Here is a 115,343-nt window from a genome sequence, read left to right as displayed (position 1 = left end):
CTGCTCCCCCGAGAGGAGCGGCTCGAAGGAGCGGTAGGCGGCGTAGTTCCTGAAGTGCCGGGCGTACAGCTCCGAGCCGTCGGTGAGGTTCTCGTCGAGTACCTCACCGACGTCGACGACATGCCGCAGCCGCCAGGTGATCAGCTCGCCGGCTTCGTTCTCGTAGCTCGTCTCCAGGCTCCTGCCGTGCACTTCGGCCTTCTCGCGGGCCCGGGCCTCGTCGGCGGCGGTCAGCAGGACGAAGCTTTCCTGGTAGAGCGGAGCGTGATCGCTGGTGTCGGCCGAGGTCTCACACAACAGGACAGCGATGTAAGTGGTCATCGTCCCGGCTATTTCTTGAAGCGGTTGTCGTTCAGGAGCTTCCATGCGGTGTTGCACGAGCTCTCTCGGCAGCCCTTGAGATAGCCGAGCGTGTCGCCGTAGTGCTGCCCGGGGAACACCTGCCGGATGGAACCCCGCCGACAGCGGGAGATGAAGTTGGTGGCGATCTCCCCCAGGCTCTCGTTCGCCGCGCAGGCGTCATCGAGATGGCGCTCGGCGGCGAGGCGTGCGGGGGCGCTGGCCGCCTCCGCGTCCTGATGGGAACCGGTCAGCGCGGCGCACGCCATGACAGCGGCCAGCATGCAGCGGATCGCGAGCTTCCGCACGGAACACCAGCCTCCGTGGTGATGGGTGCTCATCGGATCAGCAGCCCGCCATCTTCCCGTAGGCGATCCAGACCTCACCCTTGTTGTTGAGGCTGACGTTTCCGGACTTGTGGAGCCCGGTGTACTTCCCGCGGTACTTCCGCAGTTCCCCGACGGGCGATTCCAGCGTCATGTAGGGGGAGTCGGGCTTCCAGTCCCCGGAGAACTTCGCGTAGACCTCGTTGGTCCCGTCAGTGCCGCTCGCCCAGCAGGCCCGGGAGTCGGAGTAGAGCACCAGGTTGCCGTCATACTGCATCTCCAGGCGGTAGCCGCCGTTCCGGAGACAGTGGCCGGGGATGAGCCTGTCGCTGAACGAAGTGCCGTCACTCCGGCACTGGTCGAGTACCCGGACGACGCTGCGAGCGCCCTCGGCGGGGGCGGCCGTGGCCGGTCCTGCCACTGCCGCGAGGGCGGTCATCAGGTTCACCGCGGCAAGTACGCACATCCGGGAGACGTTCCTCATGCAAGCTGCCTTTCGTGAGCGCTCTTCAGCTGCAATGACAGAGAGTATCGACAGCCATACGGTGAGTTGTCGGAATGAGGGGAACTCTCACCCGTAAAGGGCAAGAAGGGGGCAAGCCCGCGTAGCGTCAGTGGACGACATTCCGCAGGCGGCCACAGCATCCTGCGGGAAGCGGCTGTTCGAGAGCGCGTTGATGGTGAGGCCCCCTACCGGCCTGATCCTGATCGCGCTGTTCGCCGGGCTGGTGGCCCCCAACCCGGCCGGACCCGCTCAAAGCACACCCCCGGCCGCTGGCTGGCGGGCCCGGCGTGCGCGCCGGTTCCGGCACTACGAGAGGCCCGCACGCGACACATGGAAGGCCGCTACCTTCCGCTGCTCAGGAGCGCGCATGCGGGCGACCCTTGGACGGTGGCCTGCCACCGGAGTCCGGTAACCCTGCACGGGTGCGCTCCTGGCCGCCCTCGCCCGTCGCGGGCTCCAGCGGGGCCGCCGGCCCGTCGACCACCGGCAGGCCCTCACCCGCCCGCTCAAACTTCAGCTCAGCCAAGACCCGGTCGTAGCGGCCGGCTTCGACCCGGTTCCGGGACGGAATTTCCATCTCCAGCACCCGCCCCGCCTGCAGATCCCGGCGCACCATCCCACGCAGCGTTCCCAGCGACGGCACACCCCCCGGCGAGGACGAACCGTCGGCCGTAGCCCGCCGGCACAACGCCGCTGCCGCTGCCCGAGCCCCAGCGCGTGCTCAGAATTTGGAGCACGGCGTCCCAGTCTTTCTCCAGACCGGCGGCGAAGGCACGCAGGCGGGGCAGATCCGCGGTGCGGACGGTGTTGATCCAGTCCGGCGGCGCTGCTCGTCGGAGTGTCCGGTGTCGCGGACCGACGCCGGTGCACCGATCGACGGGCTGAGCGCCGCCGTGAGGCTCCGATTCACGCCTCTCTGCATCAAGCCAGCCTTAAGAGACCGTTAAGCCGAAGGCTGCGAGGGAAAACCGCAGCTCAGAGGCGTGCAAGGACTGACGTCTGACGTTGCCATGACGGTTACCCCTCCGTAATACTCGCTGTCTCGGGTGACATTGCGTCACCTTTGAGAGCGCTCTCGAACCCCTCCTGCCATTCTTCACGCCCTGCCCGGCCCGGCACCCCTCCTACTCCCCCACCCAGACAAGGAACCTCGCCCATGGCTGCTGCCCATCGCGCACGTCGCCGCTCTCTCGGCGGAGTCGTGCTCCTCGTGACCACCGCCCTGGTCGCGGCGGTGCTCATGTCCTTCACCCGTTCGGTCGCCCCGCCCGCCGGGGCCGCAGTTGTCGCGCAGACCTGGTCCGACGAGTTCGACGGCGCGGCCGGCCGCGCTCCTGACGCCGCCAAGTGGACGCTGGAGGCCGGCGGTTCGGGCTTCGGCAACCACGAGCTGCAGTACTACACCAACAGCACCTCGAACGCCGCGCTCGACGGCCAGGGCAACCTCGTCATCACCGCGCGGAAGAACACCGACGCCGGCCTCGGCTGTTGGTACGGGCAGTGCCAGTACACCTCGGCCCGGCTGAACACCGCCAAAACCTTCACCCAGGCCTACGGCCGCTTCGAGGCCCGCATCAAAATCCCGCGCGGCCAGGGCGTCTGGCCCGCCTTCTGGATGCTCGGCAACGACCTCGGCAGCGTGGGCTGGCCGGGCAGCGGCGAGATCGACATCATGGAGAACATCGGCCGCGAACCCAACACCGTGCACGGTACGGTGCACGGCCCCGGCTACTCCGGAGCGGGCGGCCTCGGCGCCCCGTACAACCTGCCCGGCGGCCGCGCCTTCGCCGACGACTTCCACGTGTTCGCCGTCGACTGGAGCCCGAACTCCATCGTCTGGTCGGTGGACGGCACCGCGTACAAGACCCTCACGCCGGCCGACACCGGCGGCAACAAGTGGGTCTTCGACCACCCGTTCTTCGTCATCCTCAACCTGGCGGTCGGTGGGGACTGGCCCGGCAGCCCGGACGCCTCCACGTCCTTCCCGCAGACGATGACCGTCGACTATGTCCGCGCCTCCTCCGCCGGCGCCCCCGCCGCGCGCCCGATCCGTGGCCTCGGCGGCATGTGCGTCGACGTCGCCGGCGGCTCCGACGCCGACCGCACCCCCATCCAGCTGCACGACTGCACCGGCAGCGCGGCCCAGCAGTGGACCATCGGAGGCGACGGCACCGTCCGCGCCCTCGGCAAGTGCCTGGACGTCGCGGGCGGGTCCACCGCCGACGGGGCCGTCGTCCAGCTCTACACCTGCAACGGCACCAACGCCCAGAAGTGGACGTACACCGCCGCCCGCGACCTCACCAACACCGGTGCGGGCAAGTGCCTGGACGCCAAGGGCAACTCCTCCGCCGACGGAACCCGGTTGCAGACCTGGACCTGCACCGGCGCCGCCAACCAGAAGTGGACGGTCGGCTGACCCACCAGCCCCGCCGCCCTTCCTTCTCCCCGGTCCCTGCGTCCGACCGCTCCCCCGCCCGACCCCACGAAGAACGGACCCCCACCGTGACGGCTCGCCACCAACGAACCATGCCCCGCAGGAAACTCCTCGCCACGACAGCGGGCCTGGCCCTGGCCGTGCCCGCCGCGGCAGCCTGGCTCGAGATGGGCGCCCACGCGTCCACCACCGCCACGCTCCCCCTGGACCTGGTGAACACCACCGGCAACAACACGGTGTACGCCTATGTGCTCGGCCGTGACCCCGCGGCCGGCGGCACCTGGGCCTTCCTCCAGGCCAACGGCCTCAGCCTGCACCACCCGCCGGCTCCGGCCAACGATCAGACCCCGCTCGGGGTCGACTGTGCCATCCCGCTCAACGCGTCCGGGGCCGGAGCGCGGAGGGTGACGCTGCCGCGCCTGGACAGCGGCCGTATCTACTTCTCCATCGGCACGAAGCTCACCTTCCTGGTGAACCGCGGCGGCGGTCTGGCCCTGCCGTCGGTGAGCAACCCTACCGACCCCAACGCGAACGTCGCCCACGACTTCTGCGAGTTCACCTTCAACAGCGACCAGTTGTACGCCAACATCACGTTCGTCGACATGGTCTCGCTGCCCATCGCCTTCCAACTGGAGACCGGCCAAGGCACCCAGACGGTGCGCGGGCTGCCCGCCGACGGACTGTCCCGGATCACCGCCGCTCTGCGGGCCCAGTCCGCCGCCGACGGCAGCGACTGGAGCCGGCTGATCGTCACCGCGGGCGGCCGCGACATGCGCGTACTGAGCCCCAACCTGGCGATCCGCGGCAACAACGCCTTGTTCCGCGGCTACTTCGACGGCTACGTGGACGAGGTGTGGAACAAGTACCGCTCCACCGACCTGCGCATCGACACCCAGTTCAGCTGGGGAACCGTCACCGGCCGGGTGAACGGCGATGTCCTCGCCTTCCCCGGAGTCGGCAGCTTCGCCAAGCCGTCCACCCTGTCGATCTTCTCCTGCAGCGACGCACCCTTCACCACGGGCAACGACCTGATGGGCAATCTCAGCGCACGGATCGCCGCCGCCTTCAACCGCACCACCCTGCTGGACAACCCCCACCAGCCGACCGCCGAGGACCCCGCAGCCTTCTACACCCGGCCGCGCACCAACCACTACGCCCGCATCCTGCACAACACCACCCCCGACCATCTCGGGTACGCCTTCCCGTACGACGACGTGCACCCGGCCGGAGTCGACTTCGAGGGCAAGGTGCAGTCCGGCACCCCCGGCCGCTGGACCATCACGGTCGGCGGTCTGTCCGACGGCGGCACACCGGCCCCGACGCCGACCGCCACCGCCCCCGGCGGCGGGGGCAGCGCCTTCACCACCATCCAGGCCGAGTCGTTCAATGCCCAGTCCGGAGCACAGGTCGAGGCCTGCTCCGACGGCGGCGGCGGATCCGCCGTCGGTCATCTGTCCAACGGCGACTGGCTCAAGTTCTCGGCCGTGGCCTTCGGCTCCACCGGCGCCACCCGCTTCGACGCCCGCGTCGCTTCAGGGGCCGCCGGCGGAGTCAGCGGCCTGGTCCAGGTCCGTCTCGACAGCCCCACAGCCAGCCCGGTCGGCGGCTTCGCCGTCGCCAACACCGGCGGCTGGCAGGCCTGGCGCACCGTCCCCGCCGACATCCGCCGCACCACCGGAACCCACGACGTCTATCTGACCTTCGACAGCGGCCAGTCCTCCGACTTCGTCAACGTCAACTGGTTCTCCTTCGCCTAGCAAGGGCTGTCCCGTAATCCCTGATGGATCACCGGAGGAAAAGGCGGGCCAGGCGCCGCAGACGTGTCGTGCCGGACCGCGGGGTGCGGCGGGCGGGATTACTCCCCGCTACAGAAGTCGTCGCAGTCCTGCCACTTCATCACCCGCACCGACATCTGGTCGAAGCGCGTGCAGGGGGGAGCCCGCCGAACACAGCACCAGCCCGGTCGTGCGGGCCGCCACCCGGTCAAAGGGTGACGGCCCGCACTCGCCCACGGGGCGCCGGTGCCCCGCACGGCCGTGCGGGCACCGAATGCCGAGGGCCACCCACCGTCCAGGCGGCCCTCAGCACCCAACCCCGCAGGGTCAGTGGTGACCTCGGCCCCAGGACTCCGTGTCAACCGTGCGGCCGCGGTCACCGCGCAGCGTGGCCGTGTCGCCGTTGTTGCCCCAGATGTACTCGCGGCTGTTCTGGACAGGTCGGTGCGGGTGTTGTGGCCGGCGCCGGTGTGGATGCGGATCGTGGCACGCCCGGCCAGGCGGACGTTGTCGAAGCGGTAGCGATTGCCGTCCGCGTCGCGCAGTGTCCAGCCGCGCAGGTTGATGGCGTCGCGGGTGGTGTTGGTGATCTCCACCCACTCGTTGTTCAGGGAGCGGTTCGAGGGGTCGTCGCGTCCGGGGCTGTCGGCCCGGACCCGGCGGATCTCCACACGCGGGTGCTGGCGCCGGCCGTGGTCCTGCGCGGTGGCCGGCAACGCGGCCGCGCCGACGACTGCGCCGGCGGCCAGGACGGTGGCGGCGATACGCCGGACGGAAGAAGCAGAAGTCATGAGTGACGCTCCCTCAAGAACAGCACCCCAGCAGCCGGCCCCGTACCGACCTGCCGCTACGGAGTCGGCGCCTCACCTCTCTGCGCCAGCGCGCAAGGAAGCGCGGAATGGGCACCGCGTCCGTCGTCCAGGTCGAGGGTGGCGACCGCGCCCCCCTCCGGAGCGTTCGCGAAGGCCAGCCTGGCACCGAGGACGCCCGCCTGCCCGAGCGCGATGGTCAGCCCGAGTCCGTGCCCGCGCCCGCGCTCGGGGCTTCCCGTACGAAAGCGTTGCGGGCCTTCCGTGAGCAGCGCAGCGGGATAGCCGGGCCCCTGGTCCCGTACGAGGATCCGCGCGCCCGTGTCGGTGGCCTCCACGGCGACTTCGACGGGTTCGGCTCCGTGCCTGTGGGCGTTGGTGACGAGGTTGACCACGATCCGTTCCACCCGGCGCGGGTCGGTCTCCAGGATCCTGGGGGCTCGGATCGCCACGGCGGTCGGCGTTCCGGTGCGGCGGACGATGTCGGTGACCAGTTCGCCCAGCGGCACCGCGTCGGTCCGCGCCCGTTCGGCGCCGGCGTCGAGCCGGGAGATCTCCAGGAGGTCCTCGACCAGCCCGTTCAGGGCCCGGGCACGGTCCCGGACGAGGTCGGCCACCTCGTCGCCCTCTGGGAGAAGCGCGGCGGCGGTGGACAGCCCCATCAGCGGGGTGCGCAGTTCGTGCGCGACGTCCGCGGTGAAGCGGCGCTCGCCCTCCAGTTTTTGCTGCAGGGCCGCAGCCATCTCGTCCACGGCCGCCGACATCTCGGTGATCTCGTCACGGGCCCGGCCGCCCGGTCCGATCCGGGCGTCGAGGTCGCCGTCGGCGATGGCGCGGGCCGTGCGGGAGCCCCGGCGCAGCCTGCGGTTCATCGGTTCGGTGGCCAGGGCGGCGAGCGGTACGACGACCAGGAGGGCGGCGAGCACGGCCTTGATGATGCTGCGGTCCAGGAGCTGAAGGCCGCGCACCTCGGAGCTCATGTCCGTCCGGGCGACGAGTACCCGGCCGCCCTTGACGGGCATGGCCGCCCACATCCAGTACCAGTTGGGGGGTTTGCGGTCGTTCCAGATCGCGTACAGAGCGGCCGGGTCCTTGGCGGCCAGCGCCCGTGCGAGCGGTGCGTCGAGCCGCTCCGGAGTGAGGACTTCGACGTCGAGCGGCGCGCTGCCCGTGCGCGCGTACTCGCGCTCCGCGGCTGCGAGGCGTGCGGAGAGGCGTTCGTCGCCGGTGCGGTCGCTTCGTTCGGCCATCGCCTGGTGGACGAGGACGCCGATCACGGTGGCCACCGCGCAGCAGGCGGCCGCGGTCAGGGCGGCGATCTTCCAGCGCAGGGCGCGCGGGTTGAGGAGTGCCATGGGTGCGGACGGCCCCTCAGTCGCGGACGAGTTTGTAGCCGAAGCCGCGGACGGTCTCGATCCGCTCGGCTCCGATCTTCCTGCGCAGCCGCAGCACGCAGAGGTCGACGACCCGGGTGTCGCCCTCCCAGCCGTAGTCCCACACGTCCCGCAGGAGACGGCGGCGGTCGAGCACGGCGCCAGGAGCCGCCGCGAACTCCAGCAGCAGCCGCAGCTCGGTGGGGGTCAGCGGAACGGGCCGTCCGCTCCGGCGTACCTCCAGACCGAGGGTGTTCACGGACAGGTCCCCAAAGACCAGCTCCCCGGGGGTCGTCCCGGCATCCCCGGGTGCGACTGCGCGATTCGCGGAGACGACTGCGGGATTCACGGGTCCGGCCCCCCGCGCCGGAACGGCCTCCGGTCCGGCGGGCCGGAAGGTGGCGCGGCGCAGCAGCGTCCGGATACGGGCGACGAGGACGGGGGTGTCGACGGGCTTGACGACGTAGTCGTCGGCGCCCGCCTCCAGTCCCGACACCACGTCGAGGGCGTCCCCACGCGCGGACATCATGAGGACCGGGACCAGGCTCTCCTCGCGGATCCGGCGGCACAGTCCGATGCCGTCCAGCTCGGGCAGCATCACGTCCAGGATCAGCAGGTCGTACCTGCCGGCCCGGAACGCCTCCAGGCCGTCGAGTCCGTTCACGGCCACCGCGACCTGATAGCCGTACCGCTCCAAGGACAGCTGCACGGCGCGGCGGATGGTGGCGTCGTCCTCGACGACGAGGACGCTGACGGGGTCTGGGACCCGGGGTTCCGACACGCCACCTACCTGATCAGAAACGGACATTTGTGGAGTTCATCCTAGTCAGTGGGGCCTGCGGTCTGCGGTGCGGTCACAGCCGGAGGGAGGCCGCGACGGGGAGGTGGTCGCTGCCGGTGGCGGGAAGGGTCCACGACGAGGTCACGCTCACCCCCTTCACCAGGATCTGGTCGATGCGGACCAGGGGGAACGGAGCGGGCCAGGTGAAGCCGAAGCCGGCGCCCGCCTCGCGCTGCGCGGAGGTCAGCTGGGAGGTCACCGGTCGCAGGGCCGAGTCCTCCGCCGTCCCGTTGAAGTCACCCATCACGACGACCCGTGCCAGCGGCTCCGCCCGCACGGCCGCGGCCAGATTCCGGGCCGCATCATTGCGGCGGGCGGTGGTGAACCCGGCGACCGGGGTCACGCGTACCGAAGCGAGGTGGGCGGCGAAGACCGCGACGGGGCCGCCCGGGGTCTCGACGGTGGCCCGTACGGCACGCGTCCACGGCATGATGGGCACCGCTTCCACGCCGTTCAGCGGGTGCTTGCTCCACAGTCTGACGCCGAGGGTGTCGGAGCGGTACGGATAGCCGGCGGCAAGCTCGCGCTCGTAGACGGGCGTGGCCTTCGAGGACATCTCCTCCAGGGCCAGTACGTCCGCGCCCGATGCGGCGAGCGCTCGCGCGGTCCGCGCCGGATCGGGATTTTCCTCGTCCACGTTGTGACTGACTACGGTGAAGTTCCCGCCGCCGGATCGCTCGGACCGTTTGTCGGTGAGGGTCCCGCCGAAAAGGCAGCTCCAGGCGGCCACGGGGGCCAGGACGGCGACGGCCGCGAGCCGGGAGCGGCGTACCGCCGCCACCAGGAGGAGGACGGGGACGCTCAGTCCGGCCCAGGGCAGGAAGGTCTGGAACAGGCTGCCGAGGTTGATGGCCCCGTTCGGGATCCAGGTGTGCAGGGCCATCGTGAGGGCCGCACACACCGCGCCGGCGGCGGTCAGCCGGCCGCGGCCGGTGGACACGAGTGCGCGGGAGCGGCCGACGGGAGGAGGCGGAAGCGGGCCGGGCGGCTCCTCTTCCCCGGTGGCCTCAGGACGGTACGGGGTGCTCAGCACGGCAATTGCCTTCCGATGTCGCGTACGCCGGTGATCCGGTACCGGCACAGCCTCGGAGAGGCGCGCTTCCAGGGCATCAGGAGAGCCCTTCGAGGGCCCTGCAGTTGCGTTTCAGCTGGGTATCGGTCCTAGGGAGCACCCTGACGATGCGCGGTAACGGCCGCCTCGGCCCGGGCTGCGTCCGCCCGATCCGGGTGCCACCACGGCCGAGGCCGGTCGAGCAGAGGCGCACGGCGGATACCGAGCCTCCCGAGCAGCACCGTGGGCCGGCGGTCGACACCAGCCGGGAGCGCGAGGTGCCCGGTCGTCATCCGACCGTGGGCCGCGTATTTCGATCGTGCGCGTTGCAACGGTCGTCCCGAGCCTGGACTTTGGTGATCGTCGAGCATGGTGGGGCCGGTGTTCTGCCGCTGGCCCGGGTGGTTGCGGGCGCGTGCGCTCACCCCGAAGGCGGGTCGGGTCAGCGGTCGGCGGAACGGCTGAGCCGGGCCATGAGCTCATGGTGGCAGCGCGGGTGGCGGAGAGGCCGTCATCGCGTTCCGGGAGTGTCAGTTCAGGTCCGCCGGAGAGTTCACCGCCCTGACGGATGGGGTTCATGGCGCGATCACCACAACTTCGCGTGTGATGTGAAATATCACATCACACAGGGCGGGTCGATGACCTGGCCCGCACCAGCGAAGACACAAGGAGAGCACGTCCCCATGAACCGCTTAGCCCTTCTCGCAGTCAGCGTTGCCGGTTTGATGGCTCTGGCCGCCGGCCCGGCCGCCGCGGCCCCCGAGACCGCCGCCGACCAGACCGTGACAACCTGCGGGAACTCGGGTCTCCAGGCAGGCCTGCTCACCCGGCTGTGCGCGGAGGTCACCGGCAACACGGTGCAGTTCTACGGCAGGATCAGCCTCGCCGGGCCGCCCTCTCCGGGCAGCCCGACGCCCGCCACGAAGCAGCTGTCCACCACGCTGTCCACGGAGGTCGTGGGCGCCGGCACCCCGCCCCTCACGGAGGACAGGCCCGTCATCTTCACCACCACGACGCTCGACGTGCGCGGTCCGGCGAGCACCGTCCCCTGTGGCACTACGGTCCGCGGCACGTTCGGCGTGGCCTCCTTCCCCTGGGCACCCCGGCCGGTCGTGCACGAGGTCACCCTCACCTGCTGACGCCCGCCGCCCGGCGACTCGCCCGAGCGGGTCGCCGACGCGGCCTCCGCCCGCACCGCCCCCACGTGACCGGCCCCAGGCAAGACCCCGGCGCCCGTCAGCCTCTCGGGAGCCTCTCGGGCAGTGGCTGCTGGGCGACGCTGTAGTCGCAGCGGGACGCCTGCTGCCGCTCTCGCGACACAGTGCGAAGCGGGGCGATCGTAAGGCAACACGCAGGATGGACAAGGGCGTTGCCGCTCGCGAGCCGCGAGCCGCGAGCGGTGGGGCGTACGGCCCCGGCAGCGTGAGCGACCACGTGGGGCGACTCGCCCAAAACCACGCGCGTACGGGGGGAGGCAGGATGTCGCTGCTGCTCACCGACAGCCCTGCCTGTGGTGCCCTGGAGCACGCCGGGAACACGGGGTGCGACCCTCGCCACCGGGGCTGCAAAGGGGCCGCATCCCGACGGAGCGCGCCGCCCGTACCGGCCCATGGCCTGAGCCCGTAGTTGGCGTGGGCTGGCCCGGGTCCGGCGGTGAAGCGTCTGCTTCCACCACCGCGGTCGCAGGGCTCATCCAGCCGATCGACGAGCGACCCGTCGGCTCCGGCCCCTGTGGGAACTGCTGCGCGCAGTGACGCACGCACCCTGCGGGGTGTGATTCTGGAGGGCGAAGCCGACGGGCAGGGCCACGCATGGTGACGTTCACGAGGCCGGTGTCATGTCGGCCCCGATCCTTGACAAAAGGGCCCGCCGGCCTGTTCGGCCGTGCGGGCCCTCGTGTTGTGCGGGTGCGAGGCGGAAAGGCTCAAGCGGTCAAACGGCCTCGCCGCTCGCTTGGGGGCTGCCCAGGAGGGACCCGCTAGTAGCGGAGATCCTTCTGCTCGGTGATCAGGCGCCCTGCGATCTGCAGGTTCCCGTCGGAGTCGAGCACCGCGATGATCTTCTTCGTCGACCCGTGGTGGGTCGTGAAGTAGATCTTGTCCGCCTCCTGCGAGCTGGAGTAGTTCGAGTTCACGGACAGCTCGATGCTCACCGGGGAGCTGATGAGCACGTCCTTCTTCGGCGAGTTCGGATAGACCTGGTTCTGCCGCAGCTTGATGCGGCCGTGGGTGTCCCCCTCGTCCCAGTCCGACGCCACTCCGAGATCGATGTCAGCCATGTGACTTCCCCCTTCAGCATCCGGTGGATGGGCCTGCGGTCCGGGCGTAGGGACGCCCGAAACCACGACAGAACCTATACAGAGAGTCCGCGCAAAGTAACGGGGAGTTCTACACGTGACCGGTTTTGCGCCCAGACAGGCCAGAATCAGCGTTCAAGCCTCCAGAGGGCGCGAATGCCCGAAAATCACCGTGCTGACCCACCGGTTGGCCCCGATCCGCAGGTCGCCTCCGAAGTGCCGGCCTGCCGCGGCAGTCCGATCGGCCTGTACCGGGCCTGCCGACTCATGGTGCGCCGTTGTGCAGGGCGGTGTGCACGTACGCGTCGAGGTCGAACGTGGTCACGACGATGACCCGGGTGGGATGCGGGGCCTGCGGGCCCGCCAGGCGGCGGGTGAGTTCGAGGCCGTCGAGCCGCGGCATGCGGATGTCGGCGAGGACCACGTCCGGCCGCAGGCTACGGGCCAGCTCGAATGCCGTGGCTCCGTCGGCGGCCTCGCCCACCACGGTCATGTCGGGCTGTGAGTCAAGGACGAGCCGGAAGCCGCTGCGGACGTCGTCCTGGTCGTCGGCCAGCAGGATGCGGGTCGGTGCGTGGTTCACGGGGAGTGCTCCACCGGTACGGGGGCGCCTGCCGCCTCCGGCGCCACAGGCAGTACGGCGACGAGCCGCCAGCCGCCTTCGCCGCAGCGCAGCGCCCGCAGCGCCCGTAGCGCCCGTAGCGCCCGTAGCGCAGCGTGCCACCCGTGGCCCGTACGCGCTCGCGCATGCCGCTCAGACCGCGCCCGCCGTGGCCTTCCCCCGCCCGCCGCAGGGTCGTACGCGGGCTTGCCCGGTCGCCGTTCCGCCCGCTGCCGCCGTCGTCGGCCACCTCGATCCGGAGCGCGGGCGCGCCGTCGCAGGTGCGGGCAGGGGTGAGGTCACCTCGACCCGGGAGGCGCCTGGGGCGTGGCGCCGGACGTTGGTGAGGGCTTCGACGACCACCCGGTAGGCCGTCGAACCGGTGGCCCGCGAGAGGCCGTCCGTGGCGCCGGGCGCCACATGCAGACGCGCCGCCAGGGCCGGGCCCGCGGAGGAGAACTGTGCGACGAGAGCGGCCAGCCCGTCCACGCCGGGCAGCGGCGCGACAGCGTCGGCCCCCGGCGGACGGGCGTCGCCGCCGTCCGCTTCGTGGAGCGTCTTCACCATCCGATCCATCGACGCCAACGCGTTGAGCCCGGCCGCCTCGATGCGCTCCAGGGCCGAAAGGGCCTGCCCGGGGTCCGCCGTGGCCACGAAGCGCGCGGCCTGCGCCTGCGCCACGATGCCGCTGACGTCATGGGCGACGAAGTCGTGCAGGTCCCGCGCGAGTTCGAGCTGCTGGGAACGCCGGGTCTCGACGACCAGACGCTGCCTGCGGTGTTCCGTCAGCCAGCACCCAGTACGGGCAGGGACCAGAACGCCGCCGCTCCGGCGAGCGACAGCAGCGAGGCCTCGGGCACCAGCGGCAGCGTCCATGCCGCCACCGCCGCACCCGCCGGCACGACCGTCCCCGCTGCCTGCCGCAAGGGGGCCCAGCGGGCCGCGACGACGAGCAGTACCAGCAGGACGGTCACTTCCACGACTCTCGCCCACGACGCACCGGGCCCGGTGGGCGGGGTCGCGAGGGCAGTGGTGGCCAGGGACAGGGCTGCAGTGAACGAGAGGGGCAGGGCGAGGCGTTCGCGCGAGCGGGGCCAGCAGGCCAGGACCCACAGCAGCGTCGTCGCGGCGCTGATCGCCGACGGCGCCCCGTAGGGCTTCGACATGCCGCCGTACACGGCGGTGACGGCCCCGAGGGCCGTACACCCCGTGGCAACGGCGGCTGCGGTCAGGACGACATCTCGGCGCGCCGAGTTCTCGGTCTTCCCCACTCCTTGATCCTACGGGCGGGTGCCGTTGCGCTCCCTCTGCCGAACGGCAGAGGGGAACGGCCCGCAGGAGCGTGAGATCCGCTGATCGGCAGATGGTCCGGGCTCCGCTGCCGGAGCGAGGGTGGAGCCCGCACCCGAGACCACGGCCGCCGAGACGGCGGCCCACCGACCGAAGGGGCCCGCATGTCCGGCATCCTCTCCACCCCGCGCCGCCGGATCGCCGTCGGGGCGATGGCCGTCGCGACGGTCTTCGCCCTCTGAGCGGACCGTCCTCCGCCTCCGCGAACAAGCCGAGCGGCCCTGCCGAGGTCAGCGGGCAGGGACGGATCTTCTACGCCTACGCGCCCGACGACGAGATCCGCTTCACCGTGGACGCGACCGCGGCGCCCTTCAGCCGCCCCCTCGACCGGCTGCCGAAGGGGATGCCCACCGACGCCCGCGGCACCGTCACCATCTCCCACGCGGTGGCCAGGACGAAGGAGACCCGGACGGCGGAGGCCGCCGTGGACTGCCTGGTCACCGGCGGCGACCCCGCGACGCTCACCGCTGTGGTCACCGAGTCGGCCGACCCCGAAGAGGTCGGCACCCGTTACGGGTTCAGCGTCAAGAGCGGGGGCCCGGGCCGCGGCCGGCTCGCCTTCAGCTGGGGCGTCGCCAACCTCGACGTCGTCGACGGCAAGCCGGTCGCGCCCAGGGTCGGCACGTGCATGGCCCCTGCTCCCTTCGCCCCGGCCACCGAAGGAGGCTTCAAGGTCACGCACGGGGACCTGCCCGCGCTGCCGGCCGGATGGCAACCCGGCGAGGACCGATGACAGCGCGGATCCGGACCTACCCGATGAGGCCGAGCCAGTGGCGGTAGGCCGAGGCGAAGGGTTCTACGCCACCGCCATTGCCTTCGCGGCGGACCCTCTCCATCAACCACTCGCAGGTCTGCCGGGCCGCCTCGACGACGCTGTCGGGGTATCCGTAGCGCATCCGCCGCTCTGCGAACTGGTCTTCGTCCTCGACGTGGGCCTCGCCACCCCGAGGCCGCACGACATCGAGATCGAGGTCCACCATGCTCACGACGGTCTCGTCCGCGTTCCACTCGGGAATCGTGCACACGTCGCAATACACCTCCGGACCCGGGTCCGCACAGAACGTGGCGGTCCACCACCCATCGCGCGGGACCAACACCACGTACGCGTACCGGCCTGGCTGCTCGCCCGTGGACGAACTGACGGGAACACCCTGCTCCGTTCCCAGCCATACGCCGTGCTCGTCCTTGCCCAGACAGACGGCAGTCCATTGCGCGCTCAGACTGCCGTCGTACTTCCGGACGACGACCAGCACGGAAGAGCCCTCTTTGATCACCCCAAGACGCTAACTCGGTGGCGCCGGCCAATCGGTGCGGCGCCACGAACGCTCCACGGAAAAGCCAGGCATGGGGTGACGCGGGGGCAATCGGCGTCGGCCGTGGCGGGGCGCCCGGGGAGGCAGAGAGCGCCGGCGACCGCAGCACCTGGATCCACCTGTCACGGGGTCGCGGTACCGAGGATTTCTCCGGGCGGACCGGGCGTCGTCAAGAGGCGTATTAGTGGGACTTTCGGGACCGTCCGGCCGTCGCGGACAGTGGCCTCACGTCGTCGTTGATCGACCGATCCGACTGAGGAGACTGACCACCGCATGGCCACTCACGACCGCGGGCCGCTGCCCCTGACCCCGCCGCAGAACGGCGTCTGGTTCGCACAGCAGCTCGATCCCACCCGCCTCGACTACACCATCGCCGAGTACCTGGAGATCCGCGGGGCGGTGGATCCGGAGCTGCTCGCCGAGGCGGTGCGCACGATGGTGGCCGGAACCGAGACGCTGTGCGTCCGCTTCGCCGAGGTGGACGGCGTGGTGCACCAGATATCCGCCGGGCCGCCGCCGCTGCGGATGGAGACGGTCGACGTCAGCGACCACCCGGACCCGGACGCCGAGTCCGAGCGGCTGATGCGCGCCGAACTGGCCCGGCCGACGGACCTGGCGTCCGGGGACGTGTGCCGGCACCTCCTGGTGCGGACCGGTCCGACGGCCTACCGCTGGATGCAGGGCTACCACCACCTCGTCGCGGACGGGGTGACCGGCTCGATCCTCGCGCGGCGGACCGCGCAGGTGTACTCGGCGCTGGTCGCGGGCGAGCCAGTGCCGGCCGTCGAGAGCGCGCCGTGGGAGCGGATCGTGGCCGAGGAGGAGGAGTACGCGGGCTCCGAACGGTGCGCGAACGACCGGGAGTTCTGGCGGGCCCGGCTGGCCGGGGCCCCCGAGCCCGTCTCCTTCACCGGCAGCGTCCCGGCGCCCGCCTCGGGTACGACGGTGCGGGTGAGCGGCGACCTCGACGCGGCCGACGCCCGCACCCTGCGGGAGGCGGCGCGCCGGCACGGCACGCGCTGGTCGGCGCTGGTGATGGCGGCGGCCGCCGCCCACCTGCACCGTGCGGGCGGCACCGAGGACGTGGTCCTGGGTCTGCCGGTCACCGGCCGCACCACCCCGGACGCCCGCCGGACACCCGGCATGTTCTCCAAGGTGCTGCCGCTGCGGCTGACGGTCACCGCGGACACGACGGTCGGCGAACTGCTGCGCGACACCTCGGCCGGCATCAAGGAGGCCCTGCGCCACCAGCGGTACCGCATCGAGGAGTTCACCGGGACCGGACCGCGGCTGTGGGACGCCGCCGTCAACCTCATGTCCTTCGACTACGAGCTGTCCTTCGCCGGGGCTCCCGCCTCCGCGCACAACCTCTCGGTCGGCCCGGTGGAGCACGTCTCCCTCAACGTCTACGACCGCGGCGGCGACAGCCCGCTGACCGTGCAGGCCGAGGGCGACGCCGCGGACGTCGATCGGGTTGGACTCGACGCGCTGCGGGTGCGGTTCACCCGCTTCCTGGTCGCCCTCGCCTCGGCCGAGGACGAGGCTCCGGTCGGCTCGCTGCCCTTCCTGACCACTGAGGACGAGGAGCGGCTCGCCGCCTTCGCCGAGGGCGGCGTGGACCCCGTGGCCGGGGACGTGTCGCTGCACGCGCTCTTCGAGGAGGTGGCGGCGCGCGCCCCCGAGCGGGCCGCCGTGATCTGCGCCGGCCAGGCGGTCACCTACCGGGAGCTCGACGCCTGGGCCGAGGACATCGCGGACCGGCTGCGGACGGCCGTCGGACCGGGCGTCCCGGTCGGCGTGTGCGTGGAGCGCTCCCCGTCGATGGTCGCGGCCCTGCTCGGCGTCCTGAAGGCGGGCGGCTGCTACGTACCGCTCGACCCCGGCCTGCCGCCGGAGCGCATCGCGTACATCGTGCGCGACGCCGGGCTGCGCACGGTCGTCGCCGGGCCGGGCAGCCGCGACCGGCTGCCGCACGACCTGCCGGACGTGGTCGACGCGAGCGCGCCGGCCGACGGGTCCCGCTCCGGCCGGAGGTCCGTACCGGTGCCGGCCGCGTCCGCCGCGTACCTGCTGTACACGTCGGGCAGTACGGGCGAGCCGAAGGGCGTCGTCGTCCCGCACGCGGCGGCCGTCGACTTCGTGCGCGGCCACCTCGCCCTGTGCGGCGCGGGCGACGGCCTCGGGTCCGGCGGCTGCGGCGGCCCCGGTGGGTCGGGGCGCACGGAACGGTTCCTCGGGTTCGCCTCGCTGTCGTTCGACGTGTCGGTGCTGGACGTGTTCGGTTCCCTGTTGAGCGGTTCCACCCTGGTCCTCGCCACCGACGCCGAGCGGGTCGACGTCGACCGGCTCCAGGCGTTGCTCGCCGAGCACGCGGTGACCGTCGCCGACCTGCCGCCGGCGCTCCTGCCACTGCTGGACCCGGCGGGGCTGCCGGCGCTGCGGTTCCTGTCCACGGGCGGTGAGGCCCCGTCCGGGGACGCGGTGGACCGCTGGGCGACGGACGGCCGCGAGGTCTGGAACGCGTACGGGCCCACCGAGGCGGCCGTGTCCGTGACCATGCACCGGGTGGCTGCGCCCTCGCACGGCCGGATCCCGCCGATCGGGCGCCCGATGGTCAACCACCGTGCGTACGTGGTCGACCGGGGGCTGCGGCTGCTGCCGCCGGGAGCGACCGGCGAGCTCTGCGTGGCCGGTGCGGGTCTCGCCCAGGGGTACGCGGGGCGCGCGGCCATGACCGCCGACCGTTTCGTGCCGGACCCCTTCTCCGGTGTGCCCGGTGCGCGGATGTACCGGACGGGCGACCTCGTGCGCTGGACGGCACGGGGCGAACTGGAGTTCCTGGGGCGGGTGGACCGCCAGGTCAAGATCAATGGCCACCGGATCGAACTGGGCGAGATCGAGGCGGTGCTCGGCCGGCAGCCCTCGGTGGGGCAGGCCGCGGTCGTCGTGCACGCCCCCGCGGGCGGAGCCCGCCGGCTCGTCGCCTTCGTCGCACCGCCGGCCGACGGCGGCCCAGCGCCCGAACCGGAGCTGCTGGCGGCGGAGTTGGGCCGGGTCCTGCCGGGCTACATGGTGCCCCGCACCTTCGTGGCGGTGGACCGGCTGCCGCTCACCCCGGGCGGCAAGGTCGACCGGGCGCGGCTGCACGTACCCGAGGCCGCGGCCCGTCCGGAGCACCCCGCGCGGGCGTACGGCGCCACCGAGCTGACCCTCGCGGCCCTGTTCTCCGAAGCCCTCGGCACCGCCGCGACCCCGGACGACAACTTCTTCGAGCTCGGCGGCGACAGCATCACCGCCCTCGGCCTGACCAGCCGGGCGCGGGCCCGGGGCTTCTCCTTCACCCTGCGCGAGGTGTTCGCGCACAAGACCCCGGCCGCCCTCGCCGCGGCCGTCGGTGAGCCCGGCCACGGGACCTCCCCGGCTGCAGCAGGTCCGGCCGTCGCGGAGTGCGGTCCGCTCCCCGCGACACCGGTCATGCGCTGGCTCCTGGACGGGCCGGGTCCCATCGGCCGGTTCAGCCAGTCGATGGTGCTGACCCTGCCCGAGGGCGCGGATGACGCGACGCTCGTACGGGTCCTGCAGTCGGTCGTGGACCGGCACGGGGCGCTGCGCCTCGGCGTGGCCTTCGGCACGGAGGGCCGGCTGTGCACGGTCGGCGAGCCCGGCTCGGTCGACGTGTCCCGGCTGTACCGCACCGTCGACGTGGCCGGGTCGGACGAATCCTCCCGTGTCGCGATCATGGCGGAGGCGGCCCGGGAGGCGTCCGGACAGCTGGACCCCGCGTCCTCGGTGATGCTCCGGGCCGTGCGCTTCGACACCGGTGGGGCGGCGCCGGACCGGCTGCTGCTGTGCGTGCACCACCTGGCGGTGGACGGGGTGTCGTGGCGGATCCTGGCGGCCGACCTGGCCACGACCTGGGAGGCCGCCGTCGCCGGGCGACCGCTTCCGGCCGCGGACGGGGAGGTCTCGTTCCGCGCGTGGGCCCACCATCTCGAACTCCAGGCGGGTTCCCCGGAGGTGCAGGCCGAGCTCCCCTTCTGGCGCTCGACGCTGGAGCGCTCCGGGGACGCCCCGGACCCGCGGGAGCCCTGGCAGCGGATCCCCGACCCGGTGCGGGACACCGCCGGCGCCACGCGCACGCTGACGCTCGGCCTGCCCGCCGAGGTCGCCGGCCCGCTGCTGGCCGGGGTTCCCGGCGCGCTGCGCACCGGCCCGGCCGAGGTGCTGCTCGCGGGACTGGTCCTCGCGGCCCACCGCCTGCGCTCCCCCGGCAGCGCCCCGGGTTCGCTGCTGGTCGACCTGGAGGGCCACGGCCGCGTCGACCGCACCGGCCGGCACGACCTGGCGCGCACCGTGGGCTGGTTCACCACCCAGTACCCGGTCCGGTTCGACCTGGACGGCCTCGACCTGGACGCGGCGGCCCGGGGCGGTGACGCGCTCGCCGAGCTGGTCGCGCGGATCCACTCGACGGTCGCCTCCGTACCGGACCACGGCACGGGCTTCGGGCTGCTGAGCCGGCTCGATCCGCGGACCGCCGCACAGCTGTCCGGGCTCCCGCGCCCCAGGATCCTGTTCAACTACCTGGGCAGGTTCGCCGGTGGCGGCGAGACGCCGTGGAGCCCCGCCCCCGAGGCGGGCGGCCTGCGGGCCGAGGTGGATCCGGCGATGCCCGTCGAGCACGCCCTGCAGATCGACGCCATGGCCGTGGACCGCGCCGACGGTCCCGCCTTCACCGCGGTCGTCACCCATCCCGCGGACCTGTGGACCGAGGCCGAGGCGGACGCCCTGGTGGCGGCCTGGGACCAGGCCCTGCGCCTGCTGGCCGGCTGGACGGGCACCCCCCGACCGCGCCGCCTCACCCCCCGTGACCTGCCGCTGGTCCGGCTGACGCAGCCGGAGACGGACGCCCTGGCCACGCGCTACGCCGGGCTCTGCGACGTGCTGCCGCTCTCGCCGCTCCAGGAGGGGCTGTTCTTCCACTCCGCCTTCGACGCGGGCGCGTTGGACGCCTACACCGGCCAGATCGTCCTCACCCTGGACGGCGCCCTGGACGAGGACACCCTGCGGGCGTCCTGCGACCGGCTGCTGCGCCGCCACACCGCGCTGCGCTCCGCCTTCACCGACCAGGGTCTGGACGGGCCGGCGCAGATCGTCGTCGAGTCCGTCGAGGTGCCGTGGGAGGCCGTGGACCTGGGCGGACTCGGTTCCGCGGACCGGGAGCGGGAGTGGCGGCGGCTGCTCGCGGCCGACCGGGCCCGCCGCTTCGACCTGGAGCGGCCGCCGCTGGTGCGCTTCACCCTGGTCCGGTTCGGCCCGTCCGAGCACCGCCTCGTCATGACGAACCACCACATCGTCTGGGACGGCTGGTCCTCGGCGGTCCTGCTGCGCGAACTGCTCACGGGGTACGCCGAACAGACCTCGGGCGCCGAGTCCGGCGCGGTCGCGGAAGGGGTCCCGTACCGCTCGCACCTGGACTGGCTCGCCCGCCAGGACGACGGCGCCGCCGAGACCGCGTGGAGCACCGCGCTGGCCGGGCTGGCGGAGCCGACCCTGCTGGGCGCGGCCGATCCGAACCGGATCGACGCGCTGCCCGAGCGGGTCCCGGTGGAGCTGTCGGCCGAGCTGACGGCCCGGCTCACCGCACGGGCCCGTACCGCGGGCGTGACCCTCAACAGCGTGGTCCAGGGTGTCTGGGCGATCCTGCTGGGCCGGGTGACCGGGCGGGACGACGTGGTGTTCGGCGGGACCGTCTCCGGGCGGACCGCGGACGTCGCGGGCATCGAGGACATGGTCGGCCTGCTGATCAACACGCTGCCCGTGCGGTTCCGGATCCGCGAGGACGAGCCGCTGCTGGCCGCGATCGGCCGGTTCCAGGACGAGCAGGCGGAGCTGATGGACCACCAGCACGTCGGGCTCGCCGGCATCCAGCGGGCGGCCGGGCTGGGCGCCCTCTTCGACACCACGGTCGTCGTCGAGAACTATCCGCTCGACCTGGAGTCGATGCGGGAGCTGGCCGGCGGACCGCGGCTGACCGGGGTGGACGGCTCGGACGCCACCCACTACACCGTCAACCTCATCGTGCTGCCCGGGGAGCGGCTGCGGCTGCACCTCGACCACCGCACGGACGTCCTCGACGCGCGGACGGCGCGCAGCCTGGGCGAGGCGCTGGAGCGGCTGCTCACGACCGTCGCCGACGCCCCCGCAACCGCGGTCGGGGAGGTGGACCTGCTGTCCGCGGAGCAGCACCGGCTGATCCGGGAGTGGAACGGCACCGCCGTGCCGGTCCCCGACACCACGCTGGTGGAGCTGTTCGCGCAGCAGGTGGCCAGGACGCCGCAGGCCCCGGCGACCGTCTTCCACGGCGAGCGCCTAACGTACGGCGAACTCGACGTCCGCGCCGAGCGGCTGGCGCGGGCCCTGCGCGCCCGGGGCGCCGGCCCGGAGGAGATCGTCGCGGTCGCCCTGCACCGCTCCACCGAGATGGTGGTCTCGCTGCTGGCCGTGCTGAAGTCGGGGGCGGCCTACCTTCCGGTGGACCCCTCGCTGCCGGCGGACCGGATCGCGTACCTGCTGTCCGACGCCGCGCCGGTGCTGCTGCTCGCGGACGACGAGGTGGCGGCGGCGCTGCCCGCCGCGGCGGACCTGCCCCGGCTGGATCCGGGTGCCGTCCACGACGGGGACCCCGGTGCGGTGGGGCCGGCGCCGCTGCCCGGGCACCCCGCGTACGTGATCTACACGTCCGGGTCGACGGGGCGGCCCAAGGCCGTGGTCGTGGAGCACTCGGCCATCGTCAACCGGCTGCTGTGGATGCAGGACCGGTACGGGCTGGGCGCGGACGACCGGGTGCTCCAGAAGACCCCGTTCGGCTTCGACGTGTCGGTGTGGGAGTTCTTCTGGCCGCTGATCACCGGCGCGGCCCTGGTGGTCGCCGAGCCCGGCGGGCACAAGGACCCCGCCTACCTCAGCCGGGTGATCCAGGAGGAGTCGGTCACCACCGTCCACTTCGTCCCGTCCATGCTGGCGGCGTTCGTCGAGGATCCCGAGGCGGGCCGCTGCCGGTCGCTGCGGCGGGTCGTGTGCAGTGGCGAGGCCCTTCCGGAGGAGCTGAAGAACCGGTTCCTCGATGTGCTCGACGTGCCCCTGCACAATTTGTACGGGCCCACGGAGGCGGCCGTGGACGTCACGCACTGGGACTGCCTGCGCCAGGAATCCGGGCCCGTGCCGATCGGCCGGCCCATCTGGAACACCTCGCTGTACGTGCTCGACCCGCGGGGCCGGCCCGTCCCGGTGGGGGTCGCCGGCGAGCTGTTCCTGGCGGGGGCGGGCCTGGCCCGTGGATACCTGCGGCGCCCGGCGCTGACCGCCGAGCGCTTTCCGCTCGACCCCTTCGGGCCGCCGGGCTCGCGCATGTACCGCACCGGGGACCTGGCCCGCCACCGGGCCGACGGCTCGGTGGAGTACCTGGGCCGCACCGACGACCAGGTGAAGATCCACGGCTTCCGGATCGAACTCGGCGAGATCGAGACGGCGCTGGGCCACCTCGACGGCGTGGGCCGGGCCGCGGTCGTCGTCCGCGAGGACGTCCCGGGCGAGCGCAGGCTCGTCGGGTACGTCGTCCCGGAGGCCGGGGCGGACCCGGCCCCGGACACCGAGCCGATGCGCGCCGAACTGGCCCGCTCCCTGCCGGAGTACATGGTGCCGGTGCTGGTCGTCGTGGACGGGCTGCCCGTCACGCCGAACGGCAAGCTCGACCGCAGGGCGCTCCCGGCGCCCGCCGCGGCGGCCGCCACCGGGTACGAGCCGCCCGCGGGGAGACCGAGGAACTCATCGCCATGGTGTGGGCCTCCGTACTGGACGCGCCGCGGATCGGCCGCCACGACGACTTCTTCGCCCTCGGGGGGCATTCGCTGAGCGCCACCCGGGTGGCGGCCCGGCTGCGCCAGTCCCTCGGCCTGGACCTGCCCCTGCACACCCTCTTCGAGCAGCGGACCGTCGCCGCCCTCGCCATCGCCGTCGAAACGGTGCTGCTGGCCGAACTGGAGGCCGAGCCGGCCCCGTTCGCCGCCACCGACGCCGCCGTTCCTTCACTCGTACTTCAGGGAGAGACCTCGTGACCACCCAGGAGAGCCTGCCGGCCACCGGCACGGACAGCCGCCTGGCCGCCGCCCGTGAACTGCTGCGCCGCCGTGTGCGCGCCGCACTGGACGACACGGCGGCCGGTCCGGCCGCCGCGCCGGCGCCGGTCCCCGCTCCGGCCGCTGACGGGCCGGACACCGAGCCCGTCGCCTCGTTCGCCCAGGAGCGCATGTGGCTGGTGGACCGGATGGCGGACGGCACCCCCGGCTACGCGATCCCCGAGGTCGTGCGGCTGCGCGGCCGCCTCCACCCGGAGCCGCTGCGCCGCTCCCTGACGGCCGTAGTGGCCCGCCACGCACCGCTGCGCACCGTCTTCGAGGAGCGTGACGGCGCCCCGCACCCGGTGGTCCTGCCCGCCCCGGCCGTCGTCCCGCTGCCGGTGCTGGACCTGGGCGACGCCCCCCTCGCCGAACTGGAGGACCGGGCCCGCGGCCTGGCCCGGGAGGAGGTCCGCAGACCCTTCGACCTCGCGGCCGGCCCGCTGCTGCGCGCCCTGCTGATCCGGCTCGGCGCCGAGGACCACCTGCTGGTACTGGTGGTCCACCACATCGCCACCGACGGCTGGTCCATGAACCTGCTGTGGCGGGAGGTGTCCGAGGGCTACGCGGCCCTGCTCGCGGGGCGGCCCCTGGCGCAGGCACCGCTGCCCCTGGAGTACCAGGCGTACGCCCGTACCCAGCGCGAGCGGTTCGCGAGCGGCGCGATGGACGGTCAGCTGCGCTGGTGGGAGAAGTCCCTGGCGGGGCTGGAGGCTCTCGAACTCCCCGCGGACCGGCCCCGTCCCACCCGTCGCAGCGGCGACGGCGCGAGCCTGGAGTTCACTCTCGACGCCCGCCTCACCACTCGGCTGCGCGGGATCGCCGAGGGCGCCGGCGCCACCCTCTTCATGACGCTCCTGGCCGGCTTCCAGGCCGCTCTGGGCCGCTACGCCGGCAGCACGGACATCGCCGTCGGCACCCCGGTGGCCGGGCGCGACCGCGTGGAACTGGAGCCCCTCGTCGGGTTCTTCGTCAACACCGTGGTGCTGCGTGCCGATCTGTCGGGCGAGGTGGGCTTCCGTGAGCTGCTCGGCCGGGTCCGCCGGGCGACGGTGGACGCGTACGACCACCAGGAGGTGCCCTTCGACCGGTTGGTGGAGCACCTGAGCCCCGAGCGGGTCGGCGACCGCAACCCGCTCGTGCAGGTGATGTTCGCGTCGGCCCAGGACGAGACGGCCGGGCTGCGACTGCCTGGCCTGGACGCGCAGGCCGTGCGGACCGACTTCGGCGGTTCCCTCTTCGACCTGAGCGTCTTCGTCTCCGAGGGCGCCGAGACCTGCTCCGGCTCGCTGGTCTTCGACACCGACCTGTTCGACCGGGCCACGGCCGAACTCGTCCTCGGCCACTACCTGGAGCTGCTGGCCTCCGCCGCCGAGGAGCCCGACCGTCCCGTGGCCGAGCTGCTGCCCTCCGCCCCGACCGCGGCCCGGATCGCGGCCGGGGGTCACGGCACGGTCCGCCCGGACCTGGCCCCGGCCTCCCTGGTGGAGCTGTTCGCCGAGCAGGTCCGGCGCACCCCCGGCGCCGAGGCCGTGGTCTGCGGCGCCGACCGCCTGAGCTTCGCCGAACTCGACTCCCGGTCCGACGTGCTGGCGGCCCGACTGGCCGCGGCCGGGGTGGAGCGCGAAACCCCGGTCGCCCTGCTGATGGAGCGCTCGGTCCACCTCCCCGTGGCGATCCTGGCCGTCCTGAAGGCCGGCGGACTCTACGTCCCGCTCGGCGAGGGGTTCCCCGTCGCCCGGCTGCACTGGATGCTGGAGCGGACCGGCGCCCGCCTGCTGCTCGCCGATCCGGCGACGGCCGGCCACGAGGCCGTCCGTACCTCGCCCGTACCGGTGCTCGACGCGACGGCCCCGGCGGGCGGGGCTCCGGCCGCCGCACCGGTCCCGCACCCGCCGTGCTCGCCGGACCAGTTGGCCTACGTGATGTACACCTCCGGTTCCACGGGCGAGCCGAAGGGCATCGGCGTCACCCACGCCAATGTCGCGGCGCTCGCCCGTGACACCGCCTTCGGCACCGCGCACCGGCGGGTCCTGGCCCACTCCCCGCTGTCGTTCGACGCCTCGACGTACGAACTGTGGGCACCTCTGCTGTCCGGCGGGCTGGTGGTCATGGCGCCGCCCGGCCGGGTGGACACCGCCGCCCTGGCCCGGCTGGTGGAGGAGCACCGGATCACCTCGATGTTCCTCACGGCCGCCCTGTTCAACCTGGTGGTCGAGGAGTGCGTGGAGCTGCTGACGCGGGTGCGGGAGGTGTGGACCGGCGGTGAGGCCGCCTCCCCGCACTCCTTCGCCCGTGCCCTGGAGCAGGCTCCGGACACCGTCGTCGTCAACGCCTACGGGCCCACCGAGACCACGACCTTCGCCACGCGCCACCGGCTGGACCCCCGCGCCGGCGCCGTCGTCGACGGCCGGGTCCCCATCGGCACCGCCCTGGACGACACCCGCCTGTACATCCTGGACGGGCGCGGCCGCCCCGTGCCGCAGGGCGCCGTCGGCGAACTGTGCATCGGCGGTACCGGCGTGGCCCGCGGCTACCTCGGCCGGCCCGGCCTGACCGCGCGGCAGTTCACCCCCGACCCGTACGGCGCCCCGGGTGCCCGGATGTACCGCACGGGCGACCTGGCCCGGCGGCGCCCCGACGGCACCGTCGACTACCTCGGCCGGAGCGACCAGCAGGTCAAGATCCGCGGCCACCGGATCGAGCCGGGCGAGATCGAGGCCGAACTGGCCCGCAGCCCGCGGGTCGGACACGCCGCGGTGCTGGTCCGCGAGGACACCCCCGGCGAGCAGCGCCTGGTCGCCTACGTGGTGCCCTCGGAGGCCCAGGTGGCGGACCCGGCGGAGCTGCGCCGGGCGCTCGCCGACCGGCTGCCCGCGTACATGCTGCCCTCGGCGATCGTGTCGCTCACGGCGCTGCCGGTGACGCCGAACGGCAAGCTGGACCGGCGCGCGCTGCCCGCGCCCCCCGAGGAGGGGGTGCTCCGGGCCGAGTTCGCGGCGCCGGCGACCGCGACAGAGGAGCTCGCCGCGGCCGTGTGGGGCGAGGTGCTGGGCGCCGGGCGGATCGGCCGCCACGACGACTTCTTCGCCCTCGGCGGTCACTCGCTGCGGGCCACCCGCGCCGTGTCGCGGCTCGGTGCCCGCCTGGGCACGGGCGTGCCGCTGCGGCTGCTGTTCGAGCACCCCACGCTGGAGCGGTTCGCCTCGGCGCTGGACGCCCTGCGCGGCGACGGCCCCGACGCCGCCGCGCCGGCGACCGCCGTCACCGCGATCGGCGCCCGGCCGGCCGGGGAGCCCGCGCCGCTGTCGTTCGCGCAGCAGCGGCTGTGGTTCCTGGACCAGCTCCAGCCCGGCCGGCCCGACTACAACATTCCCGTCGCGGCCCGGCTGCGGGGCGCGCTGGACGCCGACGCGCTGGCCGCCGCGCTGTGCGCGGTGGTGTCCCGGCACGAGGTGCTGCGCTCGCGGATCGCCGAGGGCCCGTCAGGCCCCGTACAGGTCGTGGAGGCGCCGGAGGTCTTCGTCCCCGTCCGCACCGACCTGGGGGACCTGCCCCGCGAGGAGGCCCGTTCGCGGGCGCTCGGCCTGGCCCACGCCGACGCCGCCGCGTCCTTCGACCTGGGCTCGGCGCCCCTGCTGCGGGCCCGCGTGGTGCGGGTCGCGGACGACGAGCACCTCCTCGTCCTGGTCCTGCACCACACCGTCGGCGACGGCTGGTCGATGCCGGTGCTGTGGCGGGAGTTGTCCGGGGCCTACGCGGCCCTGCGTCGCGGCGAGCGCCCGGTGCTGCCGGAACTGCCGGTCCAGTACGGGGACTTCGCGTACTGGCAGCAGCGTCGGCTGGCGGACGGCGAGGCCGACGCGGGCATCATGCACTGGCGGGCGGCCCTCGGCGGGCTCCCGGCCCTGGAGCTGCCCACCGACCGGCCGCGGCCGCAGGTGCGCTCCGGCGCGGGCGACGCTTTCGTCTTCGAGGTCCCGGCCGAGCTCGCCCAGCGGCTCGGCGCGCTGGCCCGGGAGCGCGGCGCCACCCTCTTCATGGTGCTGCTGGCCGGCTTCCAGGCGCTGCTGGCCCGCTACACGGGCCAGGTCGACATCGCGGTGGGCTCGCCCATCGCGGGCCGCGACCGCACCGAACTGGAGCCGCTCGTCGGCTTCTTCGTCAACACCCTCGTGCTGCGCACCGACCTGTCCGGCGACCCGGCCTTCGGTGAACTGCTGGGGCGGGTGCGCCGGACCGCGCTGGCCGCGTACGAGCACCAGGACGTTCCCTTCGACCGGCTGGTGGAGGAGCTGCGGCCGGAACGCGACCTCAGCCGCAACCCGCTGTTCGACGTGCTGTTCCAGCTCCATCCCGAGCAGCTCGCCGCCCTGCCGCTGGACGGTGTGGAGGTCGAGAGCCTCGACACCTCCAACGGGACGGCCAAGTTCGACCTCAGTCTCGCGATGACCGAGCACCCCGGCGGTCTGACCGGCACCGTCCAGTACGCGACGGACCTCTTCGACCGGGCCACCGTCGAGCGGTTCGGCGCCCACTACCTGCGGCTGCTGGCCGGTGCGGCCGAGACCCCCGACGCGCCGCTGTCCCGACTGGACGTCCTGTCCCCGCGGGAACACGCCGCCCTGCTCGGGGAGGGCCCGGGGGGACAGGACGTGCCGACGGCCGGCACCCTGCACGCCCTGGTGGCGGAACAGGCCCGGCTGCGGCCGGACGCCCCGGCCGTGACCTGCGAGGGCCGCACCATCGCTTACGCGGAGCTCGACGCGGCCGCCAACCGGCTGGCCCACCGCCTGCGGGAGCTCGGCACCGGCCCCGAGACCCGGGTGGCCGTACTGGCCGGCCGGGACCCGCGGATGCTGGTGTGCGTCCTCGCGGTGCTGAAGGCCGGCGGCGCCTACGTGCCGCTCGACCCGGGCCACCCGGCCGAGCGGGTCCGTACGGTCCTCGCCGACAGCGGCGCCCACCTGGTGCTGACGGCGGGCCTGCCCGCCGGCCCGCCCACGGACCTGACCGGCGACGTACCGGTCCTGGACCTGGACGCCGAGCAGCACGTGGTGGACACGCTGCCCGCCACGAAGCCGCCCGTCCCGGCCTCCCCCGCGCACCTGGCCTACCTGCTGTACACCTCCGGGTCCACCGGCCGCCCCAAGGGCGTGGCCGTCACACACGGCGCCATCACCGGCTACCTGGCGGCGCTGACCGCCACCTTCGGGCTCGGGCCCCAGGACGCGGTGCTCGCCCGTACCGCGCTGACCTTCGACCCTTCGGTGCGTGATCTGTTCGCCCCGCTGACCACCGGCGGGCGGATCGTGCTGGCCTCGCAGGACGAGGCCGCGGACCCGGAGGCGCTGGCCCGGCTGCTGCACGGCGAGGGTGTGACGGCGCTGCTGTCGATCGTCCCGTCGATGCTGGAACCGCTGGTCGCCGCCGTCACCGAACCCGCGGCCGCGCTGAGGCTGGTGATGACCACCGGCGAGGCGCTGACGCCCGGACTGGCGCGCGCCGCCCACACCTTGGGCGTGCCCGGCCGGCTGCGGCTGGTCAACCAGTACGGTCCGACGGAGTGCACGAACACCACCACGTACCACGTGGTGACCGACGCCGACATCGAGGCGGGCCGCATCCCCATCGGGCGGCCGCTGCCCGGCGCCCGGGTCCTCGTGCTCGGCGAGCACCTCGAACCGCTCCCCCGGGGCGCGATCGGTGAGCTGTTCATCGCCGGACGCGGGGTGGCCCGCGGCTACCTGGGCGATCCGGCGCGCACCGCCGAGGCCTATCCGCCGGACCCGTACGGGCCGCCCGGCGCGCGCATGTACCGTACCGGCGACCTGGCACGACTGCGCTCCGACGGGGTGCTGGAGTTCCACGGCCGCCGGGACAACCAGGTCAAGGTCCGGGGCCACCGGATCGAACTGGGCGAGGTGGAGGCCGCGTTGCTGCGTCATCCGGACGTGGCCCGGGCCGTGGCCGCCGCGCACGGCGAGGGCGGCGACCGGCTGCTCGCCGGGTACGTGGTGTGGCGGGAGGGCGGCGGTGATCCGGCCGCCGTGCTGGACTTCGTCCGCGCGGCCCTGCCGGCGGCGATGGTGCCGTCCGCGCTGGTGGTGCTGGACGCGCTGCCGCTGACCCCGAACGGGAAGACCGACCGCCGGGCGCTGCCCGCGCCGGAGGCCGGCACGACCGGCGGGCACCGGGCGCACGTGGCCCCGCGCACCCCGCTGGAGCGGACGGTCGTCGAGGTCTGGGAGGAGGTGCTCGGCGAGGGCCCGATCGGTGTCCGTGACCACTTCTTCGAGCGCGGCGGGCACTCCCTGCGCGCCACCCGGGTCATCTCCCGGCTGCGCGCCCTGCTGGACCTGGACATCCCGATGCAGCTGCTCTTCCGGCACCCCGTGGCCGAGGACCTGGCCCGGGCGCTTGCCTCACCGGTCGCGGCGGACGCGCCGGGAGCGACGATCCCCGCGCTGCCCGAGGGGCCCGGCCCGTTGTCCTTCGGGCAGCAGCGGCTGTGGCTGCTGGACCGGCTCCAGCCGGGCCGGCCCGACTACAACATGCCCGGTGCCGTACGGCTGACCGGGGGGCTCGACACCGCTGCCGCCCTGGGCGCGCTGACGGACGTCGTCACCCGGCACGAGGTGCTGCGCTCCCGGATCGAGGAGACCGGGGAAGGCGGCGACGGGGGGGCCTTCGCGGCCCGTGCCGTGCCCGGCCCGGCCTCCCTGTTCGCCCCCGACTTCACCGACCTCTCGGAGCTCGGTGCGCCGGCGGCCGAGGAGCGGGCGCGCGAGCTGGCCGCGCACGACGCCGCGCTGCCCTTCGACCTGACGGCCGCGGGCCCGCTGCGGGCCCGGCTGGTGCGGATCGCGGCGCGGGAACACCTGCTGGTGATCGTGGCCCACCACATCGCCTTCGACGGCTGGTCGGTGGGGGTGTTCTGGCGGGAGTTCTTCGCCGCCTACCGGGCCCGCACCGTCGAAGGGTCCGAGCCGCTGCCGGAACTCGCGGTCTCCTACCGTGAGTTCGCCTCCTGGCAGCGCGACCGCCTCGGCGACGACGCCCTCGCGGACACCCTGGGGTACTGGCGCGACCGCCTCGGCGGCCTCGCCCCGCTGGACCTGCCCACCGACCGGCCCCGGCCGGCCACCCCGTCCGGGCGCGGCGAGCAGTTCTCCTTCGAGCTGCCCGAGCCGCTGCTGCGGCAGCTGCGCGACCTGGGGCGGCGGCACGACGCCACGCTGTTCATGGTGCTGCTGGCGGGCTTCCAGGCCCTGCTGGCCCGCTGGTCGGGTGGCGAGGACGTGGCCGTGGGCTCCCCCATCGCCGGCCGCGACCGCACCGAACTGGAGCCGCTCATCGGCTTCTTCGTCAACAACCTGGTGCTTCGTACAGACCTGTCCGGCGACCCGGCCTTCGGCGAGCTGCTGGACCGGGCACGGGAGACGGCGCTGGGGGCCTACGCCCACCAGGAGGTGCCGTTCGAGCGTCTCGTGGAGGAGGTGCGGCCGGAGCGCGACCTGAGCCGCAACCCGCTGTTCCAGGTGATGCTGGTGCTCGACGAGGAGGCCGCCGCACCGCCCGCGCCGGCCGGCCTCGACGTCGAACCGCTCTCGCTGGCCAGCGGCGCCTCGAAGTTCGACCTCTCGCTGTACTTCGTCGAGGAGGAGGGCGCGCTGCGCGGTGAGGCCGTGTTCGCCACCGACCTCTTCGACCGGGCGACCGTCGAGCGCATGACCTCGGCGCTGACCGAACTGCTCACGGCCGCGGTGGCCGATCCCACGACCCCGCTGGGCGCCCTGCCCCTGATGGGTCCGGCCGAGGAGCGCCGGATCCTGGGTGAGGGCATCGGCTCCGTCGAGCCCGCCGCCGACCGGCCGCTGCCCGTACTCGTCGGCGAGCAGGCCTCCCGTACGCCGCGGGCGGTAGCCGTGGACGACGGCGACCGGAGCCTGACGTACGCCGGACTGTGGGAGGTCTCGGGCCGGCTGGCCCGGGAGCTGACCCGCCTCGGCGTCGGTCCGGAGGCCGCGGTGGCGGTCTGCGCGGAGCGCTCCGTGCTGCTCCCCGCGGCGCTGCTGGGCGTGCTGCGCTCCGGCGGCCTGTACGTGCCCGTGGACCCCGGCTATCCGGCCGACCGCATCGGCTACATGCTCGCGGACAGCGGCGCCCGGATCATGGTGGTGTCGGGGCTGTCCGGCCCCGCGCAGGCCCCGGACGGGGTCGCCGTGGTGGACTTCGACGCCCTGGCCGCGGACGGCAGCGCGCCGGCCGACCCCGCACCCGTGCGGCTGGAGCCGGAGCAGCTGGCGTACGCCCTCTACACCTCGGGCTCGACGGGACGCCCGAAGGGGGTCACCGTCCCGCACCGGGCGCTGGCCAACTTCAGCCGGGACATGGTCAGCAGGCTGGAACTGACGGCCGGTGACACCGTCGCGGCCGTCACCACCGCCTCCTTCGACATCGCCGTGCTGGAGCTCCTGGTCCCGCTCGTGTGCGGAGCGACCGTACGGGTCGTCGACCGCGAGACCGCGCGGGACGGCACCCTGCTCGCGAAGGAGCTGGACGCGGCGCCGGTCACGGTCGTCCAGGCCACTCCGGCGACCTGGCACCAACTCATGGAGTCGGGGTGGCGGGCACCGCACGTACGGGCGCTGTGCGGCGGCGAGGCGCTGCCGTCGGCTCTGGCGGAGCGGATGCGTACGGCGCTGGGCACCGTCCGGAACGTGTACGGGCCGACGGAGACCACCGTCTGGTCGACGGCGCACCGGCTGTCCGGCCCCGTCGGCGACGGGCCGGTGCCCATCGGCACGGCGCTCGCCAACACCCGGCTGCACGTACTGGACGCGGCGCTGCGCCCGGTGCCGGTGGGCGTGTTCGGCGAGCTCTACATCGGCGGTGACGGGGTGGCCCGCGGCTACCACGGACGGCCGGGCCTGACCGCGGACCGGTTCGTAGCCGATCCGTACGGGGCGGGCGAACGCCTGTACCGCACCGGTGACCTCGTACGCCGGCTCGCGGACGGCACGCTGGAGTACCGGGGCCGGGCCGACGGGCAGGTGAAGGTGCGCGGCCACCGCATGGAGCTCGGCGAGATCGAGTCCGCGCTCGCCCGCCACCCGCGGGTGCTGGCGGCGGCCGTGGCCGTCCACGGCGCGGGGGTGGACGCCGTCCTGGCCGGCTACGTGACCTGGCGGGACGAGGAGGGTGACGTGCGCGAGCTCGGCGACTTCCTGCGCCAGGACCTCCCCGAGTACATGGTCCCGGCGGTCCTCACCGCCCTGGAGCGACTCCCGCTCACCCCGAACGGCAAGCTCGACCGCAAGGCGCTGCCCGCGCCGTCGGCGGACGCGGCGCGCGGCGGGGGCGCGGGGCGGATCGCCCCGCGCGACACGAGCGAGCTCCGGATGGCGCGGCTGTGGGAGCAGACCCTGGGCACGGCCCCGATCGGGGTGCGTGACGACTTCTTCGCGCTGGGCGGCCACTCGCTCAAGGCGTTCGCCCTGATGGCGGCCGTGCGACGGGAGTTCGGGGTGGAGCTGCCGCTGAACCTGGTGTTCCGTCGGCGCACCGTGGAGCTGCTGTGCGAGGCGCTGCCGGACGCGGGGGCGGCCGCCGCCAGGCTGCTGGTCCCGCTGGCCGACGGTGACCCGTCCAGGCCGCCGCTGGTCCTCGTCCACCCGCGGGGCGGCGATGTCGTCTGCTACCGGGACCTGGTGCGGGACCTGTCCGCCCGTCCCGGGGGCGACCGGCGGATCCTCGGTCTGGAGTCGGTGGGCTACAACACCGACGAGAGGCCGCTGGAGACCGTGCCCGAGATGGCCGAGCGCTACCTGGCCGCCCTGCGCGAGGAGCAGCCGCACGGCCCGTACCTGTTGGCCGGCTGGTCCTTCGGCGGGACGGTGGCCTACGAGATGGCCGCCCGGCTGGAGGCCGCCGGCGAGGAGGTCGCCTTCCTCGGCCTGATCGACACGGCCGCGCCGGGAGCGGCTCCCGGAGGCCGGGCCGGTTCGGTTGCGGGGCCGGGTGATCCGGACCTGCTGCGGTACGGCATCGCCGCCGGGATCGACGCCGACTCGGCGCGCGAACTGGACGAGGAGGAACTGCTCGACGTCCTGGTGCGCTGGGGCCGCGCGGAGGGCACCCTCCCCCGTACCGCCCCCACGGAGGCACTGCGCAGAGTGCTGCGGGTCGCCGAGGCGAACGGAGCGGCCTCGGCCGCCTACCGCACCGACGCCGTCCTCGCCGTCGGCCTGCACCTCTTCACCGTCGACGAGCGGCACCCGGAACTCGGGACCCCGCTGGTGGACCCGACGGCCTGGCATCCGCGCACCGCGGGCGACGTCGTGCGAGCGGCGGTCCCGGGCAACCACCACGACCTGGTGGACCCCCCGCACTGCGCCGCGCTGGCCGGGCTGCTGGCCACGGCCCTGCCCTCCTGACCCGCTCCACCCCGCTCCCCCGATCCCCCGCTCCACCCAGCTCCCCCACCAACCCTTCCGCATTCCTGATCCTTCGAGGAGAACACCATGAACGACGCGTCCCCGCAGCAGTACCTGGTCGTGGCCAACGACGAGGAGCAGTACTCCCTCTGGGAGGCCGGCCGGCCCGTCCCGCTCGGCTGGCACGACCAGGACGTACGCGGCACCAAGGAGGAGTGCCTCGCGCACATCGAGCGGGTGTGGACGGACATGCGCCCGCTCAGCCTCCGCGTGAGCATGGCCGGCTGACCCGACGATCCCCGGGCACCACGCCGCCCGGCAGACCCCACCGCGGGCTGCCGGGCGGCGCGGCGGTGCCGGAAGGAACCCCGCATGACCAGCTCGTACCCCGGCGGCTCCGCGTCATCGCGCCGCCGCACCCCGCTGGGCGCCCTGGTGGCGGCCTCCGGGATCTCCTCGCTCGGCATGGCGGCGACCCTGGTCGCCGTGCCCTGGTTCGTCCTGCACAGCACCGGCAGCGGCACCCGGACGGGGCTCGTCGCCACCGCCGAGGTGCTGGGGCTGCTGTGCTCCGCGGTACTCGCGGGTCCGGTGGTCGACCGACTGCCCGTCCGTGCCACCAGCGTCGGGGCGGATCTGCTGACGGCCGCGGCGATCGGCCTGATCCCGCTCCTGCACGCCTGGGGCGCCCTGCCGCTGCCCGTCCTGATCGTCCTGGTCTTCCTGGTCGGGGCGGCCCGCGGCTCGTCCGACACCTCCAAGCAACTGCTCCTGCCGGACGCGATGGAACGCGCGGGCGTGACGGCGGAGCGGGCCACCGGAGCGGTCGAGGGGGCCCGCCGGATCGGCATGATGGCGGGCGCGCCGCTGGCCGGCCTGCTCATCTCGACCGTCGGCCCCGTGCGCACCCTGTTCGCGGACCTGGCGGCGATGGCGTCGTGCGCCCTCGTCGTGCTGATCCTGGTACCGGCGACGGCCCGTCCGCGCCCGGTCGGGGACGGACAACCGCGCGGTTCCTATACGCAGGAACTGCGTTTCGGAATCGGGCAGTTGCGCAGGGACCGGCTCCTGGGCGCGATGGTGGGGGTCCTGATGCTGACCAACGCCCTGGACGGGGCGCTGAACGGCGTGCTCTACCCGGCGTACGGCACCCAGGTGCTGCGCAGCAGCGCCCTGTTCGGGGCGATGGTGACCGCCATGGGGGCCGGCGCGCTGCTCGGGGCGGCCCTGTACGGCTGGGCGGGGCACCGGATGCCGCGGCGCGCGGTCTTCGTCGGGGCCTTCGTCCTGGTCGGGGCGGTGCGGTGTGCCGCGCTGGCCGCCGAGCCCCGGGCGACGGTACTGCTGGCGGCACTGGCCCTGTCCGGCATCGGGTCGGGGATCGTGGGCCCGCTGATGATGTCGGTCGCCTACGAGCGGGTACCCGAGGCGGTACGGGGGCGGGTGTTCGGTCTGCTGGTCGCCGCCGCGCTGGCGGCGACGCCGCTGGGCATGCTCGGTGCGGGGCTGGCCCTGGACGCGGCGGGGCTGGTGCCGGCGCTGCTGGGGACGGGAACGCTATACCTCACGGTCACCCTGGCCCCGCTGGTCTTCCCGGTGTGGCGGGAGCTCGACGGCCGGGGCCCTGCGGAGCGCGCGGAGCCGCCCGCCGAGCGGGAGCAGGAGTCTGCGACCCCTGTAGGCGCCGGAATCATGTCCGAATAGCCCGGATCCATCCGCTTATGCGGCCCCTCACCATCGCGCCAGGCAGCTTGATGAGCAGTCTGATCGATCACCGAGGGGCCTTCTGCACGGCAAGGTTGGTCCTGCACCGACCGGCGCGGACGGCCCACGAAGTGGCCCGCGCCCGGACCAGACCGCTCGTATTACTGGGGATCCCATGCTCAAGCGTTACGTCTTCGCCCTGTCCGTAGCCGCGTCCGCGCTGCTGCTGCCCGCCGCCGGCGCCGCACAGGCCGCCGACGGCGACACGGCCACGACCACCGTGACGACCACCACCGGGGGCGAGGGCGGCGCCACCACCCAGACGCCGCGTCAGATCGTCATGCCCAACGGCCGGGTGGTGACGGTCGGCATCACGCCGGGCACCCGGAACCGCGACACGACCGACAGCTCCTGGGGTGGCTGACCCCACCGGCCCGTAGGGGCCGCCGAAAGGGGGGAGGGAGGAGCGCGATGCGGTCCTCCCTCCCCCCTTTTTCACCTGTCGCGCCGTCAATCGCTTTTACTGCCGAGGCAGATGACCGCGTAGCGGGCCTGCGGGGCGCCGACGCGTCGACGCGACCAGCCGGCCGGTACGTACAGCAGTTCTCCGGGCAGCAGCCGGCACTGGAAGGACTCCGGCCGGCCGCTCTCGCCGGTCCCGGTCAGCTGCCAGGTCACGGCGCCGGCGATCTGGTGGATCAGCAGGTGCTCCCGGCCGCCGGGCTGCCGGGTCCAGGCCGCGTCCACACCGACGCCCGGGGCGGCCCCGGCCGTCTCCACCCCGTCCAGTCGCACGGACAGGCCCGTGAGCGAGGCCAGTTCGGCGGTGAACCGGTCCACCAGCGCCGGGCACACACCGCCGCCCGCCGGGCCGGCCCCGGTGTCGTAGGCGTCCTCGACCTCGTCGACTTCTTCGGTGTCGACGGTGTCGTCACCGTCGATGTCACCGAACGCCGGGTTGTCGTACTCGGGCCACAGCACACCCGGCGCCCGGTCCAGGTGGACCGAGAGGAACAGGACGATCTCCCGCAGGTGCGGGGCCTCCCGTTCCCAGGCTTCATCCGGCATGTCCATCACGCGCCCCTCTTGTTCGGCGGCTCCACAGCTCCCATCACAGCAGCATGCGACACGCCCGCCGACCGCGACAGACACGAAAACGCGTGACACCAGCTCAGGAAGGCTGTACCGGGTCGCCGTCCACCTCGACCTCCGGGTCCAGCAGTCCGCGCGCGGCGGCGGCCACACCGGCCTGGAAGCGGCTGCCCGCACCCAGCTCCTGCATGATGTCAGCGATGTGGCGCCGGGCGGTGCGCAGCGACATCCCCAGGCGACGGGCGATGGCCTCGTCCTTCAGCCCCGCCGCCAGCAGCCGGATGATCGTCTCGTGGATCTCCCGGGCCACCTCCTCGAGCCCCTGACCCGCGGCGGGCGAGAACGGGGAGGCCAGGTCCCAGGTCTGGTCGAAGATGTTGCACAGGTAGTCGACGGTGGACGGCTCGCGGATCACCACGGCGCCCCAACTGCCGTCGGAGACCGGGATGAAAGCCAGTTCCCGGTCGAAGGCGATGAGCCGGCCGAACAGTTCGTGCGCGGTGCGGTACTGCGCCCCCAGTACGGACGTGGCCGCGACGTAGGCCTGACTCGGCCCGTTGAAGCGGGCCGTGTGGTGGTAGAGGGTCCGGATCGAGATCCCCCGCTGGAGCATCGTCTCGTCCCGCCGCAGCGCCTCCTGCATCGCCTCCGGCACCCTGCTGCCGCCCCCGGGCTGCGAACTGAGCATCTCGGTCGTGCAGTTGAGGGAGGCCCGGTTGAGTGCCCCGCGCACGTCCTCCAGGCTCTCCAGGACCTCCAGCGACTCCCCCGTGGAGCGGCGGCCCAGATAGTGCGGCAGGAAGCGGCCCAGGTCCTCGCGGATCCCGCTGATCGCCCGCTGCTGGTCGCGGATCTGCGCCTCCAGAGGCGCGACGAGTTGCTCGGCTGCCGTGTCCGGAGCCACCGCGAAGGCGACCGTCGGGTCGACCGGGCTCACGTGCAGCAGACGTGAGGCCCGCAGGCGGGACACACTGCGCCGGACCTCCTCCACCTCGCGCCCCGTACCGGCGGCCACCGCGTCCACGTCCACCGTGCGGTGTTCGAGCACCCACCCGTAGATATCGATGTCAACATCGGCGTCGTTCGGATCCGGCACCACGTCAGATGTCTGCATTGTCCCACTTTGCCTTTTTCGCCCCTGGTCGCTTTACTGCCAGGCACTTTGGTGAGGTGCCCGCCCCCTGGCGCCAGGATAAGCAGGACGAAAGGCTGGACCCCACGAACAGCAGCGGGTGTCCGGCCACTTCAGGCCCCGGACGTCCGAAACGGTGCGATCACGCCCAAAGTGATCGCACCGCCACCGGGGGTGCCGAACCCCGCCGCTTCCCTTCTCCTTCGATCCGGAATCCGGAGCCCCACATGCTGCACACCACGCTCACCGCCCGCTCGCCGGAGCTGCCCGCCCTGACCCCCCGCGAGCAGGAGGTCCTCGCCTACCTCGCGCAGGGGGACACCTACCGGATGATCGCGTGCCGGATGGGGCTGAGCCCGCACACCGTCGACACCTACCTGCGCCGGCTGCGCAGCAAGACCGGTGCGGTGAACCGGACCCAGCTCACCCACATCGCCTTCCGGATGGGCTACTGAGCCGACCGCACGCCCGTTGCCCCGGCCTCGGCCCCGACCACCGGGGCAGCGTCCTCGAACGTGCGCATCCGCCTCAGCGGGGAGCAGAGCAGGACCAGCGGGGCCGCCGACAGGGCCGCGGCGCACACCCACAGCGCGTCCCGCACGCCGAGGAGCTCACCGAGGAGTCCCGCCAGCAGGCCGCTCAGGGGCAGTACGCCCCACACCAGGAAGCGCATGGTGGCGGTCATCCGACCCAGCAGGTGCGGCGGGCAGACCGTCTGCCGGTAGGTGACCTGGCAGATGTTGTACAGGGTGACGCCGGCCGACTGGACGAGCGAGCCGAGCACGAACAGGCCGATCCGCCAGCCCTTGTCCGCCAGCGGGAGCAGCAGCCCGAAGGGCATGGTCACCAGCAGGGACAGCCACGTGAGCCGGGCCGCGCCGACGGCCCGGGTCACCCGGTCCGCGGCGGTGGCGGCCAGCACCGAGCCGATCGTGGCCGTCGTCAGCACCCAGCCGACGGCCGCGGGCGGCAGCCCCGCGGTCCGGGTCAGGAAGAGCACCTCGATGGCCATCACCGCGCTGAGGAACAGGTTCACGGCGGCCGTGTTCAGGGCGATGAGCCGCAGGATCCGGTGGCTCAGGACATAGCTCAGCCCCTCGCGGATGTCACGCAGCAGGTGCCGGCGCGGGGCCGGTTCCGGCTTCTCCTCCCGGGCCTCGATCCGGCCCAGCAGGACCACGGAGACCAGCGAGGTGACGGCCTGGCCGGCCAGCGTCCCGGCCGCGCCCAGCAGTTGCACCAGGAAGCCGGCGATACCGGGGCCGGCGAACTCGGCCCCCGAACGCACGGTCTCCAACTTCGAGTTGCCCGCGATCAGGGTCTCCTTGCCGATGAGGCTCGGCAGATAGCTCTGATCGGCGACGTCGCCGAACAGCCGGGCGCAGCCCAGCAGCAGGGCGACCCCGTACAGCAGCGGCATCGAGTGCAGGCCCAACAGGTAGGCCACCGGCAGCGCCGTCAGCAGGAGGACGCGCGCGAGGTCGGCGGCGATCATCACGCGGCGCTTGCGCATCCGGTCCACCCAGGCCCCGGCGGGCAGGCCCAGCAGCAGGAACGCCGCGTGCTCCGCGGCGGACAGCAGACCCGCCTGCATCGCCGAGGCGTCGAGGGTGAGCACCGCCAACAGCGGCAGGGCCACGTACGTGATGCTGCCGCCCAGCTCGTTGCAGATGTGCGAGGACATGAAGAGACGGAAGTCCTTGCGCTGCCGGCGCTCCACGGCCTGACCGGTTTCGGTGGACTCGTCGGTGGTGACGGACACGGGTGCGTTCCTTGTCTGCTCGCGGACGGGGTCCGCGGGGTGCGGGTTCATCGGAGGGCGGGCGCGGGGAGCGCCTTGGGGTCGAGCTTGCCGCCCGGGGTACGGGGCAGCCGCTCCATCAGTGTCACCACGGCGGGTACGAGGTACCCGGGCATGGTGGCCAGAAGGTGACGGCGCAGTTCGTCCGGGGTGAGGGTGCTGCCGGCCGTGACGGCGGCCCAGGCGGCGAGCTGCGGTCCGCCGGCCGCCGCGACGGCGCGCACGACCACGTCGACGATGTCGGGGTGGGCGGCCACGGCCGCCTCCACCTCCTTGAGTTCGACGCGGTGGCCGCGGATCTTGACCTGGTCGTCGGCGCGCCCGAGGAAGACGAGCGGGCCGCCGGGAGCGCGGGTGACCCGGTCGCCCGTGCGGTACATGCGCCCGCCCGGGGCGTCGGCGAAGGGGTCGGCGACGAACCGCTCGGAGGTCAGGCCCGGCCGGCCGTGGTAGCCGCGCGCCAGGCAGGAACCTGCCAGGTACAGCTCGCCCGCTGCGCCGGGGGGCGCCTCGCGCAGTTCCTCGTCGAGGACGTACGCCCGTACGCCGGCCAGGGGTTCGCCGAGCGGGATCAGCTCGTCGCCGGTGAAGGCGGCGAGTTCGGCCGGTGCCGGCTCGTAGGAGGTGGCGGTGATCGTGGACTCGGTGAGGCCGTAGCAGCTGATCACCGGGGGGTGGCCGGCCGTCGTCCAGCGCGTGAGGTCCGCGGTGCGGCCCGCGTCGCTGCCGATCACCACGCGGCGCAGTGCGGACGGCAGCGGCCGGGGGGCGCGCTCCAGGTCCTTGGCCCACTGCGACCAGTACGGGGTGGGCAGGTTGACGACGCTGATCCGCTCCGCGGCCAGGAACGGCTCCAGTTCGGCGGGCGAGAGGACGTTGTCCTTGACGAAGACTGCCGCGCCGCCCGTGCACCAGGTGGGCAGGGCCTCCTCCAGGCTGACGTCGAAGGCGGGGGCCGCGAACTGCAGGACCGCGTCCTGCTCGGTCAGCCCGTAGCGTTCGGCCAGGGTGGCGACCTGTGCGGCGAGTCCGGCGTGGCCGACCGCCACGGGCTTGGGCTGCCCGGTGGATCCGGAGGTGAAGAGCACGTAGGCCAGGGACCCCGGTGCGATGTCGGCGGGCGGGACCGCCGATGTGGGCGCAGCGGTCGTGGTGGACGCCCAGAACAGCTCGCTCCCGGTGCGGCGTTGCAGCGTCGCGGCGGCGTAGGTGTCCGGGGCGACCGCGTGCCGGGTGCCGGCGGCCCGCAGCAGGGTGCGCAGCCGCTCGTCGGGGGCGTCGAGATCCACCAGGAGGGGGGCCGCGCCGGCGTACCAGATGCCCAGCAGCCCCACCGCCCAGTGGACGCCGCGGCGCACCCCCAGGAGCACGGTGTCCTCCGGCCCGGCGCCGGCGGCGCGAAGCTCCTCGGCCACCGCGCGTGCCCGGCGGTCGAACTGGCGGTACGTCAGCTCGCCCTCGGGTGCGCGGACCGCGGTGGCCTCGGGTGTGAGCCCCGCCCGGTGCGCGATGCGCAGGGGCACGGGGGTGGTCTCGGTCGGGCTCATGGTGGTGGTGTCTCCTGGGGGTGCGGTCGGGCTCTTCGCGGCGGGGTCCGACTTGGTCGGACCGGCTGGGGCCGGTTACGCCCGCTCGCGGGAGCGGGGGCGCAGCGCGGGGCGGGCGGGGGCGGTGGTGGCCCCGGCCAGGCGGGCGGCGATGCCCGCGGGGGTGGGCGTCTCGAAGAGATCGCGGATGCCCAGCCGTACGCCGAGTTCGGTGCCGATGCGGCCGGCCAGCCGGGTGGCGAGGAGCGAGTGGCCGCCGTGGGCGAAGAAGTCGTCGTCCATCCCGGCCTCCTGGAGGCCCAGGACGGAGGCGAAGATCTCGCAGACCGTCTTCTCGGTGGGGGTGGCGGGCAGGCGTCCGGCGGGGCGGTGCACGGTGGCCGGGTCGGGGAGCGCTTTGCGGTCGAGCTTGCCGTTGACGGTGAGCGGGAACTGCGGCAGGTGCAGGAACAGCGACGGGACCATGTAGTTGGGGAGGTTCCGGCCCAGTTCCGTGCGGACCTCATCGGCGGTGGGCGTACCGGTGAAGTAGCAGACGAGCCGCTGCTGGCCCGCGTGGTCGCGGTCGACGGCGACGACGGCCTCGCCGACGCCCGGCACGGCGCGCAGCGCGGTCTCCACCTCGCCCAGTTCGATGCGGTTGCCGCGGACCTTGACCTGGTGGTCCTGGCGGCCGAGGAAGTCGAGCTGGCCGTCGGCCCGCATCCGGGCGAGGTCGCCGGTGCGGTACATGCGGCTGCCGGGCACGGCGGAGAACGGGTCGGGGACGTAGCGCTCGCTGGAGCGGCGGGGGTCGCGCAGGTATCCGGGGCCCACGCCGGTGCCGCCGATGAAGAGTTCGCCGGGCACACCGGGCGGCACGGGGGCGAGCGCGGCGTCCAGCAGGTAGAGGGAGTTGTTGCGCAGCGGGCGTCCGACGGGCAGCCGGCCGTGTTCCAGCTGGGTGTGCACGTCGGGGCCGATGAAGGCGTGCGTGTTGTCGTCGGAGCACTCGGTGAGGCCGTAGGCGTTGACGATCGCGGCCTGCGGGTGGCGCGCGTACCAGCGGGTGCACAGTTCGGGCGGCAGCACCTCGCCGTTGACGATGAACCAGCGCAGCTCGGGCAGGGCCGGCGGCAGCACACCGGTGTCCCACAGGTCGACGGCGGCGCGGACAAAGGAGGGCACGGTCTCCAGGACGGTGATCCCCCGGCGGGCGGCGTCGTCGAACAGGGCGGCCGGGTCGCGGGCGGTGTCCCGGGTGACCAGGTGGACCTGTCCGCCGGTGATCAGCGGGGCGAGCATCTGCCACACGGAGATGTCGAAGGTGAGCGGGGCGTTCATCACCACGCGGTCGCCGTCGCCGAGACCGAGGTCCTCGACCTTGGCCAGGAGGTGGTTGTTCATGCCCCGGCGGTGGACCATGGCGCCCTTGGGCTTGCCGGTGGAGCCCGAGGTGAAGCAGACGTAGGCGAGGGCGTCGGGTCCGCCGGCCGGTGCCGGGCGCTCGCCCGGGGCTGCGGCGGCCGCGTCGTCGATCACCAGGACGGGCAGCCCGCCGGGGACCGCGGCGGCGATCTCCTCGGCACGCGCCCGCTGTTCGGGGGCGGCCAGCAGGCGGGCGATCCCGCCGCTCGCCAGGAGGTCGGCGGTACGGGTGACGGGGCCCTCGGGGTCGAGGGGGACGTAGGCCGCACCGGAGCCGAGGATGCCGAGCATCGCGACGGGGACGCGGGCGGTGGGCTCGCTGAGTACGGCGACCAGGTCGCCGGGGCGCACTCCGTCGGCGAGCAGGGCCAGGGCGAGGGCGTCGGCGCGGGCCACGAGGTCCGCGTAGCTCAGTTCGCGGCCGGTTTCGTCGGTGGTGGCGACGGCGTCGGGGCGGCGCCCGGCCTGCTGCCGGACGCGCTCGACGACCTCCGCGTACTCCTCGTCGCGGGCCGTGTCGTTCCATTCGACCAGGACGCGGTGGCGTTCGGCGGGCGAGAGCAGGTCCACAGTGCCCACCGGGCACGAGGGGTCCTCGGCGACGGCTTCCAGGAGCCGGGCGAGCCGTTCGATCAGGGCCTGGGCGGTGTCACGTTCGAAGACGTCCGGCCGGTAGTCGATCTGCAGCCGCAGCCGGTCGCCGGGGATGGCGGTCAGCGAGAGCGGGTAATGGGCGGCGTCGTACGGGTCCACTCCGGTGACCTGGAGCCCACCCGCGCCGAGGGCGGCGAGGCCGGCCGCGTCGACCGGGTAGTTCTGGAAGGCGACGCAGGAGTCGAAGAGCTCGCCCGCTCCCGCGAGCCGCTGGATCTCGACCAGGCCCAGGTGGTGGTGGTCGATCAGGCGCGCCTGCTCGTCCTGGAGCCGCTCGAACAGTGCGACGAGGGACTCGGTCGGGTCGATCCGTACGCGGACCGGCACGGTGTTGATGCACAGGCCCACGATGTCGGCGACGCCGGGCAGTTCGGGGTCGCGGCCGCTGACGATGGCGCCGAAGACCACGTCCTCGGAGCGGATCTGCCGGCCGAGCAGGAGTGCCCACGCGCCTTGGAGCAGGGTTCCGGAGGTGATCCGGTGGGCGCGGGCGAGGGCGCCGAGCCGTTCGGTGAGGGACTCGGGGAGGTACGTCTCCACGCGGTCGGGCAGCACCGAGCCGGGCGGCGGGGACACGGGCGCGGTTCGGGTTCCGCCGGCCAGGCCGTCCAGCGCGCGGGTCCAGGCGTCGTGGGCGGCGGTCGTGTCGCGGCTGTGGAGCCGGCTCAGGAAGGCGGAGTAGGGGGTGACGGGTCCCAGCGGGGCGTCGTCGGCGTCGTGCAGGGCGAGGAGTTCGCGGATCAGGACCGGCCAGGACCAGCCGTCCATGACGATGTGGTGGTAGGTCAGCAGCAGTCGGTGGGAGAGCGGGCCGGTGCGGACGAGGGTGAAGCGCAGCAGCGGCGGCCGGGCGAGGTCGAAGCGGGTGGCCCGGTCCTCGGCGAGGAGGGTGTCGACGGCGGCGGTGCGCTCGCTCTCGCCGAGCCCGGACAGGTCCACCTGCTGCCAGGGGGCCCGTACGCCGCGCTGGACGACCTGGGCGGGTTCGCCGGTGGCGCGGCGCAGGAAGCCGGCGCGCAGGTTGGCGTGCCTCTCCAGGACGGTGTCGGCGGCGGCGCGCAGCCGGTCCGCGTCGAGGGGGCCGTCGAGGTCGAGGAGCAGCTGGGCCACGTAGACGTCGCGTTCCTCCTCGTCGAAGAGGGCGTGGAAGAGGATGCCGTCCTGGAGCGGGGACAGGGGCAGGACGTCCTCGACCAGGGAGCGGGCGGCCGGGGCGGCGGCGGGTGCGGCGGCGGGTGCGGCGGGGGTGGACGGCGGGTGGTTCACGGCGGTGTTCCTTCGGTGGTCAGGCGGTCTGGGTGCGGCGGGCCCGGCGGACGACCGGCGGGTCCTCGGCGCCGGCGCCGGCGGCCGCGGCGGAGGGCAGGGCGGCGGCCAGTTCGGCGACGGTGGGGCCGGTGAAGAACTGGCGGATCGTGATGGCAGCGCCGAAGCGGTCCCGGACCTCGGCGAGCAGCTGGGTGGCGAGCAGGGAGTGGCCGCCGAGGTCGAAGAAGCTGTCGTGGACGCCGATGTGCGGTACGCCCAGGACCTTTTCCCAGATGGCGCACAGGGCGCGCTCGTCGTCGGTGCGCGGCTCCTGGCGGGCCCCCGCGGTGCCGGCCGTCGCCGGGCCCGGCACGGGCAGGGCGGCCAGGTCGGTCTTGCCGTTGGCGGTGACGGGGAAGGCGTCGAGCAGGGTGAGGGTGGCGGGCACCATGTAGTCGGGCAGCCGGGCGCGCAGGTGCTCGCGCAGTTTCCGGGGGTCGGGTGCGGGGGTGCCCTCGGCGGGGACGGCGTAGCCCGCGAGCGCGGGACCGGCGGCCGTGTCCACGACGGTGACGGCGGCCTGGCCCACCGCCGGGTGGCCGGCCAGGACGTGCTCGATCTCCGCGGGTTCGATGCGCAGTCCGCGGATCTTGACCTGCCGGTCGGCGCGGCCGAGGTACTCGACCTGGCCGTCCGCGTTCCAGCGGGCCAGGTCGCCGGTGCGGTACATCCGGCTGCCCGGCGGGCCGTAGGGGCAGGCGACGAAGCGTTCGGCGGTCAGCCCGGCCCGGCCGAGGTAGCCCTGGGCGAGTCCGGCGCCCGCGATGTAGAGCTCGCCGATGACGCCGGGCGCCACGAGGCCGAGCCGTTCGTCCAGGACGTGCAGCTGTGTGCCGTCGAGGGGGCGGCCGATCGGGACCTGTCCGGTGGGGGCCTCCTGGCCCGGGCCGACGGCGAAGGTCGCCGCGAAGGTGGTGGTCTCGGTGGGGCCGTAGGCGTTGGTGACGGTGGTGCGGGGGCAGGCCTCGCGGACCCGGCGGACCATGGACGGCGAGGCGGCCTCGCCTCCGGTCATCACCTCGTGCAGCGTGCCGAGCGCGGGCAGGCAGCGGTCGGCGAGGACGTTGAAGAGGGTGGCGGTGAGGAAGGTCCCGGTGACCTTCTCCTCGGACATCAGCCGGGCCAGCGCGTCGACGTCGAGTTCGCCGGGCGGCGCGACGACGACCAGGCCGCCATTCAGGAGCGGCACCCACAGTTCGTAGGTGGAGGCGTCGAAGGCGTGCGGTGAGCGGAACAGCACCCGCTCGTGCGCGCCGCCGCGCCAGCGCCGGTCGGTGGCGAGGGCGACGACCTCGCGGTGGGAGACGGCCACGCCCTTGGGGGTGCCGGTGGAGCCGGAGGTGTACATCAGGTAGGCGAGCGCGTCGGCGTGCCCGCTCGGTCCGCTCCGTCCGCTCGGTCCGCTCGGTCCGACGCTCCCGGCCGTCCCGGCCTCCGTGGCGGGCCGTCCGTCCGGACGCAGTACATGGCGCGGACCCGCCGGTACGGGCTCCCCCTCCGGGACGTCGGTGACGAGGACGGCGGCCCCGGCCGCGGTGAGCACGGCCTCGGTACGGGCGCGCGGAGCCCGCGCGTCCAACGGCAGGTAGGCGGCGCCCGCCTTGAGGATGCCCAGGCAGGCGGCGACGAGGTCGGCGGAGCGGTCCATCAGTACGGCGACGGACTCCCCCGGTCGCACGCCGAGGGCGCGCAGCCGGCCGGCGATCCGGGCGGCCCGGGCGTCGAGTTCGCCGTACGTCGTCTCCCGGCCGGCGCAGAGAACCGCGGGGCGGTCCGGGTGGGCGGAGGCGCGCTCCTCGAAGGCGCCGTGGACGGTCCGGGCGTCGGGGGTGACGGGCGCGCCCTGCCAGTGCTCCAGCAGGTCGGCGCGCTCCCCGGGCAGCAGGACGTCGAGTGCGGACAGCGGGACGCCGGGCTCGCGGACGACGGCGCCGATGAGGTGGACGAGACGGTCCAGCAGGAGCCGGGCCGTGGTCCCGTCGAACAGGTCGCTCGCGTACTCCAGCCCGAGGGCCAGGCCCAGGGGTTGCCCGGTGGCCGGGTCGTGGAGCTCCTCCACCTCCAGGGTGAGGTCGAACTTGGCGGTGTCGGTGCGCACCGCCTCCACCTCGGCCCGCAGGCCCGCGAAGGTGGGGGTCCCCGGCTCGCCGCGCTGGGCGGAGACGGCGACCTGGAAGAGCGGGTGGCGGGCGGGCGAGCGGGCCGGGTTGAGGCGTTCGACCAGCGATTCGAAGGGCAGTTCCTGGTGGGCGTATGTCTCCAGTGCGGCGGTGCGCACCCGGCCCAGTACTTCCGTGAAGGTGGGGTCGCCCGAGGTGTCGGCGCGCACGATCAGGGTGTTGACGAAGAGGCCCACGAGGTCGGTGAGCGCTTCGTCGTCCCGGCCGTCGACGGGGCAGCCCAGCGGCAGGTCGGTGCCGGCACCGAGGCGGGTGAGCAGGGCCGCGAAGGCGGCCTGGACGGCCATGAACGGGGTGGCGCGGGCGCCGCGGGCCAGCGCGGCCAGTCCGGCGTGGGCGGCTGCGTCGGTCCGTGCCTCCACCAGCGCGCCCCGGTGGCCGGCCACGGCCGGGCGCGGCCGGTCGGCAGGCAGGGCCAGTTCCTCGGGCAGGCCGTCGAGGACGGTCGCCCAGTGGGTGAGCAGTCGGCCGTGCAGGGAGTCGGGGTCCTGGGCCGAGCCGAGGAGTTCGCGCTGCCACAATGCGTAGTCCGGGTACTGGACGGGCAGTTCGGGCCACTCGGGCGACCGGCCGGCGCACCGGGCGGTGTAGGCGGCGGCGAGGTCGCGGACGAGGATGTTCACGGAGTGGCCGTCGCCCGCGATGTGGTGCAGGACCAGGAGCAGGTAGTGGTCCTCGGCGCCGTCGGTGAACAGGTCGGCGCGCAGCGGTGGTTCGGTGCGGAGGTCGAAGGGCCGGGACGAGGCTTCCTCGGCCCGCCGGGCGCGTTCTGCCGGGGGGCAGTCGGTGACGGTGAGCACCGGGGCGGCGTCCGCGGGGTCCAGGACCCGCTGGTGGGGGCGGCCCGCCTCGTCGGGGAAGACGGTGCGCAGTGCCTCGTGGCGGCCGCTCACGTCCGCGAGCGCGGCGCGCAGGGCCGGGCGGTCGAGGGCGCCGCGCAGCCGCAGTCCGACGGGGATGTGGTACAGAGCGCCGTCGGCGCCGTCCCGGGCGTGGAACCACAGCCGCTGCTGGGCGTGGGACAGAGGGATCACAGCAGTGCTCCGAGCTGGGATTCGAAGGTGTCGAGGTCGGCCTGGCTGACCTGGGCGAGGGAGACGTCGGAGGGGGTCAGCCCACCGGCGTCCGGGCGGGCGGCGTGGGTGACGACGGCGCGCAGCATGGTGAACCACTCCTGCGCGAGGTCGTGGACCCACGGCCCGGGGAAGGCGTTGCCCGCCCAGGTCCAGGTGGCGCTGAGGGTCAGGCCGTCGGGGCCCTCGTGGGCGGCCGCGTTGACCTCCACTGCGTGGGCCATCGGGAGGCCTTCGTCGGCGTCGTCGAGGGCGAAGTCGTGGCCGGGCGCGGCGTCCCAGGGGGCGTCGCCGCCCATCGGGAACCGGCCGAGGTAGTTGAAGCCGATCTGGGGGATGCCGCGCGCGGCGAGATCGGGCCCGGTACGGGAGTTGAGGTGGCGCAGCAGCCCGAAGCCGATTCCCTTGTCGGGTACGGCGCGCAGCTCCTCCTTGACCAGCCGCAGGGCGGCACCGACCGCGGGTCCGCCCAGGCGGGCCTCGTCGAGGTCCGGGCGGCCGAGGGCGAGGCGGACGGGGAACACGGTGGTGAACCAGCCGACGGTGCGGGACAGGTCGGTGCCGTCGGCGACGTCCTCCCGGCCGTGGCCCTCGACGTCGATGAGGACGGCGCCCTCCTCGTCCGCCCCGTCCGCCTCGTCCGCCCGGTCCGCCCCGTCCGCCCCGTCGGCACCGCGCCGGCCGAGCACGGCGAGAGCCAGGGCGGTCAGCAGCACGTCGTTGACCGTGCCGTTGACGAGGCCGGGCGCGGTGGTGAGCAGGGGGCCCGTCACGTCCGGCCCGAGGGTCAGGGTGAGGGTGTTCTCCGGGCTCTCCGGGTCGAGCCCACCGGGCGCGCGGACCCCGGCCAAGGGCTGGGGGGCTTCCCGCAGGGCGGCCGCCCAGCGGTCGGCCTCGGTGGTCCGGCGGCCTGAGGTGGCCTCCGCACGCAGCAGGTCGGCCCAGTGCGCGAAGGGGGTCGCCGCCGGTTCCAGGACGGGCTCGCGGCTCTCGTCGAGCGCCGACCAGCAGCTGCGCAGGTCGTCCTGGAGGATCCGCCAGGAGACGCCGTCGACCACGAGGTGGTGGATGACGAGCGCGAGCCGTCCCTGCTGTCCGGCTCCCCGGTCCAGGAGTACGGCGCGCAGCATGTGGCCGTCCCGGGGCGAGAGCAGGCGCCGCGCGGCCCGCATCCGCTCCCGGGTCAGGGCGGGGAGTTCCCCCTCGGCGGTCCCGCGGGCGTCCACGTGCTCCAGCAGGTCCGCCGCGGCGACGGAGCCCGCGGGTGGTACGACGGGTTCGGCGCCGGTGGGCCCGATGCCGTCGGGCAGCCGCAGGCGGAGCATCTCATGGGTGTCCAGGAGGGCCTGGACGGTGCGTTCGGCGGCGGCCGCCCCGAAGCCCGGCGGGGTGCGCAGGACCAGCGACTGGTTGTACGTGTCGACGGGACCGCCGAGTTCGGCGAGCCAGCCCATGATGGGGGTGGGTGCCAGCGGGCCCAGACGGCGCGGGGGCGTGGTCGGTCCGGCGTCCGCGCCCACCCGGCCTTGGGCGCGGGCGGTGGCGGCGAGCGCGCTCACGCTCTCCGCGCGGAGCACGTCGCGGGTACTGACGACCAGGCCGGCCGCGCGGGCACGGCTGACGACCTGGATCGCCTGGATGCTGTCGCCGCCCAGCCCCGTGAAGCTGTGGCCCGCGTCGACCTCGGCGCGGCCGAGGACCTCGGCGAAGAGGGTGCGCAGGGTTCGTACGGGGTCGGATCCGGCCGGGTGCCCGGTGCGGTGGACGGGCTCAGCCACGGGGCGCGTCCCCGGCGAGGGCGGCCACCAGGGAGGCGGGGCGCATGTCGGTCCAGACCCGCTCGACGTGGTCCAGGCAGGCCTGGCGGCCGTCGGGGCCGTGCACGACGGTCCAGCCGGCCGGGACGGGGTTGGTCGCGGGCCACAGGGAGTGCTGGAGCTCGTCGTTGCGGACCACGACGTAGGAGGCGTTGTCGTTCTCGAAGGGGTTGCTCATGGCGGTTCACCTTTCGGGTCGGGTGCGGCCGTACGGGTCGTACGGCGCGTCGTCGGAACGGGTACGGCGGAGGATCAGGAGCGGGGGGCGGCCTCGATGTCGAGGCGGACCAGGGCGCGCGCCGCGTCGAGGGCGGCGTGCACGCCGGCGGGCTCCGCATGGCGGGCGATCACGTGCCCGAGCCGGTCGGAGGCGCTGCGGGGCGTGCGTACGGGAGTTCCAGGGGCGGCGGTGACCAGCACCGATTCGACTCCCTCCACGGCCGCCGCGGCCTCGGCTCCGTGGACGGCCGTGAGGGTGCCGTCGGTGTCGGCGAGGAGGAACTGGATCCCGGCGTGACCGGCCTCCTCGGCCTTCAGGTGCGGGGGCAGGCCGAGGGCGGCGCGCAGCTGCGCGTCGAGGAGGTCGACGCCGGAGGCGAGCCGGATCAGTTCGGGGATCATGCCGCCGGCCGGGCGCGGGTTGATCTCGACGAGGGCGGGCCCGTCGGCGGTCAGTTTGACCTCGGTGTGGGTGGCGCCCAGCCGGATCCCGGCCGCGTCCAGGGCCGCCGTCACCGTGTCGGTGATCAGCTGGGCGGTGGCGGCGGGCAGTGGGGCGGGGAAGAGGTGGCGGTGCTCGACGAAGTGCGGTCCGGCGGTGACGGACTTGGCGGTGATGCCGACGCACACGGCCTGCCCGTCGCCGCCGAACATCTCGACGCTGTACTCCGGCCCGTCCAGGTACTCCTCGACGAGGACGGTGCGGGCGGTGGGCATGCCCCGCACGTTGGTGTCGATCGCGAGGATCCGCTCGATCTGGGCGCGGACCTCGGCCTCGTCGGCGCAGAGCAGGACGTTGGTGGAGCCCGAGTCGTCGGCCGGCTTGACCACGCACGGCAGTCCGGTGCGGGCGACGGCGGCCGCGGCTCCGGCCGGCTCGCGGACGAGGGAGTAAAGGGGCTGGCGGACGCCCGCGGCCCGCAGTCTCTCGCGCAGGGCGGACTTGTCGCGGCAGACGGCCACCGCCTCGGGCGCGTTGCCGGGCAGACCGAGCCACTGGGCGATCCGGGCGGCGGCCGGTACGTAGAAGTCGCTGGTGGTGGTGACCCCGACGATCTCCTCGCGGCGGAACCGCTCCTGTACGGCGGCGCGCAGGGCGGCGTCGGAGTTGGTGTCGCAGCGCACCACCTCGGCGCCGGTCTCCGCGAGTCCTCGGTAGCGGTCGGGATCGCCGGTCAGCAGGACGGGCACGGTGCCCAGTTCGCGCGCCCGCTCCAGCGCGAGCATGCCGGTGCCGGTGGTGTTGGACTCGACGAACAGCAGGTGCCGGCCGATCCCGGCGGGCGGACTGTAGGCGACGGTGGACCAGGTGCGGGCGGTCCCGTCGGGACCGAGGGCGGCCGGCGCGGTGGCGGTGGGCACCTCGCGCAGCCGGTTCGCGTCCCAGTGCTCGTCGTTGTAGACGGTGTCGGCGTAGCGGTCGCCGCGGTCGGGGAGGATGCCGACGATCCGGGTCCCGGGTTCGGCGCGGTCGGCGAGGCCGGTGAGGACCCGGTAGACGGAGCCCGAGGTGTTGCCGCCGAAGATCTGCTGCTCGCGGGCGAGGTCCCAGGTCGCGGCGAAGGCCTCGTGGTCGTTGAGCCAGTGCACCTCGTCGACGAGGGTGCGGTCCAGGTTCTTGGGCAGCAGGCTGTTGCCCAGCCCGCTCTGCAGCCGCTGCGGTACGTCGGGCTGGCCGAAGAGGGCGCTGCCCACGCAGTCGACGCCGACGACGTGCAGGGCGGGCAGCCGCTCGCGCAGCGCCCGGGCGGTGCCGCAGAGGGAGCCGCCGCTGCCGACGGCGCCGACGAGGGTGTCGAACCGGCCGAGGTCCGCGAGGAGTTCACCGGCGAGGGTGCGGTAGGCGCCGGGGTTGTCGGGGTTGGTGTACTGCTGCGGCCAGAAGGCGCCGGGCAGTTCGGCGAGCAGCTCCGCGAGCCGCTCCAGGCGGGCGCTCTGCCAGCCGTGGCTGGTCATCGCCTCGACGACGTGCACCCGGCAGCCCAGGGCGCGGAGTTTGGCGAGGGTGACGGGGTCGATCCGCGGGTCGGTGACGATGTGCACCTCGTGGCCCAGCGAGCGGCCGACGAGGGCGACGCCGAGGGCCATGGTCCCCGAGGAGCTCTCGATGACGGGGTCGCCCGGCTTCAGGGTGCCCAGCCGCCTGGCCTCCAGCAGGATGTTGCGGGCGACGCGGTCCTTCATCGCGAACAGGTTCTGCAGTTCCAGCTTGGCGTAGACCTCCACGCCCCGGGCCTCGCCCAGACGCAGCCGGACCAGCGGGGTCCCGCCGATCGCGTCCGTCACGGTGTCGAACAGCATGCTCAGATCTCCAGCTCGGTGGGGTGGGCGGGTGGGGCCTGCGGGCTCCAGCTGTCGTCGGCGCCCAGGGAGCGGTGTACGGACACCTCGCCGCCGAGAGTGGCGCAGCCGGCCCGGATGTGCTCGGTCTTGCCGGCGAGGGCGGGATCGTTCGCCTCCAGGAGGACACCGAGCATGGTGCCGCTGTGGGCGAGGACCAGGCCCAGCCCGTCGACCTCGCGGCACAGGGCGTGCAGTTGCGCGAATCCGGCGCGCCGGCGGCGCTGGGCGTTCATCTCGGCGCTGCGGGTGGCGACGGCGCCGACCTCGGTGAGGGCGCCGCTGGCCACGGCGTCGGTGAGGCGGGCCAGCAGGCGTGCGTACTCCTCCCGGTCGGCGGCGTCGATGGCCCGGGCGCCCCGGTTGTGCGCGACGGTGTCGACCTGGCCGCCCTCGTCGTGGGCGACGACGGTGAGGGGCGGCAGCACCCCGAGGCGGCGGCCGAGGCGCACCTCTCGGTGGTGGAAGGCGACGATCTCGTCGTACATGACCCCGTCGGCCGGTTCGATGCCGCGCAGGAAGTCCTCCGTCTCGGCCGGGGTGAAGGCGCGTCCGTGGGCGGCCCCGACGGCCCGTACGGTGGCGACCAGGTCGGCGGAGGAACTGGCGAGGCCCTTGCCCTCGGGCAGGTCCCCGGCGACCTCCAGCAGGCCGCCGTCCGCCGTGCCGAGGGCGGCCAGGACGGCCTCGGCGACACGGCGGGACTTGGCCTTGTGCGCCGGGCGCACCTGGACCCCGCGGCGGCCGGGCCGGGGGTGGAACACGGCGGTGGCCCAGCGGGCGAGGGGGAAGGTGACCAGGAAGTCCCCCTGTGGGTGGGGCAGGGCGCCCTGGAGCAGTTCGCCGAAGGTGCCGAAGGCGCTGCCGGAGCCGGGGCCGACGGGGACGGCGGTCGTCCCCGCGACGGTGTCAGTGGGCGTGCTGTACGCGGGTGCGGGTGTCATCGCCGTCCTCCTCACGGGTCTTGTCGTCGGGCGCCCCGTACAGGGCACGGTCGCCCTCCTCGGCGCCCGCGCGGAGCGCGGCGGCGCGCGCCTGCCAGTCGGCGCGCAGCTGTTCGTACGTCTCCTGCTGGCTGCGCAGGACCGCGCGGACGGCGTCGGGGCGGGCCGACCCGGCGGACACCATGCGCTCCAGGCCCCGGTCGACGTCGAAGGCCTCGTCGAGGAGCCGGGCGGGGTCGGCGAGGGTGATGCCGTGTCCGGCGGCCGCCTCGGCCAGCAGGGCGGGTTCGCCGGGGGCGGGGGCGGCGCCCGCCGTCGCGGCGAGCACGACGTACTTCCCTGCGACGACCTGGGCGGTGCGCCAGGGCACCCCTTCGGTGAGGCAGAGGGCATTGGCGAGGCTGAAGCCGCCGAGGAACTCGCGCTCGCACACCTGGCGCATGCGGTCGGCGCGGAAGGCCAGCCTGCGCAGTACCTCGGTGAGGAGGCGGACGGTGCCGTGGGCCGAGTCGAAGGCGTTCAACAGGTGGGTGCCGGCCTCCTTGGACACCTCGACGAGGTTGCAGAAGGGGGTGTTGCGCTGGCCCAGGAGCACGTCGAAGTGGAAGGCCGTCAGGTGGGCGGTGCGCCCCCGGATGCGCTCCAGGACCGGGTAGTTCTTCTTCTGCGGCATGGCGGAGGAGATGCCGGACAGTTCGTCGGGCAGTTCGATGAACCCGTACTCGCTGCCGCCCCAGGTGAGCAGGTCGGTGGTGAAGCGGCTCAGCGCGGTGCCCAGCAGGCTGAGTTCCGCGGTCAGTTCGGCGCTCCAGCGGCGCGAGGCCACGGCGGTCAGGGCATGGGGCTGCGGCCGGGAGAAGCCGAGCAGCCGGGCCATCCGGTCGCGGTCCCAGGGCAGTTCCTGTCCGGCCATGGCGCCGGCGCCGAGCGGGCAGGTGTCGATGCCGTCGTACGCGTTCAGCAGCCGGGCGTGGGTGTGCAGCAGGTGCTCGGAGAGCGCGGCGAGGTGGAAGCCGGGGGTGATGATCTGGGCGGCCTGGAAGTGGGTGTACCCCGGCATGGGCAGGTCGCAGGTCTCCTGGGCCAACTTCTGCACGACCGAGCCGAGTTCGAGGAGCGCACTTGCGAAGCGGGCGAGCTGGTCGCGGCCGTACATCACCTGGGCGCAGGCCTGGAGGTCGTTGCGGCTGCGGTCGGCGTGCCAGTGCGTGACCGGGGCGGGCAGGCCCGCCTCGACGTGCCGTTCGAGGGCGAAGGCGATGTCCGACATGTTGGCGCCGGGCTGCGCGCTGAGGGTGTCGGACCCGACGCCGTCCAGCAGGGCGGCGATCCGGTGGGCCTCCTCGGCGGTGATGAGGTCCATGCGGACGTACTCGGCGGCCAGGGTCTTCTCGATGGCGACGTAGTGGCGCAGCAGATGGCGGGACTCGAACCCGAACTGGGGGGCGAGCACTTCGTCGTGGAGGAGTTCGGCGGGACCGCCGCGGATCCGGCCGCTGAGCTCGGGGGCGGGCCCCGGGGTGTCACTCGTCACGTGGTGTGTTCCGTTTCCTGTTCTGGTGCGGGGTGCGGGGGCATGCCGGGGCACGCCTCGTCGGCGCACGGCGCGCGAAGGGCTGGGGCGGGGTGGGAGGGCCGGGGGTGTCTTGTCGGTCGGGGCGAGCCCGGACCGACAAGACACTCCCTACGGGCGCCCCGGGCGGGCCGGGGCTGCTCTTCAGCGGTGGTCGGCCTCGGCGAGGGCGGTGCGCAGCAGGGCGGCGGCCGCGGTGCTGTGCGGTGGCCGCATCAGCCCGTAGTGGTCGGTGGCGGCGTCGTGGCGGGTGAGGCCCGCCTCGACCCGGCCCGCCCATCGGTCGGCGGCGTGCTCCCGGGCCCCGGTCGTGCTCTGGAGGAAGAGGACCGGGCAGGGGGCGGCCGGGGGCTCGTACGCGGCGGCCGCGCGGATCCCGGTGCGGAAGACCGCGTAGTGCCGGGCGAGGTCTCGCGGGTCCAGACCGGGGGCGAAGCCCTCGCGTTCCACGTGCCCGGCGAGGACGGCGAGCCGGGCGGGGGTGTCGGCGACGCTCCGCAGGGCGCTCTGCAGCACGGACAGGCTCTCGTCGGTGGGGTCGAACCCTGCGGAGCGGGCCAGGTCCTCGTGGAACCACTCCAGCAGCTCGTTCTCGTCGTCGGGGACGTGGCCGGGCTCCGGGTAGCCGGTGTCCAGCAGTGCGAGGGTCGCCACCTCCTGTCCGGCGGCGCGCAGTTGGACCGCCATCTCGTAGGCGAGGAGCCCGCCGAAGGACCATCCGGCCAGGTGGTAGGGGCCGGTGGGGCGGATCCGGCGCAGGGCCTCCAGGTGGGCGGCGGCCAGCTCCTCGACGGTGGCGTCGGGCGTGGCGTCGGAGGTCGGTTCGGGGTCGGTCGGTCCGGGCGCGGTCAGCCCGAGCACCGGTCGTTCGGGGCCCAGGTCGGCGGCCAGGGCGCGGTAGCACAAGACGTTCCCGCCGATCGGGTGGACCAGGACGAGCGGGTCGAGGGTGCCGTCGGTCCGCAGGTGCACCACCGGGTCCGCGGCCGCCTCGACGTGGCGGCCGCGCAGCAGCGCGGCCTGCCGGGCGACGGTCGGGTGCTCCAGGACGGCCGAGACGCCGAGGCGTTCGCCGAAGGCCTGGTTGATCCGGCCGATCAGGCGCAGGGCGTCGATGGAGTGCCCGCCGGAATCGAAGAAGTCGTCGTGGACACCGACCGGGCCGGCGGCCAGGAGGTGCTCCCAGATCCCGGCGAGGCGGGATTCGAGCGCGTCGCGGGGCGGGGTCGGCTCGACGCCGCCCCGCAGGCCGGCGGGGTCCGGATCGGGCAGCGCGGCACGGTCCAGCTTGCCGTTGGCGGTCAGTGGGAGGGCCGTCAGGCACACCCAGGCGGAGGGGACCATGTACTCGGGGAGCCGCTCCCGGGCGTGGCGGGCCAGTTCGCCCGGTTCGGGCGCGGAGGCGGGGGCCGGGGCGGTCTCCGGGGCGGCCGCCTCGGGGACGAAGTAGCCGACGAGGCGTTCGCCGCGGGGCAGGACCGCGCAGTCGCGCACGCCGGGGTGTTCGGCGAGGACGGCCTCGATCTCCCCGGGCTCGACGCGGAATCCGCGGATCTTGAGCTGGTGGTCGGTGCGGCCCGCGTACTCCAGGGCTCCGTCGGGGCGGTGCCGGGCGAGGTCGCCGGTCCGGTAGAGGCGCCGGGTGGTGCCGTCCGGGCCGGTGTGCTCGATGAACCGCTCGGCCGTCAGCTCGGGTCGTCCGTGGTAGCCGTCGGCGAGACCGACGCCTTCGAGGAAGAGCTCACCGGTGACACCGAGGGGGACCTCGGCCAGGCGGCGGTCCAGGACGTGGGTGCGCATGTTGGCGATGGGCCGGCCGATGGGCACGGTGTCGCCGCCGTCCGGCCGGCACTGCCAGTGGGTGACGTCGACGGCCGCCTCGGTGGGCCCGTAGAGGTTGTGCAGCTCGACGCCGGGCAGCCGCTCGAAGAACCTGCGCTGGACCTCGTACGGCAGGGCCTCGCCGCTGCAGACCACCCGGGTGAGGCCGGCCGCACCGGCCACGGCCGCGGGGTCGTCGAGGAAGACGCTGAGCATCGACGGGACGAAGTGCACCGTGCTGACGCGGTCGGCCCGGATCAGTCCGGCGAGGTAGCCGGGGTCACGCTGGCCGCCGGGGCGGGCGAGGACCAGGGTGGCGCCGGTCAGCAGCGGCCAGAACAGCTCCCACACGGAGACGTCGAAGGTGTACGGCGTCTTGTGCAGCACCCGCTCCCCCGGGGTCAGCCCGTATTCGTCCTGCATCCACAGCAGCCTGTTGGCGATGGCGCGGTGCGAGACCACGACCCCCTTGGGCTTGCCGGTGGATCCCGAGGTGAAGATCATGTATGCCGGGTCGGACGGCTCGGGCGTCCGGGCGGGACCCGCGGTGCCCGTCGCGCTCTCCTCCGGTCGCAGGACGGTGACCCCGGAGCCCTCAAGCCGCTCAGCCCACGCGCCCTCGGCGACCACCAGGCCGATGCCGGATTCGGCGAGCAGCGACCGTACGCGCGGCGCCGGGTGCTCCGGGTCCAGCGGGACGTAGGCGGCGCCGGACTTGAGGACGGCGAGGAGTACGACGGGCAGGGCCAGGGAGCGTTCCAGCAGCAGGCCCACGAACGTGCCGGGGCCGGCGCCCCGTTCCCGCAGTGCCGCACACAGCCGCTCGGCCTCGGTGTCGAGGGTGCGGTAGGTCAGCTCGGCGCCCTCGAAGCGGACGGCGGGGGCGTCCGGGGTCCGGTCGCGCTGCGCGTCGATCAGCCGGGTCAGGACGTGCGGCCGCGGGTGGTCGACGGAGGTCCGGTTCCAGTCGGCGTAGCGGTGGTGTTCGGCCTCGGACAGCAGGTCGGCGGCCGTGCAGTCACGGTCCGGGGACTCGGCGAGGTCGCGCAGGGCGGCCGTGTAGGAGGCGTGCGCGCTCGCCATCTGCTCCTCGGAGAACTGGGCCGCGTCGTAGCGCAGGCCGAGTTCGAGCAGGGCGCCGTCGGGGCTGCGGGAGAACTCGGCGCCGAAGGCGAAGTCGGTGCCGGCCTCTCCGATCTCCTCCAGCACGGTGAACGCGCCGTCGGCCGGGCCCTCCTGCTCCACGTGGAAGTGGGTGTAGTTGAAGAAGGTCTCGAAGAGCGGGCCGCCCCCGGACAGGCGCTGGATCTCGGCGAGCGGGAAGCGGCGGTGCGCGTGCAGTTCCGCCTCCACGGCGGCGACGTGCCCGACCAGGCCGCGCCAGCTGAGGCCGGTCACCGTGACGCTCAGCGGCAGGGTGTTCAGGAAGACGCCGACGACCTTGTCGCCGTCGGTCTCCTCGGCGCGGCCGTTGTGGACCACTCCGGTGGTGACCGCGTCGCCGCCGCCCAGCAGGGCCATGGCCCTCAGGTGGGCGGCGAGCAGGACGGTGCGCAGCGGTACCCCGCATGCGGCGGCCAGGTTGGTGAGCCGGGCGTGCAGTTCCTCGGGCAGGGGCGCGAGGTACCAGGACATCCGGGCGGGTCCGCCGGTCGCCGCCGGGCGGGCCAGCTTGGTCGCCGGGGCGTCGGCGGCCTTGCCGGTCCAGAAGGCGCGCTGCCCGGGGTCGGCCAGCGCGGCCCGTTCGAGTGCGACGAAGGAGGCGAACCGGGAGCGGGGGCCGGCCTGCGGGGAGGGGCCGTCCGCGGGGGTCCGGGCGGCGAGCGCCTCGGTGTAGCAGGAGGCGAGTTCGGTGAGGAGCGAACGTTCGCTCCAGCCGTCGAGGACGGCGTGGTGCTCGGAGACGAAGAGCTGGAGCCGGGTGTCGGAGAGCCGTTGGACGTGGAACCGGATCAGCGGGGGCCGGTCCCAGTCGAAGGGCCGGTCGCGCTCGGCGGCGTAGCGGGCGGCGACGGCGGTGCGCTGCGCCTCGGCGTCGAGGCCGTTCAGGTCCTCGAAGGTGAGCTCCGGGCGGGCGCCGCGGTGGACGAGTTGGAGGGGCTCGGTGAATCCGTGCGGGTCGAAGGAGGTGCGCAGCATCTCGTGCCGGGCCGCGAGGACCTCGACGGTGGTCCGCCAGGCGTCCTCGGAGAAGGGCGCTTCGATCAGGTACGAGGCCACGTTGTGGTAGACGCGTCCGCCGGCCGACGGCAGGTCGCTGTGGTAGAGCATGCCGGCCTGGAGCCGGGTCATCGGGTAGGCGTCCTCCAGTCCCTCGGGCAGGGCGGCACGGTCCGCGGGGGTCAGGAGTGCGAACGGCTCGTACGGGGCTTCGGCGGCGGCCGCGGCCCGGTCCCGCGGGGTGACGTGCGGGGCGAGGGCGCGGACCGTCGAGGAGCTCATGAGGTCGGCGACGGTGAGGTCGAGGCCTCGTTCGCGGACCCGGGCGAGCACCTGGAGGGAGCGGATGGAGTCCCCGCCGAGGGCGAACCAGTTGTCCAGGGCGCCGACCCGTTCGTGCCCGAGGACCTGGGCGAAGACCTCGGTGAGCGCGGTCTCGACCGGCCCGCGGGGTGCCTCGTAGGCGGCGGTGGGGGTGCGGCCGGCCGAGCCGGGGGCCGGCAGCCGGCGGCGGTCGGTCTTGCCGTTGGCGGTCAGCGGGAAGGCGGGCAGGGTGACGAACGCACCGGGGATCATGTAGCCGGGCAGCCGCCGGGCGAGGTGCTCGCGCATCTCCTCGACGGTGGGGCCCGCCCCGTCGTCGGCCCCGGTCACGGCCAGGTAGCCGACCAGGACGTCGCTCCCCGCGGGGTCCGGTGCGACGAGTGCGACCGCGGCGTCGACGAGGGGGTGGGCGGCCAGGGCGGCCTCGACCTCGCCGAGTTCGATCCGGAAGCCGCGCAGTTTGACCTGGTGGTCGATGCGGCCGAGGTACTCCAGGTCCCCGTCGGGCAAGGCCCGCGCCAGGTCTCCGGTGCGGTAGAGCCGCTCACCGGCCGAGGGCCCGGTGGGTGCGTCGGCGACACCGTCGGCGAGCCCGGTGGGGAAGCGCTCGGCGGTGAGTTCGGGCCGGCGCAGGTAGCCGCGGGCCAGGCCCGCTCCGGCGACGTACAGCTCCCCGACGGCGCCGCGCGGGACGGTCCGGCCGCGCGCGTCGAGCAGGTGCAGGCGCAGGTCGGGGATGGGCACGCCGATGACGCTGCCCCGGCCCTCCTCGGCGTCGCGGGCGGTCAGCGGCCGGTAGGTGACGTGCACGGTCGTCTCGGTGATGCCGTACATGTTGACCAGGCGGGGTGCGGTGTCGCCGTGCCGCGCGAACCACCCGGCGAGGGCGGCGACGTCGAGCGCTTCCCCGCCGAAGACGACGTGGCGCAGGGCGAGGCCGGAGCCGGCCGGTCCGGCCGTGCGGTGGTGTACCTCGTCGGCCCGGGCCAACTGGTAGAAGGCGGAGGGGGTCTGGTTGAGGACGGTGACCCCTTCGGCGCGCAGCAGCCGGTGGAACTCCTCGGGCGAGCGGCTGGTCGCGTACGGGACCACGACGAGGCGGCCGCCGTGGCCGAGGGCTCCCCACAGCTCCCAGACGGAGAAGTCGAAGGCGATGGAGTGGAAGAGGGTCCACACGTCGTCGGGTCCGAAGCCGAACCAGTGGTCGGTGGCGGAGAACAGCCGGGTGATGTTGGCGTGGGGCACCAGGGTGCCCTTGGGGAGGCCGGTGGACCCGGAGGTGTAGATGACGTAGGCCAGGTTGTCCGGGGTCACGCCGGTGTCGGGGGCGGTGTCCGGTTCGGCGGCCAGGAGCGGGGCGTCGGCGAGCAGGTCGACGGTGTGCAGGCCGGGGGCGTCCCACAGGGCGCGGGTGCCGGTGGTGCCGACGACGTGCTCCAGGCGGGCGTCCTGGACGATGTGGCGCAGCCGCTCGGGCGGGTTGTCGGGGTCGAGAGGCAGGTAGGCGCCGCCGGCCTTGAGGATGCCGAGCAGAGCGACGACGAGGTCGGCGGAGCGGGGCAGGCACAGTCCGACGAGGGTGTCGGGGCCCACGCCGAGGGCGCGCAGCCGGTGCGCGAGCCGGTTGGCGCGGGTGTCGAGCTCGCGGTAGGTGAGGGAGATGCCCTCGTGGACGAGGGCGACCGCGTCGGGAGTGCGGGCGGCGTGTCCGGCGAAGATCTCGTGGACGCAGGTCGGCTCGCCCGGGGTGTGCGGGAGGGCGGCGCGGTCCGGGAGCGGCGAGCCGATGCCGGTCCGCTCGTCGGCCGACAGCATCGGCAGTCCGCTGATCGGCAGTTCGGGGTTCTCGGTTGCGGCGTCCAGGAGGCGGGCGAAGTGCCGGCCGAACTGTCGGACGGTGGCGGCGTCGAACAGGTCCGCCCGGTACTCCAGTCGGCAGATCAGCGCGCCGCCGGTGCGTACGACGTCGAAGGTCAGGTCGAACTTGGCGGTTCCGGCCGGTCCTTCGAGCAGCGTGGCCTTCGGGCCGGGCAGGCCGTCGGTCATGCCGTCCTCGTCGTGCAGGCCGAACATGACCCGGAAGGGGGCGGCCTCATCGCCGGTGCGTCCGGCGGCGATCCGGTCGACGACGCGTTCGAAGGGCAGGTCCTGGTGGTCCTGGGCGTCGAGCACGGTGTCCCGTACGCGCTCCAGGTGGACCCGGAAGGCGGGATCGTCGGACAGGTCGGCACGGATCACCAGCGTGTTGACGAACAGGCCGACGGTGTCCTGGAACTCCTTGCGGCCCCGGCCCGCCACCGGCGTCCCGACGAGTACGTCGTCGGTGCCCGTGTAGCGGCCCAGCACGATCTGGAAGGCCGCCAGCATCAGCGTGTACGGGGTGCTGTGGGTGTCACGGCACAGGCGCTCCATCCGGGCGAGCACCGGGGCCGGCACCTCGAAGGAGTGCAGCGCCGCCGCGCCGCGGGCCGCTCCTGCCGCGGGCCGGCCGTCGCGGGGCAGGGGCGCGTCGGGCAGTTCGCCGTCCAGCTGCTTCTCCCAGTAGGCGAGCTGGCGCTGGGCGGCGGGGCCGCGGAGCCATTCCTCCTGCCAGTCGGAGAAGTCGGCGTACTGGTACTCGGGGGCCTGCGGGGCCACGATGCCGGCCGGGTGCCGACGGTCGGTGCCGTCAGGGCCGCCGTCGGGCCCGTCGCCGTACTGTGCGTACGCGGCGAGGAGCTCGCGGGCGAGGATCCCGACGGACCAGCCGTCGGCGACGATGTGGTGCATGGCGAGCGCGAGGACCGCGCCCTCGGGGGTGTGCAGCAGGGCCGCCCGGAAGAGCGGTCCGGACTCCAGGTCGAAGGGCCGGTGGTGTTCGGCGGCCATCCACTCCTCGACGTCCCCGGCTCCGCTCGCCGCGGCGGAGGACCAGACGAGCGCGGCCTCGGTGTCGATGTGCTGCCACAGCTCGCCGTCCCGCAGGACGAAGCGGGTGCGCAGCGCCTCGTGCCGGTCGAGCAGACCCTGGGCGCAGGCGCGGAGCGCGGCTTCGTCCACCGGGCCTTCGAGGCCGTAGAAGACGGGCATGTGGTAGGTCGGCCTGCCCTCCTCCAGCTGCTGGAGGAAGTACATCCGCTGCTGCGCTCCGGACGCGCGGAACGCGCTGAACGACGGCTCCGCAGGGCGTTCGATCGGATCGTGACTGGCCAAGACAACTCCCTCGGCGCCGCACCGGTGACCGGCCCGCGACGCATGCTCCGCTTGCTTGCCCGTCCAGCCTAGGAACACCATCGATTCGGGTGAAGTCGCCTGTTTCCGGTCCCCTGTTCACGTGACATGAGCTCCTTGGGGTTGAGGGGGAGTCGGTTGAGGGGACTGCCACGCGCGTCACGCGGGCGCGTGCCAGAACTGGTTGGCGGAGCCGTAGCAGTCCCCGAGCTGCACGGCCGTGCAGTTGGTGTCGACCACGCCCCGGGCGTCCGGGCAGCGGCCGGACCACGGGTTGAGAACCGAGCCGTCGGCCCGGCCCTGCCACTGCTGTGCGGTGGCGCAGTTGCACGCGTCGGTCTCCACCGGGGTGCCGTTGCCGGTGCCGCCACCCTGGACGTCCAGGCACTTGTTCCCGAAGCCGGTGACCCGGCCGACCGGTTCAGCCGGGACCGCGGGGCCGAATGTGAAGCGGAACGTCCGCGACGTCGCCATGCCGTAGCACCCGCGACGGCGGTGGTGTTGCCGGCGACCCAGCCACTGCCCCGCCCGGGCGAGAAGACCCGGCGCCCGGAACTGCAGCTCACTAAGGGCTGTCCCGTAATCCCCGGTGGATCAGCGCGCGGCGTCGGATGCGGTGCATCGCAAGGCAGAGGGACGTCCGCATACTGGGCGTATCCGGGCGTTCCGACAACGCAGCGAGGTGCCGTAGCCGGCGTCGCGCGCCCGCCGGGGATTACGGGACAGCCCTTAGGCACCACGTGTCCATGGTCAACAGGGCAGGTGGAGATCAGGCGCACTGCCACGTCCACGACGGACGGTGTACGACGCGGGACGGGAACGCCCCGAGCAGGCCGGGCGGCGGTCAGGCCGGGCGCGGGAGGTACGCGAGGCCGTGGGCGCCGGGCTCGCCGAGCTTGGCGATGTCCAGCCGGGCCAGGCGCTCCAGCGTCTCCAGGTCGACGATGTCGACGGTGGACGAGATGACGCAGGACACGTAGGCGAGGCGGCCGTCGGGGGACGAGGTGATGGTCAGCGGGAAGAGGCCCACCTCGACGTCGCCCAGCTGCTTGCGGGTGTCGGCGCAGAACACGGCGAGGCGGCCCGGTGCGTGGCGCCCGAGTCGGGAGCCCGCGTCGGGCGCCATGCGCACTTCGCCCGCGAGCAGCCTGCCCGTCGAGGTCAAGTGCACCGGCAGGACGATGTCCCCTGTGGGAAGGGTGTCGACGACGGTCGCTGTCCGGGTGTCGATGACCCGGATTCCGGTGGGCGGCCGTTCCTCGGCGGTGCCGGAGAAGTTGCCGTAGGGCGCGGCGACGAAGACGTACGCGCCGTCGGCGGAGACGGCGAGGCCCTCACTGCCCGGTACCTCGACCTTTGCGGTGAGGGTGCCCCGTTCGAGGTCGACGACCGACACGAACGGCGCTTCCTTGTTGGTGGCGTAGCCCGTCCGCCCCGCCGGATCGATGGCGAACCAGTGAGGGCCGGGCGCGTCCGTGTCGATCCTGCCCAGGGGCCGACGGGTGTGCGTGTCGACCACCACGACACCGCCGGGCCGGTCGTCCGAACTCTCCACACTGACGTAGAGGCGACCGCGTACCGGGTCCAGCGCCAGTCCGTGCGGCCCGTGTTCCGGGGCGAGGTCGACGACCTCGACGATGCGGCGGGTGTCGGGGTCGATGACGGCCAGTTCGGTGCGCCGGCCGCCGTTCGCGTGGTAGTAGCCCGAGTGGTACGTCAGGGTGCACCACAGCAACCGCTGGGTCGGGTCGAAGCACAACTCGTGCGGCTCGGCGGGGACATGTACGGCTCCGAGGTGCTGGTGGGAGGCGGCGTCGAAGAACGAGACGGTCGGTCCGCTCTGACTGACGACGGCCAGGACGTCGCCTTCCCGACCGCGGGGGGACTGCTGCACGGCGTCTCCTTGAAAGAGGTGAAGGGAATGCCGCGCGTCTTCGCGGGCCTCTCCACCCTCCGTGTCGAAAGGGGCCGGCAGCAATGCAAAGATTGTCATCTCATCATTGCCGCAGACGCAAAACCGCAGTTCAGGAGTCTGGTGCCGGTGGATCTCAACCTGTTGCGCGTGCTGGACGCCCTGCTCCAGGAGAACAGCGTCACCCGCGCCGCGGAGCGGCTCGGCACCTCGCCCGCGGCGGTCAGCCGTACCCTGGCCCGGCTCCGCCGCGCCGTCGGCGACCCGCTGCTCGTCCGCGCCGGCCAGGGGTTGGTGCCCACGCCGCGCGCCGTGGAACTCCGGGAGGAGGTGGCCGCGTTGCTGCGCGGCTGCGACGACGTGCTGCGGCCCGGTGCCGGCTTCGACGCGGTGCACCTCCAGCGGACCTTCACCGTCCAGGCCACCGACCTCCTCCTGGTCGGACTGGCGGGCAGCCTGACCGAGCGGATCCACGCCCAGGCCCCACGGGTGGACGTCGTCTTCCTGCCGGAGGCGGTGGAGGGCGGTCCCGGGCTGCGCCAGGGCTGGGTGGACGTCGAACTGGGTGTCCTGGGACACCTGGACCCCGAGATCCGGACCCGGCAGCTCACCCGGATGCCGCTGGTCGGCATCGCCCGCAGCGGCCATCCCCTCTTCGACGCACCGATCGACCCCCGCCGCTTCGCCGCGGCCGACCACATCGGCATCTCCCGGCTCGGAAAGCGCCTCGGGCCCATCGACAGCGCGCTCGCGGAACTCGGGCTGCAACGCCGGACCGCGGTCGTGGTCCCCAGTCACACGACCGCGATGATGCTCGCCCGGGACACCGACCTCGTCGCCCTCAGCCTGGCCGACTGGCTCCCGGACACCATCGCGGCCATGGGACTGCGGACGTTTGCCATCCCCCTCGACCTGGCACCCCTGGACCTCGGGATGGCCTGGCACCCCCGCAACTCGGCCGACCCGGGGCACCGCTGGTTCCGCGAACACCTGGCAGCCGCCGTCCTGGCCCCGGCCGGACCGGGGCCGGCAGCCGTCCGCACTGCCACCTGACTTCGTCCCGGCCGGCCGGTCCCACCCCGTACGGGGCCCGTCCTCTGGATCACCGAATCGTCCGGAACATCGGCCACGCCCTCCGCCACAACCGCGACGGCACCACCAGGACCGCCCACAGGACCGCCCACATCCTCGGGCGGTCTTCCTGGAGCCCGGCGAGGACCCCACCGAGATGGTCGCCTCCGCCTCGTATGCCGGGCTGGTAGCCGTGCTCCAGGGACTCCGCAGTCATGACGAGCGCCGTGTCGGGCAGCTCGCCTCCCGCGCCCTCACCAGCGGGAAGCGCAAGGTCCACCTGCGCGCGGCGAGGACGTGCAGGTCCTCGGCGCCGGTGGCGAAGACGACCAGGAGCAGGACGACGCCGACGCCGCCGCGGAGTCGGCCCTGCTCCACTTGTCCAGCCCGCGCGACGCCGCCACCACGACCACGGCTGAGCCGCGGCCCGGCGCCGTCATCCGTAAGCACGATCAGCCTCAGTCAGGGCGCTCCAGCCCTGCCTGCCGGACCACCACAGGGTCCCGGTCAAGGCACCCGAAATTCCGTGGAGCCCACCTGCCTGACGTGAAATGCTCTTCGGCGACTGCGACTGCGACTGCGACTGCGACTGCTGACTGAAGAGAAGGCTGAAAACGTGTACGTACCGGCATCTGCACGAGCTCTCGATGATGACGAGCGTGAGCTCGTGGAGCTGGCACGCCGCACCATAGACGCGCACACCGACGCCGGGCCCGACGAAGACGGGATCCACACGATGGGCGCCGCGGTCATGGCCGCCGACTACCGGATGTTCGCCAGCGTGAACCTCTACCACTTCACCGGCGGCCCCTGCGCCGAACTCGTGGCTTTGGGAGCCGCACGAGCCCAGGGTGCCCGCCAGATGCGCTGCATCGTCGCCGTGGGAAACCACGGCCGGGGCATCATCGGCCCGTGCGGGCGTGACCGGCAGGTCTTCGTGGACTACTACCCCACCATGCGCGTCATCGTGCCCACGCCTGCGGGGCCCCGGTCCGTTCTCGCCGCCGACCTGATGCCGCTGACTCAGCGATGGACACCGGAAGGCATGAACGGTCTCGACCCATCGATCTACCAAGACCCCGAGACGGCCGGCCCCCCGATCATCCGGTTCAACCCCCGCTACCTCGAAGGCGTCCGCTCCGGCGCCAAGACCAAGACCACCCGCTTCCGGGACCCGGCCCAGCTCGGACCGGCACGGCTGGTGTTCGAGAGCGACCCCGAAGTCGTCCTGCCGGCGGACGTGACCGACATCAGGCACTGCCTGGTCCGCGACCTCACCGACCAGGACGCCCAAGCCGAGGGGCTGACGACCGCAGCCGAACTCCGGGAAATCCTCAAGAGCCACTACCCGGAGCTGGCGGGAACCGACGAAGTCGACGTCATCACCTTCCAGACCGCCCGCCAGACAGGCGCCGCGTAAACCGCTGAGTCACCAGCGACGACGGGCCGCAAGGTGACGACGAACACGGGCCCGTCGCTTCCCCACCGGGCCCCACTTCAGACATCACCCGATCCTGCGGCAGACCCGTACGGGGCGGGGGCGGAGGCCAGCCGGTTTCCGCCCCCCGCCCCCGGCCCCGCCCGCCGAGCAAGGCGGCTCAGCTCCAGGGCTGGGCGACCATCCAGCTGGTATCCGCGGCCCAGCTGGTGCTGCTGTCCCAGCTGTTCGATCCTCCGTTGCCGGCGAGGAAGACCGAGTAGTTGTAGTGGCGCAGGTACTTCGTCGGGTAATTCACCGACTGGAAGGAATAGCCAGTCCCGCTGTTGCCGGCGGTAGGGCAGAAGGTGGCGTCCTGCGCGAAAGGAGCTCCGCCGTCGTCCGCGCCGAGGCGGAGCTCGAAGTTGTAGTGCCGGAGGAACCGGCCGGGCTTGTCGAGCGACTCGAAGGTGAGGCAGGAGCTGTTCGCCAGGCCGGCGCGGACGATCCAGGTCGCATCAGCCTTGAGGGCGGACGGACTTGCGGAATCGACGGGTGAGATCGTGACCTTGTCGTTCGCATCGGCGTGGGTGAGGAAGTCGCGGTCGCAGCACGTCGTCGTGGCTCGCAGCGACACGCGTGAACCCGGTGAAAGGGTGCCGGTTCCGGTGGCGGCGCTGCTGTATCCGGCGGCGGCGATGTTGGCCTGAACAGCATCCTCCGAAGCGTCCGAGGGGTAGCCGGAGGTCATGACGCCCTCGTAGAAGGTGCCCGCCGAGCCCTTGCTGTTGTCGCCGCCGATGCCGAGGATGATCGCGCCCTCCTTGTGCATCGGGTTGTAGCCCGCGGCGTTGGGGCGCGGCCCGCTGTAGTACGTAGACAGGCCGCCCGCCTGGGCGTTGCCCGCTCGGATCGCCCACTGGTTCGGCGCGCCCTTGACGATCGCGGTAAGGAAGCGGTGGCTGACGCTCGGGTCGTTCTCGTTGTACCGGGTGTTGACCCCGGAGAACAGGCCGTTCTCCAGGTCCGCCATCACCCACGGCCCGGCGCCGGAGCCGTACCCCCAGACCTTGATGTCGCCGAAGTAGATCGCCTCCATGTGGCCGTTGCCAGTGTCATTGTTGCTGGTCTCGGCGTTGCCGTAGTCGAAGCAGCAGCCGCCGTTGTAGTGCGTTCCGTCCAGGACCGCGTACATGCCTTCGGGCTGGTCGCCGATGGCGATGCCGTTGGTGTGGTTGTTGCGGTAGCCGGTTCCGGGTGCGACGTAGACGCCGTACGCCTTGTGGCCGCCGCCCAGCGTGACCGGAGCCTCGGCCGCGTTGGCCAGGTTGTCCGGCCCCCCGGCCGCCCCGCCTGCGGGCGCCTGGGTGAGGTGGTTGCCCTTGCCGGACTGGTCGTAGAGGACGGTGATGACGCAGCTGGTGCCGGCGCAGAAGGCCTCCTGTGCGGCGGCGTTGGCGTAGCCGCCGGGGCTGAGCACGCCGATGTCCTTGAGGGCGCCGTCCGTAGCGCGCTTGACCTGGTAGAGCGCACCACCGTACGAACCATACAGCGACCGCGTGGTGCTGTGCGCCGCAACGCAGGGGGCACCGCCCGCAGCGTAGATGTCGCACGGCCCTTGCGTGGCCGCCTGCGAGGTGGCAGCTGTACCGGTCATGACACCGGCGGTGAGTGCGACCGTCGCTCCGGCGGCGAGAAGGGTACGCCGCGCACGGCTGATCAACTGATGGAAGGCCATAAAGAGCTCCTGCACGTCGGGAGGGAGGAGAGCTTTGTTAGCGCTAACAATTTTGCTTGCGAGCGATGGCAGACCTGAATTTCGAGGGAGGTGCGCGGCTGCCCACGCCAAGTGGCACTCACTATCGCCACGCACTGACGCGGCGTCAAGACGTATCGCACGCACATCAAGAATCGCTGAGGGCGCCGATCCACCTCAACTGCCGCAAGCACACTGCTGCTTCACCTTGCAGAGCCGCTCGCATCCGATCCGGCTCACCCCGTGGAGAGGCTGCATCCCATCCGGCGTGAGTCCGTCAGCCTTCCTCCGCGACCCGGATCTCTGCGGTATCGACGTCTACGCCTTCAAGTGCCACACCCGCTCCAACACCCCATCGGACGCGGGCCGGGCGGATGAACCGAAGGGCCAAGCCGGGACCGGGCCATCCCTGGTGTCCCAGACGAACAGCTCGCCATCGAGTACCAGCCGGTGCGGCAACTGCTCCGGCAGCCGCCCCCCAAGTCCGGCCGACCGTCCTGAACTGGCGCCCCTCCGGCCTCCTGTCGTCACGGACCATTCCCGCCGACGGAACCACGCCCTAGACTGCGACCGCTCCAAAACCTGGCGATCATCAGGAGGGCACGGAAAATGAACCGAGCACTGATCAGCACACTCGCAGCCGTGACGTTAGTCGTGTCCGGGGGAAGTGCCGCCAGCGCCTCCGACGGCGCTCCGCCGCGCACCACACACGGCCCTTGCCAGTACACACAGACCCCGGACGAGCCGCCCGCGCGTCCTGTTCCGCTGCCGCCTGACCCACGGCGCACCCCCAGCCGTGGCACGGTTGACATGGCTATTACGACCAGCCAGGGCCCGCTCCCGCTGCGTTTGGACCAGACCAAGGCGCCCTGCACGGTCCAGAGTTTCCTGCACCTGGCACGGCATGGGTTCTACGACCGCACGGTGTGCCACCGTCTGACGGCGTACCCGACGCTGAAGGTCCTGCAGTGCGGCGACCCGACCGGTACCGGCGAGGGCGGCCCCGGGTACAAGTACAAGGACGAACTGCCGGTGGATTTGCCACCCGCACCGACCGATCCGACCGGCGCGCGCCGCCTGTACGGGCGCGGCCTGCTGGCGATGGCCAACGCCGGGCCGGACACGAACGGCTCACAGTTCTTCGTCGTCTACGGCGACTCCGCACTGCGACCGAACTACACGGTGTTCGGCACGGTCGGCCCCGACGGCCTGGCAACACTCGACAAGACCGCCGCCGGAGGCATCGAACCGACCGCGGAGAACCCGGCACCGGTCGACGGCACTCCCCTGCTGCGGACCGAGCTGCTCCGCGTCCGGCCGTCCTGCCGGGATTGACTCTTCGCGCACCCGCGCCGAGGCGCCCTCGGCGAGCGGTCGCCGTGGCCGCTCGCCGAGGGTGACGGCCACGAGCGGACGGGAGGGGCCCCTGGGGACGTGGTGAGCAGGAGAAGACCCCCGCTAGCGCGAACCGCCCCTCCCGACGACGACCAGCCCTCGGGGGGCGCGTCGCCTCAGGGCGAAGCTCCAGCAGCGCGTTTGTACCCGGTGCGGAAGGAGGGAAAGGGGGAATGCGGTCGGCCGACTCGCGCATCGGCGCCGCGCAGGCCCCTCGGTCCCCGCGTCACCGTGCGGATCTTCAGCGGCGCGTACCTCGCCTCGTAGTTCTCCCGCAGGCGGGAACTGCCGACGGGCGTGGCGGCGGCAGCGGCTAGGCCGGTGTTCCTCGGTTTGTGGCCAAGCGGCCGCGGGGGGCAACTGAGCGTCCCGGTCCGCACGCTCGCCGTATATGGGAAAGGAGGGTCGCAGGTGGCTCATTTACGCCGTACGCCTCAAACCGGCCCGGAGAATCTCACAAGCAACAGGCGGTGATGGAACGTTCCGTCGGCGGCGGTTGGATTCACGGCCGTCGTAAGGCGGTTCACCGTCCCCCCACCACAGCGAGAGGCTCCACGATGACAAAGAACCGTGTCAGGCGCTACGCAGCGCGTGCACTGACCATGACGATCGCGACCTGCGCGGTCGCGGCCGCGGCCGTCCTTCCGGCATCCGCCGCCGACCAGCCCACACGGCAGCAGCTCATGGCGGACTGCGCTTCGGGCGAAGGCAAGTGCACGTTCAACTCGCCCCGGCTCGAGGAGGCGTACCTGGGCGAGTTCCGGCAGGTGTCGAACTCCCTCTTCAACTGCAGTACGTCCGATGCCACTCAGGCGATGACGTGGGACGACACGGTGGGATCCACCGACTCCTTGGGGGTCTCCGTCACCGCCGGCGGCAAGATCGCGGGCATCGTGGACCTGAGCATAACCGCCAGTTACAGTCACAGTTGGTCGAGCTCGCACTCGGAGAGCAGCTCGCTCAACATGACGGTCAAGCCCGGCGAGGTGGGCTGGATCTCGCGCGCCCAGGTGATGCAGAAGGTCTCCGGCACCTGGCAGACGCACTACGACAGCCCCAAGTGGGGCCACTACTACTGGTACTTCCAGGACACCATCACCGGTCCGGTCCAGAACGGCACCGACGGCAAGAGCAACGCCGTCGTAGTGAAGAGCCGGAAGATGACCGCCGCGGAGAAGCGTTCCTGCTCCGAGGGGTCCCGCAGGGGCAGCACGTTCGTCCAGGAACGATGAGCGACTGCCGCGTATGACTCCGGTCCCCCGTCCCGCCCGGGACGGGGGACCGCTCCGCAGGCCCTGCCTCAGGACCGGAGGATCGTGTTTCCGGTCTTCGGCTGTCTCGGCCCGGTCGGCGCACCACCCTGGGGATCAGCCTCGGCGACCGCCGCCCCGCTCCCCCTGCTCGTCACCGTGCTCGTCGACGCCCCTTGGCAGGCTGCCGGTGTCCAGTGCGGACCTCTCGGCCATGTCGGCCAGCCGCCTGCACGCCTCCTCGACCCTCTCCAGGGTCTGGTTCCGCTCGGTGACGACTGCGGAGAGCAGCAGCGCGGTCAGTGCCGCAGCGCCGTTGAACGCCTGCAGCGAGATCATGGCGGTGAGGAGGGTGTGCCCGGCGAAGGGGCCCGTTCGGTGGGTGGCGGCGTAGATCGCGAAGATGGATGCCGCCAGCGCGCACGGCGCGGCTCCGGCGCGCTGGAAGCGGAACGCCGCCCAGGTCAGTAGCGGGAAGGCGAGGAAGATCAGAGGCGTGGGGGACGTTTCGAGGATGCCGACGCAGATCGTGGCGGCCACGAGCAGTGCCGCCTCCGCCCACCGGGCCGCCGGCACGTCCTTCGGCCGACGCGCAGAGCTGAGGACGAGGAGGACCGGCGCGACCAGCAAGACCCCCATCGCGTCCCCGGTCCACCAGACCCACCACGTGGGCCAGAACCCGCCGACGGGCAGCGCATCGGCCAGGGACAGCACGACGCCGCCCACCGTCGCGCTGACGAGCATGCCGGTGAACGCGCCCAGGCAGATCAGCGCGATCGCGTCCCACAACCGGTTCATCCGGGTGCGGAACCCGACGCGGCGAAGGAGCCAGTACGAGCACAGGGCGGCGAGGGTGTTGCCCACCGTGATGGCGAGCACGAGAGGGAGCGAGGGCCCGAGTGAGACGTTGATCAGGAACGCGCCCAGCGCGATGCCCGGCCAGACCCACGGGCCGAACAGGAGCAGGGCCGCCAAGGCGATGCCGGTGGGGGGCCACAGCGGTGTCACCTGGCCGCGCACGAGCTGCTGCCCCAGGCCGAGCTCACCGCCGACGTAGTACAGCGCGGCAACGGCGCCGATCTTCAAGGCTGCCGCGCCGGCGCTCCGGAGCATGTGACGCCGCGCCACGATCATCGGGACATCCATCCCTGCTCTCGCCCCTCGCTGGTCCATCCATCTTGCACCCCTGCCGGCCCTACGAGGCCGCTGCTCACGCCTGTGCCTTTCGCGTAGTGGTCGGCCGGGCCCGCGTGGGGTGACCCGTCCGGTACGCCTTGACGCGGAGTGGCGGCTGTCGGCGGCCTCAGCTCGGAATGCGCAGGGCGAGCACGGCCATGTCGTCGTGCCCGTCACTCGGATGGCCGTCGGCCAAGGCTCGTACGAAGTCCTGCAGGGGCAGGGCGGCGTGCCTGTCGGCGAGCTCGACCAGTGCGTCCATGCTTATGTCGATGGGATGGTCGGGGTGTTCGATGAGGCCGTCGGTGAACAGGACCACCGTGGAGCCGGGGGGCAGCGGGCGGATGTGGTCCGGGCGGCGCTGCTCGCTGTCGACGCTCAGTGGCAGTCCGGGTTCGGCGAAGAGGTACCGGGGCCGGCCTCCGGGAGTGATCAGCAGCGGGGGGACGTGGCCCGCGGTGCTCCAGTGCATGCTCCAGCCGTCCCCCGCGGGTTCGATCCGCGCCAGGCTGGTGGTGGTGACCGGGTTGTCGGTGATGGCCTGCAGGGTGCGGTCCAGCTGGGAGAGGACCGCGCTGGGCGGAGTGCGCAGCTCGAACAGCAAAGAGCGCAGCATGTTGCGGGTGGAGGCCATGGCCGCCGCTGCTTGAAGGTCGTGGCCGATCACGTCGCCGATGACGAGTGCCACCGCTCCGTCGGGCAGGGGGATGGCGTCGTACCAGTCCCCGCCGAGTGCGTTGGGTTCGGCGGCGGGCCGGTAGATGGCAGCGGCGGCGAAGGGCCCCAGGTCGGGCAGCGTCGGCAGCAGGAGCCGCTGGAACTGTTCGGATCCGGCACGGACCCGTTCGAGGAGGCGTACGTTGTCGATCGCGATGCCGGCGGCACTGGCGAGGGCGACGACGACGGCCTCGTCGTGCACGTCGAAGGCACGCCCGTCGCCCCGCTCGGACAGGTAGAGGTCACCGTAGGTTTCGCCGCGAACGCTGATGGCGACGCCGAGGAGGGTGCTCATCCGTGGATGGCCGGGCGGGAACCCCACCGAGGACGGATGGGCGGAGATGTCGTCGGACCGCAGCGGCTCGGGGTGGCGGATCAGATGTCCGAGCACGCCCAAACCGCGGGGAAACCCCACGTCGGCCAGGGCCGCACGTTCCTGATCGGACAGGCCGACGGCGATGAACTGCGCCAGGCTCTCGCCGGAATCGTCCAGGACGCCGAGCGCCCCGAAGCGGGCGCCGACCAGGTCCATGGCAGTGGTCACAATGCGGTGCAGCACCGCCGGCAACTCCACCTCCCGGGTGATGGCCACCACCGCGGCCAGCAGGCCCTCGATCCGGGCCCTCGCCGCGGCCAGGGCCTGCAGCTGCTCGTCCATGCGGCCCAGCTCCGCCTCCAGGCGCAGCAGCGGGTCTGACCTGGGCTGCCGCTTCCCTCCCCGCTCCCCCCTGCCGCCCACCATCACGATCGCCGGGTGGACCGGAGCACGTGCACGGTGGCCCCCGGCCGACGCGAACGGGTGGCCCTCTGGACCACGGTGCCTTCGAAACGGAGCCGGTCGGCGCCGGCCATGCAGCGGCGGCAGTCGGTGTGCGTTCTCGCCCACTCGCCGCACGGGGCGTCGTAGGCCACCGGGCCGCCGTGCTGCCGAGCCGGTGCCCGGCGCGCACCCCTGGGGCCTACCCGGCGATCCCGCCGGACCTGCTCATCAAGCCGCTCAAGCCATCGGTACACCCACGGACTCCAGACCCGGCCGTGATCAACAGCCCGCAGGATGACCCGCCGACGGCGCAGCGTCGGGCATTCCACCGAAAGCGGTATGTCGCACGTGATCGGGCCCGGACGACCCGGTGCACGGGCCCGGCCGGTGCATGTGCATCGCCTCCCCCTCGGCGACAATCCCGCCTCGTGCGACCAGCCCCGGGGCCTCGACGCTGCACGGGCTGGGCGCGCGGCGCGGAGATGTGGGCCTTCGCTCCGGCGCGTGGGCACGGCGGAAAAGGGCACACGAGGGGCGCGCCGTACCGCCGATCCCGGAGGCATCCGTCATGTCCTGCGCGTCACGTCCCATCGAGAAGCAGAGGAGTATCGGCAGTGGTGGATGACCCGTGGAGCTTTGACTCTTCGTGCGGTGAACTGGCTGGCATCGACTTGACCGGATGGCGGGTGGAGGCCGCTGACGGGCACGTCGGGGAAGTGGACGAGCACTCCTACGAAGCGGGCAACGCGTTCCTGGTGGTGGACGCGGGCGGCTGGATTTTCGGCAAGCTCCTGATTCCGGCGGGTGCGGTGAAGCGGATCGACCGTGACAGGCGCACACTCCATCTGAGCCTGAGCAGGGGGCGGGTGGAAGACGCGCCTCAGTTCCTGCCCGACCAGCACCGCGCGGACCGGGAGTACCGGAAGGACATCGTGGAGTACTACTGGAAGACCGGACCCTGCTGAGCGGTGTGCTGTCGATCAGACGGGATCAGGGCACAGGGTCCCGGCCTGATCGGCACGGCCCCGGCCCCAGGGGTGCCGGACACCTGGGGCTGCTGGAAAGCCACTGCGCAGACGACGCCGATCCGCTCCGAGGAACGGAGCGGATCGGTAGGCGTGGGGCGGCGTGCACCGGCCTGCGGTCTCGTCAGATTCGGCCGCCCATGAGCTTGGTCAGCGGGCCGACCTGGGGCTTGGCCGTCGAGCGGCCGGCCGCGAACGCAGCGCCGGCGACACCGACGAGGCCCGCGGCCGCGCTCGCAGCGATCACCTTCCTGTTCTTGACGACCGTCCATGCAGCCGTGGCCGCGGCGGCTGCCTTGGCGGCGTTGGCCGTCACGGCCTTCTGGCCCGTCTGCAGACCGCTCGCGACCGCTCGGCCGGCGCTCTTGGTGGCCTCGCCCGCGGACTGGAGGCCCGCCGTCGCGGTCTCCTGGGCGTCGCGGGCAGCCGTTGCGGTGTCGGTTGCCGCAGTGGTGGCCTGCGACTGGGCCGACCGGGCGCGCTTGGCGGCCGACGCGGCACCCTTGGCGGGCGCCTTCCGGGTGGTGGTATTGCTAGCAGCCTTGGCACTTCCGTTGGATTCAGTCATGACTTTCCTTCTTGCCTGTGTCGGGCCGGTGAAACGGGGAGCGTTCCGCTGAAACGGTCTGCGGTCCGTTTTTCACGGGCGGGGGAAATCGCGGGGCAGGAGCGAACCCAAAGGGCCCAGGTCCAGGTTGAGGTCGTCCATGGTCAGGCCGTACCGCTCGCACAGTTCTTCCATCCGTTCGTGCAGGATCATCAGGGTCATGCCGATGCGCTCTTCCTCGTCCTCGGCTAGATCGCCCTGGTCGACGCGGTGTACCGCGGTGCGTTCCATCAGCTGGCGCAGCAGCTCGACGATCGTGAGCACGAGCTTGATCAGGTCGCGTTCCACCGTGTCGGGGTCCACGGACAGCCGTTGTGCCACGGCGTTGCCGCCGGCGGTGGTGTGCGGGTCTTGCACGTCGGTCACCCCCTGGGCGCTGTGGCGTGGTCGGCGAAGGAGGCGTCCGGGCCGAGGGCTCGCGCCCAGGGGGCGGGCTCGTCGCCGGTGATCGACCGGATGACCGCGCGCAGGTTGATGTGGACCAGGTCCACGTCGGCGATGGAGAGGACGAGGTCCCCGGTCAGGACGGCGCCGCCGGTCAGCAGGCGGTCCAGCAGGTCGATGAGTGCCACCGGCGGACCGGACAGCCGCTCCGGCGAGGCGTGGGAACCGTCGTTCAGGAACGGTGTGCTCATCGCGGCGCCCCGTCCGCCGGTGGGTTCGGGGCGGGAGTCGCGAAGGAGTACGGTGCCCAGGGACCGGTCACCTCCACCTGTACCCCGGCCGCAGGCCGCGTCGCCGCGTGCACTGCCTGGCGGAAGCGCTCTTCGGCATCCGCGGGCACCAGATAGGCGTGGTTGGCGATGTTGGCCTCCCGTCGGCCGGACAGCTCCCCCTGCTGGGGACGGTGGACGACAGCTGCCGTCGCGAGGGTCCGCGCGGCGTGCGTGACCTCGTCCGCGACCGTGGCGGCGGCGCGGTAGAGGGCTTCGGTGCTGTGCCGTTTCTGCCTGCGCTGCTGCAGGTAGGCGCGGCCCGGGCTCGGCGTCGGCGGCTCAGCGGACTGTGCGGGGGTGGCCTGCGCCGCGGCGGCGGCCGGATCGACGTGGACCTTGACTCCGAGCTCGACGTGGCCGTCCAGCCACGCCAGCAGGGGGGCGAACCGGTCGCGGTGTTCGAGGAGCATGTCGGCCACCCGGGGCTCGTCGAGGTAGACGGTGGCCAGCCGGAGCGGGAGGAACACCGCCTCGCTGAACGCGGCGTCCACCACGGCATGGTGAGCCCGGGCCAGCTCCTCCAGCCTGGTGAGGTCGCCCAGGCGGTGCGGCAAGGCGCTTTCGTCGAAGGCGTCGGCCGGCACGGCCGACACCAGGGCGACGAGGCCGCCCGCGGCAACGGTCGCGACGGCGTGGCCGTCGACGCCGGTCGCCGAGCGGGCGAGAGCGCCAAGCTTCTCCCCGTCCCGGCCGACGCCGTACACGTAGGCCATCGGGGGGCGGCTGGTGACCCACTCCCCCACCGGCCGGGTGTCGGTCTGGCGGGGAGGGGCGTCGGCCACGTTCCAGGTCGGGTCCGGTGTGCTCACCGCGTCTCCTCCGTCCGGTCGCGGATGTCGGCCTGCGCCTGCTGGTCGTGGGAGGGGCCGGAGCGCATGCGCTCGAGTTCGCCGCGCAAGCGCTCGTTCTCCTGGGCCAGGAGCTCCTCCCGGCTGCCACCCCCGTCACCACTGCCGACGGGACGGGAGTGGCGGGCGCGTGAGGAGAGGGAGGGGTCGTGCTCCCACCAGTCGATGCCCATTTCCTTCGCCTTGTCGACCGAGGCGACCAGCAGGCGGAGCTTGATGGTCAGCAGCTCGATGTCGAGCAGGTTGATCTGGATGTCTCCGGCGATCACGATGCCCTTGTCCAGTACGCGTTCCAGGATGTCCGCGAGGTTCGCGGAAGATCCCTGGTGGTGACTGGGCACGGCGGCGTGCGGTGCGGCCGGAAGGCGTCCTGCGAAGGACTCGGACACGTTGGCGCCCCTGTTCTCTGGTGTGCTCTGTTGATACCGGTCAGCTGCCGACGGGAGTGCGACGGCGGGTGCGGCGTCCGGATCCGCGCGGCCGGGGTTCCTCCGAGGCGGCCGGCTCGTCCTCGGCTTCGTCGAACTCGTCGTCGGCTCCGTCGAACTCGTCGTCGTCGAACTCGGCGTCCGGTTCGTCCGAGGCCGTCTCGTCGGAGGTCTCAGCCTCGTATTCGGGGTCCTCCTCGAACTCGTCGTCGTCCGGTGCTTCGTCAGCGGCCTCGTCGTACTCGCCGTCCCCGAATGCGCCCTCGGCGTCTGCGTCTTCGTCCTGGAAGTCCTCCGCATCGCCGTCGGTGTCGTCCTCCTCCCTGACCGCTTCGTCGTGGCTGACGACGACCTCGCCGCCGTGGATCTCGCCCCGCCAGCCGTCGGTGGCCTCTCCACGCAGCATGAGGAACTTGCGGTAGAGCTTGAGATCGAGCCGGGCCCGCCTGCCCTGCGCGCGCCAGAGGTTACCCGTCTTCTCGAACAGGCCCTTCGGGAAGTACTCCAGGACGAGCAGGACGCGGGTGAGGTCGTCGGTGAGCCGGTGGAAGGTCACCACCCCGCGGACCGTCCCCTTCGCGCCCTGGGTGGTCCAGGCGATGCGCTCGTCGGGGATCTGCTCGGTCACGTTCGCCTGCCAGCTTCGAGTCGACTTGGCGACCTTCACCTTCCAGTTGGTGGTGGTGTCGTCCGCCGTCTCAACGCTGACGACTCCCTTGGCGAACGTGCTGAACTCCTGGAACTGCGTCCACTGGTCGTACGCCTCGCGGACGGGGACACCGACGTCGATGTCCTCGACGATCGTCACGCTCCCGGTTGTGCCCCCACCGGATGTGCGGCCACCGCCGACAAGGCTCTTGGCCCTTTTCTTCAAGGTGTCCTTGACGGCGGACGTCCCCGCCGCGAGCGCGGCCCGCGCGGGGGACTTCCCCTCGCTGAGGGCCTTGCCCCCCTCCGCAATGCCCTTTCCGAGGCTCCCCTTCGCGGCACCGGGCTCACCCAGCCGGGCGACGCGGTCGCCGAGGCGCTCTCCGAGCCGGGTGACGGCGTCTTCGGCGCGGGCCGCGAGGTAGAGGCGGAGCTCCTCCTTCAGCCGGTCGGTGGCCGGATTGCCCACCACATCCTTCTTGATCTTGCTGAGCGTGGAATCACTCATCGCTGTCCCCCCTGCTCTTGCGCGTACGGGAGGCCGTGGCCTTCCTGGGGGCGCTCGTACGCTTGCGAGCTGCCGTCGACTTGCCGGTTCGACGGCCGGAGGTACCGCCGCCGGACGAAGGAGCACGGCTGGTGGTCTTCTTGCCCGCGGTCTTGGCCGCAGGCGCGGAGCGTGTCCGCCTGCGCCGGCTGTCGTCGGCTGCGTCGTCCGCCTCCTCGTCATCGTTCGCGGCTGCGTCCGAGCCGTCGTCTACGTCCGAGCCGTCGTCTGCGGCTTCGACTTTGGCTTCCCGCTTTCGTGTTTCGGGTCCGTCGTCTTCGTCGGCCTCGGAGGCGTGGTCGCCGCCGAGCGCCCGCGTGCGCTGCTGCAGTGAGTCGGCAAGGCCTGTGGCGCGCTGGGTGAGGGCCTGGGCTGCGGCCGACTTCGTGGCCTCGAACAGCTCTCGGCGGATCTGATCGCTCAGGGCGCCCGTCACGGGCGAGGCGGCCAGCAGCTTTCCGAGGCGCCGGGGGTCGAGGTCCAGTCTGCGGCCGGCGAGGAACATGCCCACCCCGATGGCCATCTTGGCCTTCTTCGTCCGCCCCAGGAGATAGCCCCCGACGAGGGCGGCTGCCGTCGTGGTGTTCTTCGGTATCACCGGTGTACCTCGTTCCGCCTCGCTTGATCACTCTGTTTCGTCATGAGCCGCTTCCCGTCTGGCTTCGGTAGGCCTCAATTGCGTCGAGCCGGTCCAGGAGAGCGTCCTCGCGCCGGTCGAACTCGGCCGCGTCCACGCGGCCTTCGGCCAGGTCCTCCACGAGCGCCGCCAGCTGCTCCCGGACGGGGGCGGGGTCGTAGTACTCGCGTTCCGCGGCGAGCAGTACCTGGTCGACCACCCAGGCCGTGCCGCGCAGCGGTGCGATGGGCAGGGTCAGGATCGTGCTGAGGAGCCCCATGGGCCGGCCTCCTTCCTGAGTCGCCGGGCCCGGCCTCGACGCCTGGCGCCGGGGTGCCGGCGTACCGGTCAGACGAAGCTGTACGGGGGCAGCGGTCCGGTCAGGGTGAGGGTGTAGGTCTCGCCCCGGCGGTCCGCCTCCTCACGGACCGCCTTCACGAACTCGTCCGCGCTCTGCGCCGACACGAGGAAGGAGGCGTTGAGGAAGTGGCTGGCGCCCGGCTCGGCGCGCGAGACCCGGGCCGCCGCCGGCAGCAGCTTCTCCAGGGTCTTCTGCGCCTGCTCGTTGTTGCGTTCGGCGACTTGGCCCGCGACGAGCTCGCCGAGGGCGATGCGGTCGTCCTGCCCGGCCGATCCCGACCTGGTGCGTTCGTTGAGTTCCCTGATCTGGTCGGACTCCGAGACGATTTCGAGCAGCAGATCCTGCTCGTCGCGGGCTGCCTTGAGGTTGAACTCGACGTGCCCGGCGAGCTCGGCCAGGCGGCTGCGGTAGGCGGCGCCGTGTTGCTCCAGCGCCTGGGCCACCTGGTCGTCGTCCGGGCCGAGCAGTCCGAAGCGCATCGGCAGGGTCGCCCCGTCCGCCATCAATGACTCCAGGACGGCCTCGTGGGCCAGCACGTCGCGGCGCTTGGCGCGCAGGCCTTCAGGGGCATCGCTGACGACCGCGGCGACCTCGCCGACGCGGACCGTGCGCAGGGGTGTCGCCGGCTCGCCCACGCCCTGGAGGTCGTCCAGGCGCAGAGGGTGGTCCTTATTGGTGATGGCGTAGATGTAGGTGGGCACCTGCTACTCCTCCCGGCGGGCGGCGGACGAACGGCTGGACGTCGACTTGCGCGCCGGCCGCTTACGGGGCTCTTCCTCGGATTCCTCGCGCTTGCTCTGCAGGGAGTCCGTTATCGCCTCGACGGCGCCGGTCAGGGCGCCCTTCGACTTTCCCTTGGCGCCGTTCTCGGTCATCTCGCCCACGATGTCGGTGAGCTGCGTGGGTGCCTTCCGCCCTGACTCCAGGTCGAGGCGGTTGCACGCCTCGGCAAAGCGGAGGTAGGTGTCCACGCTGGCGACGACCACGCGGACATCGATCTTGAGGATCTCGATCCCGACCAGGGAGACGCGCACGAACGCGTCGATCACAAGGCCCCTGTCGAGGATGAGTTCCAGTACGTCGTAGAGATTTCCCGAGCCGCTTCCGCCGCTCGTTGCACTGCTCTGTTGGACGAGTGTCACGGTGAACTCCTTTCGATTCGGCGTCTGTCGACGCGTACGGGCGCACGGCTCCTGCGGGGAGCGCGGACGCCGCCACCGCCTCAGCGGCGGTCGATCTGGCCCCGGGCGTAGCGCCGTGTGCGCTCGTACCCCACGAGCCGGCCCTCGGCGTCGAGAGCCACGTGATAGGAAGCCATCACGCTCATCGTGTCCGGGACCTTCTCCAGCTCGACGATCTCCACCTCCGCCGTCCACCCGTCCTCGGTGGCCTTCACCGCCGAAACGGACGCCGGTTCGCACCGCAGGAGCTCCGCGAGCTGCTCGGTGGCGAGGCGTATCGCCGTGGGGATGTCGAGTCTTTTGGACGTCTTCTGTGTCTCGTCGTCAGTCGCGCTCATGTTCCCGCCTGTGAGGCATGGACGACGGCTCTGCAGTCGAGCTCCAGCGCCGTGTGGACTCACGTTCGCCTGCCCGCCCCTACCGCCCGCATGCATGACGGATCGACGGATGCGTGTCGGGAACTGCGCCGGACGGGCTTGCGCAGCCCTCCCCGTCCGTCCATCCGGCGCCAGGGGAACCACCGTTGAGGTTCTCGGTCCGTCGCCCCGGGACAGGGCGTCCGCAGCAACGGCAGCCCCCGCGGACAGAACGGGCGGGGCTGCTCCACAAGCGCATCCGTACGCCGGCCCCGTCCACTCGTCCCGTGCGGGCCCGTGGCGGGTCAGCCCGCCAACTCCTGGGATGCGCGGCGCGCTATCTCTGTTCTAGCGGCGCGCTATCTCTGTTCTATCTGCAGGAGTTCCGGCAGACGGACCGGCCGGGGCCAGGGCCCGTCCGCGTCGCCGCCGCCCCGGCCTTGCCGGCCGATAGGGCCCGGTGGGCTGTGGCGCAGCGTGTGACTGCGCCGCGTCAAGGAGTCCGGGGTCAGCGGACCTCGATTCCGATGAGGCAAGTGTCATCGTCGGTGTCAGATGCGCTGTAGGTGAGCATGCTGTCCAGCCGCCGTTCCAGGGTGCTCGCGGGCCGCGAGGCCACGGTGAGCAGCTGCGCGAGGGAGTCGGTCACGGCGATGTCCCTGCGTTCGACGAGCCCGTCGGTGTACATGAGGAGGATGTCGTCGGTTTCGAGCTGCACCTCCTCTTCCACGAAGGTCGTCTCCGGCAGTGCTCCGAGCAGCAGTCCGGCGTTGAGGGGGAAGGACTGCGCCTGCGGGCCCCTGACCAGGACAGGAGGCAGGTGTCCGGCGCGCGCCCACCGCAGGGTTCGGGTCTTGGGGTCGAAGAGGGCGCAGACGGCAGTGGCGGTGACGTCGCTGGTGAGGTGGAAGGCGACCCGGTTGAGCCAGGCCAGCAGCTGCGCCGGGCCGGCGCCCGTGACGGCGAGGCCGCGCAGGGCGTTGCGCAGCACGACCATGCCGGTGGCCGCCTGGATGCCGTGTCCTGCGACATCGCCCACGCTGAGAAGGATCTCGCCGTTGGGCAGGACCACGGAGTCGTACCAGTCGCCGCCGACGAGGGATTCCGATTCGGCCGGTCGGTAGCGCACCGCGATCCGGATACCCGGTACTTCGAGGGGCGCTGGCGCGGGCGGCATGATGGCGTGCTGGAGTTGGAGGGCGAGGCGGCTGCGGTCTGCGGATTCCGCCTCGGTGTCGGCGAGCTGGTCGCGGGTGGCGGCGAGCGCGACTTCGGTCCAATGCTGGGACGAGACGTCCTGGCAGGCGCCGCGCACCGAGTAGAGGCGGCCCCGGGCGTCCAGGACCGGCTCGGCCACCATGCGGATGTGACGCGTAATCCCGTCGGGCCGCTGGAGGCGGAACTCCACGGCCGATTCGCGCCGGCTGTGCATGAGGGTGCGCAGAAACCGTCCGATGGAATTGACGTCGTGGGTGTGGGCGTGCGCCGCAAGGTCCTCGAGGGGGACGGGGGCGGCGGTCACCGGCAACCCGAACAGGGCGAACAGTTGCTCGTTCCAGCTGATCTCCCGGGTGCGCATGTTCTGTTCGAAGCCGCCGACACGGCCGAGTCGCTGTGCGTGCTGCAGCAGGTTGGCGAGCCGTGCCTTCTCGTCTTCGATCTTCCAGATGAGGAGGAGGGCGGGGCCGTGCCGGCTGATGCGCACGTCGGCGACGGTGGTGAGGGGCACCTCTCCGACGAAGGTGGTCAGCGCAGTGCGCAGCGCCTGGCAGGCTTCGCCGGTGGCGTAGGTCCTCACCAGCTTGTCGAAGAGGCCCCCGTCCTCGGCTGCCGCCGGGTAGATCTCGAGGAAAGGGCGGCCGGTGACCATGGAGCGGGGCCGTCCGGCCGGGTCCATGAAGCTGTTGTTGACGTGGTGAATGCGGAAGTCCGCGAGTCGGCCGTCGGCATCGAGGACGGGGGCGAGGACGAGGACCGTGTCGTCGAGATGGCCGGCGAGGTCGGTGAGTTCCGCCAGAGCGGCGTGGTATGCGGCGCCGGAGGCATCCGAGGTGTGGTGCGCGGACTGCTCTTCAAGGGTGTGGGCACAGAGTTCGGCCAGCGCTTCGAGCTGGCGGATGATCTGTACGGGCTGCGGGGCCAGGGGCTGGGGCCAGGCGATCTCCAGGACGCCGTGGATGCGGCCCCCGGTCCCGGCGGGGATGACGACGCGGCCGCCGTCGGGGTGCTGGCGCCGCCCGATGGTCGGCAGACTGGCCTGGGACAGGCTGGTGACGACGGAGAGCTCGCGGTGGGTGAGGGCGAGCCGGGCGCACGTGGCGACCTCGGGTGGGACATAGCGCCAGCGGTCGGCATCCTCCGGGGCGAAGCCCGCCTGGCCGGCCAGGGTGAGCGAGGAGTCGGCTCCGGTGACCCAGATCGCGACGCCGTTCGCACCGAGAGGGGCGAGCGCGTTTTCGAGGAGCGCCGCGGCGACGGCCTGTGTATCACCCGCCGCCAGGACGCGGCTTTCCGCTGCCCGCAGCCGGACGGTCGGCGCCGGTTCGGCAGGTTCGGCGACAGCGGTGGCGAGGAACTCCTGCGTGACCTCGCTGACGCGGTCACGGGCTGCCTGGTTGATGATGTCGACGGCGAGGGCGAGCAGAGTGGTGCCGGACTGTTCGGCGAGCTTGACCAGCTGCCTCGATGCCTCAGCGGGCCCGCATCCGAGCTGGCCGACAAGGATGCCTTTGGCGAGCTCCACGAGAGCGCGGCCGTCGGCCGCCGACTGGGCCTCCAGAGCCTCCTCGCGCAGGCGCTCCACGGTTGCCGCGAGCCGGCCGGCCTCCAGAGCCGAGGGTGTGTTCGACCTCGGGCGCCGGCCTGGCTGCGCTTCGCCGTGTGCGGCTGCCGCAGCTGCCTCGATCATGGCGTGGTCTCCCACGGCGGCAGGTGGGGCCGGGGACCGGGTTGCTTCGTTTTCGTCAGAAGTGGTGTTCACGTGTGTGCCGCTTTTCCTCCGTGGGGTGGCTTGGGTCGTCAGGCCGGGGTGTTGCCCGAGCTGTTCTGAGTCGGCAGCCACCGACGGAGTCGGGCGATGAGGTCGTTGGCGTCGACGGGCTTGGTGACGTAGTCGTTCGCCCCCGAGGCCAGGCTCTTCTCACGGTCTCCCGGCATGGCCTTCGCCGTGACCGAGATGATCGGGAGGTCCTTGTACGCGGGCATGCGCCTGATCTCGCTGGTGGCCGCGTAGCCGTCCAGTTCCGGCATCATCACGTCCATCAGGATCAAGTCGATTCCCGGGCTTTCGGTGAGGGTTTCGATTCCCCTGCGGCCGTTCTCGGCGTGCAGGACGTGCATTCCGTGCAGCTCCAGGATCCCGCTGATGGCGTAGAGGTTGCGCGGGTCGTCATCGACGACGAGGACCGACCGGCCGGCGAGGCTGGCGTCGACGACGGCGTGGTCGGGGCCGGCCGAGTGGGTTTCGGCGTGCACGAGGGTGGGAACGTCGCCCGGGCGGTCCGCCGACAGGTGCAGGGCGATCCGCTCGCGGAGTTCGTCCAGGCTGGAGAGGACTTCCAGCGGCAGAGCGGCGGCCCGCGCGGCGACTTCTGCCTGCTGCTCCCGGGTCATGCGCCGGTTGTCGTGGGCGAGGACCGGCAGGGAGGCCAGCGCGCTGTCGCCGGCGAGAGCCTGGAGGAACTGCAGTCCTTCCCCGTCGGATCCGAGTTCGAGAACAACGCAGTGGAAAGGTGCCTGGGCGAGTACGGCTGCTGCGTCCGCCGCGGTGACGGCGGTGACGACCTCGGCGCGGTCCATCGGCACGGTGACTGCGCGTCCTGCGGCCAGGTCCCCGGCTGCGCTTTCGGCGACCAGGCTGAGCAGACCGTTGCTGCGCTGCTCGATGACCAGAATGCGGCGGGGGTGGCGCTCCTCTTCGAGGACCGTCTGGGCAGGGCCGTCCGACTGCGCAGGCTCCGAGCCGGCCGACTCCGCGCTTTCGAGGGCGGCCGTACCGCCGTCGGCGGGTCCTGAGACGGGGAGGTAGAGGGTGAAGGTGCTGCCCTGGCCCGGGGTGCTCTGCGCCGTGACGGCGCCGCCGAGAAGGCGGGCGATCTCCCGGGTGATGGACAGACCGAGGCCGGTGCCGCCGTACTTGCGGCTGGTGGTGCCGTCGGCCTGCTGGAACGCGGCAAAAATGGACTCCAGCTGCTGCTCGGCGATCCCGATGCCGCTGTCGATGACGCGGAAGGCGACCACGGATCCCGACCGCCTCAGCTCGTCGGGGAGCTCTGCCGACGCCGCAGGTTCGATCTTGACGTGAACGCTGCCCTGCTCGGTGAACTTCACCGCGTTGGAGAGCAGGTTGCGCAGGATCTGCTGGAGGCGGGCGTCGTCGGTGAGGAGGTCCACCGGCACGCCAGGGGCCGTCGTGATGTCGAATTCGAGTCCCTTTTGGCTGGTCAGCGGCCGGAAGGAGGCTTCGAGGTAGGTGAGGAGCTGCTTGAGCGAGACCCGCTCCGGGTTCACGTCCATCTTGCCCGCCTCGACCTTGGAGAGGTCGAGGATGTCGTTGATCAGCTGAAGCAGGTCGGAACCGGCCGAGTGGATGATGCCCGCGTACTCGACCTGCTTCGGAGACAGGTTGCGGGTGGGGTTCTGTGCGAGGAGCTGAGCGAGGATGAGGAGGCTGTTGAGCGGGGTGCGCAGTTCGTGGCTCATGTTCGCCAGGAACTCCGACTTGTACTTGGAAGCCAGCGACAGCTGCTGCGCCCGGTCCTCCAGCTCCTGCCGGGCCTGTTCGATCTCCAGGTTCTTGGCTTCGATGTCGCTGTTCTGGCTGGCGAGGAGGGCGGCCTTCTCCTCCAGTTCGGCGTTGGAGCGCTGGAGTTCCTCCTGCTGGACCTGGAGTTCCTCCGAGCGGGCCTGGAGCTCTGTCGTGAGCCGCTGGGACTCGCCGAGGAGCTCGTCGGTCCGCGCGTTGGCGACGATCGTGTTGACGTTGACGCCGATGGTCTCCATCAGCCGGCCCAGGAAATCGCGGTGCACGGCCGTGAAGGGTGCGAAGGAGGCAAGCTCGATGACGCCCAGGACCTGGTCCTCGACGACGATGGGCAGAACGATCAGGTGGGCCGGCGCGGCCTGTCCGAGGCCAGATGAGATCAGATAGCCTGCCGGAACGTTGTTGGTGGTCAGGATGCGGCGGCTGCGCGCCGCCTGCCCCACCAGGGTTTCCCCGTGCCGCACCCGCGTGGCGGCGGGGCTTTCCACCGGCCGTCCGAAGGAGCCGATCAGGGTGAGCCCCGCCTGGCCGTCGATCTCCTCGCCGAGGTAGAAGGCGCCGTAGCTGGCGTCGACGAGGGGAGTGAGTTCGTCCATGACGAGTTCGGCGACGACGGCGAGGTCGCGGTGACCCTGCATGAGGGACGAGATCTGGGCGAGGTTGGACTTGAGCCAGTCCTGCTCCTGGTTGGCGCGCGTGGTCTCCCGCAGCGAGCCGACCATGGAGTTGATGTTGTCCTTGAGTTCGGCGACCTCGCCGGAGGCGTCGACCGTGATCGAACGGGTCAGGTCCCCTTCGGCGACCGCGCTGGCGACCTCGGCGATGGCCCGGACCTGCCGGGTGAGGTTTCCGGCCAGCTCATTGACGTTCTCGGTGAGCCGCTTCCAGGTGCCGGAGACGCCTTCGACCTCGGCCTGGCCGCCGAGGCGGCCCTCGCTGCCGACCTCGCGGGCGACGCGGGTGACTTCGGCGGCGAAGGAGGACAGCTGGTCGACCATCGTGTTGATGGTGGTCTTCAGCTCCAGGATCTCGCCGCGGGCGTCCACGTCGATCTTCTTGGACAGGTCGCCGTTGGCGACGGCGGTGGTGACGAGGGCGATGTTGCGGACCTGGCCGGTGAGGTTGTTGGCCATGGAGTTGACGTTGTCCGTGAGGTCCTTCCAGGTGCCCGCCACGTTGGGCACCCGGGCCTGGCCACCGAGGCGGCCTTCGGTGCCGACCTCGCGGGCCACGCGGGTGACCTCGTCGGCGAACGCGGACAGCGTGTCGACCATCGTGTTGATGACGCCGGCCAGCGCGGCGACCTCGCCCTTCGCCTCGACCGTGATCTTCTGCGACAGGTCACCGCGGGCGACCGCCGTCGCCACCTGGGCGATGGAACGCACCTGTCCGGTCAGGTTCGAGGCCATGACGTTGACGTTGTCGGTCAGGTCCTTCCATGTGCCGGACACGCCACGGACGGTGGCCTGGCCACCCAGGTTGCCCTCCGTGCCGACCTCGCGGGCGACCCGCGTCACTTCGTCGGCGAACGCGGAGAGCTGGTCGACCATCGTGTTGATGGTCTCCTTCAGCTCCAGGATCTCCCCGCGGGCGTCCACCCGGATCTTCTGGGTCAGGTCACCCTGGGCCACGGCGGTGGTGACCTCGGCGATGGAGCGGACCTGGGCGGTCAGGTTGTCGGCCATGAAGTTCACCGAGTCGGTCAGGTCACGCCACGTACCGGAGACGCCCTTGACGTCCGCCTGGCCGCCGAGCCGGCCGTCCGTGCCCACCTCGCGGGCCACGCGCGTGACCTCGTCGGCGAACGCGGACAGCTGGTCGACCATCGTGTTGATCGTGGTCTTCAGCTCCAGGATCTCCCCGCGCGCGTCCACGCGGACCTTCTGCGAGAGGTCGCCCTGCGCCACGGCGGTGGCGACCTGGGCGATGGAGCGGACCTGGGAGGTCAGGTTCCCGGCCATGAAGTTCACCGAGTCGGTCAGGTCACGCCACGTACCGGAGACGCCCTTCACGTCCGCCTGCCCGCCGAGGATGCCTTCCGTTCCCACCTCGCGCGCCATACGGGTGACTTCACCCGCGAACGCGGACAGCTGGTCCACCATCGTGTTGATGGTGTTCTTCAGCTCCAGGATCTCCCCGCGCGCGTCCACGGCGATCTTCTGAGAGAGATCGCCCTTGGCGACGGCGGTGGTCACCTGAGCGATGTTGCGGACCTGGTCGGTGAGGTTGCCGGCCATGAAGTTCACCGAATCGGTGAGCTCGCGCCACACGCCGCCCACTCCGGGCACCTCGGCCTGACCGCCGAGCCGGCCTTCGCTGCCCACCTCACGGGCGACACGGGTGACCTCGGCGGCGAACGAGGACAGCTGGTCCACCATCGTGTTGACGGTGTCCTTCAGCTCCAGGATCTCACCCCGGGCAGCCACGTCGATCTTCTGCGAAAGGTCGCCACGCGCCACCGCGGTCGCCACCTGCGCGATGTCCCGTACCTGGGTCGTGAGGTTGCCGGCCATCGCGTTCACGGAGTCCGTCAGGTCCGCCCAGGTGCCCGAGACGCCCGGGACCTCGGCCTGGCCGCCCAGCGTCCCCTCGGTACCGACCTCACGGGCGACCCGGGTCACCTCGGACGTGAACAGCGACAGCTGGTCGACCATCCCGTTGAAGACCGTGGCGATCTCCCCGAGAAGACCGTCAGCTTCGTCCGGCAGCCGAGTACCGAAGTCACCGTCACGTACGGCCGTCAGCCCGGCCAGCAGTTGCCGCAGCTCCGGCTCACCGACCGCCCCCGCCCCCGTCGCCTCCGCGCTCGACGAATCAGCCGTCTTGGCCATCGCAGTCCCCATCTCTCATTCCGCTCATGGCACGCCCCCAACCCTGAAGCGGCCCATGGCCCAGTCCATCACACCTGCCTGCACCCTCGGAGCCACAAGTGCACTTGCGTTCGCTCCTCGCGGTGAAATGGCTGTGACCAGCGCATTCGATCCACGGCTAATGGGGAGGTGACTCGTCGGCGAGCTGGTTGTTGCGGTCGATCTCCGGCATGTGCGTCTCGGCCCAGACCCGCAGGGCGGAGAGCGGTACTTCGAGGGACAGGCCGAGCTCGGTGAGCAGGTAGTGGACGGCGGGCGGCACGGTGGGTTCCACGCGGCGTGCGACCAGACCATCACGGACCAGGCTCTGCAGCGTGACGGACAGCATCTTCTGTGAGATGCCCGGAATACGGCGCCGCAGTTCCGCGAAACGGAGCTCACCCGGACCCTCCTCGGCCAGCACCTTGACCACCATCGACGTCCACTTGGTGCCGATCCGGTCGAGCAGCTGGCGGGTCGGACAGCGCGGATCCAGCAGGTCCCCCCGTTTACCGGGTCGCCGACCGGGTTCGCCGGGCCTCGACGTGGTCACCCGGGGCTCACCACCTGAAGGGAAAGTGCCGTCTTGGGAAGAACAGGATAGTTCCCTACCGTGACCTGGTCACCATCAGTCACCAAGCACCTGGAGCCCCTCCATGCCCGAGCTGCGACGCGTCCTCGCCAACGGTGTCGAACTGAACGTCGCCCTCTCCGGATCGGGCCCGGCCGTCCTGCTGCTGCACGGCTTCCCGCACACCTGGGAGCTGTGGACGGACGTCATGGACGGCCTGTCCAGCCGCTACCGCGTCATCGCGCCCGACCTGCGCGGGTTCGGATCGAGCAGCCGGACCGCCTCCGGATACGACGCGGGCACCCTGGCCGAGGACGCCGAGGCGCTTCTTGCCGCGCTCGGCGTGTCCTCGGCCGCTGTGGTGGGCATCGACGCGGGCACCGCGCCGGCCTTCCTCCTCGCCCTGCGCCGCCCCGGTCTGGTCCGGCGCCTGGTCGTCATGGAGTCCGTTCTGGGCAGGCTGCCCGGCGCCGAGGACTTCCTCGCCCACGGGCAGCCGTGGTGGTTCGGCTTCCACTCCGCCGCGCCCCACCTCGCCGAGACCGTGCTGGAGGGCCACGAGGCCGCCTACGTCGACTGGTTTCTGAACGCCGGCACACTCGGCGACGGGGTGCGCCCCGCCCTCCGGGACGCGTTCGTCCGCGCATACACCGGCCGCCAGGCGCTGAGCTGCGCGTTCTCGTACTACCGGGCCCTACCCGAGAGCGCAGTACAGATCGAGCAGGCAGTGGCCACGGCCCGCCTGACGGTGCCCACGTTGGCGCTGGGCGCCCGGCCCGTCGGTGCTGCGCTGGAACGCCAACTCCGCCCGGTCACCGACGATCTCACCGGACACGTCATCGAAGACTGCGGCCACATCATCCCGCTGCACCGGCCGCACGCCCTGCTCGCGCTGCTGCATCCGTTCCTGGCCGGTGAGGACGCGAAAGCAGCGTGACGGACCGGATGCCTGGATGCGAGCGGTGCTTACAGCAGTCCTGCCCGTCCGCAGGCCCTGACGGGAGGGAACCCACATGCCCGCCACCGGCCAGCACCCCCGGCAGCCCCAGCAGCCCCAGCAGCCCCAGCACTCTCCAGGCACCGATCCGGTGGTGCTGCTGCTCCTGGGCATCGTCGTCGCCCTGGTCCTGGGTGCAACGTTTTACCTGTGCGTAGTCCGCCCCTCGCTGACCGGGCCGATCGGCACGGTGGGCGCAGCGGCCTCCGCACTGACCGCCGCGTTCGGAGTGGCGCTCGCACTGCGCCGTGGCTGACGACGCCCCCTGCTCAGCTGCTCCGGTTGCTTCCGGCCGTGCCCATGTTCCGGGCATGTGCGGTCGCTACGCTCGCCGGGGCCCGCGGCGCTTGTTCGGAAAGGCGGCGGTGGCGGAGCGTGTACGGAAGATCGCCCCTGGCCGAGCGGCCCGGGCGACCCAGCGAGGCCTGCCCGGGGGACGTGAACAGACAGCGCCGCTCGGTGCCCCTCGAAGGGGCCGAGCGCCGGTCCTGACCGCGTGCCTGCCGCCCGCCTCGTGAATCTCATCCGTGCGTGGCAGACGCTCGCACCCGCCACGGCGACACCTTGAGTCTGGTCTTGTCAAGTTTGTTGCTGCGCGCTATATAGGTGGTGTCGCCATGTGCATCTGTGACGAGAGGAAGAGGGTGAACGATGATGCTCATGCGAACCGATCCTTTCCGTGAACTGGACAGGCTGACGCAGCAGGTTCTGGGAACCACGGCCCGGCCGGCGGCCATGCCCATGGACGCCTTCCGCGAGGGAGATGTCTTCGTCGTCGAGCTGGACCTGCCCGGGGTCGACCCCGAGTCCATCGACCTGGACGTCGAACGGGACGTCGTGAACGTCCGGGCGGAGCGGCGGACCACCGTCTCCGGAGACACCAGCGAGGTGCTGATCGCGGAGCGCCCCTCCGGCAACTTCAGCCGCCAGCTGTTCCTCGGCGAGACGCTGGACGCCGACCGTATTGAGGCCTCCTACGAAGCCGGTGTGCTGCGGCTGAGCATTCCGGTCGCGGAGGAGGCGAAGCCCCGGAAGATCGAGATCCGGGCCGCAGACGGCTCATGCAAGGAGATCAACGCCTGACGGACGCCCGGCAGGAAGCGGTGGGCGGGCCGGCCTTCCCCTGAACCGCCCACCATCCTGGGGGTACGCAGCTGGCGAAGCTCGGCCGGGACGAAAGCGAGGTGTGCGGTCATGGCCGAAACACCGCCACTCGCGGCCGCGATCCAACAGCGCGCCGGCGAGCACACCACGGGCTCGCTCTTCGGGGAGAGATCGACATCCTGAGCGCGCCGCAGCTCCGCATAGCCCTGGAGGAGCGCGGCGGGCCGGTACGGCCGCGGCCCTGCTCCGGCCACCCGACGAAGTCAGCAGCCGAAAGCCGTATGGAGCTGAGAGGAGCGGATGATGACACGCGCAGTCGGAATCGACCTGGGCACGACCAACTCCGTCGTCGCAATCCTGGAGGGCGGCGAGCCCACGGTCATCACCAACACCGAAGGCAATAGGACCACCCCTTCCGTGGTGGCCTTCGGAAAGGGCGGAGAGGTCCTGGTCGGGGAGATCGCCAAACGGCAGGCGGTGACGAACGTCGACCGCACCGCGCGGTCCGTCAAGCGCCACATCGGCGAGGCGAACTGGCGTTTCCCGGATGCCGGCGACATCGACGGCAAGCGGTACACGGCGCAGGAGATCTCGGCACGCGTCCTGCAGAAGCTGAAGCGTGACGCCGAGGCCTACCTGGGTGAGGACGTCACGGACGCCGTGATCACCGTTCCGGCGTACTTCAACGACTCCCAGCGCACCGCGACGAAGGAAGCCGGCGAGATCGCAGGCCTGAAAGTGCTGCGGATCATCAACGAGCCGACGTCCGCCGCGCTGGCGTATGGACTGGACAAGGAGAACGACCAGACGATCCTCGTCTTCGACCTGGGCGGCGGCACCTTCGACGTGTCGCTCCTGGAGATCGGCGAGGGGCTGGTGGAGGTCAAATCCACCAACGGCGACACCCACCTCGGCGGCGACGACTGGGACCAGAAGATCGTCGACCACCTCGTGAAGCAGTTCCAGAACGCCTACGGCATCGACCTGTCCAAGGACCGGATGGCGCTCCAGCGTCTGCGTGAGGCCGCCGAGAAGGCGAAGATCGAGCTGTCCGCAGCCACCGAGACCAACATCAACCTGCCCTACATCTCCGCATCCTCCGAGGGTCCGCTCCACCTGGACGAGAAGCTCACCCGATCCCAGTTCGAGCAGCTGACCGCCGACCTGCTGGAGCGCTGCAAGGCGCCGTTCCACAACGCGGTCAAGGACGCGAAGATCAAGGTCTCGGACATCGACCACGTCATCCTGGTCGGCGGGTCCACCCGCATGCCGGCGGTGACGGAGCTGGTCAGGGAGCTGACCGGCAAGGATCCGCACAAGGGCGTCAACCCGGACGAGGTCGTCGCGATCGGCGCCACCCTCCAGGCCGGTGTCCTCAAGGGTGAGGTCAAGGACGTCCTGCTCCTCGACGTGACCCCGCTGTCCCTCGGCATCGAGACCAAGGGCGGCATCATGACCAAGCTCATCGAGCGCAACACCACGATCCCGACCAAGCGGTCCGAGATCTTCACGACGGCCGAGGACAACCAGCCGTCCGTGCAGATCCAGGTCTACCAGGGTGAGCGCGAGATCGCGGCGTACAACAAGAAGCTCGGCATGTTCGAGCTGACCGGCCTGCCGCCGGCCCCGCGTGGCGTCCCGCAGATCGAGGTCTCCTTCGACATCGACGCGAACGGCATCATGCACGTCACGGCCAAGGACCTCGGCACGGGCAAGGAGCAGAAGATGACCGTCACCGGCGGCTCCTCCCTGCCTCGCCAGGACATCGACCGCATGGTCCGCGAGGCCGAGCAGCATGCTGAGGAAGACCGCCGCCGCAAGGAGGAGGCCGAGACGCGCAACAAAGCGGAACAGCTCGTCTACCAGACCGAGAAGCTGCTCAGCGACAACGAGGCCAAGATCCCGGCCGACCTCAAGAGCGAGACCGAAAACGCGATCACCGACCTCAAGGAAAAGCTCAAGGGCCAGGACGCGGCAGCCATCCGCACGGCGACGGAGCGAGCCGGCAGCGTCGCGCAGAAGATCGGCACGGCCCTCTACGACACCCAAGGCGCCGCAGCAGGCGCTGGCGGATCACCATCCGAAGCGGGGTCGTCCGGCGCGGACGAGGACGTCGTCGACGCTGAGATCGTCGACGACGAGAGCCCGAAGGGAGACGCCCGATGAGCCCACCGAAGTATCCCAACGGACCGCGGAAGCAGCCGCCCCCCATCGTGATCAGGGACAAACGACGCATCGACCCCGTCACCCTTGAGCTCAGGGCAGGCGGCCACCCTGCCCGGCACACGGCCGGGGACGGTGATCGCGGAACGCGCGGCGGCGCCCCTGCCGCCGGGGCCGACGCTGTGGACAGCCAGCTCGTGGACAGCCAGCTCGCCCAACGGACCGCTGACCTGCAGCGCCTCAAAGCGGAGTACGACAACTACCGCAAGCGGGTGCAGCGTGACCGCCTCGCGGTACGGGAAATCGCTGTCGCCAACGTCCTGGGCGGGCTGCTGCCCGTCCTGGACGCCATCGACCAGGCCCGCGAGCACGGCACCGTCGACCCCGGTCTGCGAGCGGTAGCCGCTGTACTGGAAACCCAGCTCGCCACGCTCGGCCTTCAGGAGGTCGGCACTCCGGGAGAACCCTTCGACCCCACCCGCCACGAAGCGATCTCCTACGAGCGGTCCGACGAGGTCGACCAGCCCACCTGCACCACCGTGCACCGGCCCGGCTACCGTGTCGGGCACCACCTCCTGCGTCCGGCCCAGGTCACGGTGAGCGAACCGCCCGACCAGGAAGACCGCGGCTGAGCCGGCAGACCGCCTTCAGTCAGGCAGTCAGCCAGCTCAGCCAGCCAGGAGACGCTCGCTCATGGAGCTGGTCGGTTCCGAGCTGGTCCGGCTGGGTGTGCGCTGTGAAGCCGAGCTGGGGCGCGCCGCTCCGTCCGGGCCCTGCTCTCGGGTGCTGCAGGAACCAGCCTGCGAGCCAGAAGGCGGCCCACCCGGTAGCGGCCGCACACCGGGCACGGTGAGGCGCCGACACCCGTGTACCGGCGGGCGCGGCGTGGCTGCCGTCGTAGAGACGTACTCCCCGACCCCGCCTTCTTCGTCGCTGTACTGCTGGATGTCGTGGTCGATACTCCAGTGGTGCGATATATCCGTACCGGATTCCCTTGACAACATTCCCTTGAGGTTTTAAGACGGGTGGAAGAGAGGGGCCGCTCCGGGTATTCCGGAGGTGAGAGAAATGAGCGGCTCGCGGCCATCGCGCGACCACTACACCGTCCTCGGACTCCGGGCCGAGGCGTCGCCGGAGCAGATCACCAGCGCCTACCGCATGCTTATCCGCGCCCTGCACCCTGACGCCCGCCCAAGCGGGCCGCAGGCCGATGCGGAACTCGCCGAAGTCATCGACGCCTACCAGACCCTGCACGATCCACTGCGACGGTCCGCCTACGACGCCGAACGCGAGCAGAACCGGCCCGCCGGCCACTCGGTACGGATACCCGTGCGCGTGAGGTCCACGGGGAGCACTGCGGCACGACCGTATCCACGGCCCGCGGCGCATCCTCGGACGACCGCATACCCGGCCGCCTCAACGCCGTACGAAGACCCATTCGACCGACTCATAGCCTGGTTTCTCCACAGCATGTAGTCCCCGCAAATAAATTCCGACCGTTTCGGATAGCTGTCGCCCAAATTTTCACTGGAACAAGCACTAAAAAGCTTTGCTGCGCTCTGTCGCACGAATATGCAGGGCGGCGTCGTTCAAGGCTCCTGTCTGGTTTGATCACATGATGCCGAGGGTGGCCAGCGGTCGGGTGGCGTCTCGGCTGTGTTTGCGCAGGTCGGCGGCGATGTTGTCGCAGCCGGTCAGGCGGAGGGCGCCGATGGCCGAGGGATGACCCGGGCCGTGGTGGCGAGGGGCCTGGGCTGGGTTACCCGGCGGTCGGCTCGGGGTGGATCTGCTCGATGCGGTCGCGCTTGGTGTACAGGTGCCAGTAGTGCTCGGCGAGGTCGTCCGGGTCTACGAGCGGGCCGACGCGACGCGCCGTCGCCGCGCTCGGCCCACTCGGGCAGCGCCGCGCGGACCACCTCGACCGGCGTGAACAGGAGAAGGGGGCTGTCCTTCTGCAGGGTGACGGCGTCCAACTTGGTGGCGGGGGCGAAGCTCTGCTCACCGCTGATCGGCCCGTACTCGATGACGTCGATCCGGCCGAACCGTCCGCGGATGACGTCGATGAGGGCGGGTACCTCGGCGGGCTTGGAGAGGTCGGCGGTGAATGCGGCCGCGTCGATGCCCTCGCCGGTGAGCTGTTCGACGAGTGCGTCGAGGCGGTCCTTGCGGCGGGCGACGAGGGCGACGCGGAAGCCTTCGCGGGCGAAGCGGCGGGCGACGGAGGCGCCGAGCCCGGTGCCGGCTCCGAAGACGGCGATGACCTTGGACGTGTCGGGCATGGGGATGTCTCCTCGGGCTTTTTGGGGTGTTCTGGCTGTTCAGCAGGGGTTCGAGGTGGGGTGGGTCAGCCGCGGGCGTTCCACACCAGCGGGGCGCGGCGGATCCAGGTCTCCTCGTCGACGGAGTCGAGGAGGAAGCGGGCGAGGTCGCCCCGGTTGATCCAGCGCCCGGGGGCGGTGGTGCCGGGGTCGGCGGCGCGCAGGGGTCCGGTGGCGGGCTTGTCGGTGAGGGCGACGGCGCGGGCGAGTGTCCAGTCGGTGTCGGAGGCGCGCACGACCTGGTCGACGCCGGTGTGGTCGGTGAAGTCGACCTTGATGTTCGACAGGCTGATGAACGCCTTCACCAGCGGGTTGAGGCGGGCCCAGTCGTCGCCGGCGCCCTGTGAGGAGGTCAGGACGATCCGCCGGATGCCCTGTTCGGCCATCACGGTCAGGGTGTTGCGGGCGGCGTCGGTCATGAACATCGGCGGGCTGACCGGCTTGGCCCAGGGGTTGTCGGAGGCGCGGGCGTTGTTCAGCACGCTGATCACCGCCCGGGTGCCCTGGGCGGCCTTGCGGATGTCGTCGATGTTCGCGGGCGTGCCCTGGATCAGCTCGATGCCGGTCGGGGCGTGGACGGCGGAGGGGTCGCGGACGAGGGCGCGGACGCGGTGGCCGCGTTCGGCGGCCTGCGCCAGGACGTGGATGCCGGTGCGGCCACTGCCGCCGAGGACGAGCAGGTCGGTCATGGGAAGTCATCGCCATTCATGGGCAAAGGGGCGGGCGGCGGGCGCCGGCCGGGGACGGATTCGGAAGGTCAGAAGGAGTACGGGCCGAAGCGGCCCCAGGCCACCACGACGGCCAGGGCCAGCAGCACGGCGTTCATACCGATCGCGCTGTACTCCCGGCGGCGGACGTGGAAGGTGCCGGCCAGCGCCATCACCACCGCGAGGCCGACGGCGGCGAGCGGGGCGAGGCTCACCGCGACGCCGGTGGCGGCGGGCAGGACGAGGCCGAGCACTGCGGCCAGCTCGACCGCCCCGATCAGCCGGGCCGTGCCCGGGGCGAGGTCCTTGGCGTAGGGAAGAGTGCCGGCGAGCCTGTCGATCGGCTGGGTCCTCTTCATCGCGCCGGCCATCGCGAACACCGCGGCCAGCAGTCCCTGCAGGACCCACAGCAGGACGTTCATCGGACTCCTCGGTTCTGGATCACGGGGGCTACGGGGGGATTCAGCCGTGTGCGGGGACGGCACAGCCGTCCGGGCCGCAGACCGGGGCGTCACCGCCACCGGCGACGGGGGTGAGGGGGTGGGTGTCGTCCCAAGCGGTGCGGAGCAGGTCCAGCAGGGTGTCGCTGTCCTGGGCGCCGGGGATGCCGTAGCGGCCGTCGATGACGATGAACGGGGCGCCGGTCGCGCCGAGGCGCTGAGCGTGGGTCGCGTCGTCGCGGACCTGTTCGCGGTAGCGGCGCGGGGCAAGGGCCTGTCGGGTCTGCTCGCGGTCCAGGCCCAGGGTTTCGGACAGCGCCAGCAGATCGTCCACGGAGAAGACGGGCTCGGCCTTGCCGAAGTAGGTGTCGAAGATCGCGTCCCACGCTTCGCGGTTCTTGCCCTGGGCGGAGGCGTGGGCGAGGAACTCGTGGGCCAGGTCGGTGTTGCCGACCTGGTTGTCCAGCACCCGGTAGGGGCTCAGTCCCTCGGCCGCGGCCAGTGCCTCGATCCGCCGGGTCGACGCCTCGGCCTGACCGCCGCCCACACCGTGCCGTCGCAGCAGAGCCTCGCGGACGGAGAAGGTGCGGTCCTCGGGGAAGCTGCTGCTGAGCGGGAACGAGTGGTGGACCACCTCCACCTCGCCCGCGTGCTCGAACCGCTCCACGGCCTGCTCCAGGCGGTGATGGCCCAGCCCGCACCAGGGGCACGTCACCTCGGACCAGATGTCCACCTTCACCGCGCACCTCCAATTCTTACGACTTGTTCGTAACGCCATGGTGGACCAGTATGGAAGGAGGCACAAAAGGCACATCCGTGTGCGTGCCGGAGAGGAATGTGCGTGATGGAACGGGCAAGCGAAGTGGCGACGACCGGTGAAGCGAAGGCGGTCGGGGCGGCGGCGATCGGGCCGTGCGCGGCGATCCCCGCCGAGCACATGGCCTTCATCCGCGAGGTCCTGGACCGCGTCGGCGACAAATGGAGCCTGCTGCTGATCGCCGTCCTGGAGCCGGGCCCGCTGCGCTACACCGACCTGCAGCGCCAAGTCCCCGGGATCTCCCAGCGCATGCTCACCCTCACCCTGCGCCAGCTTCAGCAGGACGGCCTGATCTCCCGCACCGCCTACGCCGAAGTGCCCCCGCGCGTCGAGTACACCCTGACCCCGCTCGGCCGTGGCCTCCACGAGATCGCCACGTCCCTGGTCGGCTGGGCCGCCGCCCACCACGACGAGATCCGTGAGAACCGGGCCCGCACGACCTCAGCGCAGCCGAGTACGACTGCACGCGCCTGAGCTCCCGGAGACCGTCACCGACGGTAGCGAAACAAGTGGCCACCCGACTCCCCGTCGGGGGCCGCGGTTGGAGGATTCCCACTGGCCATAGACATGGTGATCAGGGACTCGACACCTCATGATCACTCGGAGGCCGTGCCTGCCTCCGTTCCGGCCCTGTCCGCGAACCCCACGGCCACGTCAGCTGCCTGAATCGGCATCAAGGCAGACACCTCGCCTGAACGACGCCGCCCTGGCCACCGGGGGTGGCGAGGCGGACGGCCGAGGAGGTGAAGTTCCAGACGCCGGCGACGAGACCGCCCCGTCGGAGCCGGCGGCGTGAGCGGGTGTGGCGGTTCCCGAACGCGGCGTCGTCGGGCCAGCGGGGGCAATGGGCTACGGCGGATTGCCCACAGGTCAGCCGACCACGTGCAGGCAGTGGACGCGCACCGCCCGCTCCACAACGCAACGCACACCGCGCCGTCGCGCAGGATCATCCTCTGCTGGCGCCATACAGGACGAAGGCCTTACGCACAGCGAAAGTACGCCCAATCCGCAAGACGATCGGCGCCGGAGTCGCTGCCTTCAAGGCGCTGATGGAGGGCCCGCCCGATCCACCGGGGTCACGTGTGACGCCTCTCGGGGAAAATGCCGGACGAAGCGTGGCCCGTACCCCGGTTGGCCCATACCCCGCGCAGATCCAGCGGGCCCATGTCACCGTGACAGGGCGACAAGAAGTCCTCGCACGGCGGGGGCCCGGCCGGTTGAAAGCCACCCCGGCGGGGCTCCGCCACGGACGCGCGGGCCCTGCCCCAGCCTCCGGTGGCACATTTCGCCGATGGCGGGCGGAAGATCCGGCCGGGTGGCCGCGTGCCGCGCGCGCCACGTCCCGCCGGGGCCGACCGGCGCGCAGGCGAGGATGCCCGCACCCCTCGACAACTTCGTGATGGAGACTCCCGTGCTCGAACGCAAGCAGCTGGGCAGCCGCACCCAGGTCGCCTTCGTCCTGCCCGACCACACCCCCGAGGGGCCGGTCAGCGTGGTCGGGGACTTCAACCACTGGAACCCCGCCGCCCACCCGCTGGAGGACCAGGGCGACGGCACCCGTGCCGCCACCGTCGCGCTCCCACCCCACAGCGCCCACTCCTTCCGCTACCTCGCCGCCGGCGACTACTGGTTCAACGACCCCACCGCCGACAGCCAGGACGGCCCCAACAGCCGCATCCACACCTGACCGGAGCACAGTCGACGGCGCCCTCCGACGAAGTCACCACCGTGCGCTTCGTCGCCGCCGATCCGGATTTCAGATGGTCATGGGTTTGGTGTCCTGGGGCCGTGCCAGTCCAGGCACAGGACGGTGGCGTCGTCTTTGGGCGGGCGGCCTTCGTAGGCGTCGGAAACGGCGCTGACGAGCGTCCGTACGACTTCGCGGGGGTGGTCGTCGGCGGTCTTGCGGAGCAGACCGGGCAGGTCGACGGCTTCGGCGTCGCGTTCCTGCATGCCGTCGGTGTGCAGGAGCAGGCGGTCGCCGGGGCGCAGGTCGAGGTCCTGCACCCGGTAGGGGCCCTGCAGACCGACGCCGAAGGGCAGGTTCACGGCCAGAGCGAGTTCGGTGACCGCGCCGTCGCGCAGCCGGTACGGCCACGGGTGGCCGGCGTTGACGAGCTGGGCGCTGCTGCCGTCGAGGGCGATGCGCAGGAGCTGGCCGGTGGCGATGCTGCGGTTGCCGTGGTCGAGGAGGGCCTGGTGGAGCTGACGGGCCTGTTCGGCGAGGTCTTCTCCGGCGCGGCGGGCGCCGCGGGAGGCGTTGACCAGGAGGGTGGCCATGAGGGACGCGCTGACGTCGTGGCCCATGGCATCGGTGATCGACAGGTGCAGGGTGCTCTGGTCGAGGCTGTAGTCGTAGGTGTCGCCGGCGATGTCGGAGGCCGGCGCCAGAGCTCCGGCGAGCGTGAACTGGGGCGCTTCGCAGGAGGAGGCCGCGGGCAGGAGCTGGCGCTGGATCTCCGCGGACAGGCTGACGGTCGTCGTGCGGTTACCCCAGTGGTACAGGTCGGTGAAGCGCCGGTCGGTGACGATGATGTACGCCAGCGCGTGCGCGGCTTCCTGGACCCGCTGCAGCACGTCCGCGGTGACGTCGGTGAGGAAGAGTTCCAGGACGCCGATGGCATCCCCGCGGTTGGTGACCGGGGCCAGGACGCGCTGCCCCAGTCCGCCGTCCGCTGCCACGAGCGGTCGCTGATGGCGCAGGACCTCGTCGTAGGCGCTGCTGCCGGCGAGCGGCACCTGCGCCGCGCGGCCCTCTCGATGCGGGTCTGCCGTGTCATGGACGCGCAGCAGGCGCCGACCGACGACATCGACGAACAGGAACGACACGTACGCGGCACCGAACCGGTCACGCAGGTTGCGCGCCACGACGTCAAGGGAGTTCACCGGCGCTGCGGCCTCCGCAGCGGCCAGCACTTCGGCCAGCCCGATCCGATCATCCGCCACATCAGCCTCCTAGAAGTCACGAGCTCTCCTTCCCACGAACGACGCAATCACGAAGGAGACACATGTGAGGTACCCGTCCGCCGTCAGGCGGATCCCCGGTCCGGAGATTGCGGCCCAGCGCCGGTGCGGTCCACTCGACGGCATGCAACCGCGCAGGACAGTGAGGACAGGCGAAAGCGGCAGCCGCCCTGCCGCCCCCGTACGCGAAAGACCCCGACCGGCCCGGGGGGAGGGCCAGTCGGGGCGGGCCCAGGCCAGCCGGGGGGGGAAGGCTGGCCGGGCGTTTGCAGGTATGGGCGGACGGAAGGGATGGTCGCCTCGCGGCGGAGGGCACTGAGGGGCTTCAGCCGAACGATCTTCCCCACAGGCACATGGTTGGGCCCGGGGACATCAGCCCCTTTCGCCCGACCCATACAGATAGATGAACGGTCAACCATGCCCGGATGTTCCCGCCGCAGTAGCCGGCCGCCGGTGTCGTGGCGGCCGAGGACGAGGACGAGGAGCCCATCGATTATGGAAGTCGAGTTCCCACCGCTTCCTCATGATGACGGCGACCAGCTCCGCGGTGTTCTGCTGCCATCTCGTCCAGAACGGCGTCGATCGGGGTGGGAACGATCTGGAGAGCGGATGCGGTGGTGGCGGCGTCGAGAATGCTGGGGCGGTCGTACAGGTACAGCATTTCCGGAACCTCCGCCATGATCGGGTCGTGCCGCGCGATCTCTTCCAGCTCGGCGACCGTCATCCGTCCGAGCCGTGGCTCAGGGCTGCCTGCTGCGCGCGCCAACTGCGTTGCAAGCTCCCGAACCGGGGCGTGGGAGGTGGAGGGGACGTGCCAGGCCCGGCCCCAGGACTGATCTCCGTGGGCGGCGGCAACCAGCGTGCGTGCCGCGTCGCCGATGTACGTCCAGCTGTGCGGGGCGTCGAGGTCCCCCGGGTAGGAGATGGGTGTGCCGGCCAGCGCCTGGGTGCCCACCATGAGCGTGAACGGCGAGACGGCTCCCCTCCCGAGGTAGTCGCTGGCACGGACCTCGGTCACCCTTACCCGCCCGGCGCGGTGCGCGGCCTCGGCGTCACGCCACATCTGCGCCCGAACACGACCCTTGACGCTGCTCGGCCGCAGCGGAAGGTCCTCGTCGGCCGGGCCGTCCACCGGACCGTAGCCGTAGGTGTTCCCGAGCATGACGTAGTCCGCGCCGGCGCGTTCCGCCGCGGCCAGCAGCGAGGCGGCAAGCGGCGGAAAGTCGGACGGCCAGCGGTCGTACGCCGGCATGGCGCAGTTGAACAAGACCCTCGATCCCCGGGTCAGCCCGGCGAACTCAGCCGCAGCCGCAGCATCGGCCGCCACGCGCTCGATCCGTTCATGAGCCGGGCCACTGCCGCGGCGGGTCACCAGCCGAACCTGCGCCCCCGCATCTGCCAGCAGTGTGGCAGTGGCAGCTCCAGTGGCTCCGGCTCCCACGACAACATACTCAGACACCCGTGCACTCCTCGGTCACAGCCGGGGCGGGCCCCCGGACATCTCTACCCTGCGGCCGGGGTGATCGTTAAGGTAGTGACCCGAATGCCAGATGACCGGAGGTTCGGGCCATGCATCGCGTCGTGGTCATAGCTGTTCCGCCCGCCACCACCTTCGGCCTGTCCATCCCCGAACTGGTGCTGGGGCAGACGGCAGTCGACGGTCTGCTCGGCTACGAGGTCCTCGTCTGCAGCTCTCAGCGCGGCCCGGTCGCCACCTACGGAAGGGCCAGTCTCCAAGTCTCCGTGGCCCACGCTCTCGACGTCGTCGACGGCGCCGACACCGTGATCGTCACCGGAACCGCTGCCCGCGAGGAGGTCGACTCGTGCATCCTCACTGCGCTGCGCCATGCCGCGGCCGCGGGCAAACGCGTCGCATCGATCTGCACCGGAGCGTTCGTCCTCGCGCAGGCCGGACTTCTGGACGGGCGCGAGGCAACCACGTACTGGCTCAAGTCCGCGGAATTCGCCGGCCGCTTCCCCGCCGTGACGCTGCGCCCTGACGTGCTGTACGTCGAAGACGGCAACATCCTCACCTCCGCAGGACTGTCCGCAGGTATCGACTTGTGCCTGCATCTGATTCGCCGGGACTACGGCGCCGCGACGGCGAACGCGGTCGCCCGGCTGGTCGTCGCAGCACCGGTGAGACCCGGAGGACAGGCTCAGTTCATCGAGGCGCCCGTTCCGCCGGAAACGGGAGCCTCGCTGGCCGCGACCCGTGCCTGGGCCCTGGAGCGGCTGCACGAACCGCTCACCCGCGCCACACTGGCAGCTCACGCCCGCATCAGTGTCCGCACCCTCACCCGCAGGTTCGACGCCGAGACCGGCCTGACCCCCCTGCAATGGGTTCTGCACCAGAGGGTCAACCTGGCGCAGGAACTACTGGAAACGACCGAACTGCCGATGGACCGCATCGCGCAGCTCAGCGGACTGGCGACTCCCGACTCCCTGCGCCAGCACCTGTCACGGCGCACCGGCCTGACACCCAGCGCGTACCGGGCTGCTTTCACTCAGAGCCCGGCCGGGCGCGACCGTCCCCGCCGGCGCGCTCGCGGGAGCAGCGGAAGCGCGTGATGCTTCGAACCGTTCAGTGATTCGCACCACGCCGTTGCCCGAAGGCAACAGCGCGGGACGCATCGCGGATTGGGCCGCGCAGCGGGTCCGGAAGCGGTTGGCCGATATGCAGCGGAATGGGTCTACCCAGTCGAGGCAGCGGAGGGCGGGTGGTATCCCGTTTCCTCCGCGACGGCTTCGTGGAGTCGGCTGCCTCAGTCCGGAGCGGATCAGCGCCGCGACCGAGGAGGCAATGCCCAGAGAGCACCAGAGAGCAGGCTTCTTGACCTGGGGCCCATTGATCAGAATCAGAAGCGGTTCAGATTCGCATCAACGGGAGGAGTCTTCACTGAGGGCTGTCCCGAGGGCCTGGCTGCGTCGGCTGCTTCCCGGAAGTTGACGACCGCCTCGCCGTTCTCCTGCGCCCATGCGGTGAGCATCCTGATGGGCTCCTCCAGGGTTCGCCCGAGATCGGTCAGGGCGTACTCCACGCGCGGCGGCGCCTCGGCGTACGCGTGCCGCTCGACGAGCCCGTTGGCCTGGAGCCGGCGCAGCGTCTGGGTCAGTACCTTGCGCGAGATGCCACCGCTCAGCTCGACCAGCTCGCCATGGCGCAACGGGCCATCGGTCAGCGCGAAGAGCGTGACCATGGACCACTTGCTGGCGATGATCTCCATGGCCAGGAGAGCGGGACAGTCCGAAAGGAAGGCAATTCCAGGTCGCAGGCTCATGGCCCCGAAGGTTACCTGGAGGTACCTGACGGCCGCCTATCGTCGTCGAGGTGCGCACGCCCTGTACTCGCATCTCGCATGATTGAGGTTTCAGCCATGTTCGTCTCCCTTGCCGTCGTCACCGTGTTCATGTCGGCGGTTCTCCTGGCATCGGCCGGGGCCAAGTCTGCGCGGACGCGGCACATCACCGAGCAGATGTCCGCTCTCGGAATACCGCAGAACATGATGGCTTTCCTGATCGGTGCTCAGATCGCCGGCGCAGCCGGTGCGATCGCGGGACTCTGGTGGGGAACCCTCGGAGTCGCCGCCGCGATAGGCTTGACGCTCTATTTCGCTGGGGCGGCCGCCTTCCACCTCCGCGTCGGCGACCGCAAAGGCGCGTCTCCGGCGGTGGTACTCACCATGACCTCCGTCGCCCTGATCGTGCTGCGCGCTGCCACCCTCTGAGCCGACGACGCGGACCGGGCGGCATGGCTCAGCGGTCGCATCCGCTGCCCGGAGGTCGGTGACGCCTCGTGGGCTGGGGGCTGAACCTGGACGCGCGGCGGTTCCCCGAGCTCACCCAGCAGAAACTCAAGCGCGGGGAGTCCACCGCTCCGTCCAGGCCCGCGAGCGTGACATCCGGGCCTGGCGGACCGACTGGAACGACCTGCCCGGGCCCTTCGTCTGACGAAGACCGCTGACGAGATCCTCGACCAATTCGCCGCCTGCTGCCACCGAATCCCAGCTGATTCCGCTCATCCTGAGACTCCCGACAACCACACACCGCGCACGCCGCTCTCCGCGGGATCTGCCTACAGTGCGCGGTGTGAACCACCGGCTGGATCTGTTTCGGTCCATATCGAGGCGTGACCGATGCCGCGGCTCCCGGCGAGGTGTACGCCTTGTACGTCGACCTCTCGCTAACGGGCCGCGGCATCGGCCGCGCCTTGCTCGAAGCGATGCACCAGCACGCCGAGGCCCAGCAGTTCAGCACGCTCCTGCTGTGGGTGCTTCGTGACAATGCTCGGGCACGCAGGTTCTACGCTGCCGCCGGCTACGTGGGCGACGGTGCAGTAGCGAGCGACGTGTACGGCGAGACGGCCGTGCAGGAGGTTCGCTATCGCCGCTCCACGGCTGGCTGAGGCCTTGTAGCTGGTCGACCTGCGAAGAATGTCATCGCAGCCCCCGACGATCTGAGCCCCCAACGTCGGCGTCGCGGAGAGTGGGGGTCGTGCGTGCTGGGCCAATCCCAGCACGCACCGACCGAGTGATGGCTGGGACGGTGGTCGGGCGGATCGTGGGTAGGGGCAGTGCATGATCGCTACTGAAATTCTCGCAGCTGAAGGTCAGGCATCACTCTTCCTGATCAGTGCCGGAGTGGTGCTGGTCCTGCTCCTGATCGGCGCCTTCTGGTTCGGCAGCCGGCGCAGGCGCCGCCTCACGGCTCCGCCGCGCCCCGCCGAGCAGAATCCGGCGGCCCGGGGCCGCGAGGACTCCTGGCAGACACCGCAGGAGCATGCGAGGAACGAGGAGAAGCACCAGTACCCCGAGCAGTGAGGGGCATCCGCTGGTACTGAAGGACCCACCACCCGCCTGCCGACCATGCGACGGCCTTGTGCCTGGGCAGCACCTCACCGCGTGCCCACGGCGCGGCAGCCCTCGCTGCCCGGCCCCGCCACAGACTCTGGTCCGGGATCGAAGGGCGCTGATCACGACCGGCGCATATGGCGCCCGGTAGGCGATCGGCCCGGCTGGAGGATCGGGGCCCGGCTGGAGCGTCGGGGCCCGACCGGGGCAGCGCACCACGGGCGCCTGTCCGTGGCGGAAGGCCTGTCAGTGGCGGAAGGTGGGCCCCCTCTGGCCGCCGACCGGGGGAACCTGTACGACGATCAGCGGCGGGCCGCCACTCCTACCCACCTAAGCGCATAAGAACCGTGTAAAAAACGAGCGCATGACCGTCGCGTAGGCGGGCAGTCGACGCTTCGGAGGTTGATAACTATGGTTCCCCTGCTTCTCGTTCTCCTGCTGATCCTGATCCTGTTCGGCGCCGGTTTCGCGGTGAAGATCCTTTGGTGGATCGCCATCGCGGTGCTGGTGTTGTGGCTGATCGGCTTCGTCGCCCGTCCCAAGAACGGCAGCGGGCGCTGGTACCGCTGGTAGCCCGACCCGCACTACCCGGCGATACGCCATGGTGGGCCGCACCCCGTCGGGGGTGCGGCCCACCGCCGTTTGGGTCTGCCTGCCGCACGGGCTCCTTGAAGCGGAGGACGCGGAGTGAGGACTTTCGCAGGGGGTATGCGCGGCATCAGCCGGGCCGGTCGTCGTGACGCAGCAGGGGACCTGCTCGCCTCCAAGGATCGGCGGCCGTCCCGGTCTCGCAGTCGAAGGTTTTCGGGTGAATACGGCTATGCCGGAAATGAACGGAAAACCATCCGGAATTTTTCAGCAATGAAGAGCGTCGCGAACATCCACCGGGGCGCGATACCGCTTCCCCTCCCGGTCATCCCAAACGTGCCACCCCAAACAAGCCACCCGGCGAATTGACCACGCCTTTCAGCCATGCCCGAAAACGTCGTCACCAGTTCGTGTCAGTGAATCGTTTCTCGGCAATCATAAGATCTTCCGGCGACTGGGCGTTCCGGGTGAACGGTTCCAGAAACCACGCCGACCGGCTTCTGATTACTGTTATCAATTTTCCGGGCGACTGGATCGAGGTCGGATAGCCGCCCATTCCAAGTCGTGCACGAATCGCGCCAACCCGCATCGAGAATGGAATCCGCATGATGCGAATCGCCCTGCGCAAGACCCTCGCCCTCGCCTCGCTGGCAGTGACGGCCGCCCTCCTGCCGGTCAATGGGGCAGAGGCTGCGAACCCCACCCAGCAGAACGCGCGCATCCCGGGCCGGTACTGTCTCGCCAACGCCTGGCAGACGCCGAACGTCTCCACCAAGCCGTGCGACTCCGCGGCCCCCGGCCAGCACTGGACCGTGTCGGGCCAGCAGATCTCCCTCACCAACGCGCGCGGCTACTGCCTCGCCAACACCTGGGACACCCCGCAGCTTTCGGTCAAGCCGTGCAACCCCAACGACCAGGGCCAGTACTGGAACATCTCGGGTCAGCAGATCTCCCTCGCCTTCGCCCCGGCCTACTGCCTCGCCAACGCCTGGGACACGCCCAATCTCTCGACGAAGCCCTGCGACCGCGCTGACCGCGGGCAGAGCTGGGCTGTCTTCAACGACCAGATCAGCCTGGCGCTCGCCTGAGCACCGCCGCCGTGCCGGGCTGGGGGCACCCGTCCCGGCACGGCGGTCAGGACGACCACTCCCCCTCACACACCGGCGGGCGACAGAGACCGCGGCCGGCTCGACGGGCAGTGCGCAGCTGGTACCCCCCGGGAACGCCGACGTGCCGGTCCGTGGACCGCGGCGCATGGCACGGTCCGGCCGGAGTGGGAACCGGCCGGACCGAGATGGAGGCGGGCTTACGGGGTCGGCTTCAGCAGGTGCTTACGCGCCGGCGTCGGCGGAGGAAGACGGCCCCGCCCGTGAGGGCGAGTGCGGCGCTGGAGGCGCCGGCGAGCAGCAGGGTGGAGTCCGCGGCACCGTCCGCCTTGTGCTGGGGACTGTAGCCACTGGAGTAACCGTTGGTGTCGTACTCCGAGCCGGGCAACTTGTCGGCGTAACGGGCCTTGACCAGCTTCTGGTAGTCGCTGAGCGACATCGACGCCTGTCCGCCCAGGCCCTGCCGGGCCTCGTCGTTGAGTGGCTCGACGGTGGTGAGCTTGAGCTGGTACCAGCCGCGGATCTGCGGCTCGGTGAAGACGAGCGTCCCCAGGGTGGCCTTGCTGGCGTACGCGGCGTCGCTGTCGCCGTCACGAACGGCCGCCAGGTGCCAGCCGCCGCCCTGGGTGGGGGCGAGCATGACCGTTGCGTTGCGGCCGTTGACGGTGATGCTCAGCGAGGACACGAGTTGGGTCAGTTTGATGGCCTCGGTGGGCAGCGGCTTGGCGGTGCCCGCGACGAACCCGGGGGTGATCTCGTTCCGTGCCACCGGGTCCTTGATCGTGAAGGCGGGCAAATCGTGGCACGGTTCAGCCGTGTCGGGCAACGTCTGCACCTGCCCGCCGGTACCGTCGGCGGGCACCGGAGTGAGCAGGAAGCGACAGACGGCGTTGCGGACGTCGGTGGACTTCACCGCGTCGAGGGCGGCCTGATAGTCGGGGATGTCGGCCGGGAGCGGGTCCTTGACCGGGGCCGCATGGGCCGGGCCGACGACGGACAGCAGAGCGGACGCACTCAGTGCGATGACGATGGACAGGCGGGAGAAGCGGGAGTCCCCCCGCTTGCCGGACATTTCAGTGTCGCGCATGTCGCCTGCCTTAGCGGGAGATACCGATGCGGGAGTGGGTCCACTTGGACGAGCTGTTGCTCACGTAGTCGTTGTAGTTCCACCACGTGTAGGTGGTGGTGTCCGGCCACGGGTCGGCCACGGCGATCGTGTTGTTCGACGTGTCGAAGCCGTAGACCACGTTCATGTGGCCGCCGCCGGACGTCCACCCGATGCGGGCGCCGATCGGGCGGGCCGCCTTGACGTCGGTGTACACCTGGTTGAACGTGGCCGCACTGCTCAGAGCCGAGCCGGTGTGGGCCATTCCGAGGCTGCTCCAGCCCCTGGCCATGTCGTCGAGCGTGGCGGGCTGGTTGTTACAACCGTAGTAGGGCTGGGCCCGGTTGCAGAAGTCCGTTTGTGTGGACCCCAAGCCCTGGAACTTGGCGATGGTCAGCCCGGAGGCGACCCAGCACCACTGGGTCTTCTCCTGCTTCAACATGCTGATGGTGTCCTGGCCCGCTTCCGCGTGAGCCGTTCCTCCTGCGGACGCGAGCGATCCCAAGGCGGCCAGCACGATGGCCGACGCCGCAGCTCCGCACCTGAATTTGCCCATGTTCCTGCCTTCCCCCTGACGGGTGCAACGAGATGAGCGGGAAATCTGGCACGAATATGACAGTGCAGCATGTCGAAGTCATAGGGGATGCGCATCGATTCACCCCGTACTGATTAATTGTCGTTTCATCATGTCGTGAAGGCCGTTTCGGTTGAGGCGGGCGTTGCTCTCTGATAAACGGTCGGTCACGCATGTACTTCACCCGGCCGGCCACCGCCGCCTCGCCAAAAAAGAGGCGGTGGCATGAAGTGCGTCCAGCCCGCGGCGACGTCCCTCGACCCGACCGGTGCCTCCGGTGGCCGCCCGGCTCGGCCAAACGGGCCAGTCGGGGCGACAGGACCGTTTCGTCATAGGCGTAGCGGGTAGTCGACGTTTCGCAGACATATATGCCGTATATGTGCCGATATGAATGGAGATCCTGTGTCCGTCGTCAAGAACGCCCTCCCGGAAGCCGACCTGAAGGTCGTCGGTGAAGCGCTCCAGGGCGCTCTGGTGGACCTGGTGGACCTCTCGCTCGTGGCCAAGCAGGTGCACTGGAACGTGGTGGGACCCCGCTTCCGGTCCGTACACCTCCAGCTCGACGAGGTCGTCACCACGGCGCGCACCCACTCGGACGTGGTCGCCGAGCGGGCCTCCTCCCTCGGGATCACCCCCGACGGCCGGGCAGGGACGGTGGCGTCCACCACCGCGATCACCGGCGTGCCGAAGGGATGGGTCAAGGACGTGGACGCCGTCCGCATCCTCGTCGACGCCCTCAGCACGGTGATCACCCGCATGCGCGAGCGCATCCGGTCCACCGACGAACCCGACCCGGTCACCCAGGACCTCCTGATCGCCCTGACTGGTGAGCTGGAGAAGCACCACTGGATGTTCGCGGCCGAGAACGCCTGACCGCACCAGCGGCACGGCCATAACCCCGGCCGGTGACCACCGGCCCGGGTTATGGCCGTGTCGTCGGTCAGGGCAGGATCTCGACGTACCCGTCGCTGCCGTGGACGCGGATCCGCTGGCCGTCCCGGATCAGCCGGGTGGCCCGTTCCACGCCGACGACGGCGGGCAGGCCGTACTCCCGGGCGATCACCGCGCCATGGGTCATCACGCCGCCCACCTCGGTCACCAGGCCCGCGATTCCGACGAACAGCGGCGACCAGCTGGGGTCCGTGAAGGCCGTGACCAGGATGTCGCCCGCTTCCAGATCGGCCTCCGCAACGTCGAGGACGACGCGGGCCCGTCCCTCGACGGCCCCGGCCGAGACCGGTACGCCGACCAGGGCCCCGGTCGGCGCGTCGTCCCGGCGGTACTCCCCGTTGAAGACCTCACCGTCCGAGGTGAGTACGCGGGGCGGGGTGAGCGCGTGGTACGTCCGGAACACCTCCTTGCGCTGCTGGATGAGATGCCGGTCGACTGCCCGGTTCGCGCGCACCACCTCGTGGAGTTCCTGGAAGGTGAGGTAGAAGACGTCCTCCCGCTCGGAGATCAGGCCCGACTGCACGAGGCGCTCGGCCTCCTGCATCAGGGCCTGCTTGTAGACGAAGTAGCGGCTGATGATGTCGTACTTCGGGTACTCCCTGTACCCGATGAAGGTGCGCACCCGGTCGATCATCCGCTTGGCCTCGTCGGCCTTGCGGTCCCCGTCGGGCAGGGCCCGCAAGCGCGACAGCACGTCCTCTTCCTTCTGCTGCGCCTTCCGTCGCCCCTGCTCGAAGCGCTGCTCCGCAGCTCCGGGCTCGAAGTTCCGCACGTTGTCGAGGATCACGGGCACCAGGGAGCTGGGGCGCTCGCGCCAACGCGGCCTGGTGATGTCGATCTCGCCGACGCAGCGCATGCCGTACCGGTCGAGGTAGGCCTCTATGGCGTCGCGCGCTTCGGTCCCGCCCGCGAGCTTTGCCAGCCCGTCCAGGAAGTCCTCGTCCCGGACGCCCTGCAGGAAGGCCACCACCTCGGGCACGGGACGGATCACGTCCGCGACGTCGAGCAGTGCCAGTCCCATCTCCGAGGTGACGTTGCCGGGGGCGGACAGGGTCAGCGTGTCAGCCGCGTTCCTCTCGCCCAGCCACTCCTGCAGCTTGTGGGCCAGCCACTCCGTGGCCTCCATGCCCGCCATGATCGCCTGCGTGCTCAGCGGGTCACCGAGGACCCGCTTGTGCTCCTCGAAGGCCTCCAGCAGGAAGTCGAACAGCGCAGGTCCGCTCTTCGTCCGGATGTCGCGCTCCAGGGCGGCGATGGACACCCGGCTGCGCTCGATCAGCGCGGTGACAACGGCCGGATCGGTCTCGATCGGGGCGGGCGTACCGCCGACCGGGGGCCCGCCTGGACCCTCGTCCGGTAGCGACGGGACGAAGTCGCCGCGGTCGAGGACGGTCTCCAGCGCGTCCCGGATCAGCGGATCGCCCTTCCCGATCGCGTCCAGGAGGCCGGCGCGGCCGGCGGGGGAGGCCAGGCGCCGGGTGACGTCCACGAACAGCCTGCCGCCGGCGTGGTGCATCGGCACCATGGCCGTCAGTTGCCACATGGAGAACCCCAACGGCCTCATGGGGTCGGTCATCATCTGCCCGTGGCCGACGGAGACGTAGACGTGGTTCTCCTGATCGCCGCTCTCCGGAACGGGGAACAGCGTCGTGATCGGCCGGCTCTGCACGATACGGAAGTCGTCGTCGACGAGGCACCATTCGATGTCCTGCGGGCAGCCGAAGTGCGCTTCGATCCGCCGCCCCAGTCGTACCAGCTGCACGACCTGCTCATCCGTCAGGGCCGGCTGCTCCTGCATCTGCGCGTCGATCGCCACTTCCCGCGTACCACCGGCCGGCAGGGCGGTCACGGCGCACCGTTTGGCAGCGATCACCTTGGCGACGACCTCGTCGTCCCGCACCGTGAAGGCGTCCGGGTTCACAAGGCCGGAGACCAGGGCCTCGCCGAGACCGAAGCCGGCATCCACCGTGGCCACGTTCCGGTTTCCCGTGAGGGGGTCGGCCGTGAACAGAACCCCGGACGCGTCCGCAAAGGCCATCTGTTGCACGACCACGGCCATGTGGACCGCGCGGTGGTCGATACCGTTGCGCCGGCGGTAGCTCACGGCGCGCTCGGTGAACAGCGAGGCCCAGCACCGGCTGATGTGCCGCAGGACCGCCGCCGGCCCCACGACGTTCAGATACGTGTCCTGCTGACCGGCGAAGGACGCGGTCGGCAGGTCCTCCGCCGTCGCGCTGGACCGGACGGCGTAGGCGGCCTGCTCGCCGAACCGGCCGAGCGCGCGGGTGATCGCCGCCGCGAGGTCGTCCGGGACGGCGATCCCTTCGACGGTACGACGGATCTGCGCGCTGAGCGTCCGGGTCGCCTCCCGGTCATCCGGGCTGACGCGCGACAACTGGTCGAGCAGGTCGTCGAGCGAGGCTGCTTCCGCGATGACCCGCCGGAAGGCCTCCGTCGACACGCAGAAGCCTTCCGGTACGCGGACGCCCTCGATCCGTGACAGCGCACTCAAGTGCACGGCCTTGCCCCCGACGAGCGCGACCTGCGACTCGTCCAGCGTGTGAAGGTCCCACACGTACTCTTCGTTCACTGCGATACCTCCGAGGCGGTCGTGGCTCCGGTCGACGATTCTGAGCCCTGCCCCGGGCCTTGCGGCAAGCCCCCTGGCGCGCTATAACTTGAGAGTGGCAAGGAGAGCTCTCTCCTTGCCTTTGCCATTTCCGGCGCGCAGAGGAAGACAACTACGGCGGATTCTGCGGACGGGCCGGACTCGGCGCCCGCCCTCGGCACACTGCGGGACCGCGCACGCGCAGCAACCCCCTTGCGCAGGCCTCCAGGCTCTGCGCCCACACCGGCCCCGGCCCGCCGACGGCCGGCCCCTCCGTGCAAGGTCCGGCCGTCCTGACCGACGACGTGGCCGCAGCTCGCGGCGGCCAGGCCCTGGGGGCACCGTGATGGGCGCCCCGCGGTCCGCTCAAGGGCTGCCCGCGGGTCAGATGTCGCTGGTCCACACCTCGGGGCCACCGCCCTCCCACCGGATCGGCCCCTCCTCGGACAGCTCCACGTCCTCCAGGCCTGCCCGGCGCAGCAACTCCGACACGTCTGCGGGTGTGAACGCCCGGCCAAGGTCCGCGTCCACGCCCAGCGCGTGCACGGTGATCTTGCGCCCGCCCCGCGGCGACACGGGGTGGATCACGATTTCAGTCTGGTCCGCCATGCATCCACAGTGCGGCGGGCCGACCGGAACGGCATCCCGGATGCGCCCGAGCGCCGAAGGCCGGCGGGGTGGCTCCGGCCGCGGGTCGCGAGAGCAGCAACCTTGACGCCTGCTCAACACATCTGGAGAAAAGGGGGTTTGAAAGAGGAAGTCGGGGTCACAAGCGTGGGTACCGGAAGCGAACACCCTGCGGGTGGGGTGCTTCCGGAGCGGCCGCGCCGCGTGATGCCCCTCCCCCGGCGTCACGCGGCAGGCCGCCCGCACGACGGGCTGCCGCCCGGATCCGCGCGGAACCGGACGCCCCACTTCCCGGCCCCCTCCCCGGCCGGGAACCTGGGGCGCCACCCGGCGAACCCCCGGCGCCGGCGCTCATACCGCCGCCCCCGGGAGACGGATCCGACGGCAGCAGCCCGGTACGCACCCCACGGCCCGCCCCGCCGCACCGGCCACGGCCCCGGCCACGACCCCGGCCAGGTGTGATCGGCCAGTCGTGTCATCGGCGCGCGGCCCGGCGTGAGCCGATCTTCAGGGCCACCAGGCAGGTGTCGTCCTCGTGCTCCTCCGGCGCATACGCATCCATGATCTGGTCGAGGGCGTCCTGGGGGCCGAGTCCGCAGCAGCCCATCAGCCGCTTGCGCAGGGTGTCGATGCTGTCCGCGATGTCCTCGTACCGGCGCTCGACCATGCCGTCCGTGTAAAGCAGCAGGAGGTCCCCGGGGAGCAGCTCCACGGTCGCAGTGGCGTACTCGTGCCCGGGCAGGAGCCCGAACAGCGGGCCTCGGTGCTGTGTGTCCAGCGCTGAGGCAGTGCCGTCGCGCAGCAGCAGTGGTGCCGGATGGCCGGCACACGCCCACCGGAACCGCCGCTCCCCGTCGATGTGCCCGATGACCGCCGTCGCCGTCTCTGCGGCCGCGTCGGCGCACAGCAGCTCGTTGAGCCAGGTGGTCAGCTGACCCGCATGGGTACCCGGCGAGTGGGCGAGACCCGCGAGGGCGTGCCGCTGCTGCGCCATCCGGGCGACCGCGCTCAGTCCGTGGCCACAGGCGTCGCCGATGGCGAGGAGAATCCGGTCATCCGGCAGCAGACGGCACTTGTACCAGTCGCCGCCCACCGCCGCGTCCGCTTCCGCCGGCAGGTACGCGGCCGCCACGGACAGCCCCGCCTGGGCGAGCTCTGCGGGGCGGGTCGGCAGCAGGGCCTCGCGCAGCGCGGCGGCGACCCGTCTCTCGGCGGCCGCCTCCTGCCTCAGCCGGTCCGACTGCCTGCGCGTCGCGGCGAGGCGCTGGCGACTGCGCACCTGCGACGTCAGGTCGCGCGCGATGATGTGCACCGACCAGGGAAGCCCGTCGGTCGCGATGACGGGATGCCCCACGAGGTGCAGGGTGCGCACCTCCCCGAGCACGCTGCAACGGATCTCGGTCCCCGACGGTTCCTCTCCGTCGACCAAGGCCAGCAGGAACTTCCCGAAGCGCGGCACGTCGTCCAGCAGCACCGTGTCACACAGCTCGGCGAGCGAGAGGGGCCGGGAGGGATCGTTGCGGAAGATCGACGACAGCCCTTCCGACCAGGCAACCTCGCCGGACAGCAGGTCCCAGGTCCCCCAGCCCATGGACCCGATGTACTGCGCGTCGAGCGAGAGCAGTTCCATGCGGTTGTGGGCCGCCCGCCACGTCGCCAGTACCTTGCCGCCGCAGGACGAGGCGTCGTACAGGAGTTTCGTGCGGTGCAGACCGTCGCTGCGCTGCTCCGTGTAGTCCAGTGCGTACGCCTTCAGGGCACGGCCGGTGGTCAGTACGGAATCCAGGGCCCCGACCAGCCCGCCGACCGCGGCGCCGGGCTGGACCTCCAGCAGCCGCCTGCCGATCTGGCGGTCCGGAGCCTCCAGCCATTCGGCCGCGCGGACGTGGTTGCCGGCCTGGACCGTGAAGTCGACTGTCCGCCCGGAGCCGTCGCGTACCGGGGTGAACAGCGCGGCCGACAGCGGAATGGCGGGCAGGGTCGCGCAGACGCACTCCCACGGATCGTGCCCTTCGCCACCGTCCCCACAACCGTGTCCGGGCCCGGGGGTACCGCAGGCGCAGAGCTCCTCGCCCTCGTCCTCCGGCGGCGCACCCTCCGGTTCGCGGTGCCGGTCGAGCCGGACCCCGGCCCCGCGACGGGCGGCTTCCCGCAAGCCCTGGACCTCGCGGGCGAGGTGCTGCTTGAGCGCGTCGGGGTCCTGCGGGATCAAGGGGCTCATAGGTCATCACCGGCCGGGTAGCTGGCCCGGGCCGTGCCACCGCGGTCAGGCGGCGCCCGTGCGCAGTCTGGTCAGAATGGGAGCGGGGAGGCGCGAGACCTGCGTCTGGCTGACGCCGAGCCGCACGCCGAGGTCCGGACCGACTGGGTCAGTCCGGCCCGAACCTCAGGTACAGGGTCTCCCGGTTCCGTTCACATGGCTCGTGTAAGACGCCGTTTCTTATGGCGTGATCGTTCGTTGAATCGTGCATGACGGATTTGGTTGAGCGGCTGGTGCCGGATGAGTTGTGGGTGTTGTTCCGG

At 71.9% G+C, this 115,343-nt stretch carries 85 protein-coding genes and 4 pseudogenes (1 of these 89 running past the window's edge); 32 read left to right on the top strand and 57 right to left on the bottom strand.

The annotated features are described in order from the left end of the window. The 4 genes from ACIPK4_RS31050 to ACIPK4_RS31035 form a co-directional block, all read right to left on the bottom strand. Nucleotides 1–321, bottom strand: the 5' portion of a protein-coding gene (locus ACIPK4_RS31050) for a DUF4288 domain-containing protein (RefSeq protein ID WP_402318774.1). It extends 6 nt beyond the left edge of the window; the window shows 321 of its 327 coding nt (coding positions 1–321); its start codon is at nucleotides 319–321; its stop codon lies off the left edge, out of view. Nucleotides 322–329: 8 nt separating this feature from the next. Further along, nucleotides 330–647 (bottom strand): hypothetical protein, encoded by a 318-nt coding sequence (locus ACIPK4_RS31045; RefSeq protein WP_402318772.1) that lies wholly within the window; start codon nucleotides 645–647, stop codon nucleotides 330–332. Between the two features lie 37 nt (nucleotides 648–684). Further along, on the bottom strand, nucleotides 685–1,149 hold the full coding sequence (locus tag ACIPK4_RS31040) for a hypothetical protein (RefSeq protein WP_402318769.1): 465 nt from the start codon (nucleotides 1,147–1,149) through the stop codon (nucleotides 685–687). A 376-nt stretch (nucleotides 1,150–1,525) separates the two neighbouring features. After that, entirely contained in the window at nucleotides 1,526–1,786 is a 261-nt protein-coding gene (locus ACIPK4_RS31035) for a hypothetical protein (protein WP_402318766.1), read from the bottom strand. 540 nt (nucleotides 1,787–2,326) lie between these two features. On the opposite strand from ACIPK4_RS31035, the gene ACIPK4_RS31030 reads away from it, so the two are divergent. After that, complete coding sequence (locus tag ACIPK4_RS31030) at nucleotides 2,327–3,586, top strand: family 16 glycosylhydrolase (RefSeq protein WP_402318763.1); 1,260 nt, start codon at nucleotides 2,327–2,329, stop codon at nucleotides 3,584–3,586. Between the two features lie 110 nt (nucleotides 3,587–3,696). Then, a complete protein-coding gene (locus ACIPK4_RS31025) occupies nucleotides 3,697–5,361 on the top strand; it encodes a beta-1,3-glucanase family protein (RefSeq protein WP_402318761.1) in 1,665 nt (554 codons plus the stop codon). Nucleotides 5,362–5,706: 345 nt separating this feature from the next. Here the strand turns inward: ACIPK4_RS31025 and ACIPK4_RS31020 are convergent. The 5 genes and pseudogenes from ACIPK4_RS31020 to ACIPK4_RS31000 all read right to left on the bottom strand — a co-directional run. Then, nucleotides 5,707–6,170, bottom strand: a pseudogene (locus ACIPK4_RS31020) (lamin tail domain-containing protein). Between the two features lie 56 nt (nucleotides 6,171–6,226). After that, the gene (locus ACIPK4_RS31015) at nucleotides 6,227–7,543 is read right to left on the bottom strand and encodes a sensor histidine kinase (RefSeq protein WP_402318759.1); all 1,317 of its coding nucleotides are present in this window, start codon (nucleotides 7,541–7,543) and stop codon (nucleotides 6,227–6,229) included. A 16-nt stretch (nucleotides 7,544–7,559) separates the two neighbouring features. Then, nucleotides 7,560–8,369: a response regulator transcription factor gene (locus ACIPK4_RS31010; protein WP_402318756.1), complete on the bottom strand. Its 810-nt coding sequence runs from the start codon at nucleotides 8,367–8,369 to the stop codon at nucleotides 7,560–7,562. Between the two features lie 46 nt (nucleotides 8,370–8,415). Further along, nucleotides 8,416–9,342 (bottom strand): endonuclease/exonuclease/phosphatase family protein, encoded by a 927-nt coding sequence (locus ACIPK4_RS31005; protein ID WP_402319052.1) that lies wholly within the window; start codon nucleotides 9,340–9,342, stop codon nucleotides 8,416–8,418. 329 nt (nucleotides 9,343–9,671) lie between these two features. Then, nucleotides 9,672–9,771 (bottom strand): annotated as a pseudogene (locus ACIPK4_RS31000) (dienelactone hydrolase family protein); the annotation flags it as partial. A gap of 365 nt (nucleotides 9,772–10,136) precedes the next feature. Between ACIPK4_RS31000 and ACIPK4_RS30995 the strand changes: the two are divergent. Continuing rightward, nucleotides 10,137–10,592 carry a hypothetical protein gene (locus ACIPK4_RS30995; RefSeq protein ID WP_402318753.1) on the top strand — a complete coding sequence of 152 codons (456 nt, stop codon included), beginning with the start codon at nucleotides 10,137–10,139 and terminating at the stop codon, nucleotides 10,590–10,592. A gap of 839 nt (nucleotides 10,593–11,431) precedes the next feature. Here the strand turns inward: ACIPK4_RS30995 and ACIPK4_RS30990 are convergent. From ACIPK4_RS30990 to ACIPK4_RS30975, 4 genes and pseudogenes are all read right to left on the bottom strand, one after another. Further along, nucleotides 11,432–11,731 carry a DUF6342 family protein gene (locus ACIPK4_RS30990; RefSeq protein ID WP_402318751.1) on the bottom strand — a complete coding sequence of 100 codons (300 nt, stop codon included), beginning with the start codon at nucleotides 11,729–11,731 and terminating at the stop codon, nucleotides 11,432–11,434. Nucleotides 11,732–12,020: 289 nt separating this feature from the next. Beyond that, a pseudogene (locus ACIPK4_RS30985) lies at nucleotides 12,021–12,332 on the bottom strand (response regulator transcription factor); the annotation flags it as partial. A gap of 171 nt (nucleotides 12,333–12,503) precedes the next feature. After that, nucleotides 12,504–13,226, bottom strand: coding sequence for a sensor histidine kinase (locus ACIPK4_RS30980; RefSeq protein ID WP_402318749.1), 723 nt, complete (start codon nucleotides 13,224–13,226; stop codon nucleotides 12,504–12,506). Beyond that, the gene (locus ACIPK4_RS30975) at nucleotides 13,136–13,621 is read right to left on the bottom strand and encodes a hypothetical protein (RefSeq protein ID WP_402318746.1); all 486 of its coding nucleotides are present in this window, start codon (nucleotides 13,619–13,621) and stop codon (nucleotides 13,136–13,138) included. Before ACIPK4_RS30975 ends, ACIPK4_RS30980 begins: the two co-directional genes overlap by 91 nt. Before the next feature lie 368 nt (nucleotides 13,622–13,989). On the opposite strand from ACIPK4_RS30975, the gene ACIPK4_RS30970 reads away from it, so the two are divergent. Then, nucleotides 13,990–14,433 carry a hypothetical protein gene (locus tag ACIPK4_RS30970; protein WP_402318743.1) on the top strand — a complete coding sequence of 148 codons (444 nt, stop codon included), beginning with the start codon at nucleotides 13,990–13,992 and terminating at the stop codon, nucleotides 14,431–14,433. A gap of 16 nt (nucleotides 14,434–14,449) precedes the next feature. On the opposite strand, the gene ACIPK4_RS30965 is transcribed toward ACIPK4_RS30970, so the two are convergent. After that, nucleotides 14,450–14,953 carry a DUF402 domain-containing protein gene (locus ACIPK4_RS30965; protein WP_402318741.1) on the bottom strand — a complete coding sequence of 168 codons (504 nt, stop codon included), beginning with the start codon at nucleotides 14,951–14,953 and terminating at the stop codon, nucleotides 14,450–14,452. A gap of 333 nt (nucleotides 14,954–15,286) precedes the next feature. Here ACIPK4_RS30965 and ACIPK4_RS30960 point away from each other — a divergent pair, with 333 nt between their 5' ends. The 6 genes from ACIPK4_RS30960 to ACIPK4_RS30935 all read left to right on the top strand — a co-directional run bounded on the left by ACIPK4_RS30960 (nucleotide 15,287) and on the right by ACIPK4_RS30935 (nucleotide 35,754). After that, nucleotides 15,287–22,924 (top strand): amino acid adenylation domain-containing protein, encoded by a 7,638-nt coding sequence (locus ACIPK4_RS30960; RefSeq protein WP_402318738.1) that lies wholly within the window; start codon nucleotides 15,287–15,289, stop codon nucleotides 22,922–22,924. Next, entirely contained in the window at nucleotides 22,846–23,127 is a 282-nt protein-coding gene (locus ACIPK4_RS30955; protein WP_402318736.1) for a phosphopantetheine-binding protein, read from the top strand. Before ACIPK4_RS30960 ends, ACIPK4_RS30955 begins: the two co-directional genes overlap by 79 nt. Then, on the top strand, nucleotides 23,124–33,626 hold the full coding sequence (locus ACIPK4_RS30950; RefSeq protein WP_402318733.1) for an amino acid adenylation domain-containing protein: 10,503 nt from the start codon (nucleotides 23,124–23,126) through the stop codon (nucleotides 33,624–33,626). The genes ACIPK4_RS30955 and ACIPK4_RS30950 overlap by 4 nt, the downstream gene beginning before the upstream one ends. 87 nt (nucleotides 33,627–33,713) lie before the next feature. Next, complete coding sequence (locus tag ACIPK4_RS30945) at nucleotides 33,714–33,914, top strand: MbtH family NRPS accessory protein (RefSeq protein WP_030756641.1); 201 nt, start codon at nucleotides 33,714–33,716, stop codon at nucleotides 33,912–33,914. 84 nt (nucleotides 33,915–33,998) lie between these two features. Then, complete coding sequence (locus tag ACIPK4_RS30940) at nucleotides 33,999–35,330, top strand: MFS transporter (protein WP_402318731.1); 1,332 nt, start codon at nucleotides 33,999–34,001, stop codon at nucleotides 35,328–35,330. A gap of 175 nt (nucleotides 35,331–35,505) precedes the next feature. Beyond that, entirely contained in the window at nucleotides 35,506–35,754 is a 249-nt protein-coding gene (locus ACIPK4_RS30935; RefSeq protein ID WP_402318728.1) for a hypothetical protein, read from the top strand. Nucleotides 35,755–35,840: 86 nt separating this feature from the next. On the opposite strand, the gene ACIPK4_RS30930 is transcribed toward ACIPK4_RS30935, so the two are convergent. Continuing rightward, the gene (locus ACIPK4_RS30930; RefSeq protein ID WP_402318725.1) at nucleotides 35,841–36,404 is read right to left on the bottom strand and encodes a hypothetical protein; all 564 of its coding nucleotides are present in this window, start codon (nucleotides 36,402–36,404) and stop codon (nucleotides 35,841–35,843) included. 97 nt (nucleotides 36,405–36,501) lie between these two features. Further along, nucleotides 36,502–37,536, bottom strand: coding sequence for a LuxR C-terminal-related transcriptional regulator (locus tag ACIPK4_RS30925; RefSeq protein WP_402318722.1), 1,035 nt, complete (start codon nucleotides 37,534–37,536; stop codon nucleotides 36,502–36,504). Between the two features lie 245 nt (nucleotides 37,537–37,781). Between ACIPK4_RS30925 and ACIPK4_RS30920 the strand changes: the two genes are divergently transcribed. Beyond that, complete coding sequence (locus ACIPK4_RS30920) at nucleotides 37,782–38,009, top strand: response regulator transcription factor (RefSeq protein ID WP_054224050.1); 228 nt, start codon at nucleotides 37,782–37,784, stop codon at nucleotides 38,007–38,009. Here the strand turns inward: ACIPK4_RS30920 and ACIPK4_RS30915 are convergent. The 12 genes from ACIPK4_RS30915 to ACIPK4_RS30860 form a co-directional block, all read right to left on the bottom strand. After that, nucleotides 38,003–39,316 (bottom strand): MFS transporter, encoded by a 1,314-nt coding sequence (locus tag ACIPK4_RS30915; RefSeq protein ID WP_402318719.1) that lies wholly within the window; start codon nucleotides 39,314–39,316, stop codon nucleotides 38,003–38,005. The two genes, ACIPK4_RS30920 and ACIPK4_RS30915, sit on opposite strands and share 7 nt — an antisense overlap. Before the next feature lie 47 nt (nucleotides 39,317–39,363). Further along, on the bottom strand, nucleotides 39,364–40,902 hold the full coding sequence (locus tag ACIPK4_RS30910) for an amino acid adenylation domain-containing protein (RefSeq protein WP_402318716.1): 1,539 nt from the start codon (nucleotides 40,900–40,902) through the stop codon (nucleotides 39,364–39,366). A 75-nt stretch (nucleotides 40,903–40,977) separates the two neighbouring features. Next, nucleotides 40,978–44,229, bottom strand: coding sequence for an amino acid adenylation domain-containing protein (locus ACIPK4_RS30905; protein ID WP_402318713.1), 3,252 nt, complete (start codon nucleotides 44,227–44,229; stop codon nucleotides 40,978–40,980). 19 nt (nucleotides 44,230–44,248) lie between these two features. Then, nucleotides 44,249–47,485, bottom strand: a complete 3,237-nt coding sequence (locus tag ACIPK4_RS30900; RefSeq protein ID WP_402318710.1) for an amino acid adenylation domain-containing protein — start codon at nucleotides 47,483–47,485, stop codon at nucleotides 44,249–44,251. Beyond that, entirely contained in the window at nucleotides 47,482–49,302 is a 1,821-nt protein-coding gene (locus ACIPK4_RS30895; RefSeq protein ID WP_402318708.1) for a condensation domain-containing protein, read from the bottom strand. The genes ACIPK4_RS30900 and ACIPK4_RS30895 overlap by 4 nt, the downstream gene beginning before the upstream one ends. Then, nucleotides 49,295–49,519, bottom strand: a complete 225-nt coding sequence (locus tag ACIPK4_RS30890; protein WP_054223397.1) for an MbtH family protein — start codon at nucleotides 49,517–49,519, stop codon at nucleotides 49,295–49,297. The genes ACIPK4_RS30895 and ACIPK4_RS30890 overlap by 8 nt, the downstream gene beginning before the upstream one ends. A gap of 74 nt (nucleotides 49,520–49,593) precedes the next feature. Further along, nucleotides 49,594–51,861, bottom strand: a complete 2,268-nt coding sequence (locus ACIPK4_RS30885) for a pyridoxal-phosphate dependent enzyme (RefSeq protein ID WP_402318704.1) — start codon at nucleotides 51,859–51,861, stop codon at nucleotides 49,594–49,596. Between the two features lie 2 nt (nucleotides 51,862–51,863). Beyond that, nucleotides 51,864–52,844: a kinase gene (locus tag ACIPK4_RS30880; protein WP_402318701.1), complete on the bottom strand. Its 981-nt coding sequence runs from the start codon at nucleotides 52,842–52,844 to the stop codon at nucleotides 51,864–51,866. Further along, complete coding sequence (locus ACIPK4_RS30875) at nucleotides 52,810–54,378, bottom strand: argininosuccinate lyase (protein WP_402318698.1); 1,569 nt, start codon at nucleotides 54,376–54,378, stop codon at nucleotides 52,810–52,812. Before ACIPK4_RS30875 ends, ACIPK4_RS30880 begins: the two co-directional genes overlap by 35 nt. A gap of 183 nt (nucleotides 54,379–54,561) precedes the next feature. After that, a complete protein-coding gene (locus ACIPK4_RS30870) occupies nucleotides 54,562–61,914 on the bottom strand; it encodes an amino acid adenylation domain-containing protein (RefSeq protein ID WP_402318695.1) in 7,353 nt (2,450 codons plus the stop codon). Nucleotides 61,915–62,091: 177 nt separating this feature from the next. After that, complete coding sequence (locus ACIPK4_RS30865; protein WP_402318693.1) at nucleotides 62,092–62,406, bottom strand: ricin-type beta-trefoil lectin domain protein; 315 nt, start codon at nucleotides 62,404–62,406, stop codon at nucleotides 62,092–62,094. 370 nt (nucleotides 62,407–62,776) lie between these two features. Continuing rightward, a complete protein-coding gene (locus ACIPK4_RS30860) occupies nucleotides 62,777–63,826 on the bottom strand; it encodes a YncE family protein (protein ID WP_402318690.1) in 1,050 nt (349 codons plus the stop codon). Between the two features lie 147 nt (nucleotides 63,827–63,973). On the opposite strand from ACIPK4_RS30860, the gene ACIPK4_RS30855 reads away from it, so the two are divergent. From ACIPK4_RS30855 to ACIPK4_RS30845, 3 genes and pseudogenes are all read left to right on the top strand, one after another. Further along, nucleotides 63,974–64,897, top strand: coding sequence for a LysR family transcriptional regulator (locus ACIPK4_RS30855; protein WP_402318687.1), 924 nt, complete (start codon nucleotides 63,974–63,976; stop codon nucleotides 64,895–64,897). A gap of 56 nt (nucleotides 64,898–64,953) precedes the next feature. Next, a pseudogene (locus ACIPK4_RS30850) lies at nucleotides 64,954–65,320 on the top strand (helicase); the annotation flags it as partial. A gap of 262 nt (nucleotides 65,321–65,582) precedes the next feature. Continuing rightward, nucleotides 65,583–66,335 carry an ASCH domain-containing protein gene (locus ACIPK4_RS30845; RefSeq protein ID WP_402318684.1) on the top strand — a complete coding sequence of 251 codons (753 nt, stop codon included), beginning with the start codon at nucleotides 65,583–65,585 and terminating at the stop codon, nucleotides 66,333–66,335. Nucleotides 66,336–66,513: 178 nt separating this feature from the next. Here the strand turns inward: ACIPK4_RS30845 and ACIPK4_RS30840 are convergent, their stop codons facing one another. Beyond that, entirely contained in the window at nucleotides 66,514–68,070 is a 1,557-nt protein-coding gene (locus tag ACIPK4_RS30840; RefSeq protein WP_402318681.1) for an alpha-L-arabinofuranosidase B, read from the bottom strand. Nucleotides 68,071–68,898: 828 nt separating this feature from the next. Between ACIPK4_RS30840 and ACIPK4_RS30835 the strand changes: the two genes are divergently transcribed. Together ACIPK4_RS30835 and ACIPK4_RS30830 are read left to right on the top strand one after the other, a co-directional pair. Next, nucleotides 68,899–69,423 (top strand): peptidylprolyl isomerase, encoded by a 525-nt coding sequence (locus ACIPK4_RS30835; RefSeq protein ID WP_402318679.1) that lies wholly within the window; start codon nucleotides 68,899–68,901, stop codon nucleotides 69,421–69,423. A gap of 617 nt (nucleotides 69,424–70,040) precedes the next feature. Continuing rightward, nucleotides 70,041–70,715: a hypothetical protein gene (locus ACIPK4_RS30830; protein ID WP_402318677.1), complete on the top strand. Its 675-nt coding sequence runs from the start codon at nucleotides 70,041–70,043 to the stop codon at nucleotides 70,713–70,715. A gap of 135 nt (nucleotides 70,716–70,850) precedes the next feature. On the opposite strand, the gene ACIPK4_RS30825 is transcribed toward ACIPK4_RS30830, so the two are convergent. Next, nucleotides 70,851–71,879 (bottom strand): MASE1 domain-containing protein, encoded by a 1,029-nt coding sequence (locus ACIPK4_RS30825; RefSeq protein ID WP_402318674.1) that lies wholly within the window; start codon nucleotides 71,877–71,879, stop codon nucleotides 70,851–70,853. Between the two features lie 157 nt (nucleotides 71,880–72,036). After that, a complete protein-coding gene (locus ACIPK4_RS30820; RefSeq protein WP_402318671.1) occupies nucleotides 72,037–73,284 on the bottom strand; it encodes a PP2C family protein-serine/threonine phosphatase in 1,248 nt (415 codons plus the stop codon). Between the two features lie 716 nt (nucleotides 73,285–74,000). Between ACIPK4_RS30820 and ACIPK4_RS30815 the strand changes: the two genes are divergently transcribed. Further along, a complete protein-coding gene (locus ACIPK4_RS30815) occupies nucleotides 74,001–74,351 on the top strand; it encodes a PRC-barrel domain containing protein (protein ID WP_402318668.1) in 351 nt (116 codons plus the stop codon). A gap of 184 nt (nucleotides 74,352–74,535) precedes the next feature. On the opposite strand, the gene ACIPK4_RS30810 is transcribed toward ACIPK4_RS30815, so the two are convergent. From ACIPK4_RS30810 to ACIPK4_RS30745, 14 genes are all read right to left on the bottom strand, one after another. After that, nucleotides 74,536–74,979, bottom strand: a complete 444-nt coding sequence (locus ACIPK4_RS30810; RefSeq protein ID WP_402318665.1) for a hypothetical protein — start codon at nucleotides 74,977–74,979, stop codon at nucleotides 74,536–74,538. Between the two features lie 72 nt (nucleotides 74,980–75,051). Beyond that, nucleotides 75,052–75,384 carry a gas vesicle protein K gene (locus ACIPK4_RS30805; RefSeq protein WP_054220551.1) on the bottom strand — a complete coding sequence of 111 codons (333 nt, stop codon included), beginning with the start codon at nucleotides 75,382–75,384 and terminating at the stop codon, nucleotides 75,052–75,054. Beyond that, nucleotides 75,381–75,653 (bottom strand): gas vesicle protein, encoded by a 273-nt coding sequence (locus tag ACIPK4_RS30800; RefSeq protein WP_402318663.1) that lies wholly within the window; start codon nucleotides 75,651–75,653, stop codon nucleotides 75,381–75,383. The genes ACIPK4_RS30805 and ACIPK4_RS30800 overlap by 4 nt, the downstream gene beginning before the upstream one ends. Next, nucleotides 75,650–76,543 carry a GvpL/GvpF family gas vesicle protein gene (locus ACIPK4_RS30795; protein ID WP_402318660.1) on the bottom strand — a complete coding sequence of 298 codons (894 nt, stop codon included), beginning with the start codon at nucleotides 76,541–76,543 and terminating at the stop codon, nucleotides 75,650–75,652. The genes ACIPK4_RS30800 and ACIPK4_RS30795 overlap by 4 nt, the downstream gene beginning before the upstream one ends. Further along, nucleotides 76,540–76,971: a gas vesicle protein gene (locus ACIPK4_RS30790; RefSeq protein ID WP_402318658.1), complete on the bottom strand. Its 432-nt coding sequence runs from the start codon at nucleotides 76,969–76,971 to the stop codon at nucleotides 76,540–76,542. The genes ACIPK4_RS30795 and ACIPK4_RS30790 overlap by 4 nt, the downstream gene beginning before the upstream one ends. 40 nt (nucleotides 76,972–77,011) lie before the next feature. After that, nucleotides 77,012–78,166: an SRPBCC family protein gene (locus tag ACIPK4_RS30785; protein ID WP_402318655.1), complete on the bottom strand. Its 1,155-nt coding sequence runs from the start codon at nucleotides 78,164–78,166 to the stop codon at nucleotides 77,012–77,014. Continuing rightward, nucleotides 78,159–78,803 carry a hypothetical protein gene (locus ACIPK4_RS30780; RefSeq protein WP_402318652.1) on the bottom strand — a complete coding sequence of 215 codons (645 nt, stop codon included), beginning with the start codon at nucleotides 78,801–78,803 and terminating at the stop codon, nucleotides 78,159–78,161. The genes ACIPK4_RS30785 and ACIPK4_RS30780 overlap by 8 nt, the downstream gene beginning before the upstream one ends. A 40-nt stretch (nucleotides 78,804–78,843) precedes the next feature. Further along, complete coding sequence (locus tag ACIPK4_RS30775) at nucleotides 78,844–79,101, bottom strand: gas vesicle protein GvpG (RefSeq protein WP_402318649.1); 258 nt, start codon at nucleotides 79,099–79,101, stop codon at nucleotides 78,844–78,846. A 68-nt stretch (nucleotides 79,102–79,169) separates the two neighbouring features. Next, nucleotides 79,170–79,883 carry a GvpL/GvpF family gas vesicle protein gene (locus ACIPK4_RS30770; protein ID WP_402318647.1) on the bottom strand — a complete coding sequence of 238 codons (714 nt, stop codon included), beginning with the start codon at nucleotides 79,881–79,883 and terminating at the stop codon, nucleotides 79,170–79,172. Between the two features lie 3 nt (nucleotides 79,884–79,886). After that, nucleotides 79,887–80,324, bottom strand: coding sequence for a gas vesicle structural protein GvpA (locus ACIPK4_RS30765; RefSeq protein ID WP_054220558.1), 438 nt, complete (start codon nucleotides 80,322–80,324; stop codon nucleotides 79,887–79,889). Between the two features lie 80 nt (nucleotides 80,325–80,404). Continuing rightward, nucleotides 80,405–80,701, bottom strand: coding sequence for a gas vesicle protein (locus ACIPK4_RS30760; RefSeq protein WP_402318644.1), 297 nt, complete (start codon nucleotides 80,699–80,701; stop codon nucleotides 80,405–80,407). Between the two features lie 526 nt (nucleotides 80,702–81,227). Then, nucleotides 81,228–83,627, bottom strand: a complete 2,400-nt coding sequence (locus ACIPK4_RS30755) for a SpoIIE family protein phosphatase (RefSeq protein WP_402318641.1) — start codon at nucleotides 83,625–83,627, stop codon at nucleotides 81,228–81,230. 110 nt (nucleotides 83,628–83,737) lie between these two features. Beyond that, entirely contained in the window at nucleotides 83,738–88,312 is a 4,575-nt protein-coding gene (locus ACIPK4_RS30750) for a HAMP domain-containing protein (RefSeq protein WP_402318638.1), read from the bottom strand. A 157-nt stretch (nucleotides 88,313–88,469) separates the two neighbouring features. After that, nucleotides 88,470–88,883 carry a winged helix-turn-helix transcriptional regulator gene (locus ACIPK4_RS30745; RefSeq protein ID WP_402318635.1) on the bottom strand — a complete coding sequence of 138 codons (414 nt, stop codon included), beginning with the start codon at nucleotides 88,881–88,883 and terminating at the stop codon, nucleotides 88,470–88,472. 103 nt (nucleotides 88,884–88,986) lie between these two features. Here ACIPK4_RS30745 and ACIPK4_RS30740 point away from each other — a divergent pair, with 103 nt between their 5' ends. The 6 genes from ACIPK4_RS30740 (at nucleotide 88,987) to ACIPK4_RS30715 (ending at nucleotide 94,641) form a co-directional block, all read left to right on the top strand. Continuing rightward, on the top strand, nucleotides 88,987–89,838 hold the full coding sequence (locus tag ACIPK4_RS30740; protein WP_402318632.1) for an alpha/beta fold hydrolase: 852 nt from the start codon (nucleotides 88,987–88,989) through the stop codon (nucleotides 89,836–89,838). 76 nt (nucleotides 89,839–89,914) lie between these two features. Continuing rightward, on the top strand, nucleotides 89,915–90,154 hold the full coding sequence (locus tag ACIPK4_RS30735; RefSeq protein ID WP_402318629.1) for a hypothetical protein: 240 nt from the start codon (nucleotides 89,915–89,917) through the stop codon (nucleotides 90,152–90,154). Nucleotides 90,155–90,549: 395 nt separating this feature from the next. Next, a complete protein-coding gene (locus ACIPK4_RS30730) occupies nucleotides 90,550–90,981 on the top strand; it encodes an Hsp20/alpha crystallin family protein (RefSeq protein ID WP_402318626.1) in 432 nt (143 codons plus the stop codon). A gap of 324 nt (nucleotides 90,982–91,305) precedes the next feature. Continuing rightward, the gene (gene dnaK, locus ACIPK4_RS30725) at nucleotides 91,306–93,168 is read left to right on the top strand and encodes a molecular chaperone DnaK (protein ID WP_402318623.1); all 1,863 of its coding nucleotides are present in this window, start codon (nucleotides 91,306–91,308) and stop codon (nucleotides 93,166–93,168) included. Further along, nucleotides 93,165–93,797 (top strand): nucleotide exchange factor GrpE, encoded by a 633-nt coding sequence (grpE, locus tag ACIPK4_RS30720; protein ID WP_402318620.1) that lies wholly within the window; start codon nucleotides 93,165–93,167, stop codon nucleotides 93,795–93,797. The genes dnaK and grpE overlap by 4 nt, the downstream gene beginning before the upstream one ends. A 436-nt stretch (nucleotides 93,798–94,233) precedes the next feature. After that, nucleotides 94,234–94,641: a J domain-containing protein gene (locus ACIPK4_RS30715; RefSeq protein ID WP_402318618.1), complete on the top strand. Its 408-nt coding sequence runs from the start codon at nucleotides 94,234–94,236 to the stop codon at nucleotides 94,639–94,641. Nucleotides 94,642–94,859: 218 nt separating this feature from the next. Here the strand turns inward: ACIPK4_RS30715 and ACIPK4_RS30710 are convergent, their stop codons facing one another. From ACIPK4_RS30710 to ACIPK4_RS30695, 4 genes are all read right to left on the bottom strand, one after another. Continuing rightward, nucleotides 94,860–95,444, bottom strand: coding sequence for an SDR family NAD(P)-dependent oxidoreductase (locus ACIPK4_RS30710; protein WP_402318615.1), 585 nt, complete (start codon nucleotides 95,442–95,444; stop codon nucleotides 94,860–94,862). Nucleotides 95,445–95,509: 65 nt separating this feature from the next. Beyond that, on the bottom strand, nucleotides 95,510–96,172 hold the full coding sequence (locus ACIPK4_RS30705; RefSeq protein ID WP_402318613.1) for an NAD(P)-dependent oxidoreductase: 663 nt from the start codon (nucleotides 96,170–96,172) through the stop codon (nucleotides 95,510–95,512). 68 nt (nucleotides 96,173–96,240) lie between these two features. Next, nucleotides 96,241–96,612, bottom strand: a complete 372-nt coding sequence (locus ACIPK4_RS30700; RefSeq protein WP_402318610.1) for a DoxX family protein — start codon at nucleotides 96,610–96,612, stop codon at nucleotides 96,241–96,243. Between the two features lie 40 nt (nucleotides 96,613–96,652). Further along, entirely contained in the window at nucleotides 96,653–97,369 is a 717-nt protein-coding gene (locus tag ACIPK4_RS30695) for a DsbA family protein (protein ID WP_402318607.1), read from the bottom strand. Between the two features lie 105 nt (nucleotides 97,370–97,474). Here ACIPK4_RS30695 and ACIPK4_RS30690 point away from each other — a divergent pair, with 105 nt between their 5' ends. Beyond that, entirely contained in the window at nucleotides 97,475–97,921 is a 447-nt protein-coding gene (locus tag ACIPK4_RS30690) for a helix-turn-helix domain-containing protein (RefSeq protein WP_359532280.1), read from the top strand. Nucleotides 97,922–98,738: 817 nt separating this feature from the next. Beyond that, nucleotides 98,739–99,134, top strand: a complete 396-nt coding sequence (locus ACIPK4_RS30685; protein ID WP_402318603.1) for an isoamylase early set domain-containing protein — start codon at nucleotides 98,739–98,741, stop codon at nucleotides 99,132–99,134. Between the two features lie 77 nt (nucleotides 99,135–99,211). On the opposite strand, the gene ACIPK4_RS30680 is transcribed toward ACIPK4_RS30685, so the two are convergent. Both ACIPK4_RS30680 and ACIPK4_RS30675 read right to left on the bottom strand, forming a co-directional pair. Beyond that, nucleotides 99,212–100,393 (bottom strand): PP2C family protein-serine/threonine phosphatase, encoded by a 1,182-nt coding sequence (locus ACIPK4_RS30680; RefSeq protein ID WP_402318600.1) that lies wholly within the window; start codon nucleotides 100,391–100,393, stop codon nucleotides 99,212–99,214. A 511-nt stretch (nucleotides 100,394–100,904) separates the two neighbouring features. Next, a complete protein-coding gene (locus ACIPK4_RS30675; RefSeq protein ID WP_402318597.1) occupies nucleotides 100,905–101,852 on the bottom strand; it encodes an NAD-dependent epimerase/dehydratase family protein in 948 nt (315 codons plus the stop codon). Nucleotides 101,853–101,980: 128 nt separating this feature from the next. Between ACIPK4_RS30675 and ACIPK4_RS30670 the strand changes: the two genes are divergently transcribed. Then, entirely contained in the window at nucleotides 101,981–102,982 is a 1,002-nt protein-coding gene (locus ACIPK4_RS30670) for a GlxA family transcriptional regulator (protein WP_402318595.1), read from the top strand. A gap of 287 nt (nucleotides 102,983–103,269) precedes the next feature. Here the strand turns inward: ACIPK4_RS30670 and ACIPK4_RS30665 are convergent, their stop codons facing one another. Beyond that, complete coding sequence (locus ACIPK4_RS30665) at nucleotides 103,270–103,638, bottom strand: winged helix-turn-helix transcriptional regulator (protein WP_402318592.1); 369 nt, start codon at nucleotides 103,636–103,638, stop codon at nucleotides 103,270–103,272. Between the two features lie 150 nt (nucleotides 103,639–103,788). Between ACIPK4_RS30665 and ACIPK4_RS30660 the strand changes: the two genes are divergently transcribed. The 5 genes from ACIPK4_RS30660 (at nucleotide 103,789) to ACIPK4_RS30640 (ending at nucleotide 106,937) form a co-directional block, all read left to right on the top strand. Beyond that, complete coding sequence (locus ACIPK4_RS30660) at nucleotides 103,789–104,139, top strand: DoxX family protein (RefSeq protein ID WP_402318589.1); 351 nt, start codon at nucleotides 103,789–103,791, stop codon at nucleotides 104,137–104,139. A gap of 377 nt (nucleotides 104,140–104,516) precedes the next feature. Next, nucleotides 104,517–104,816 carry a GNAT family N-acetyltransferase gene (locus ACIPK4_RS30655; protein WP_402319049.1) on the top strand — a complete coding sequence of 100 codons (300 nt, stop codon included), beginning with the start codon at nucleotides 104,517–104,519 and terminating at the stop codon, nucleotides 104,814–104,816. A 172-nt stretch (nucleotides 104,817–104,988) separates the two neighbouring features. Then, complete coding sequence (locus ACIPK4_RS30650; protein WP_402318587.1) at nucleotides 104,989–105,231, top strand: DUF6479 family protein; 243 nt, start codon at nucleotides 104,989–104,991, stop codon at nucleotides 105,229–105,231. Nucleotides 105,232–105,672: 441 nt separating this feature from the next. Then, complete coding sequence (locus tag ACIPK4_RS30645; protein WP_054222143.1) at nucleotides 105,673–105,834, top strand: hypothetical protein; 162 nt, start codon at nucleotides 105,673–105,675, stop codon at nucleotides 105,832–105,834. A 620-nt stretch (nucleotides 105,835–106,454) separates the two neighbouring features. Next, nucleotides 106,455–106,937 (top strand): ricin-type beta-trefoil lectin domain protein, encoded by a 483-nt coding sequence (locus tag ACIPK4_RS30640; RefSeq protein ID WP_402318584.1) that lies wholly within the window; start codon nucleotides 106,455–106,457, stop codon nucleotides 106,935–106,937. A gap of 232 nt (nucleotides 106,938–107,169) precedes the next feature. Here ACIPK4_RS30640 and ACIPK4_RS30635 read toward each other — a convergent pair whose 3' ends face one another. Both ACIPK4_RS30635 and ACIPK4_RS30630 read right to left on the bottom strand, forming a co-directional pair. Continuing rightward, entirely contained in the window at nucleotides 107,170–108,042 is an 873-nt protein-coding gene (locus tag ACIPK4_RS30635) for a hypothetical protein (protein WP_402318581.1), read from the bottom strand. Nucleotides 108,043–108,052: 10 nt separating this feature from the next. Next, on the bottom strand, nucleotides 108,053–108,502 hold the full coding sequence (locus ACIPK4_RS30630) for a papain-like cysteine protease family protein (protein ID WP_376202853.1): 450 nt from the start codon (nucleotides 108,500–108,502) through the stop codon (nucleotides 108,053–108,055). A 534-nt stretch (nucleotides 108,503–109,036) separates the two neighbouring features. On the opposite strand from ACIPK4_RS30630, the gene ACIPK4_RS30625 reads away from it, so the two are divergent. Next, on the top strand, nucleotides 109,037–109,507 hold the full coding sequence (locus ACIPK4_RS30625) for a Dps family protein (protein ID WP_402318578.1): 471 nt from the start codon (nucleotides 109,037–109,039) through the stop codon (nucleotides 109,505–109,507). Nucleotides 109,508–109,574: 67 nt separating this feature from the next. Here the strand turns inward: ACIPK4_RS30625 and rph are convergent, their stop codons facing one another. The 3 genes from rph to ACIPK4_RS30610 all read right to left on the bottom strand — a co-directional run bounded on the left by rph (nucleotide 109,575) and on the right by ACIPK4_RS30610 (nucleotide 115,041). Then, on the bottom strand, nucleotides 109,575–112,175 hold the full coding sequence (gene rph, locus ACIPK4_RS30620) for a rifamycin-inactivating phosphotransferase (protein WP_402318576.1): 2,601 nt from the start codon (nucleotides 112,173–112,175) through the stop codon (nucleotides 109,575–109,577). A 402-nt stretch (nucleotides 112,176–112,577) separates the two neighbouring features. Beyond that, the gene (locus tag ACIPK4_RS30615; protein ID WP_402318574.1) at nucleotides 112,578–112,802 is read right to left on the bottom strand and encodes a hypothetical protein; all 225 of its coding nucleotides are present in this window, start codon (nucleotides 112,800–112,802) and stop codon (nucleotides 112,578–112,580) included. A 493-nt stretch (nucleotides 112,803–113,295) separates the two neighbouring features. Further along, nucleotides 113,296–115,041 carry a PP2C family protein-serine/threonine phosphatase gene (locus ACIPK4_RS30610; protein WP_402318572.1) on the bottom strand — a complete coding sequence of 582 codons (1,746 nt, stop codon included), beginning with the start codon at nucleotides 115,039–115,041 and terminating at the stop codon, nucleotides 113,296–113,298. Nucleotides 115,042–115,343: the final 302 nt, after the last annotated feature.

Source organism: Streptomyces sp. NPDC086989, from assembly GCF_044745505.1.
Lineage (GTDB): Bacteria > Actinomycetota > Actinomycetes > Streptomycetales > Streptomycetaceae > Streptomyces.
Note: the sequence above shows the minus strand (reverse complement) of the source record. Positions and strands in the feature narration are given on the sequence as shown.

What these genes read in the sequence shown, in the direction of transcription:
- ACIPK4_RS31035 (WP_402318766.1), bottom strand. Translation starts at nt 1,786, where the DNA reads ATGGTGCGCCGGGATCTGCAGGCGGGGCGGGTGCTGGAGATGGAAATT.
- ACIPK4_RS30715 (WP_402318618.1), top strand. Translation starts at nt 94,234, where the DNA reads ATGAGCGGCTCGCGGCCATCGCGCGACCACTACACCGTCCTCGGACTC.
- ACIPK4_RS30910 (WP_402318716.1), bottom strand. Translation starts at nt 40,902, where the DNA reads ATGAGCCCGACCGAGACCACCCCCGTGCCCCTGCGCATCGCGCACCGG.
- ACIPK4_RS30645 (WP_054222143.1), top strand. Translation starts at nt 105,673, where the DNA reads ATGGTTCCCCTGCTTCTCGTTCTCCTGCTGATCCTGATCCTGTTCGGC.
- ACIPK4_RS31010 (WP_402318756.1), bottom strand. Translation starts at nt 8,369, where the DNA reads ATGTCCGTTTCTGATCAGGTAGGTGGCGTGTCGGAACCCCGGGTCCCA.
- ACIPK4_RS30800 (WP_402318663.1), bottom strand. Translation starts at nt 75,653, where the DNA reads ATGAGCACACCGTTCCTGAACGACGGTTCCCACGCCTCGCCGGAGCGG.
- ACIPK4_RS30925 (WP_402318722.1), bottom strand. Translation starts at nt 37,536, where the DNA reads ATGCAGACATCTGACGTGGTGCCGGATCCGAACGACGCCGATGTTGAC.
- ACIPK4_RS30670 (WP_402318595.1), top strand. Translation starts at nt 101,981, where the DNA reads ATGCATCGCGTCGTGGTCATAGCTGTTCCGCCCGCCACCACCTTCGGC.
- ACIPK4_RS30920 (WP_054224050.1), top strand. Translation starts at nt 37,782, where the DNA reads ATGCTGCACACCACGCTCACCGCCCGCTCGCCGGAGCTGCCCGCCCTG.
- ACIPK4_RS30775 (WP_402318649.1), bottom strand. Translation starts at nt 79,101, where the DNA reads ATGGGGCTCCTCAGCACGATCCTGACCCTGCCCATCGCACCGCTGCGC.
- ACIPK4_RS30935 (WP_402318728.1), top strand. Translation starts at nt 35,506, where the DNA reads ATGCTCAAGCGTTACGTCTTCGCCCTGTCCGTAGCCGCGTCCGCGCTG.
- ACIPK4_RS30885 (WP_402318704.1), bottom strand. Translation starts at nt 51,861, where the DNA reads ATGCTGTTCGACACCGTGACGGACGCGATCGGCGGGACCCCGCTGGTC.
- ACIPK4_RS30960 (WP_402318738.1), top strand. Translation starts at nt 15,287, where the DNA reads ATGGCCACTCACGACCGCGGGCCGCTGCCCCTGACCCCGCCGCAGAAC.
- ACIPK4_RS30880 (WP_402318701.1), bottom strand. Translation starts at nt 52,844, where the DNA reads ATGACACCCGCACCCGCGTACAGCACGCCCACTGACACCGTCGCGGGG.
- ACIPK4_RS30955 (WP_402318736.1), top strand. Translation starts at nt 22,846, where the DNA reads ATGGTGTGGGCCTCCGTACTGGACGCGCCGCGGATCGGCCGCCACGAC.
- ACIPK4_RS30750 (WP_402318638.1), bottom strand. Translation starts at nt 88,312, where the DNA reads ATGGCCAAGACGGCTGATTCGTCGAGCGCGGAGGCGACGGGGGCGGGG.
- ACIPK4_RS30940 (WP_402318731.1), top strand. Translation starts at nt 33,999, where the DNA reads ATGACCAGCTCGTACCCCGGCGGCTCCGCGTCATCGCGCCGCCGCACC.
- ACIPK4_RS30820 (WP_402318671.1), bottom strand. Translation starts at nt 73,284, where the DNA reads ATGGACGAGCAGCTGCAGGCCCTGGCCGCGGCGAGGGCCCGGATCGAG.
- ACIPK4_RS30980 (WP_402318749.1), bottom strand. Translation starts at nt 13,226, where the DNA reads ATGGACGCTGCCGCTGGTGCCCGAGGCCTCGCTGCTGTCGCTCGCCGG.
- ACIPK4_RS30665 (WP_402318592.1), bottom strand. Translation starts at nt 103,638, where the DNA reads ATGGAGATCATCGCCAGCAAGTGGTCCATGGTCACGCTCTTCGCGCTG.
- ACIPK4_RS30995 (WP_402318753.1), top strand. Translation starts at nt 10,137, where the DNA reads ATGAACCGCTTAGCCCTTCTCGCAGTCAGCGTTGCCGGTTTGATGGCT.
- ACIPK4_RS30640 (WP_402318584.1), top strand. Translation starts at nt 106,455, where the DNA reads ATGATGCGAATCGCCCTGCGCAAGACCCTCGCCCTCGCCTCGCTGGCA.
- ACIPK4_RS30610 (WP_402318572.1), bottom strand. Translation starts at nt 115,041, where the DNA reads ATGAGCCCCTTGATCCCGCAGGACCCCGACGCGCTCAAGCAGCACCTC.
- ACIPK4_RS30705 (WP_402318613.1), bottom strand. Translation starts at nt 96,172, where the DNA reads ATGACCGACCTGCTCGTCCTCGGCGGCAGTGGCCGCACCGGCATCCAC.
- ACIPK4_RS30810 (WP_402318665.1), bottom strand. Translation starts at nt 74,979, where the DNA reads ATGACTGAATCCAACGGAAGTGCCAAGGCTGCTAGCAATACCACCACC.
- ACIPK4_RS30760 (WP_402318644.1), bottom strand. Translation starts at nt 80,701, where the DNA reads ATGAGCGCGACTGACGACGAGACACAGAAGACGTCCAAAAGACTCGAC.
- grpE (WP_402318620.1), top strand. Translation starts at nt 93,165, where the DNA reads ATGAGCCCACCGAAGTATCCCAACGGACCGCGGAAGCAGCCGCCCCCC.
- ACIPK4_RS30660 (WP_402318589.1), top strand. Translation starts at nt 103,789, where the DNA reads ATGTTCGTCTCCCTTGCCGTCGTCACCGTGTTCATGTCGGCGGTTCTC.
- ACIPK4_RS31025 (WP_402318761.1), top strand. Translation starts at nt 3,697, where the DNA reads ATGCCCCGCAGGAAACTCCTCGCCACGACAGCGGGCCTGGCCCTGGCC.
- ACIPK4_RS30650 (WP_402318587.1), top strand. Translation starts at nt 104,989, where the DNA reads ATGATCGCTACTGAAATTCTCGCAGCTGAAGGTCAGGCATCACTCTTC.
- ACIPK4_RS30685 (WP_402318603.1), top strand. Translation starts at nt 98,739, where the DNA reads ATGGCGGGCGGAAGATCCGGCCGGGTGGCCGCGTGCCGCGCGCGCCAC.
- ACIPK4_RS31040 (WP_402318769.1), bottom strand. Translation starts at nt 1,149, where the DNA reads ATGAGGAACGTCTCCCGGATGTGCGTACTTGCCGCGGTGAACCTGATG.
- ACIPK4_RS30945 (WP_030756641.1), top strand. Translation starts at nt 33,714, where the DNA reads ATGAACGACGCGTCCCCGCAGCAGTACCTGGTCGTGGCCAACGACGAG.
- ACIPK4_RS30930 (WP_402318725.1), bottom strand. Translation starts at nt 36,404, where the DNA reads ATGGACATGCCGGATGAAGCCTGGGAACGGGAGGCCCCGCACCTGCGG.
- ACIPK4_RS30785 (WP_402318655.1), bottom strand. Translation starts at nt 78,166, where the DNA reads ATGAGTGATTCCACGCTCAGCAAGATCAAGAAGGATGTGGTGGGCAAT.
- ACIPK4_RS30825 (WP_402318674.1), bottom strand. Translation starts at nt 71,879, where the DNA reads ATGGATGTCCCGATGATCGTGGCGCGGCGTCACATGCTCCGGAGCGCC.
- ACIPK4_RS30835 (WP_402318679.1), top strand. Translation starts at nt 68,899, where the DNA reads ATGGCTATTACGACCAGCCAGGGCCCGCTCCCGCTGCGTTTGGACCAG.
- ACIPK4_RS30635 (WP_402318581.1), bottom strand. Translation starts at nt 108,042, where the DNA reads ATGCGCGACACTGAAATGTCCGGCAAGCGGGGGGACTCCCGCTTCTCC.
- ACIPK4_RS30890 (WP_054223397.1), bottom strand. Translation starts at nt 49,519, where the DNA reads ATGAGCAACCCCTTCGAGAACGACAACGCCTCCTACGTCGTGGTCCGC.
- ACIPK4_RS30690 (WP_359532280.1), top strand. Translation starts at nt 97,475, where the DNA reads ATGGAACGGGCAAGCGAAGTGGCGACGACCGGTGAAGCGAAGGCGGTC.
- ACIPK4_RS30840 (WP_402318681.1), bottom strand. Translation starts at nt 68,070, where the DNA reads ATGGCCTTCCATCAGTTGATCAGCCGTGCGCGGCGTACCCTTCTCGCC.
- ACIPK4_RS30755 (WP_402318641.1), bottom strand. Translation starts at nt 83,627, where the DNA reads ATGATCGAGGCAGCTGCGGCAGCCGCACACGGCGAAGCGCAGCCAGGC.
- ACIPK4_RS30710 (WP_402318615.1), bottom strand. Translation starts at nt 95,444, where the DNA reads ATGCCCGACACGTCCAAGGTCATCGCCGTCTTCGGAGCCGGCACCGGG.
- ACIPK4_RS30730 (WP_402318626.1), top strand. Translation starts at nt 90,550, where the DNA reads ATGATGCTCATGCGAACCGATCCTTTCCGTGAACTGGACAGGCTGACG.
- ACIPK4_RS30990 (WP_402318751.1), bottom strand. Translation starts at nt 11,731, where the DNA reads ATGGCTGACATCGATCTCGGAGTGGCGTCGGACTGGGACGAGGGGGAC.
- ACIPK4_RS31015 (WP_402318759.1), bottom strand. Translation starts at nt 7,543, where the DNA reads ATGGCACTCCTCAACCCGCGCGCCCTGCGCTGGAAGATCGCCGCCCTG.
- ACIPK4_RS30740 (WP_402318632.1), top strand. Translation starts at nt 88,987, where the DNA reads ATGCCCGAGCTGCGACGCGTCCTCGCCAACGGTGTCGAACTGAACGTC.
- ACIPK4_RS30735 (WP_402318629.1), top strand. Translation starts at nt 89,915, where the DNA reads ATGCCCGCCACCGGCCAGCACCCCCGGCAGCCCCAGCAGCCCCAGCAG.
- ACIPK4_RS30615 (WP_402318574.1), bottom strand. Translation starts at nt 112,802, where the DNA reads ATGGCGGACCAGACTGAAATCGTGATCCACCCCGTGTCGCCGCGGGGC.
- ACIPK4_RS30700 (WP_402318610.1), bottom strand. Translation starts at nt 96,612, where the DNA reads ATGAACGTCCTGCTGTGGGTCCTGCAGGGACTGCTGGCCGCGGTGTTC.
- ACIPK4_RS30865 (WP_402318693.1), bottom strand. Translation starts at nt 62,406, where the DNA reads ATGGCGACGTCGCGGACGTTCCGCTTCACATTCGGCCCCGCGGTCCCG.
- ACIPK4_RS30630 (WP_376202853.1), bottom strand. Translation starts at nt 108,502, where the DNA reads ATGTTGAAGCAGGAGAAGACCCAGTGGTGCTGGGTCGCCTCCGGGCTG.
- dnaK (WP_402318623.1), top strand. Translation starts at nt 91,306, where the DNA reads ATGACACGCGCAGTCGGAATCGACCTGGGCACGACCAACTCCGTCGTC.
- ACIPK4_RS31030 (WP_402318763.1), top strand. Translation starts at nt 2,327, where the DNA reads ATGGCTGCTGCCCATCGCGCACGTCGCCGCTCTCTCGGCGGAGTCGTG.
- ACIPK4_RS30830 (WP_402318677.1), top strand. Translation starts at nt 70,041, where the DNA reads ATGACAAAGAACCGTGTCAGGCGCTACGCAGCGCGTGCACTGACCATG.